Here is a 110,937-nt window from a genome sequence, read left to right as displayed (position 1 = left end):
CCCGGCCTCTTCGCGCACCTGATCCGGGCAGCACTGCTGACCGGCTGCCGACAGGACGAGCTCGTGACGCTGGAACGGCGGCACGTCGACCTGAACCGGCGGGCCATCTCGGTCCTCGGCAAGGGCAACAAGCGGCGCGAGGTCGGCCTGACCGAGGCGGCTGCCGCGCTGTTCGCGTCGATCCCGGTCAACCTGGCGACCCTGGCGGTGTTCTGGCACCCGGGCGCGAAGGGCCGATCGGGGGAGCGGGCGCGCGAGGAGCCCGAGCCGGGCCCGTTCATCAACCCGGCCACGCGCTTCTCTTTATATACGCGATATACGCGCAGCGTCGCCGCGGCCGAGGCGGAGGAGATCGCGAAGGCGGCCAAGCGCGGGAAGAAGCTCGAGCCGACGTTCCGGCGCTCCCGGTTCCACGACCTGCGCCACCGCTTCGCGGTCGACTACCTGCGGTCGGGCCGCGGCGGGATCTACACCCTTCAGCAGGAGATGGGGCACGCGAGCATAAAAGTTACCGAACTGTATCTGGCGTTCCTGACCCCCGAGGAGCAGGCGCGAGCCAAGGACATGCCCGCACATAACACGGCACAGGTGCATCGGTTTCCGGGATTGACCGGGGCCTAACACATTGCTACGGCTGCGGAATAGATGAAAGCCGCGTTCGTGATCCATTGGTTTTGTAAACCGAAGGTCGGGGGTTCGATCCCCTCCGCCGGCACCAGTTCCTTCGGGTCGCTCGCGCGGCCCGTGCGTCGCGGAGGCCCGATGCCGTCCCTGCTCCGCTCCGCCCTGCCGCTCCTTCTCGCGCTCGTCGCCTGTCGCGCCGAGGCCGCCGACGAGCGGGGGCCTCACCGGAAGCCGGTGGCGGTCGTGGCCGATCGGAGCCTCGCGGTGGCGCCCGGCGCCCGCCTCCTGCTCTTCGCCTCCGCCGACCTCGACGCGCCGCACCCGGAGGTGAGCCGGGCGGTGATCGTGCTGCACGGGCGGCTGCGGGACGCCGACGTGTATTACGCCTCGGCGCTCGCCGCCCGGGAGGCGGCCGGCGCGGCCGGGGCCGGCGCGCTCCTCGTCGTGCCGCAATTCCTCGGCCGGACCGACTGGGAGGCGCACGCCCTCCCGCCGGACGTGCTGCACTGGACGCTCGAAGGCTGGCAGGGCGGGGACGACGCCCTCGGCCCGGCACCCCTGAGCTCCTTCGACGCCCTCGACGCGATCCTCGCCCGGCTGGCCGACCGGAGCCGCTTCCCGAATCTGTCGCGGATCGTCATCGCCGGGCATTCCGGCGGCGGGCAGGTGGCGCAGCGCTACGCGATGCTGTCGCGGGCCGGCGACGCCCTGGCGGGACGGGGCATCCGGGTGACCTACGTCGTCGCCAATCCCAGCAGCTACGCCTACGTCACGCCCGAGCGGCCCGGCCCGACCGCGGATTGCCCCGGCTACGACAGCTGGAAGTACGGCCTGCAGGACCTGCCGCGCTATGCCGGCGGTGCCGCGCCGGCGGCCCTGGAGGCGGCCTACGTCGCCCGGCCGGTGACCTACCTGCTCGGCGGCCTTGACACCGACCCGCACCATCCCGCCCTCGACCGGAGTTGCATGGCGGAGGCGCAGGGGCCGTTCCGCCTGGCCCGCGGCGAGGCCTACTGGGCCGCCCTGCGGGCCCGCCACCCCGACCTGCGCCAGCCCCTGCACGTCGTGCCGGGCGTCGGCCATGACGGGCGCCGGATGCTCGGCTCGGCCTGCGGCCTCTCGGCCCTGTTCGACGCGCCGGGCTGCGGCCCCGGCGAGGCGGCCGGCACGGATCCTGCCAGCGCCCGCCGGACCGACCACGCGACGCAACCCGCCGCCCCGGCCGGGGCGGCGAGCCCGAGGTAATTTTCCAGCATGAGCACGCTCCCCAAGGTCGCCTTTATCGGCACCGGCGGCACCCTGTCGTCGGTGGGCCGCGACAGCCTCGACATCCTCGACTACACCGCCACCGGCGAGCGCCTGGAGGCCGAGGAGATCCTGGCGCGGGTGCCGGAGACCCGCGAGGTCGCCGAGGTGGTGCCGGTGCGCTACCGGGCTGTGACGAGCCCGGGAATCGGCTTCTCCGATTGGCGCACCCTGGTGCGGCTCTGCGAGGAGCTGGCGGGCGCCCATCCCGACCTCGCCGGCATCGTCATCGGGCACGGCACCGCCACCCTGGAGGAGACGGCCTACGCGCTGAGCCTGACCCTGACGGTCGACCTGCCGGTGGTGCTGGTGGGCTCGCAGCGCCCGATCAGCGCCCTGTCGAGCGATGCCGGCCTCAATCTCGTGGCGGCCCTGCGCACCGCGGGCGCGCCGGAATCGCGCGGGCGGGGCGTGCTCGTCGTCCTCAACGACGAGATCCAGGCCGCCCGCGAGGTGACCAAGACCTCGGTCACCCGGATGCAGACCTTCCGCAGCCCGGATTTCGGCGTCCTCGGCCAGGTCGACGGGCCGCATGTCCGCTACTACCGCCGGTCCGAGCGCCGTCACGCCCCCGGCACGCCGTTCGACATCCGCACCCTCGACGCCCTGCCGCGGGTCGACATCTCCTACGCCTACGCGGATGCCGACGGTACGGCGGTGCGGGCCTTCGCGGCGGCGGGCGCCCGGGGCATCGTCTCGGCGGGGCTCGCCCCCGGCATGACGCCGCCGGCGGAGGCCGAGGCCCTCGCCGCGGCGGCGGCGAGCGGCATCGCCGTCGTGCAATCGACCCGGGCCGGCAGCGGCGTGGTGCCCTCGACCGTGCGGCTGGCCTCCCACGGCATCGTCCCGGCCGACAACCTGACGCCGCAGAAGGCCCGCATCCTGCTCGCCCTCGCGCTGACGGTCACCCGCGATCCCGCCGCCCTGGCGGAGATCTTCGCGACCTACTGAGCCGGGCGACAGAGCGCCCACACCATTCCACAAGGCCTTGATGCCGCAGGCGATTGCCAGGCCGACGGGGGCTGCTCTACGCTTCCGGCGCCGAGCCCGGCGACTGCCCCCGCGGTCGGGCTGGCGGCAGGTCGGGCCGGCGCAGTCTGAACACCTCCGTCAGCGCCCGACCTGCTTCACGGGGGCCGGGAGGGCGAGGGCGCCGGGCGGAGGCCGAGGGAGAACGCCGATGGTGCGCCTGAACGAGATCCGGGCCGGGGAGGTCGCCGTCGAGGCGCCCCCCGCCACCGATGCCGGTCTCGTCTTCGTCGGCCGCATCCGCACCCCCTGGACCGACCGCCTGGGCTGTCCGCGCCAGGGCCGCCTGGACGGTCCTTCCTGCCGGATCGAGGTCTTTGCCCCCTGGCGCGACGCCCTCGAGGGCGTGACGCTCTACGAGCGGCTCGAAGTGCTGTACTGGCTCGACCGGTCGCGGCGCGACCTCGTGCGCCAGAGCCCCGCCAACGACGGCCGCACCCGGGGCACCTTCTCGCTGCGCTCGCCCGTGCGGCCGAACCCGATCGGCACCAGCATCGTCCGCCTGATCGGGATCGAGGACGGCGTGCTGCACGTCCGCGGCCTCGATTGCCTCGACGCAACACCGCTCCTCGACATCAAGCCGGATCGCAGCCTGTTCGTGCCCCTGGCACCGCCCCAGGCGGGGGACGCGCAGACGGGAGACGCGTGATGCGGGCGGGTCCGGCCGTCGCGCTCCTCGCCGCGCTTCTCGGCGCGCCCGCCGCCTCTGCGCAGGCGCCCCCGGCCCCGGCGGCCGAAGCCCCGGCGGCCGAAGCCCCGGCGGCCGTCTCGGCCCTGCCGATGCAGGAGGTCGCGCCCGGCCTCTTCGTCTACGCCGCGCCCTACGCCCTGGCCGGGCGGCGCAACGACGGCGCGATCGCCAATGTCGGCTTCGTCATCGGCCGGGACGCGGTGGCGGTGATCGATACCGGCGGCAGCCTGCGGGCGGGGCAGCGCCTGCTGGCCGCCCTGCGCCAGCGCACCGCGCTTCCCGTGCGCTACGTCGTCAACACCCATGTCCACCCCGACCACGTGCTGGGCAACGCCGCCTTCGCGGGGGAGGGGACGACCTTCGTCGGGCACCACGCCCTGCCGGAGGCCTTGAGCGCGCGGGCGGCCGATTACCTGAGGGCCAATGCCGACCTCGTCGGCCCGGACTTCGCCGGCACCCGGATCGTACCGCCGACGCTCCTCGTCTCGACGAGCCTCGACCTCGATCTCGGCGGGCGGGTGCTGCACCTGGAGGCCTGGCCGACGGCGCATACCAACAGCGACCTGACCGTGCGCGACCGGGAGACCGACACCTGGTTCCTCGGCGACCTCCTGTTCGTCGGCCACGTCCCGGCCCTCGACGGGCGCCTGTCCGGCTGGATCGAGGTCCTGCGCCGCCTGCGGGCCGAGCCGGCCGCCCGGGTCGTGCCCGGCCACGGCCCCGCCTCGGTTCCCTGGCCCGCCGCCGCCGGCCCGATCGACCGCTACCTCGCGGTGCTGGAGACCCAGGTGCGGGCGATGGTGCGCGACGGGGTGCCGATCGGCGAGGCGGGGGACGCGGCACGGACGGAAGCGCAGCAATGGTCGCTGTTCGATGATTTCAATGCCCGCAACGCCACGACCGCCTACCAGGAGATGGAGTGGGAGTAAGGAGCAGTTAAGCATCCAGATGCGTCCAAGGGCATCGCTTCCGCTGCTGTACGGTCGGCAAAGCCGGCTCAACGATGATGCTGCAAGGCACAATACCTATGCTGCCCTGCAGCATGGAAGGTATCATATACCTTAGTTATGAAATTCGCGCCCGGGTGTCGCAGGCCCGGGGCCGGCTGGTGTGTTGACGGCGCCCCAATTTCTCTTAGAGTTCCTTCAGCTTCGGCTTCAACGGCGCCACCGGGGGAAGGGGGCGCTCGGTTCGCAAACACGGCAGGGGCCCGTCCGGTCCTCTCGTGCCAGGGTTCCTGGCGGCCGGTTGTGACACGCTGACGAGGCCAACGACATCCCCAAACGCAAACAACAGGAACCGGCCCGATTCGTCCCATTGCGGATGTCGGGATCAATGCACCTGTCGGAGGAATCCATGAGAGCGGTCCATCTCCTTGCGGTGAGCGCGGGCATCCTCGGCGCCGTCCCGGCCCTCGCCAACGAAGACGTGCTGAAGCGCACGGCCAACCCGGCCGAGCAGGTTCTCCAGACCGTCGACTACGCCAATACGCGCTTCTCGAAGCTCGACCAGATCAACACCGGCAACGTCAACAAGCTGCAGGTGGCCTGGACCTTCTCGACCGGCGTCCTGCGCGGCCACGAGGGCTCGCCGCTGGTCATCGGCGACGTGATGTACGTCCACACGCCGTTCCCGAACATCGTCTACGCGCTCGACCTCAACCAGGATGGCAAGATCCTGTGGAAGTACGAGCCGAAGCAGGATCCGAACGTGATCCCGGTGATGTGCTGCGACACGGTGAACCGCGGCCTCGCCTATGCCGACGGCGCGATCTTCCTGCACCAGGCCGACACCACCATCGTGTCGCTCGACGCCAAGACCGGCAAGGTGAACTGGTCGACCCAGAACGGCGATCCGAAGATCGGCGAGACCAACACCGCCACCGTGATGCCGGTGAAGGACAAGCTGATCGTCGGCATCGCGGGCGCCGAGTACGGTATCCGCGGCAACATCACCGCCTACGACCTCAAGACCGGCAAGCGCGCCTGGCGCGCCTACAACGTCGGTCCCGACGACGAGATGAAGATCGACCCGGAGAAGACCACCGAGCTCGGCAAGCCGGTCGGCAAGGACTCGTCGATCAAGACCTGGGAAGGCGACCAGTGGAAGACCGGCGGCGCCTCGACCTGGGGCTGGTACTCCTACGACCCGAAGCTGAACCTGGTCTATTACGGCACCGGCAACCCCTCGACCTGGAACCCGAAGCAGCGCCCGGGCGACAACAAGTGGTCGATGACGATCTTCGCGCGTGACGCCGATACCGGCGTGGCGAAGTGGGTCTACCAGATGACCCCCCACGACGAGTGGGACTATGACGGCATCAACGAGATGATCCTCACGGATCAGAAGATCGACGGCAAGGAGCGCCCGCTCCTGACCCACTTCGATCGTAACGGCTTCGGCTACACCCTGGACCGCGCCACCGGCGAGCTGCTCGTCGCCGAGAAGTACGATCCGGCGGTGAACTGGGCCACCAAGGTCGACCAGGACAAGTCCTCGAAGACCTACGGCCGTCCGCTCGTCGTCGCCAAGTACTCGACCGACCAGAACGGCGAGGACACCAACTCGAAGGGCATCTGCCCGGCGGCGCTCGGCTCCAAGGACCAGCAGCCGGCGGCCTACTCGCCCAAGACCAACCTGTTCTACGTGCCGACCAACCACGTCTGCATGGACTACGAGCCGTTCCGGGTGAGCTACACCCCGGGCCAGCCCTATGTCGGTGCGACCCTGTCGATGTACCCGGCGCCCAACAGCCACGGCGGCATGGGCAACTTCATCGCCTGGGACGGCACGGCCGGCAAGATCAAGTGGTCGAACCCCGAGCAGTTCTCGGTGTGGTCGGGCGCTCTGGCCACCGCGGGTGACGTGGTGTTCTACGGCACGCTCGAGGGCTACCTGAAGGCGGTCGACGCCAAGACGGGCAAGGAACTCTACAAGTTCAAGACCCCGTCGGGCATCATCGGCAACGTGATGACCTTCCAGCACAAGGGCAAGCAGAACATCGCCGTCCTGTCGGGCGTCGGTGGCTGGGCCGGCATCGGCCTCGCGGCCGGCCTGACCGACCCGAATGCCGGCCTCGGCGCGGTCGGCGGCTACGCCGCCCTGTCGAGCTACACCAACCTCGGCGGTCAGCTCACCGTCTTCAACCTGCCGAACTGATCCCCGGCACGGGCGGAGGCGCGAGCCGCCTCCGCACCTCAGACCTAAGTCCGGGCCGGCGCGGGTATCCGCGCCGGCCTCCTTATGATTAGATTATCATCAGAATCGCGAAACGCCGAACTGCGCGGCGGCGGTTCAATGATATCAGGGAGAAGCGTCCTTTGCGTCACCTCAGCAGAGTTGTCCTGCGGCCGCTCGCGGCCGGCCTCGCCCTAGCAGCCGTCAGCACGGCTGCCGTACATGCTGAGGATGCCAAGAAAGCCGATGCCAAGCCGGATCCGGCTCTTACCAATCAGCTCAACCCCAACGACAAGACCGCCGAGCCCGACGAGAAGCTGCTCGCCAAGGACGCCGCCGTGAAGGTGGAGGACGGCAAGTACACCGACGCCGCCGGCAGCCCGACCTTCCACATCACCGACAACGGCAAGAAGGTCGACTGGTACACCTATTCGGGTTACCGCCGCTACCACGCCGAGTGCCACGTCTGCCACGGCCCGGACGGCATGGGCTCGACCTACGCCCCGGCGCTCAAGGATTCGCTGAAGTACCTCTCCTACGAGGAGTTCGTCGGCATCGTCGTCGGCGGCAAGCAGGACGTGAACTCGTCGACCCAGAAGGTCATGCCGGCCTTCGGCGACAACAAGAACGTCACCTGCTACATGGACGACCTCTACGTCTACCTGAAGGCGCGCGCCGCCGGTGCCATGGGCCGCGTGCGCCCGGGCGAGAAGGAGGACAAGCCCGAGGTGGCCCGCAAGCAGGAGAAGGAGTGCCTCGGCGGCTGATGACGCGAGCCCTCACCCTGGCGGCCGGCCTCGCGCTGGCCCTCGCGGGTCCGGCACGGGCGCAGTCCCTGCCGGACCTCGTCACCACGGACGCCCTGCGGGTCTGCGCCGATCCCGGCAACATGCCGTTCTCGGAGCGCCAGGGCGACGGGTTCGAGAACCGCATCGCGGCGATCCTCGCCGACGAGCTGAAGGTGAAGCTCCGGTACTACTGGCTGACCCAGGGGCCGGGCTTCGTCCGCAACACCCTGGGCTCCGGGCTCTGCGACGTCATCGTCGGCTCGGCCTTCGGTACCGAACTCGTCCAGAGCACCAACCCCTATTACCGCTCGACCTACGTGCTGGTCTCCCGCCCCGGCACCTTTCCGGGCCTGACCGGGCTCGACGACGAGCGCCTCAAGGGCAAGCCGATCGGCGTGATCGTCGGCACGCCCCCGGTCGAGCGCATGGGCGCGGTCGGCCTCGTGCCGACGATGAAGCCCTATCCGCCCTACCAGTTCGATCCCTCGCGCAAGCACCAGACCGTCTCGGCCGAGATCGTGGCCGACGTGGCCGCGGGCAAGCTCGACGCCGCGGTGCTATGGGGGCCCGCCGCCGGCTGGCTGGCCAAGCAGGTGGGCAAAGAAACGGGCAAGGAGGGCGGCCTGGACGTGGTGCCGCTGCTGCGCGAGCCCGATCGCCCGCCGCTCGCCTACCGTATCGCCATGGGGGTGCGACACGGCGAGAACGAGTGGAAGCGGGTCCTCAACACCGCGCTCCGCAAGCGCCGGGCCGAGATCGAGGCGGTGCTGCGCGACTACGCGGTGCCGCTCCTCGACGAGGAGGAGAACAAGCTGCTGCCGGCGGAACGCAAGCCGTGAGATGGGCGCTCGCGGCGGGTCTCGCGGTGCTCCTGCTCGCGGCGCCCGCCGCCTGGGCCGCCCCGCCGGAGCCCGACGGCTACCGCCTCGAGGATTTCCGCAGCCCGACGCCGGCCGCGCTCGCGGGCGCCGTGACGGTGACCACGGCGCAGGCCGAGCGGCTGTGGCGCGAGGGCGCCGCCTTCGTCGACGTGCTGCCGCGTCCGCCGCGTCCGACCACGCTGCCGCCCGGCACGATCTGGCGCGACACGCCGCACGACAGCATCCCGCGGGCGCTCTGGCTGCCCAATACCGGCTTCGGCGCGCTGGCGCCGCAGACCGAGGACTATCTCCGGCACGGCCTCGCGGCCGCCACCGACGGCGACACAGCCAAGCCCATCGTCCTGTTCTGCCAGCGTAACTGCTGGATGTCCTGGAACGCCGCCAAGCGGGCCCTCGCCCTCGGCTACCGCGACGTCCACTGGTATCCGGACGGCACCGACGGCTGGGCCGAGGCCGGCCTGCCCCTGGTACGGGCCGAACCCGCCGCCCCCTGACGCGGGCCCCCGGCAGGGGCTTCTAAGCCCCCGGCAGGGTCCTGACGCAGGCCCGCCGCTGTGGCATGGGTCTCCCCGATCGAACAGCCGGGAGACCCGTCATGACCGTCGAGCGCGTCGCCATCGTCACCGCCGGGGGCAGCGGCATGGGGGCCGCCGCGGCCCGCAAGCTCGCCGCCGACGGGTTCCGGGTCGCGATCCTGTCCTCCTCGGGCAAGGGCGAGGCCCTGGCCGAGGAGCTCGGCGGGGTCGGCGTGACGGGCTCGAACCGCTCACCGGAGGATCTCGCCCGCCTCGTCGCGCGCACGATGGAGCGGTGGGGGCGGGTCGACGTCCTCGTCAACAGCGCCGGCCACGGGCCCAAGGGCCCGCTCCTCGAGCTCACCGACGAGGACTGGGCCCGAGGCATGGAGGTCTACTTCCTCAACGTGGTGCGGCCGACCCGCCTCGTCACGCCGATCATGCAGCGCCAGGGCGGCGGCGCGATCATCAACATCTCGACCTTCGCGGCCTTCGAGCCGGAGCAGGCGTTTCCGACCTCCGGCGTCTTCCGGTCGGGGCTCGCCGCCTTCGCCAAGCTGTTCGCCGACCGCTACGCCGCCGACAACATCCGCATGAACAACGTCTTGCCGGGCTTCGTCGACAGCCTGCCGGAGAAGCCGGGCATCCGCGAGCGCATCCCGCTCGGCCGCTACGGCAGCGCCGACGAGATCGCCGCCGTCGTCGCCTTCCTGGCCTCCCCGGGCGCGGGCTACATCACCGGGCAGAACCTGCGGGTCGACGGGGGCATCACCCGCTCGGTGTGAAGAGGGCCGGGCGCTTACGCGGCGCCCTCGACCGGCTCGATCCCGCTGCGATCGAGCCGGGCCAGAGCCTGCGCCACCGTCTCGCCGCCGATCACGAGGTCGGGGGCGATCTCGGCGAGCGGCACCAGCACGAAGGCGCGCTCCCGCAGGAAGCGGTGGGGCAGCACCAGGCGCTCGTCGGCGACGGTGGCGCCGGCAACGTGCAGCACGTCGATGTCGATCGCCCGCGGGCCCCAGCGCCGCTCGCGCACCCGGCCGAGCCGCGCCTCGACCGACAGGCAGGCCTCCAGCAGGGCGTGCGGCGAGAGGGCGGTCTCGATCCCGAGCGCGCCGTTGAGGAACCAGTCCTGGTCGGTGTCGCCCCAGGGCGGGGTGCGGTAGTTGCGCGAGCGTGCCGTGACGGCGATGCCCGGCGTCGCGGCGAGCGCCGCCACGGCGGCGTCGAGCATCGCGGCCTTGTCGCCGAGATTGCTGCCGAGCCCCAGATACGCCGCGGCCCGCATCCCCTCGGCCGAATTCCCCTCAGGCATGCCGGATCCTCGTGATCTCGACCGCGACCCCGTCGAGGACGAGCGGCACCGGGGCGCTCGGCTTGTCGATCCGCACCGTCAGCGCATCGAGCTGGGGGAAGGCGGCCAGGGCCTCCGCGCAGATCGTCTCGGCCAGGGCCTCGATCAGCCGGAACCGGCGCTCGGTGGCGATGCGGTGGGCGAGGCCCGCGAGGTCCGCGTAGCTCACCGTGGCACCGATCTCGTCGCGCCGGCCGGCCTCGCCGAGATCGAGCCGGGCTTCCAGCGAGAGGTAGAAACGCTGGCCGAGGGTCTCTTCCTCCGGCAGCACGCCGTGGCGGGCGAAGACCGCGAGGCGGTGGATCAGGATACGGTCCCGGGACTCAGGCACGATGTCAGGCTCCGGCGCGGGAGGCGGGGCGCGTGATCGCGTCGACGACCTGGCAGGCCTCGACATGCGGGCGCACGTCGTGGACCCGCACGATGTCGGCCCCGAGGGCCGCCGCCGCGACATGGGCGGCGATCGAGCCGAACAGTCGGTCGGCGGGCGCGGTGGCGGCGTTGTGGATGCGCCCGAGCACCGACTTGCGCGACACGCCGACGAGGAGCGGGAAGCCCAGTGCCCGCAATTCCGGCAGGCGCCGCAGGGCCTCGAGGTGCTGCTCCCAGCTCTTGCCGAAGCCCACCCCCGGATCGAGCACGATGTCGCGGTCGGGAATGCCGGCCTGGCGGGCGATGGCGAGCGAGCGCTCGAAGAAGGCCCGCATCTCGTCCACGATGTCGAGGCTCGGATCGATGGTCTCGCGGTTGTGCATCACCACCACCGGGGCGCCGTGATGGGCCGCCACCCGGGCGATCTCCGGCTCGCGCTGCAGGCCCCAGACGTCGTTGACGATCCGCGCGCCGGCCTTCAACGCGACGTCGGCGGTCGAGGCCTTGTAGGTGTCGATCGAGATCGGCACGGAGAGGGTGGGGGCGAGCGCCCGAATCGCCGGCAGCACCCGGGCCTGCTCCTCGTCGGCCGGGACCGGGACGTGACCGGGCCTCGTCGATTCGCCGCCGATGTCGAGGAGCGCCGCGCCTTCCTCCACCAGCCGGGCGGCCTGGTCCCGCGCGGCGTCGAGATCCTGGAAGCGGCCGCCGTCGGAGAACGAATCCGGGGTGACGTTCAGGATGCCCATCACCAGGGTGCGGCGGCCGAGATCCGGCAGCAGGGTGGCGAGTGCGGTCAAGGGCCTTGTCCTCGGGCGGGAGACCGGCCCGGGATAGGCCGGCCCGGGCGTGGGTGCAACGGCGCCGGGGCGATCACCCTTCTGAGAGGATCGCTGCGAAACGGCGCTCCGTCAGGTCCTTATCCTGGCGTCGGGGCGAACGGGCCTCTACATTGGTTCAAGCATCCGGCTCACGCAGCGGATGACGCGCGAGAGAGGCCCACCAGGGCCCGCCGCCGGAGAGAACGCCATGAAGAACGGCAAGAGGAACGCCAGGAAAGCCGGAATCGGCGCGGGACTGGCCGCGGCCCTGGTCGTCGGGTCGGCCCTCGCGGGGCCGGCGCGAGCCGAGACGGTCGCCGCCACGGGTTCTGCACAGACGGGCCCTGCACCAACGAGTCCTGCGCCATCGAGCGCCGTGGCCGCGCAGACGAGCCCCCCGCCGGCGCCGCCACGGTCCTCGCCGCTGCAGGAGGACCGGCCGGAGACCACCTGGCAGGAGTTGCGCGCGAGCGTGACCGGCGACAAGCCGCTGGGCGACGGCACCGGGCTCGTCACCCTGGAGGCGCCCAAGCGTGCCGAGGACGCCGCCATCGTGCCGATCACCCTGCGGATCGCCGTGCCCGATGGCGACCCGCGGCGGGTGAAGGCCTTGACCCTGGTGGTCGACGACAATCCCTCTCCGGTGGTCGGCACCTTCCGGTTCGCCGAGGGCCAGCGCCATTTCAATCTCTCGACCCGGATCCGGGTGAACTCCTATTCCTACGTCCGCGCCATCGCCGAGACCGAGGGGGGCGCGCTCTACATGACCCGCGTCTTCGTCAAGGCCTCGGGCGGCTGCTCGGCCCCCGCCCTCAAGGACCCGGTGGCCTCCACGGCCCATCTCGGCGAGATGCGGTTCCGCAGCTTCGCCGAGCGCGGCGAGGCCCAGGTCCAGGTTCGCCACCCGAACTATTCCGGCCTGCAGATGGACCAGCTGACCCGGACCTACACCCCGGCCTGGTTCGTCGAGAACATGACCGTGCGCCAGGGCGACAAGCCGGTCTTCACCATGACCGGCGGCATCTCGATCAGCGAGGACCCGACCTTCCGGTTCTCCTTCGCGCGCAACGCCGAGCCGGTCACGGTCACCGCCAAGGACACCGAGGGGCGGGTCTTCACGCAGACCTTCCCGGCGGCGAACGGGACCTGACGGCGCATCCGGCGTCGGGGAGGGGTCCGGCGATGCGGCTCGGCTACGTGATCCTGTCCGTGCCGGACATGGCGGCGCGCCTCGCGTTCTACGGGTGGGCCTTCGGGCTCGCGCCGCGCTTCGTCCACGACAGCGGACAAGCCGCCGAGCTCGAGACCGGCGGAACGGCCCTGGCCTTTGCGGAGGAAACCTTCGTCGCCGCGGCCTTCGCCTGGGCGGTGGCGGCCGGCGCGCTGCCGGTCGCCGCGCCGGTGACCAAGCCCTCGGTAACGAAGCCTTGGGGCCAGACCGTCGCCTCCGTGCGGAACGGCGACGGGGTGCTGGGGAAAAAGTGCGGCGCCATGGGCGGCTGAGCCCCGGCGCCGCCGGAACGCCGCCTCGCCCTTACCGCCCCGTCTGCCGGTAGCAGCGGATCTCCGCCTCGGCCTGGGCCCGGCGCAACTCCGCCACCTTGTCGTCGAACATCTTGGTCGAGCGGAACTCGTTGGCGCGCTGGCCGATGCCCTGGCGCATGCCCAGGATCGTCGAGGCCTCGACGTACTTGTCGTAGGGCAGGATCGCCGCGATGGCGTCGATCGAGCAGGCGCATTTCGTGAGCGCCTCCCGGGTCTGGCCGTTGGCCGCCATGCAGCCGAAGACGTAATCGGCCCGGGCCTCGGTCGGGTAGTCGTTGTCGTCGGCGCGCGCGGCGGTCTGCCCCACCAGGGAGGCAGCCAGCCCCGCCGCGAGGGCGAGGCCGCCGAGGCGCACCGCCTTAGCCAGCATTCGGTTCATAGGTCAGCGTTTCCTGGAGCAGGATCCCGCCCTCCGGATTGGTGGCCCGGGCATCGATCGAGACGATCTGGCCGGGCACGGCGGGGGAGAGCACGATGGTATAGGTCAGGCTGTCGAAGCCGCGCAGCCGGTCGCGCACCGGGTCGTCGACGAAGGGCCGCGCCACGATCCGCCAGCCCGGCTTCTTGGCACCGTCCACCTCCACCTCGGTCGCGGTCACGCTGGCGCTCTCGCGCAGCGCCCGCCGGATGCCGTTCTTGATGTAGCGCGGATTGCCCTTGAGCACCTTGGCGAGATCCTCGAGGTGATGCTCGAGGAAGCGCACCAGCACCGGGTTGCCCGGAAAGTCCCGGTAGGTCGCGGTCGGCATCCGGCGCTCGCCGGAGAACATCTCGACCCGCAGGTTGCGCGTGTCCGGCGTCTCGCCCGCGCTCACCTCCTCGCGGATCCGGTCCTCGATCGGCGGCCCGAACGGCGCGCCCTCGATGCCGCTGAAGCGGGTGTAGCGGTAGTTCAGCGCCTGCCCGACCGGGGCGTTGCCGATCTGGTTGGTCTCGAACAGGAGGGTGGTGGGGTCGGGCGGCGCATCCGTCGTCTGCACCGCGTTCGGCTTCACGGTGTCCTTGGATGCGGTATCCTTGGATTCGGTGTTCTGGGGTCCGGTCTCCTTCGGCGCGGCCGTCGCATCGGGCGCGGCACCCTTGCCGGGCGTGGCGTCCTGCGCGGACGCGGCCCCCGCGAGGCCGGCGGCCAGGGCGGCAACCAGGACGAGACGTCTCTTCACACGGGCGCTCCCTCGGGCGTGGCGACGCGGGGCGCGCCGCCGATGGTGCGATACTGGTAGTCGGGCGCCGTCTCCAGCGCCGATTCGGCCACCGCCAGGGCCTGGACCTTGCCGTGCAGCGGCGAGAGCGAGCAGGCCGGATCGGTGGCGGCGGCGTCGCCGGCCAGCGCCAGGGCCTGGCAGCGGCAGCCGCCCCAATCCTTCTCGCGCCGGTCGCAGGAGCGGCAGGGCTCCTGCATCCACTCGGTGCCGCGATAGGCCCGGAAGGCGGGCGAGTCCGCCCAGATCTCCGCCAGGGCATGATCCTGGACGTGCCAGAATTCGAGGCCGGGAATCGTCTCGGCGGCGTGGCAGGGCAGCACTTTGCCGGTGGGCGTGACGTTCATCAGCCGCCGGCCCCATCCGCCGGCGCAGGCCTTCGGGTACTTGGCGTAGTAGTCCGGCACCACGAGGTCGATGACGAGCTGGCCTTTCAGCCGCTCGCGCGCCTCCTCGACGGTACGGATCGAGCGGTCGACGTCGGGTTTCGCCGGCATCAGGGCGGCGCGGTTGACGTAGGCCCAGCCGTAATACTGCGTATGGGCCACTTCGAGGCGCTTGGCGCCGAGGCGGACCGCCAGGTCGATCAGCGCCGGCACCTCGGCGATGTTGCCGCGGTGGATCACGGCGTTCAGGGTCAGCGGCAGGCCGAGCGCCGTCACCCGCTCGGCGAAGGCGAACTTTTGCGGCTGCGCGTCCTTGAGGCCGCCGATCCGCTCGGCATTGGCGGCTTCCGCCGCCTGGACCGAGAGCTGGACGTGGTCGAGCCCGGCCTCCGACAGAGCGTCGAGCTTCCCAAGCGCGCCCGCCACCCCGGAGGTGATCAGGTTCGAGTAGAGGCCGAGCTCGGCACAGGTCCGGGTGATCTCGACGATATCCTGGCGCGCCGTCGGCTCGCCGCCCGAGAGGTGGACGTGGAGCACGCCGAGCGCCGCGGCTTGCGTCAGCACCCGCTGCCAGGTCGCGGTGTCGAGCTCGGCCGAGCGCCGGTCGAGTTCGAGCGGGTTCGAGCAGTACGGGCAGCGCAGCGGGCAGCGATGCGTCAGCTCGGCCAGTAGCCCGATCGGAGCGGGCAGGGGCGGGCGGGCGACGGCGTCCGAGACGGCGTTCATGGTGGCTCTCCCTGGCTCTACGCCCGCGGCGTCACGCGGCCGGCACGGTCTCGAGCACGCGCTTCACGAGGAGGCCGTCGAGCATCGCGATCACGTCGGGCTCGATGACGCCGCGGTCGGCCTCGTATTGCTGCGCCAGCGCCTCCGCGATGGCGCGGATGCTGCGGGTGCCGTCGACGAGGGTCAGGACCGCGACCGCGTTCGGGTCGAGGTCGAAGGTGCGCTCGGGCGCCAGCAGGACATGGGCGTCGCGCACCGTGTCGTGGCGGAGCCGCACCCCGCGGGGCAGGCGCGGCACGCTGTCGGGGGTCAGGCTCACGCGGCGGCACTCCCGATCGCATCCGCCCGCAGGCCCTCGCCCGGCCGCCAGGTATCGGGCGGGATCATCCCGGGCGACACGTAGGCGAAGTAGAGCGCGTCGAGCTGGGTCCAGAGCACGCTGCACTTGAAGCGCAGGGCGTCGAGCGCCTGACGCTGCTGCTCCGGCGTCACGGCGTGGCGCACGACGTAGTCGAGGGCGAAGTCGGCGTCCCGCGGCGCCTGGGTCAGGCGCTTGTCGAAATAGGCCAGGGTCTCGCGGGTGATGAAATCGTAGTTCTTCAGCATCCCGGCGACGCGCTCGGAGATGATGGTCGGCGAGAACATCTCGGTCAGCGAGGAAGCGATGGCCTCGAGCAGCGAGCGCTCGGCGACGAAGTGGACATAGGCCTCGACCGAGAAGCGGGTGGCCGACAGGATGCCCCGCGTCGAGAGCACGTAGTCGCGCTCGAAGCCGACGCCCTCGGCGAGCTTCAGCCACCGCTCGATGCCGCCGTCGCCGTCGTGGTCGCCGTCATGGTCGACGATGCGCTGGCGCCAGACCCGGCGCAGCGCCGCATCCGGCAGGCGCGCCAGCAGGGTGGCGTCCTTCACCGGAATCATCGCCTGGTAATAGTAGCGGTTGAGCGCCCAGGCCCGGACCTGGTCCTTGTCGAGCTTGCCGTCGTGCAGGAGCCGGTGGAACGGGTGCAGGTTGTGGTAGCGCCGCGCGCCGATGTCGCGGAGCGCCGCCTCCAGCTCGGCCGGCGAGAGCAGGCGGTTGGAGGCCTCGGCCGGCGGCAGGGGCATCGAGAGGGCGGTGGTGGCGAGGGAAGCGGGCATGGCGTCGGGCGTCCTGGCGTATCCGGTTTCTTCGTTGTCCGTGATCCCGTGGGGAGGACATTGATCCGCCTCAAGGGACGGTCAAGGGCGACCAAAGTGCCTGGAGACCGATATCCCGATGGGAACAGCGCGGGGTTTTCGCGGAGGCTGTCCCGCGACCGTCCTGGACGGACCCGCCCGCGAAACGCCTCACAGGCTCAGCGCCAGCCCGTCATGCGCCACGACCCAGCCGGCGGCCTCGATGCCGCGGCGCTCGGGCGAATCCTCGACCAGCACCGGGTTGGTGTTGTTGATGTGGACGAAGACTTTTTGGCCGATTGGCACCTCGGCGAGCGCCGCCACCGAGCCGCCATCGCCCGTCATCGGGACGTGGCCCATGCGCCAGCCGGTCTTGGTGCCGACGCCGGCCCGGATCATGTCGTCGTCGGCGAGCACGGTGCCGTCGAACAGGAGCGCGTCGACGCCCGAGAGGCGGTCCTTGAGGCCGTCCGTGACCCGGGCGCAGCCCGGCACGTAGGCGAGGCGCCTGGTCCCGGCCACGATCATCGCGCCGACCGTGCTCTCGGTCTCGGCGCCGATCTCGGGCGTGCCGTCCTCGAGCCAGAGCGGCACCTTGCCGGGAACCGGAAACAGGGTGACGGACAGGCCCGGGACCGGCGAGAAGGTCTCGTCGAGGGCGATCTCGGTGCGCTCGACCACGCCCGGGGCCATCACATCGAAGACGCGGTTCGCCGCGATCGAATCGAGGATGCCGCGGGTCGCGTGCAACCGGAAAGGCTGGCCCTCGCGCAGGGTGAGGAGGCCCGCCACATGGTCGACGTCGCCGTTGGTGAGCAGCACGGCCTTGATCGGCGAGTGGCGCAGGCCCTCGCGCGGGTGCAGGGCCGGGGTATCGAAGAGCTGCTGTCGGATATCCGGCGAGGCGTTCACCAGGAGCCAGTCATCGCCGTCGGCGGAGACGGCCAGGCTCGACTGGGTGCGCGGCAGGACGCGGCGGTCTCCCGACCGCGCCATGGCGCAGATCGGGCAGCGACAGTTCCACTGCGGTACGCCTCCGCCCGCACCGGAACCCAGAACGATGGCCTGCATGGTCCGTCCCGGTGCGGTGGCAAGACCCCTTAGTTGAAGGGATCGATCTCGGCGGACTCGTAGCTGGTGACTTCCATGCCGACACAGACCTCGGCGACGACGGGCATCGACCACTTCATGGTGCTTCTCCACAGAACGTTGGGGAAATATCCGGCCCGAACGGGCCGGCGGACGAAAACTTCGAGGCCGGACGCCATCCGGCGAGGACCGCCGGAGGCGCTTGAGGCGAGCCCTTAGTTGAAGGGATCGATCTCGGCGGACTCGTAGCTGGTGACTTCCATGCCGACGCAGACCTCGGCGACGACGGGCATCGACCACTTCATGGCGCTTCTCCTGATCGGCGGAAACCTCTAAGAGTTTCCTAAGATGTTGAGATGACAGTGATTTTCTGTCACTCAGGATATATCGGCAATCGCGGCTCGGAGCGCAAGCGCTATTTTGCCGATTTCCAGGGGCGAGGGGAGGCCGCTTTTCTCAGACCGGTCTTATTGTGCAGAACGGGCATGGATTTAGCCCGCATCGATTGCGCCCAAAATAATTTCGTCACTGACGAAATCCGGCCTCGTGCAGGTCGAGCATGAAGCCGCGGCCGCGCACGGTGACGAGGCTCGGGCCGCCGGCCCGGGCGATGTCGGCGAGCTTGGTGCGCAGGTAGCCGACATAGACGTCGACCACGTTGAGGGAGAGGCCGCCCTGGCTCGCCCAGAGCCGGTCGAAGATGTCGCCCCGCGTGACCGGACGGCTCGCCTGCTCCATCAGGATCGCCAGGAGCTCGGCCTCGCGCTGGGTCAGGCGGGCGGTGGTCTCGCCGAAGCGGACCTGCCGCGTCGCGAGGTCGAGGGAGAGCCGCCCGGCGGTCATGAGGGTGCGGGCCTCGCCGGCCGAACGCCGCCGCTGCAGGTGGACGCGCAGGCGCGCGAGCAGCTCGTCGAACACGAACGGCTTGACGATGTAGTCGTCGGCGCCGACCGAGAGACCCTCGACCCGGTCGCCGACCTCGTCCTTGGCGCTGAGAAACAGGATCGCGCCCGGATAGCCGCCCTCGCGCAGGGAGCGGCAGACGTCCTGGCCGCTGCCGTCCGGCAGCATGTTGTCGAGAAGCACCGCCTCGGGCACGCGCTCGCGGGCCGCCGACAACGCCTCGTCGACGCCGCCCGCGAGATCGACCGCGAACCCTTCCGCGCTCAGGCCCCGGGCCAGCATGGCACGGATGTCGCTATCGTCCTCGACGATCAGAACGCTGTTCATGATTGCCCCCGGGAACCCTCGGGTCGGCTGGTGCCCTCGGGTCGGCTGGTGCCCTGTGGTCGGCTCATGCCGCGTCCTCCCTCATGTCCTCGCCGGGCAGGTCCAGGACCACCCGGGCCCCGGCCGCCCGGCCGTCCGTGCCACCCGTCGCCGGGGGTAGGGTTTCGAGCCGGATCGCGCCATCATGGCGCTCAACGACCCAGCGCGCCAGTGCGAGCCCGATCCCGAATCCGGCCGAGACGGCGCCCCGCGCCTCGCCGCGCCGGAAGCGCTCGAACAGGGCCTCGGCCTCCGGCGGGAAGCCCGGCCCGTCATCCGCCACCGTGATGCGGGCACCGAGGCCGGCGTCGCGGGCCGAGAACCCGACCCGCACCCGGGTCGCCCCGGCGGCGTGCCTCAGGGCGTTGTCGATCAGCCCCTCGACGATCTGGCGCAGCCACTCGGCATCGGCCACGACCTCGACATCCGTCGGGCTCGGCTCGAGCGCGAGGTCGATCCGGCGGCGCTTCGCCTCCGGGGCACAGCTCTCCACCGCCTCGGCGAGGATCATCGCGAGGCCGACGGGCCGGCGCTCCATCTCGATCTGGCCGGATTCCGAGCGGGCGACCCGCAGCATGTCGCCGACCCGGCGGTGCAGCCGCTGCGCCCGCTTGCGGATGGTGGCGATGACCGGCCGGAAGGCGTCGGGCGTGTCGGGGGAGCGGGCGGCGAGGTCGCATTCGCCGAGGATGACGGTGAGCGGCGTGCGCAGCTCGTGGCTGACATCGGCGAAGAAGCGCCGGCGCGAGCGGTCGATCTCCTCGAGCCGGGCGTTGGCGGCCCGCAGATCGGCGGTGGCGCGGGCGACGATTTCTTCCAGGGCGGCCCGGTCGTCGGCGACCCGGGCCTCGCGCCGCTTCAGCCGCGCCGCCATCCGGTTGAAGCTGGCGACGAGCAGGCCGAGCTCGTCGCGGCTCGCCACCGGCAGCCGGGTGTCGAGTTCGCCCCGGCCGATGGCGGCCGCGCCGGCCCGGATCGCCTCGATCCGGCGCAGGATCGGCCGGGTCAGGCTCTGGTGCAGCAGCAGCAGCAGGATCACGATCAGCCCGGCCGCGGCGAGCGCGACGCCCCGCATCCGCCCGGCCAGGGTGCGCACCTCGGCGGCGGAGGCCTCGACGGCCCGGCGCTCGGCCTCGACCAGGAAGGTGAGGGGCTGGCCGGTCATCGCCCCGAAGGCGTTGAGCGCGCCCCGGATCGCGTCGGCGCGGCGGGCCGGATCGGGCTCGCGCTGGATCTGCGCCACCTGCCGGTCGAGGGTGGCGCGGGCCGCCCGCAGGCGGGCGAGGGGCCGGGCGCGGGCCGTGTACTGGGTGCGGTCGAGGACGCCGCCGGAGCCGGCGACCGCGCGGCTGAGGCCGTCATCGACCGCGATCAAGGCCCGATCGACCTCGTTGCGGGCATTGGCCAGCCGCTCGGGCCGGCCCGGATTGTCGCCGACCGCCTCGATCGCCGCGAGACCGAACTCGGTCAGGCGGCCGGACAACTCCGCGATCAGCTCCAGGCGGACCTGCGCGTCGAGCGTCGCGTCGAGCGTGCGCTCGGCGGTGTGGAGCGCTCCATAGAGGCCGATCGCCGCCAGCACCACCAGGGCCGCCGCGCTCCCGACGAGCAATCCGAACCGTAGCCTGAGCGATCCCATCCCGGCGCCGTCCTCCCGTGTCTCCCGCCTGCCGCGTCTCCCGCCTGCCGCATCCATCCTGCACGGAATCGGGGAGGGGCGGTCCTTGCGTCAGCTGGTGCCTCAACCGGGCAGGCATCTCAAGCCCACCAAGGTCTCCCTGACCGCCCGGTCGAGGGGCGTGTGCGGCTCGGCGCCGAGGAAGGCCACGAGCCCGGCATTGTCCATCCGCAGGGGCTCGCGCCAGAGGTAGCGCATCTCGCCGATCTCCCGGGCGAGCGGCCAGAACGGCGCGGCGAGCGGCAGCAGGAACCAGGGAAACCGTCGCACCGGAACTCTGCTCCCGGCCGCCCGGACGATGGCGGCGACCATCTGCCGTCCGTCCGGGTCCCAGTGGCCGTCCATGTTGAAGGCGGCGACGCGGGGCAGGTCCGCCTCGCGCTCGGCGAGCCGCACCATCGTCTCGGCGACGTCGGGCAGGTAGGCCCATTGGTGGCCGATCCCCGGCGTGCCGGGATCGAGCACGCGCCGCACCGGCCGTCCCGGACTGACGAGGGCGGAGGAGAACCAGGAATTGCCCGTGGTGCGCGGGCCGAAGAAGTCGCCGGCCCGCACGACCAAGCTGCGGATATCGGACTCTCGCAGGCGGCGTTCCATCGCGATGCGGATGCGGCCCTTGGCGGTCCGCGGCGTCTGGGGCGCGGCGTCGCCCGGGTTCGGGCCGGCGTCGCGGCCGTAGACGTAGACGTTGCCGGGCAGGAGCAGCCGCGCGTCCGCGGCCTTCGCCGCCGCGATCCCGGCCTCGAGCATCGGCAGGACCAGCCGGTCCCAGTCGCGGTAGCCCGGCGGGTTGACCGCGTGGACGATCAGGGACGCGCCCGACGCCGCCGCGATGACGTCGCCCGGTGCCATCGCGTCGCCCCGCACCCAGTCGAACCCGCCCGCAGCCCCCGCCGCGTCGGGCCCCGGTGCGGCCTGCGCCGCCCGGGTCGGATCGCGATGCAGGGCCCGCACCCGCCATCCCCCGGCGGCGAGCCGGCGCGCCACCGTGCTGCCCACCCCGCCCGTCGCTCCCAGAACCAGCGCCGTCCTCGTCATCGCGTATCCCTCTCCGTCGATGCGGGGCGGTGTGCCAGACCTCGACCTCTCCAAAAATTGCCGAAGGACGGTGATCGGCTATACGACATCGCATGACCGAGCCGAGCTGGGACCATTATCGCGCCGCCCTCGCCGTGCTGGAGGAGGGATCGCTCTCCGGCGCGGCGCGGGCGCTCGGTCTGACGCAGCCGACGCTGGGCCGGCAGGTCGCGGCGCTCGAACGGGCGCTCGGCGTCGCGCTGTTCACCCGCTCACCCACCGGCCTCGCGCCGACCGAGGCGGCGCTGATCCTGGCGCCCTACGCCCGCGCCCTGAAGGCGACCGCGGCGGCCCTGCACCGGGCGGTGGCGAGCGAGGCCGAGGGCCTGTCGGGCCGGGTCCGGATCACCGCCTCCGAGGTGGTCGGCGCCGAGGTGCTGCCGGCGATCCTCGCCGGATTGCACGCCCGCCATCCCGGCCTCGCCGTCGATGTGATGCTGTCCGACCGGATGCAGGACCTGCTACACCGCGACGCCGACATCGCGGTGCGGATGGCGCCGCCGACGCAGACGGCCCTGGTGGCGCGCCGGGTCGGGATCGTCCGCCTCGGTCTCTACGGCCACCGCCGCTACCTCGCGACCCGCGGTTTGCCGGAGCGCCCGGCCGACCTCGCCCACCACAGCGTGATCGGCTTCGATGCCGAGACGCCGTTCCTGCGGACGATGATGCGGGAAGCGCCCGCCCTCGCGGCGGCGCGCTTCGCCTGGCGCAGCGACAGCACGCTGGCGCAGCTCGCGGCCGTCCGGGCCGGGTTCGGCCTCGGCGCCTGCCACACCGCGCTCGCCGCCCGCGACCCGGACCTGATCCGTGTTCTGCCGGAGATCGTCTGGGAGCTGCCGACCTTCGTGGCGATGCACGAGGACCTGCGCTCCCTGCGCCGCTGCCGCGCCACCTTCGACGCCCTGGCCGAGGGGATGGCGGCCTATTGCGCGGAGTGAGGCCGAGCGGCGCGGCGAGGGAGTCGTGGCGAAGGGGGCGCGGGCGGCCCCCTTCGGTCAGGTCTTGTCGAGCCCGGCGATCGCCCGGGCGAAATCCCGCGCCGCGAAGGGCTCCAGGTCGTCCACGCCCTCGCCGACGCCGATGAAGTGGACCGGCAGGCCGAACTTGGCGGCGAGCGCCACCAGGATGCCGCCCCGCGCCGTGCCGTCGAGCTTGGTCATGACGAGGCCGGTGACCCCGGCGGCCTTCTGGAAGATCTCGACCTGGCTCAGCGCGTTCTGGCCCACCGTCGCGTCGAGGACGAGGAGCACGGCGTGGGGCGCCTCCGCGTCGAGCTTGCGGATGACGCGCAGCACCTTCTCGAGCTCCGCCATCAGCCCGGCCTTGTTCTGGAGCCGGCCGGCGGTGTCGATGAGCAGGATGTCGGTGCCGGCGTCGCGCGCCGCCTGGAGCGCGTCGTAGGCGAGGCCGGCGGCGTCCGACCCTTGGGGCCGGGCCACCACCGGCGCACCGGTGCGCTCGCCCCAGACCCGCAGCTGCTCGATCGCCGCGGCCCGGAACGTGTCGCCGGCGGCCAGCATCACGCTATGCCCCTGGGCCCGGAACTTTTGCGTGAGCTTGCCGATCGTCGTGGTCTTGCCGGCGCCGTTGACCCCGATCATCAGGATCACGAACGGCTTCTTGGACGTGTCGATCACCAGCGGCAGGGCGACCGGATCGAGGGCGCGCTCGACCTCCGCCGCCAGGATCGCCCGCACCTCGTCGGGGGCGATGCCCTTCTCGTAGCGGCCCTTGCCGACGGCCTCGGCGATCCGGGCCGCGGTGTCGAGACCGAAATCGGCCTGGATCAGCGCGTCCTCCAGCTCCTCCAGGGTATCGGCATCGAGCTTGCGCTTGGTGAACAGCCCGGTCACCCGGTCCGACAGGGCCGAGGAGGTGCGCTTGAGGCCGCCGGTCAGCCGGCTCCACCAGCCGCGTTTCTCGGCCGGCGCCTCGGGTTCGGCCGGGGGCTGGTAGATCACCAGCGGAGCGGCCTCTTCGGCTTCCGGAGCGTCCGGCGCCTCGCTCGCGGGCGCCTCGGGCTGCGCGTCAGTCTCGGTCGCCTCCGGCTCCTGTATCTCGGCGGCGGCGGGCGCGACCTCGGCCGGCTCGGGCTCGGGGGCGGCCAGCACCACGCCCTCGGGCTGGACGCCCTCGACGGGTTCGAGGTCGGCCCCGGCGAGCTCGTCGGGCAGGTCGTGCTCGGGAGCGGTCTCGGGCGAGGCCTCGGTCACGGTCGGGGGCGCCGGGAGCACGTCGTCGGCGCCGGTGGCGAAGTCGGGGACGCCCTCCGAGAGGGTGCCGGTCGGCTCCGTCGGCATCGTCGCGGCCGGATCGGGCCCGGCGGATTCGGGCCCGGCGGGCGTGGCCGGAACGTCGGCGGGGGTTTCGGCAGGGGTCCCTGGCGACGTCTCGGCCTTCCGGCCGAACAGTCGGCCGAACCAGCCCGGCTGTTTCGTCTCACTCATCCGCACTTGCTCCAGACCCTGCGGACGATCTAGGGCGGCCTGCCCCGAACTTCGCCCGCACCCGCCGCTCCTGCGACAGCCTCATGATCGTTGACGACATACTCTCGCGGCTCCTCTACCGCGATGCCCTCGTGCTCGTCATCGACAAGCCGGCGGGTTTGCCGGTCCATCCGGGGCCGAAGGGCGGCGAGACGCTGACCCAGCACCTCGACGCCCTGCGCTTCGGCCTGCCGCGCCGGCCCGAGGCCGCCCACCGCCTCGACCGCGACACCTCCGGCTGCCTCGCGCTCGGCCGCCACGCCAAGGCGCTGGCCCGGCTCAACGCGCTGTTCGCGCAAGGCAAGGCCGACAAGACCTACTGGGCGCTGGTCGAGGGCGGGCCTCCCGAGGAATCGGGCGAGATCGCCCTGCCGCTCGCGCGCCGCTCCGACGATCCCCGCAGCTGGTGGATGAAGACCGATCCCGCCGGCGACCCCTCGCTCACCCGCTGGCGGGTGATGGGGCGCGACGCGGCCACCGGGCGGACCTGGCTGGCGCTCTCCCCGGTGACCGGGCGCACCCATCAGCTCCGGGTCCATTGCGCCGCGATGGGCTGGCCGATCCTGGGGGATTCCGTCTACGGCAGCGCCCCGCGCCAGGGCGGGCCGGGCCTGCAGCTCCACGCCCGCACCCTCGCGCTGCCGCTCTACCCGAAGAAGCCGGCGATCGCCGTCGAGGCCCCGGCGCCGGGGCACATGCGGGAGGGGTTGCGGGCCTGCGGTCTGGCGGAGGGGTGAGGTGGGGGCGCCCCGCGGACCTCCGGCGCCCGTCCGGTCCGCTCCACGCGCCGTAGCGCGGCACCCGCTTCAGACAAATCGACGAGGCGTCAGAAGAACGACCGCACCAGCCCGCTCACCAGCAAGTTCCATCCGTCGATCAGGATGAAGAACAGCACCTTGAACGGCAGCGAGATCACCGTCGGCGGCAGCATCATCATGCCCATCGACATCACGATGGTCGAGACGATCATGTCGATGACGAGGAAGGGCAGGGCGATGAGGAAGCCGATCTCGAAGCCGCGGCGCAGCTCGGAGATCATGAAGGCCGGGATCAGGATGCGCAGGTCGATCTTCTCGCCCTCCTGAGGCTTCGGGAAGGTACGGCTGGCGAGGTCCTGGAAGGTCTGGAGGTCTTTTGGCCGCACCTGGGCCGACATGAACTCCCGGAACGGATCGGTGATGCGGGTGAAGGCCTCCTCCTCGGTGATCCGGTTCTCCTGGAGCGGGCGCACGCCCTCGCTCCAGGCCCGGTCGAAGGTCGGCGCCATGACGTAGAAGGTCATGAACAGCGACAGGCTGACGAGGAAGAGGTTGGCCGGCGTGCTCTGGAGGCCGAGGCCGGAGCGCAGGAACGAGAACGCGACGGCAAAGCGGGTGAAGCTCGTCACCATCACGAGGAGCCCGGGCGCCAGCGACAGCACCGTGAGGAGCGCGACGATCTGGAGGATGCGCCCGCTCGCGGCACCGTTGCCGGGGGGCAGGAGCGCGTCGAGGCCCGGGATGCCGGTGACGCCGGCCGCTCCCCCGCCGGCGGCTTGCGCCAGGGCGGCACCGGCCGACACGAGGAGCAGGAGCGTCGCGCCGAGGGCGACCTTGGTGCGATGCCTCACTGGACCACCAGAGCTTCGACGATGAGCTCGCGCACGGCGCCCTTGGTGCGCAGGGCCACGCGCTCGTTGAGATCCTCGCGCAGGTGCTGGAGGCCGCTCGCCCCCTCGATCTGGGCGGTCGAGAGCGTGCGCAGATACGCCACGAGGTCGGCCTTGATCTCCGCGATCGTGACGTCCGGGGTCGGCAGGCTGCCGGTCTTGAACACCACCGAGGATTCGATGCGGACCCAGGAATCGGCCGGCTCGGCGAGGTTCGTCACCACCGAGCCGACGCTGCGCAGGGTGAGCTCACCCGAATAGTTCAGCACCTTGGCGGCCTTCTCGTGCTCCTGCGCCTCGCGGGTCTTCTGGTCGACCGCCTTCTCGACGCTGGTCATCAGGTACATGCCGAGGCCAGCGCCGGTGCCGACCGCCACCAGGGTGCAGAGGGCGAGGGCCCCGATCCAGGCCTTGCCGCCGCCCTTCTTCTCGTCCTTGTCCGCCATCGCGCGTCCTTCCGGTTCAGGGCCGTCAGAACGGCGCGACGGTCTCGAAGATCTGCTGGCCGAGGGTCGGGCCCTGCACGTCGGTCAGGCGGCCGCGGCCGCCATACGAGACGCGGGCCTCCGCGATCTTGTCGTAGTCGATGGTGTTCTTGCGTGAGATGTCGCGCGGCCGGACGATGCCGGCGACGTTGAGGACGCGGACCTCGTTGTTGACCCGGATCTCCTGCGAGCCGCTGATCAGCAGGTTGCCGTTCGGCAGCACTTCGGTGATCACCGCGGCGACCGACAGGCTGAGATTCTCCTTGCGGTCGATGGTGCCCTGGCCCTTCGTCTCGGTGCCCGAGCGGATGCCGGTATCGGCCGTGGCCGAGTCCTTCAGGCCCGAGACGCCGTAGCCGAAATCGAAGCCGAGGCTCGACTTCTGGCTGCGCGAGCGGTCGCTGGCATTGTCGAACTGCGCCTTGTCGTTGATCAGGATGCTGACCGTCAGCACGTCGCCGATGTTGCGGGCGCGGGGATCCTGAAACAGGTCGGCGCTCGCCGGCGACCAGGTCGAGTGGTAGCCGTGCCGGCTCTGGAGCGTGCCGAAGCTCGACGGCAGGGCCTCGCGCGGGGCGGCGAGCCCGGTGCCGATCGGGGTCAGGACCGGCGGGCGGCCGAACTCGTCGAGCTTGCTCTGGCAGCCGGCGAGGGAGAGACCCGCCACGGCGAGGGCAAGAAGGCGGGAAGCCGGAGCTCTGCGGGTCATCACGATCTCTCGTTGTCCTTGCGGCGGCCGGCTTCGGCCATCTTGCGGGCCAGCGACGCGGCGCGGGACGCCTCCATCTCGGCGAGCACCGCGCTCGCCGTGCGGGCATTGAGCTTCACCAGGATCGCCGCGGCGTTGTCCTCGGGCATGTTGGTGAGCTGGAGCGCGGCCGCGTCGGCCCGCATCTTGGCGTAGACCGCCACCACGCTCTCGTCGGCCTTGGCCAAGAATTCCTTGCGGCGCTGGACCACCGCCTCGTACTCGGCGCGCTTCTCCTCCAGGCGGCGGATGCGCTCCTCGACCTGCTTCTCGAGCGCGGCGAGTTGCTCCTTCTGCCAGGCGAAGCGGGCATCGGCCGCCGCATCCGCGATGGTGGCGCAGTAGCCGGTCCTGGACGGGTCCTTGGCGGCGCCCCCGGCGGCGAAGTCCTGGGCGGTCGGCTCCTTGGGGGCGTCGCGGGCCGCGATGGCCCGCATCGCCGCGTCCTTGGCCGGGTCGGGCGCCGGCCCGCCATGGCCGTCGCCGGCGGCCAGCGCCGGGCCGGCGAGCGCCAGGAGGAGGGCGGCCAGAAGGATCCGGGTCATTGGACGACGAGCTCCGCCTGGAGGGCGCCGGCGGTCTTCACCGCCTGGAGGATCGCGATGATGTCGGTGGGCTTCAGGCCGACCTGGTTGAGGCCGCGCACCAGCGTCTGGAGGTCGGAGCCGCCCAGCACCGCGAGCCGGCCCTGCTCCTCGCGCGCCGCCACCTCGGTGCGCGGCACCACCGTGGTCTGGCCGTTCGAGAACGGCGCGGGCTGGGACACCTCCGGCGTTTCGGTGACCCGCACCGTGAGGTTGCCGTGGGTGACCGCCACCGTGGAGATCTGGACGTTGCGGCCGATCACCACCGTGCCGGTGCGCTGGTCGACCACGACCCGGGCCGGCACGTCGGGCTGGATCGTCAGGTCGCCGATCTCGGCCACGAGGCGCGGCAGGATCATGTCGCGGGGGCGCTGGAGCACCACCGAGCGCTGGTCGCGCGGGCTGGCGATGCGGCGGTGGAAGCGGCCCATCGCGTAGGCGTTGATGGCATCGGCCACCATCGTGGCGGTCTTGAAGTCGGGGTTCTTCAGTTCGAAGACGAGTTCGGGCAGGTCGCGGAACGCGCCCGGCACCTCGCGCTCGATGAGCGCGCCGTTGGGGATGCGGCCGGCGGTCGGTACGCCCTGCGTCAGCTGCTCGGCCTGGCCCTGCGCGGAGAATCCCGAGACCGCGAGCGGTCCTTGCGCGGCGGCGTAGACGTTGCCGTCGCCGCCCGACAAAGGCGTCATCAGCAGCGTGCCGCCGCGCAGCGAGGTCGCGTCGCCGAGCGAGGTCACCGTCACGTCGATGCGCGAGCCGGCGCCGACATAGGGCGGCAGATCCGCCGTCACCATCACGGCGGCGACGTTGCGGGTGCGCAGGCGCGCGTCGCGCACGTTGATGCCCATCCGGTCGAGCATCGATTGCAGCGACTGCTCGGTGAACTGGGCGTTGCGCAGGGTGTCGCCGGTGCCCTGGAGGCCGGTGACGAGGCCGTAGCCGACGATCTGGTTGTCGCGCACGCCCTTGAGGCTGGCGACGTCCTTGATGCGGGCATACCCGCCGGTGGCGATCACCGGGGCGACCGCGAAGGCCGGGACGGACGGGGCCGCGAGGCCGGAGCCGAGCGCGAGGAGGCCGAGGACGACGCGCGCGACGCGCAGGGAGGCCCGCATCAGAACCCGCCGATCTTGATGCGGCCGTCGGCCATCACGGTACCGAGCACGATCCGGTTGGTGTCGGTGTTGCGCACCCGGATCGTCTCGCCGAGGCCGCCATTCTGCAGCGGCGAGCCGACCGCCGTGATGACGAGGCCGTTCTCCTCGAAGATCATCTGGGTCGGCGTGCCGCGGCTGACGAGGCGCGGGTCGTCGACGGCGTTGACCGGCACCGGCTCGCCCGGCAGCAGCATCCGGCGGGCGACGCGCCCGACGATGGCCATCGGCGCGTCGATCACCGCGGCCCGGGCCCGGTAGGTCGTCGGGTAGGATTGGAGCCGCAGCATCGACTCCTTGATCGTGTCGCCCGGATAGATCGTCACGGTCGGCACCGGCAGCATCAGCTCGCCCGCCGTGAGGGCGGGGGACATGTCGGCGGGCGAGGACGGGACCGGGGCGGCCACGCCGAGGGCCGCCGGCAGGCAGAGGCCGACCAGCGCCAGGAGGAGGCGCGAGCGCCGGAGGCGGAGATGCCAGAGAGAGGTGACCATGGGGTGTCGCGCCGGGAGGAGGGGCGCCGCCGGAGCCGGCGGCGAGGCAGTCTCACCGTGGAGGGGGTCCGCGGGGCTGGGACGCCCGGGATCCCGGCTCAGCGGATGCCCTTGGAGATCGTGCCGGCCATCTCGTCGACGGCCTGGATCACCTTGGAGTTCATCTCGAACGAGCGCTGGGCGGTGATCAGGCTGGTGATCTCCTTGACCGGATCGACGTTCGAGCCTTCGAGGTAGCCCTGCTGCAGCTTGCCGTAGCTGACGTCGCCGGGATTGCCGATCACCGCCGCGCCCGAGGCCGGCGTCTCGCGGTAGAGGCCGTTGCCGAGAGGCTCGAGGCCCGACTCGTTGGCGAAGTTGGCGATGGTGAGCTGGCCGATGTTCTGCTGCGCGACCTGGCCTTCGATCTTGGCGAAGACCTGGCCCGACTGGTTGATGGTGATCTCGGTGGCGTTGTTCGGGATCAGGATCGCCGGGTCGACGGTGTAGCCTTCGAGCGTGACGAGCTGGCCGGTGGCGTTCTTGTTGAAGGCGCCGGCGCGGGTGTAGTTGATCTCGCCGCTCGGGCTCTGGATCTGGAAGTAGCCGCGACCGTTGATGGCGAGATCGAGCTGGTTGGCCGTGTTCGTCAGCTGGCCCTGGCGGTGCAGGTTGCGGATGGCGGCGGCGCGCACGCCGAGGCCGAGCATCGCGCCCTCGGGGATCGCCTCCTGGCCGGACTGGTTCGGCACGCCCTGCTGGCGCTCGGCCTGGTAGAGCAGGTCGGTGAACTCGGCCCGCGCCCCCTTGAACCCGGTCGTGTTCAGGTTGGCGATATTGTTGGCGATGACTTCGAGGTTGAGCTGCTGGGCGGACATGCCCGTGGCGGCGACGGCGAGCGCTCTCATCTGCGTAACGTCCTCAGATCGCCATGCGGCTCAGTTCGAGGTAGGCGGACACGACCTTGTCGCGGATGGCGACGGCGGTCTGCAGGCTCTGCTCGGCGGACATCACCGCCTCGACGACCTGCTGGGCCGAGGCCTTGCCCTGGATGCCGGCGATCGAGGCGGCCTCGCCGGCGCGCAGGTCGTTGCGCACACCGGAGGCGAAGCTCGCCATGATCTGCCCGAAATCCGCCGGGGCGGCGGCGTCGGCGCCCGGGACGGCGCCGGTCACCGGGGGCAGCATCGCCCGCTGGACGGAGGCGGCGGCCTCGGGCCGGGCGGAGGCGGCGGCCCGGTCGAAGGCCGAGAGGGTGAGGGCCTCGATCATCGGATGCTCATGTCCTCAGGAGGTCGATCACGCTGGCCACCATGGCGCGGGCCTGCTTGATCACCTGCAGATTGGCTTCGTAGGAGCGGTTGGCCTCGCGCATGTCGGCCATCTCGATCAGGGCGTTGACGTTCGGCAGCTTGACGTTGCCGTTCTGGTCCGCCGCCGGGTTGCTCGGGTCGTGCTCGACCCGGAACGGGGTCTTGTCGGTGTCGATGTCGCGCACCCGCACCGACGCGGCGCCGATGGCCCGGTCGAGTTCGGCCTTGAAGGTCACGGTCTTGCGCGAATAGGGGTCGGCGCCCGGCGCGTCGCCGGTGGACTGGGCGTTGGCGAGGTTCTCCGACACCACGCGCATGCGCAGGGACTGGGCCTCGAGGCCCGCGCTCGCCAGCCGCGAGGCGGCCTGCAGGGGGTCGATCACGATCCACTCCTCACGGCCGACATCAGCATGCGGTGGAAGCTGCGCACCACGCCGACATCGAGGTTGTGCTGGCGCGAGACCTCGCTCGCCTTGAGCATCTCCTGCTCCAGGCTGACGCTGCTCGAAGTCTCGAGCACGTCCCAGCCGGACTTGTCCGTCCGCACCGGCACGCCGAGGCCGGGGGCTTGGAGATGGCTCTGCGCCGTCGCCGCCATGTCGGCGCCGGTCCGCGCGAGGATCTGCGCGAAGGGCACGGTATCCTTCGCGAGGTAGCCCTGCGTGTTGGCGTTCGCCACGTTGCCGGCGATCGCCGCCTGGCGCACCGACAGGTAGCGGGTGTGCAGCGAGGCGAGATCGAACAGGTAGATCCCCGTCACGCGAACCCCTCCATGCCCGTCACTCCATCCCGTCCCGAAACGACCCGACGCCCGGGCCCTGCCGCGTAACGGTGGGTTTAGGAGCGCAACCTTGTCCGAGGCTGGCGAACCTTGCGGGAATGCGGGTGGGGACTCCCGCCGGGCGCAAGCCACCCCGACACCCAGGCGCTGCCGGGCGGGCGCCGGCACCGGATGGCGGGCGCTGGGGAGGGCCGTCGAGATCTTCGTGCCCTGGGAGAGACCCTAAGGAGAGCCGCGGCTTGCCTCGACGTCTCACGAACTGGACTGGCCGTCCCGAAGATCAGGTCGCCGGCTTCCGCAATCCGGACCCCGTTGCACGACTCGATCTCGACGCACGTACGGACCTGCCCCTGATGGCCCGGGGCGTCTTCGATCCAGGCCGCGTTATCGCTTCAAGCTGAGCCTCTGCGAGTGCCTCGTCGACGGCGGAGACTGGCTCGTCCTCGCGGACCCCGCCGCCGCGCGCGACGAGGCCCGCCGGCTCGCCCGGACGCTTCTCGTTTTAGTGGATCCGAGCGTGGCGTGGACGGACGGCGTGCTGGTGGTCGAGTGCAGCGAGGTCGGCGACCCCATCCTGCTGCCGATCGCCGACCTCCTACGAGACGGGACAGGAGCGACCCGTCGCTGAACTGACCGCATCCCTCGCGGGCATTCGGTCGCCGGGCTTGCGCGAGACGCCGGTAGATCCGCGCGGTGCCGGATCTGGTTCAATCTGTCGGGAAGAGGCGGCAGCCCGGTACCCGGAGGGGGCAGTGACGGGCACCGAACTGCCGCCAAGCCAGGGCAGGCAGAGGCCTGCAAGCACACTCACTGTCCAGCGGCTGACGATGCGAAGGAATGTGCGATGGCGTGCCGGCTGAGGCCGTGGCGCCCACGCGTGGAGTATCGCCCCCGATCCATGCCGGCTGCCGAGCCACTTTGGACGGCCCGCCTTATACGAAGCTCAGATGATTGGGATATGCTCGCCCCATCAAGGGCTCAAAGCCCGCATGGCGCGCCCTACGGGACTCGGTCGTCGAGCCGGAGGACCGAATTCAAGGGCTCAAATTCGTTGCCGGATTCCGGATCCGGGGTAGCGTTTCCTAGCGTCGAGGACTCGACGGCCGGTTGCCACTGTCGAACGTCGAGGGCTCGCGATCAAGGATGCCGCGGTACGCGCTGGTCCCGTTCACCCGGCAGGCCGTGCGGGGCGGCATGTTCCGCTTCCGCCTCCAGCTTCCCGACGACGTCGTCGACCGGCTTGAAGGGCTGGGCGTCACCGGCGTGAAGCGCACCGTCACCTTCTCCTTGCGAACCCGTGATCCGCTCGCGGCGCGGAGCCGAGCGCTGCGGGCTGCTGCCGATCTCGGCGACCTGATCCGGGAAGTTCGAGGCGGGGCCTCGTTCTCGGCGTGGGCCTTCGACCCCGGCCCGTACCAGCGTGACGGGATCGTCAGGTCGAGCGCCGGGCCTGAGCGTGCCATCGTGGCGAAGCGCGTCGACCCCGACGCCGAGCCCAAAACGCCCGTCCGCACGAAGATCATGACGCTGCGCCGGGCCTACGAAGAGGTCTATCTGCCTCGCCGGAGCGAGCGCAAAGGAGCCCCACCTCGACGCCGGTCCCGGCTCGACATCGAGAAGGCGATCGCCCGCTTCGAGGCTCAGATCGGCGACAAGGCGATCACCGCCATCACCCGCCAGGATGCCGAGCGGTTCGTGCGCGGCCTGCGCGTCGGCTCGGTCGCCACGCTCAAGAAGACGGTGACAGGGCTCGCGACCATCTGCAACGCGGCCGTGGCTGCCGACGTCATCCCGGCGAACCCGTTCCGGGGCTTGGGGCCGGATCGCGCGACGATCAGCGCCGCGCGGCGCAGCTACCAGCGCTTCGACCTCGACCAACTCGCCCGTGTCTTCGCCCGGACCGAGCGCGAGACCGGCGCCGTGCTGTGGTTGCCGCGCCTGCTGTTGCTCACGGGCGCGCGCCTGGAGGAGATGGCGCAGCTTCGCGCGTCCTGGTTCGTGCGGCGCGACGGGGTGGAGGTCGTCGATCTGCACGAGGCCCGGGTGAAGAGCCCGCACAACCGGCGCCTGATCCCGCTGCATCGCGACCTGCTCGACCTCGGCATCCTCGATCTGGTCAAGCGTGCCGACGATCGCCTCTTCCCGGAACTGACCTATCGTGCCTCAGCGGAGCGCTGGAGCGGGGCGATCAGCAGCAAGCTCAACCGAGAGATCGACGCCGCGCTCGGGGCGAACCGGCGGTTGACGGTGCACTCGTTGCGCAAGACGTTCGAGCACGCGGCCTACGTGACGGGGGTACCGAAGCCCTCGATCAACGCGATCACCGGGCACAAGCCCGCCGACGTCTCCGAGGAGCACTACCTGATGCTCCAGGACGACGTGCCGCTGCTCAAGCGGCACATCGACCAGATCACCTTCCCGTTCCTGACCACGAAGGCTGCCGCGGCGTAGACCCGGATCTAGGCGGCGTGCTTCTCACTCTGACCGGTGCGAAGCGCGGCATAGTATGAAGAGCGGCTGATGCCGAGGACGCGGCAGGTCTCCGGCACCGTCGTCGCCGGATCGTCGTGGGCGAGCAGGACCTGCCGGATCAGGGCGGGGGTGAGCTTGGGCGGGCGGCCGAACCGCACTCCCCTCTCGCGGGCGAGGGCCGCGCCCGCCTTCGTGCGGGAGAGAATGAGGTCGCGCTCCAGGGCGGCGACGCTGCCGACGACGGTGATGAAGAAGCGGCCCATGGCCGAGCCCGTGTCGATCTGTTCGCGCAGGGAGACGAGCTTGGCGCCCTTGGCCTCGATCTCCTCGACGATCTGGAGCAGGTGCAGCGGCGAGCGGGCGAGTCGGTCGAGGGCGAACACGGCGATCTGATCGTCCTGCCGGAGGAGGTCGAGGACGCGGCGAAGCTCGGTTCGATCGCGTCGGGCGCCGCTGGCCTTCTCGCGGTAGACGTCTCGATCATCGACGCCAGCCTTTGCGAGGGCGTCGAGTTGGATGGTCCAATCCTGGTCTGAGGTTGAGACCCGGCTGTATCCGTACCTACGCCCGACCGCCGTGCTGCCCATCGTGCAGAAACTCCCGTACACCACTCCTGACTTTGTGCACGGACTTCCTGGACGATCGTCGCCTTGAGGGCGGGCGTGGTCCGGGCGGTGTGCGGAAAGCCAAGAGTTGTTGGACCACGAGGGTGGCACGGTCCGCCGGTTCGGCAACTATTATCGACCCAGCGCTCGGCCGTGATCGTCACGCCGACGATCACCGTCAGGGCTGGGCAGCGTCGATGGGCGCGTAGCGCTGTATGGGTGGGAATCGTCGCCGACGCGGTTGATACCAAGAGCAGATCGAGCACTAGATCGTCGGCGACCCGAACGCACTTCTGCCGGTCCAGCCTTGGCCTAAGCGTCCAAGGCCAGCCTGTGAGCCGACCCATTGACAGACCCAGGTCCCGGTGGGAGGTTCTCTGCCGGGCCTCGGATGTGCCTCCCGCTCGCGCCGCAAGGCATGGCAAAACTCCGGTCTCTACCTCCCGACGCAACCCACTCTCCGGAGCGGGTCGGAAACGCGAGCATCTGACCGTGACGCCCCGGATCGAGTGAGGATGCGGATGACGTCCCTTGTCACGATCGCCGACCTGAAGGCTCAGGCCAAGGCCCTACGCGAGGCGCTCTCCGAGCGCGGGATCGCCAAGAATCACACCGCCTGCCTGGACGAGGTCGCCCGCAAGCGCGGGTTCAAGGACTTCCGGGCCGCTAAGGCGGTGCTGCCGTCAAGCCCGAGCAGCCTCGCCGTGGGTGGGCCGTTCTCCTCGCGCTACATCTGGTGGGTCGAGCAGGAGAACTGGATCGCCGTCAACGATCCCTACCTGCGCGGCAAGACCCGGGGGACCATCGGTTGGCGCATTGGGGATCTCTTCCACGTCGACCTCGTCAACAAGGAGGCGGGCTCCAAGACGATGGTGGACCTCCACCAGTTCGCGTTCGACGACAGCCCTCGCAAGCCTTCGGTCCGCGTGCCGTTCGAAGTCTTCACGCTGGGCTTTCGGAAGTACGGCGGTCTCTACAGCGAGAGCGACATGCAGTGGGCGCTCTCGGATGGTCAGGTGCAACTTCTCCTGGAGATCCGCGGTCGTACCACCATGACATGGTCCGAGATCGAGCAGTTCGCGCATCAAGCCGGGGCCACGCCGGATCCTCTGGTCTGGCAGAGGCTGATCGTGCGGAGCGATCCATCGGATTTACCCACCTCGCTCGCGTACCCGCACGACGAGGCGCCCTTCGAGGTCACCGAGCATGGCCGTGAAGCCCTATTCTCTCTCTTCAAGGCCGGGCGCATCTCAGGACAGGGCACGGTCGTCGCCGACGACGATTTAGCCGACGACCGCCTGACGACGTACATGCAGAGCCCGATCACGGGTTCTGCACACCCCTATCTCTAAGTAGGCGCTCCGCCAACGGCGGCCTCTCAGGCCGCCCGAACGGACTGGAGGAAACGGTGGACCTCGCTCGTGAGGTGCTCGGACTGACGGGAGAGTTCGGAGGCGGACGCGAGCACCTGACTGGCCGCCGCGCCGGTATCCTCAGACGCCTGGGCGACACCGGCGATGTTCGAGGTCACCTCTGCCGTGCCGGTGGCCGCCTGAGCGACGTTGCGGACGATCTCCTGAGTCGCTGTGCTCTGCTCCTCCACGGCTGAGGCAATGGTGGAGGTGACCACGTTGATCTCTCGGATGCGCACCGTAATCGCATCCATCGCCGTGACAGCCTGACCGGTAACCCCTTGGATGCGCCCGATGTGCCCGCCGATCTCGCCGGTGGCCCGAGAGGTCTGGGCAGCGAGTTCCTTGACCTAGGCGACCACCACAGCAAAGCCGCGGCCTACCTCGTCGGCACGTGCCGCTTCAATCGTGGCGTTCAAGGCCAGCAGGTTGGTCTGCCCGGCGATCGACGAGATCAGCCCGACGACATCACCGATCTGCGAGACGGCCGCCGAGAGTTCCTCAACGAGGCGAGCCGTATGGTCCGCCTCACCGACCGCAGCGTGCGCCAGCGAGGCCGAGCCCTGCACCTGACGTCCGATCTCCTGCACCGACGCGCCCAACTCCTCGGGTGCCGCAGCAACTGTGCCGACGTTGGAGGCTGCCTTCCCAGCGGCGGCGACGGTCATCGACTGCGACACGGTCTCGGCGGCCGTCGCGGTCATGGTCGAGGCAGTTGCCTGCAACTCGGTCGCCGAGGACGACACCATGTTGACGATGCCACCGATCGCCCTGCTCGAACCCATGCGCGAGTTCCACCATCGTGCGGCGACGTTCACGGGACGCAGCTTCGTCGGCGATGCGCTTGATCTCGGCCCGCTCGGCGGCCTTCTGGGCCACCATCGCCTTGATCCCGTCAACCGCCTTGCCGACTTGGCTGATCTCGTCACCACGAGCCGCCTCCTTAGAAGAGTGCCACTGCTCAATGAGGACTCGAAATAATCACTGGCAATGCTGCCTCCTGCCTCACTGCCTTCAGCTAGTACGGGTACAGCATGTCTCCCGGTGCATTAGCTCATCGATCCGGCAGCTTGCTCGGAATATCAAGCTGCGCCGTGCGCCATCCGCTGCGGTTTCACCCAGAGACTTGTCGAGGCACGTGAGAAGAGCGGATCGAATTGCATCTAAGCTGCCCACACCGTCTTTCAGCCCGGACACGGCACTGGCGAAACGATAGATATCTTGCGGTGTCGCGACCTCGAAAAACCCGCCGTTTTGAAGCTCATCGCACAGCACCGTGACCGGGCGGCCTGGATAGACTTTGAAGGCTTCCTCTTCCCGCTTCAGGCGGGAGACGAGTGCTGTCCGGCTCGCCGGGCGGGTTGAAACTCGGCTATGAATATCGGCAATCACATCTTCGATGGTCAGCCCAGACTGATTGACGTAGAACCAGACAGGCATCCAACGTTGTTGATAGTGCGCCTGAGCGTGAATGTATTGTATTGGATCTGCAACTTTTTCGTTAAGTAAAAAGTTTCTAATGATTGCATCCGGAGTGACCGCGTCTCGGATGGTGCGAACTCTCTCTTCCTCCTTCGAGTCTATCGGCTTCACCTCGCCAACTAGTCTTAGAGCGGGTGCGCCTCTGATCTCGCTGAACTCACCCTCTTTAATGAATTGAATATTCGGTAGCAGGTCTCGATCAATGAGGAAGCCACCGCCTGTTCCGACCACCTCACCGGTTTTAAGGTCCAGGGTAGCAGCAGCCCCGGCTTGCACCATGTTCATTCGCCGCACGAAATCAGCCACAGCGCGACGTTCGCGACGAGCGATGATTTGCCTTAGCTCTGCTGGCTTAATCGTCCGAGTTTCACCGACATAACGATAATAAACAGCACCTTCTTTCACGTCGGATCCGATGTTTTTTAGAGCTATTACCGGCCCCTCTTGGATAGGATGAACATATAAGACGCCTATCTTCTGCCCGCTGATGATGGCAGCGGATTTGTTTACGGTTGGTATTGGATCGAGAGCACTCGCTAAAATTCGGTTAAACTCTGCGGGATCCGCGTCTTCGAAATACTCGCCATTCATACCTTCGGCGCGTTTCGTCCCGTCCTCTACGCCGAACAGGAGATATCCGCCCTCATTATTAGCAAACCCCGCAATGGTCCGGATGCAGTCGCCGAACCGATAATCAGGGCGTAGCCTGAAGTTCAACTTGCACTCCGCGCGATGAGTTTCGCCCGCTTTCAGTGTCCAACTGCCGGTGATCTCCTCAAAAAGAGTGAGCACTATCAGCGAGTGATCTGGCGCAAGCTCTTGGTGGATCTCAGTTCTGGACTGACGATTGAATCGGTCTAAATAGGCATCCAGATCGGCAGGTGTGGCTGCAGGGATCTTAGAGCCATATTTCCCTTGCTTGATTTGGGTAATGCGACCGGAACTGAGAAGCCGGTCGGCACGATTGAAGTAAAAATGAGCTTGATCATTCCTAAAACCGCGAGCAAGCATCGCCTTAACGAGGGCGACCTCTTCGTCGGTCATGCCTCGCTGGGTTCGCCTTGACACGGTGCAACTCCATCTTTGCGCACTGCCGGAAAAATCTATCAGCGACTTGTATCTCATCCGGTTCTATCACCGGAGCGCGTGTTGCAAACGGTGGTTGCCATTTCCATCCACAGTTCGCATTGGCGGTGCCTTGCTTCGAAGGGTTGACCAGAGTGAACCACGAGCGTGCTTTGCCAGGTCGAAGAGCATTCCGAGGGGCGAATAGCCTGTCCCGTCAGACTGGAAAAATAGTTGTCAGTTGCCGAACCGGCGGACCGTGCCACCCTCGTGGTCCAACAACTCTTGGCTTTCCGCACACCGCCCGGACCACGCCCGCCCTCAAGGCGACGATCGTCCAGGAAGTCCGTGCACAAAGTCAGGAGTGGTGTACGGGAGTTTCTGCACGATGGGCAGCACGGCGGTCGGGCGTAGGTACGGATACAGCCGGGTCTCAACCTCAGACCAGGATTGGACCATCCAACTCGACGCCCTCGCAAAGGCTGGCGTCGATGATCGAGACGTCTACCGCGAGAAGGCCAGCGGCGCCCGACGCGATCGAACCGAGCTTCGCCGCGTCCTCGACCTCCTCCGGCAGGACGATCAGATCGCCGTGTTCGCCCTCGACCGACTCGCCCGCTCGCCGCTGCACCTGCTCCAGATCGTCGAGGAGATCGAGGCCAAGGGCGCCAAGCTCGTCTCCCTGCGCGAACAGATCGACACGGGCTCGGCCATGGGCCGCTTCTTCATCACCGTCGTCGGCAGCGTCGCCGCCCTGGAGCGCGACCTCATTCTCTCCCGCACGAAGGCGGGCGCGGCCCTCGCCCGCGAGAGGGGAGTGCGGTTCGGCCGCCCGCCCAAGCTCACCCCCGCCCTGATCCGGCAGGTCCTGCTCGCCCACGACGATCCGGCGACGACGGTGCCGGAGACCTGCCGCGTCCTCGGCATCAGCCGCTCTTCATACTATGCCGCGCTTCGCACCGGTCAGAGTGAGAAGCACGCCGCCTAGATCCGGGTCTACGCCGCGGCAGCCTTCGTGGTCAGGAACGGGAAGGTGATCTGGTCGATGTGCCGCTTGAGCAGCGGCACGTCGTCCTGGAGCATCAGGTAGTGCTCCTCGGAGACGTCGGCGGGCTTGTGCCCGGTGATCGCGTTGATCGAGGGCTTCGGTACCCCCGTCACGTAGGCCGCGTGCTCGAACGTCTTGCGCAACGAGTGCACCGTCAACCGCCGGTTCGCCCCGAGCGCGGCGTCGATCTCTCGGTTGAGCTTGCTGCTGATCGCCCCGCTCCAGCGCTCCGCTGAGGCACGATAGGTCAGTTCCGGGAAGAGGCGATCGTCGGCACGCTTGACCAGATCGAGGATGCCGAGGTCGAGCAGGTCGCGATGCAGCGGGATCAGGCGCCGGTTGTGCGGGCTCTTCACCCGGGCCTCGTGCAGATCGACGACCTCCACCCCGTCGCGCCGCACGAACCAGGACGCGCGAAGCTGCGCCATCTCCTCCAGGCGCGCGCCCGTGAGCAACAGCAGGCGCGGCAACCACAGCACGGCGCCGGTCTCGCGCTCGGTCCGGGCGAAGACACGGGCGAGTTGGTCGAGGTCGAAGCGCTGGTAGCTGCGCCGCGCGGCGCTGATCGTCGCGCGATCCGGCCCCAAGCCCCGGAACGGGTTCGCCGGGATGACGTCGGCAGCCACGGCCGCGTTGCAGATGGTCGCGAGCCCTGTCACCGTCTTCTTGAGCGTGGCGACCGAGCCGACGCGCAGGCCGCGCACGAACCGCTCGGCATCCTGGCGGGTGATGGCGGTGATCGCCTTGTCGCCGATCTGAGCCTCGAAGCGGGCGATCGCCTTCTCGATGTCGAGCCGGGACCGGCGTCGAGGTGGGGCTCCTTTGCGCTCGCTCCGGCGAGGCAGATAGACCTCTTCGTAGGCCCGGCGCAGCGTCATGATCTTCGTGCGGACGGGCGTTTTGGGCTCGGCGTCGGGGTCGACGCGCTTCGCCACGATGGCACGCTCAGGCCCGGCGCTCGACCTGACGATCCCGTCACGCTGGTACGGGCCGGGGTCGAAGGCCCACGCCGAGAACGAGGCCCCGCCTCGAACTTCCCGGATCAGGTCGCCGAGATCGGCAGCAGCCCGCAGCGCTCGGCTCCGCGCCGCGAGCGGATCACGGGTTCGCAAGGAGAAGGTGACGGTGCGCTTCACGCCGGTGACGCCCAGCCCTTCAAGCCGGTCGACGACGTCGTCGGGAAGCTGGAGGCGGAAGCGGAACATGCCGCCCCGCACGGCCTGCCGGGTGAACGGGACCAGCGCGTACCGCGGCATCCTTGATCGCGAGCCCTCGACGTTCGACAGTGGCAACCGGCCGTCGAGTCCTCGACGCTAGGAAACGCTACCCCGGATCCGGAATCCGGCAACGAATTTGAGCCCTTGAATTCGGTCCTCCGGCTCGACGACCGAGTCCCGTAGGGCGCGCCAGGGGCTGTTTTCATTGGCTTTTTCGGCGTTTTTCGGACCCCCTCCAGAAGGGCGTTAGGACCGGTTTTTAGGACCGGTCTGGCGAGGCCCAACGGACAGCCGTCTCGATCGTCAGTCCGTAGCGTCCGCAGGCCCGGCAAGAATGCCTCCAGCGACAGAAGCGTCAGCGTTGCGGCATCCCGCCACGCGCCGATCATCGTCGCGACGACGATCGCGTCCACCATCCCCACCAACGTCCGGCCGGGCGCCCGGCGCGCTTCCTGCGACGTTCTCCGCGACGGTCCCGGCAAGCTCTTATGACGACGGAGCCAGGGGTCGGAGGCACGCACGTCCTGGGTGACGATGGTGCCGACGATCTCACGCGCTCCCGGTGATCGTCGCCCCGAACGGCCGGTGCCGATCACTCGCTCCATGATCACCGCAACGGATCGCGTCGGCGATCGGCCAGGTACTCGCGGGCGGGATGCGTAGCTGGCGGCTGCGCGCCCAGCATCGTCGCGCAGGACGATCGGGGAGCGTCGTCACGATCGTGGCCGGGACGATCAGGGGGAAGCACGGGTATCATCGTCCCGGCGACGATCGCGCCCACTGTCTTCTCCAACGTCTCGCCAAGCGCCCGGTGCTCTCCGACGCCCTCCGCGACGGGTCCGGCAAGCTTGCTCGGCAATCGTGCCGGGAACACGGGCAGATTCTGAGCGGTAGCGGGACCCGACGATCTCGTGCGGGCACCCGGTGATCATCAAGACCTGCGCGGTTGGCACCGGCCCCCGGCTCCGCATTACGGCTCACTCCAATGAGTCCATCGCCTGTTTGATCGTGGGCGCATCCGGCGCCTTAATGGTACCTCGTCCGATGGGAGCCGGGAGCAAAGGGATTCGAGCCGACGAATGCCCAGGGCCCTGGTTTCAACCGTAGCGAATATATTGCACACCAGCCAATGAGATCGTCGAGCATGATGGTCGCAACCCTGGCCGATACCGGCAGGCAACCCAACGCGCAATTTTGGATGTTCTGACGCCGCGGGCGCAAAACGCTCTGACGGGTGTAATGTGCATCGCGCATCTGAACACAATAACTCAAAGCGGTGGCCAAGGGGGACCTCGGCCACCGCTTTGTTGAGGGCCCGCCGGTCACATTCGGCGGGCCTTCTTCATTGCGTCGTCGTCACGAGCTTCGCACCCTCGGCCCGGCGCCGCTGCTGCTGCTCGACAAGCCGGGCGATGCGTTCCTCAACCGCCTTATCGCGCGCCTCAGTGGCTGCCGTCAGGTAGGCGACTTCAGCTTCAAGATTCTGGATCCGGGTTTCAAGCTCGCCGATGTGCTCGACGAGCACGTCAATCTCGTCGGCGGTCACGACGGGCCTCCCCAGACCATCTTGAAGCAGACGGCGTGCTCTTGGCTCGGAAAGCCGAGGTGGCACGTCCCGGGGTAGTGGCCCCAGCCCGGACAGTTCCCGTCGAGCCACGCCCGCACGTCGTCGAGGAGTTGATACCGCCTGCCTTCATGCCAGATCCGCCAGTCCCAACTACACCACATCCGCTGGCGCTTCGGGTAAAGGGTCCGGAAGCTATCGAGGTCAATTGCCATCTGGCAGCGGGCCTTCCTGGTCCATCGGTCATGGCGGCCCATAGCCTGACGCCTCGAAATAAGTAGGCTCACCGCGAATTCAAATTTCTCGGCGTGCTGAAGTGAACTGAAACCGATCCACGCCTTGGTGAGTGCGAGTCCCCGTCCCTCGTCTTCAAGCCAGCCCCAACCCGAGCAGTGCTCGTCGAGCCAGTCCACCATCCACTGCTCAGGATACTCGTCGTCTGCCATGAAACCCCATCGCCAATCGACTTTAAAGCGACGACGTCGAGGGTAGAGCTTCCGAAACTTGAGAATAGCCAGCGCAAGGTCGCGCTCGTTGGGCATGAGAGTGCTCGCCATCAGACGTATCCTCCCGACCGCGCCGTCGCATACTGAAGTGTGAGTTCCTGATCCAACAGCATTGAGGTCTGGCTTTGCGATGAATTCGTGCTTCCGATGATTCCGCTGTCGCGGTGATTAATGTTCGACTTCGGCCTCAGCACCCGACTGTTACTCAAGATGTTGGTCGCGCCAATGTTCATGTTTTCACTCGTCGTCGAGCAAAAAATCTCGCATTCATTGAAGTATTGCATAAAAAGTCAATCCGATTTGTTGGCTTGATCTATCTAGCAGATGTCGATGAAGTGGAGCGAAATTAAAAACAGCATCCTGATCCCATCGACGCAAAGATTCTGCAAAAATCTGCCGATTGCCGTTCTGGAGATCGCGGCGCCTGCGGCGCCTTCGAGGAGACCTGACTCTTCGATCCGGGGGAAGCGAGACACGACATCGTCGTGTGCGAGGTGCACGAATTCCGGGATCAGGCGAATTCGCCACGAAGAGCCTCGGCGAGATCGAGCGGAGCGAGATCTCGTCGGGGATCGAGTGGCTGCTGATCGTGCCCGCGCCGTAGCGCGGGACGAGCGGCACGACCGAGTTCTGCGTGATCGGGATCAACGGCGGGAGCGCCGTGACAGCAGGCCGAGGCGGCCCGCTGTCCCAGCGGCCGAGGCGCCCGGGACTCCCCTGCTGCCGCAGGTCCGTCCCACGCACCTCGTCATGGCAGAGGAATGTTGACATCTAGAACAGATGTACCGCTAAATTCGTCGGCACCATCAAATAATGTGTCGCATCTTTTATTCTTAAGAAGGCATGTGACACATTTTTCGGACAGCACATCATCAGAAAATTCATTGACATGAACTGCAAAATCCTGCGCGGAGCGCCCGGCGACGGCAAGACCCTCACCATGCTCGGCGCGATGCTCACCAACTCCGGTCGCTACCTGCTTGCCTCACCCCGCATTGACCTCCTTGAGGAGCAGATCTCCCATCTCCACGCGAACCGACCGCCGGACAAATTCGTCGGCATCAACGCCATCCATTCCAAGCAGAGGCAGCGCGCGAGAGTTGAGCGCCGCCTAGAGGACGCCCTGTGCGCCCAAGCCGACGCTTCGTACGCGATCGTCGGCGTCACCCACGAGACGCTCCTCAAGATAGACCCCGGGCTCCTCAAGGGCTGGCATGTCGGGATCGACGAGATCCCGGACGGCGCCATCAAGAGCGGTAAGTTTAAGGCGACGACGACGTGGTCCTCTCTCGAACGCTACTATAGCCTCGTCCCGGTTGTAGGAGGCAATTGGTGGGAGGTTCGGCCGCGCGAAGGCGTCGACCAGCCCTCGCTCGGTGCGCTTGCCAACGACGGACATAGCCTGTTGCCCTTCCACGCCGCCGCTCGCGATCCTCGGCGACCGCTGCTGGTCGACATAGGCGCCTGGGAGGACGCGAGCCTTCCGGGGCGGGGTGTGGGGTGGTTCTCAGTCTGGACGATGGCGGACCTCGCAGCGTGTGCATCGGTCACGATCGCCGCGGCCAGCTTCCAGCACAGCCTCGTCTATCACGCCCACCGCTCTCTGCCCGGCGATAGGATCACCTTCGAAGAGGTCCGAGTTCGAACAGCACCCCGGGCGAAGCCGCGCGTGCGGTTGCACTACTTCTGTGAGCACCGAGGTTCGACCGAGTGGTGGAAGACCAACGAAGGGGAGCACTGTCTCGTCGAGATGTCGAAGTACTTGGAGAGCATCGGTTTCAGCGGATACTGGTCCTGCAACGAAACGATCCGTCTCGCCTTTCAGCACCGCTACAAGGAACTGTGGCGGGAGCCGCGGCAGTCCGGAACCAACAGCCTGCGCGAGCATACCTCCTGCGCCATCATCTACTCCAACAAGGCCCAGGCCGCCGACGAGCCGATCCTCGACGTCCTTGGGCTTGATCGCCAAGCGGTTCTGGAGGCGCGCGAGTACGAGGACCTCTGGCAGTTCGTCATGCGGGGCGCGATTCGCGACCCGGCTTACGCGGGGAGCTACGACGTCTACGTTTACAGCCGAGATCAGGCAGAGGTATTGAAAGCTAAGCTAGTGGAAAACAGCATCACTGACGACGTCACCGTCATTCCAGTCGTCGAGGCGGGCCTGCTCGATGTCGTGCGGCCTGGAGCTACGATCCCGGAGAGCAGGCGGGCCTCCGATACGCGCTCCCTTGAGGAGCGGCGCGAGGAGACGAGGGCGAGGAACAACGAGCGGCAGCGTCAGAGCCGCGCGGCCAAGCGCGAGCAGAAGGAGAGGAGCGGCACCCTGCGAGGCCGAGGTCGTCCGCGCAAGCAGCCCATGCCTTCACCCGCAGCGTAGGCGCGCTCACACTCCGCCTCTCGGAGGGTCCTCCGCCTGTCTGGATCCAGATGGCAGCCGAGAAATTCGTGGCCGCTCCTTCGACTGCATCTCCGTCAAAGCCGTCCCGGAACAGACGGAAACCGGGCCGGGCTAGAATTTCTGGCCGAATTCGTCGTGTTGGCCTCCGAGAGCTTTCGCTAATTGACAAGACACCATCTGAGAACGGATAAGCGCTCCAGAGCACGTTTGGTGCTCAGGTCCCTGGCGGGGGATGACTTCTAGCCTGTAACGTTGGATCGCGCGCCGGACATTATTTCGTTCGGACGCCGTCGCAGGCGCGTAGTTATCGATCTGCGCCGCGAGGGGCTGCAATCGCTCGCACATATTCTTCGAAGGTTTTTATGGACATCTATTATTTCGACGCGCTGGCTGGCGCGGGCAAGACCCGTGCGCTCAGCCGCTATGCTGATAGGCTCGCCCGTTACGGCCACAAGGTGCTCTTCGTCCAGCCCACCAAGCTGCTCATCGACAAGACCATCGCGCACGAAGTGAAGCCCCTTGATCCCGCCTACGCAGTGACGGCTATCCACGGTGACGCCGTGCAGGATCAGTCGGTGATCGCTGCCCTCGTCGCGCACTTCAAGGCCGCTGAGCGCGGTGACGGCGAGATCCTCTTCATCACCCACGCGGCCTTCGCCAAGCTTCCGTACATCCAGAACCGTGCCGACTGGATCCTCCTGATGGACGAAGTGCCCCAGGTCGACGTCTTCGAGGAATTCCGGCTGCCCGACACCCACGACCTGATCACCGACCACTTGTCCTTGATCCCGGGCGGCGCGGCCTACGGCACGCTCATCATGAACAAGCCTCCCGCCGACGACGAGGAGGCCGCTTGATGAGCATCAGGAAGATCGCCCGCAATGCGCGTCAGGACGACGTGCTCGAACTCTTCAAGCCGTTGGCCCTGCGCATCCAGTCCGAAAATTGGGACGTCCATGCCCACCAGAGCCAGTTCGAGCGTCTGCTCGCCAGCAAGGCCAAGGGATCTCTGATGACCTACTCGGTTCTGAAGCCCTTGGTCTTCGCGGGCTTCAAGAAGGTGGTCGTGGCCTCGGCCTGCATGCAGGAAACGATGTTCTACCGCCTGTCCGCGGCCCAGCGCGTCAAGCTCAAGCCCGTCTCCGAGAGCCTGAGGCGGAACCTGCGCTACCAGCAGCATGAGCACGGCGAGCGCGTCACCTTCTACTACGCGTGCCAGGAGGCGTGGTCGAAGACGTATCGCGACACGATCGTGGAGGACGAGGTCACCGGCCTCTCGATGAAGGTGCTCGATCAGGCTGCTGCCGCGATCCTCAACCTGTTCGCGGGTGAGCCCTTCATCTGGATGGGTAACACGGATCTGCCCAATAATTTCTTCGATGAACCCGGGATCCAGAGCAAGGCCGAGCGGCTGCCCAACACGCCCCACGGTCTCAACGATTATCAGGGATTCCACAACGTCGTGGTGCTCTCCGCCCTCAACCCGCCGCCTGCGCACTTCCACTTCCTGGAGAGCTACGGGATCAGCGGCGAGGAGGTGCGTACCGCTCACTACCGCACCGCCGTCTATCAGGCGGTGATGCGCTGCTCGATCCGCAACCCTGCCGACGCCACGCCCAAGCGCGTCGTCGTCATGGACCGGGACACGGCAGGGTGGATGGCGAACCTGTTCGCCGGGGCCGCGGTCGAACCGCTGCCCGGCATGGGCGTGGTGCCGCGCAAGGGCAAGGCGGGACGACCGCGCCAGCACGCCAGCAACGCCGACAAGACCAGGGCGCACCGCGCCCGCCAGGAGATGGAGTGGCTCGCCCAACTCGACCTCATCAATGAGACCTCGGTGGTGATCGGCCGCTACCCGGATCTCGCGCGCGAGGTCCGGGCCGGAATGAGCGAGTTCGCGTGTAACGAAAACACCTATAAGGAAGGGGATATCGTCACGCTCCCGGCATCGTCCACGAGCGGCTCCGCCTTCGCGACGATCTACGACAGGCGTCCGCTTGCCCATGTCAACCTGACGGACGACGACTCCTTCATCACGGGCTTGCGCGACCTGCATCAGCGTGTGGTGGCGAAGGAGGAGTCCGGGGTGTTCTCTCCCGCCCATTTCGAGCCGACGAAGGCGGCCGAGACCGATCGCGGGCTCGGCAACATCACCCACCTGCGCGGGATCTGGCTCGACAACGATGGCGGCGACCTCGACCACGCCGAGTTCGCGGCTCTGTTCCCTTACCTGCGCGTGGTTGTCTGGAACACGGCGTCATCGACGCCCGAGGAGCCGCGCTGGCGCGCGTTCATTCCGACGACCTGTGCCATGTCGATTGAGGTGCACGGCCTGATCCTCAATCAGGCGGTGAAGGTGCTGAACCGGGCGGGCTATTACGGCGACCGGCAACTCAAAAAGCGCAAGCGCCCGGGGGCCCGCCGCCACGGCTTCGACGAGTCGAAGTTCACCGCGGCGTCGCTCTTCTACCTGCCCTGTCAGGCGCGGGATCCGGAGGGCTCGTTCTTCATCGACTACGGCGAGGGCAACCCGAAGCGCGGCCCGCTCGATGTGCGCGCCTGGATCGACAACTGCATCCTGGATCTGCGCCGTCCCGGGGCGTCGTCGAGAACCCAGGCGTCCATGAAGGTTGAAATCGCGCCGACCGCGCCCGCCCTGCCCAATCTCGCGATCAAGACCTCGGCAGCGCTCCGTATGGTTCGGGAGAAACTGCACGAGCAGCAGACCCAAAGCCTCGCGGGTCAGCGCGATGCGATGATCGCAAAGGCCGTCGAGATGTGGCGCTCGACGCCGCGAGGTGATGGTCACCGCGCCTTCTTCGGCCTTGCCGCGGCGCTCAAGCGTGCGGGCCTCGACGAGTTCGGGATCAAGGCGAAGCTCTACGAGGAAGCGCAGTACGGACACTCGCCTCGGGAGCGAAGGGGCGAGATCAAGGACCTGCTCCAGAGCCTGCGGAAGGTTGGTACCTTCACCCAAGGGTCGGCAAACCAGCCGAAGCGGACCGCGGCCTGAGGACCAGAAGAACGACATCTAGACACAGAGGCGGGCGCATGGTCACCACGATCGTGTTGCTCGCCTGCCGCTGATACGCTTGCTCCACTTTTTTGCCGCGGCCAGCGCCACCTTGGTGCTCGTCGAGATCATCTCGAAATCGTGCTCGACGGCGGCGGCGAGGATGTGAAGGGTCGGGTGGCGGCGCACTACGGCGTCGTCGGGGACGCAGGCTTCCAACCGGTCCCAGACGTGCTGCTTTTCCATCAGGCGGAGCTTGGGATCCGGAGCAAGGACCTAAACGTCCTACTGCATGTGAAGGCGCACCGGTTCTATCCGGACAGGATGCCGTTCCCGAGCCTGACGACGATAGTCTAGCGCATGAGCGTGAGCGAGCAGACCGTTCAGCGGTCGCTCACCAGACTTCGGAAGCTCGGATTGATCGGGAGGACGAAGATCTCGGACGGTCTGCATCAAACAAGTCCCGGAACGAGTCTGCGCATGAGCCCAAAGAGGCTATCCCTTTCGGCACTTGGCTGCGCTACGAACTCCGCAAGCTCTATACGCTTCGAGCCCGGTCCAGGTGGGTACCCTGGCACTGGCCCCGTCCAACTTACCCATACATAAAGAAGCTCGTTTCGAGCATCTGCTGCCAAGGCATGAGTGATTTCCCAATCAGGATCCGTTGCACCACCGGTCCGACTCCTAGTTGAAAATACCTGCGCCGAAAGTGGCATTTCGCTCTCCCGCTTGGCGCCATGCATGTCTCGGTCCGGCATGCGCATGACCCCATCTACCAGGGAGATAGCCCGGATTTGTTGACGACGCTATGATTGGGCGCGGTAGGCCAAAATGGTCCTCGCCAAGTCGCCACTTCTATGCTTAGGCGGAGTGGTGTAGCGCCAAGACGGACCAGATGGCTATCCCAGATTTCCAGACCCTCATGCTGCCGGTCCTGCGTGAGGCTGCGGCAGGCGAAGTACGGATCGGCGAAGTGGTTGATCGTCTCGCCGCTCAGTTCAATCTCACCGACGACGAGCGCTCTAACTTGTTGCCATCTGGGCGCCAGACCACCTTCGCCAACCGGGTCCATTGGGCGAAGAGCTATCTCGGCAAGGCAGCGCTCGTCGAACTCACGCGGCGCGCGCACTTCAAGATCACGGCGCGTGGTCAGGACGTGTTGGACCGAGCGCCTGCTCGGATCGACATCAACTTCCTCAAGCGCTTTCCAGAGTTCCAGGCGTTCCGCTTTGCGCAGGATGGGGCCGAGGAGCAAGCCGACGCGATCGCGGAGGCAAGCGGAACCTCGGCAGGTCTGACGCCCGACGAAGTGATGCGAGCGGCTGGTCGTCAGCTTGAGGCCACGCTGGCTAGCGAGCTTCTCCAACGAGTGATGGCGGGAACGCCTGCCTTCTTTGAGAGCCTCGTGGTGAGACTGCTGATCGCGATGGGGTACGGCGGTTCGATCAACGATCTCGACCGAGCCCTCGTCGGCCGCTCCGGCGACGGCGGAGTCGACGGCGTCATCGACCAGGACCCGCTCGGGCTCGATCGGATCTACGTGCAGGCGAAGCGCTACGCTGAAGATAACAACGTCGGTGCCTCGGCCATCCGCGACTTCTTCGGCAGCTTGGATCGCTTCAAAGCGAGCAAGGGCCTATTCGTCACAACTTCGTCCTTCTCGTCGTCGGCACGCGAAACCGCCGACCTGCTGAGCAAGCGCATCGTCCTCATCGACGGCCAGCAATTGGCGCGCTTGATGATTCGGCACGAGGTCGGTTGTCGCGTCGAGGAACGGCTGGCGATCAAGAAGTTGGATGAGGAATTCTTCGACGGATAGCCGCCCGCCGACTCGGCCATACCGGTCGACCGAGCAGCACGTAGGTCCCTCCACGATATCGGCCGCAATGAACTGTGCAGCTTAAGCGGCACGCAGGTCAGGTTGCCACGACCGATGGCGCGACGTGCTGCTGGTCGAGGCGGGCGAGGATTAGCGCCGAGATTTCGAATTCCTACCGCGGCGAGTCCTACGAATTCGGTCAGTACGTGCTCGACGTGTAGCTGGACCGCTTCCTCCGATCTGCGAATTTTCTCACCTGAAATTCGGCTCCGGGGGCGCCTCATGATGCGGGCGGTCTTGCACTCGTTGAGCCCATCGAGGCCCAGACGTAATCTATGTCAACTAGGTGATCACGGCCGACCTCGACGTCGTTGAGTCCGGGACGCTGTCGCGATCACCACCAAGTCACGCCGCGGTGCGATCTTCGCGGCGTCACCGGCGCTGACTGCTCCCGGGGGTCTTGGTCTGGCCGAACCCCTGGTTCAGTTCCTGGTCGATGCCCGTCGCCATGCCAGGGACTGCTCCCTGGTCAGACCTGGCTCCCGGTCCACGGCGGGCGGCGGCAAGACGCATCACCTCGTCGGGACGATCGATGTAGAGCGCGTCGGCAACGCCTTCATCCTTGTCGGGGATGATGTCGTAGGCGAATTTCCTAGTAAGAATTTCCCAATCTCCGCTCGGCTTCACGCCATGGCAGACCGCGAAGTACTGATTCGTCACGCTCTCGGCAGCGCCCGGTGGCGAGGCTAGATTGGTGAGGAAGTTGACCTCCCACTTGCCCGGCTTGTCGCCGCGCCAGACAACGGCGGGCGTCCGCTTCGAGCAGAGGAAATACGTCACCACCTCGTTGCCGCCTGTGCGCCGAGTCTTGCGCGCGTAGTTTCCGTCCGGATGATGACTCTCCCAGCCCTTCATGACTGTGCGCACCAAAGCGCCGTCCGAGATGCTGGTGACGATGTCGCGCTCCTCAACCGTGAACCAGCTGCAATAGTCCATGTGGCAGCGGCCCTCCATCAACTCAGCGGCCTGGGCTGGGGCGGGACTGAGCGCGACGACGCTGAGGAGGACGCCGAAGAGGTAGGATCGGGCTGAAAGCATGGGGTGGGAGGCTCTCGTCGGGATGTATCCATTGTGAGGCCAGGAGAACAACGGGTCCATCATGACGAGCGAGGGCGATCTCACCAACGCACGCTAAGGTGAACAAAGCGGTCGACGCCGAGAAGCGCCGCGCACTCGTGGATGCCCGCTCATCGGCAAGATCGAAGGCAGGAATGGATAAGCTGATTATCGAGCTTCGACCTCGGTCATCAAAGGTAGAGCGTGCGCTCAACGACTTGACATCACGATCTCGCCGTCCAGTTTCGGCGATCACAGGTCCGATCATGCCGAAGCGGTTCGTCGAGCACGAGACTACTCCGACCGTGCGGCGCCACGCCGAGATCTACCCGCGCCCTACCGCCTAACCGCAAATTTGTTCTGATGCGTTGGACCAGCGATGACCCCTCCAAGGGCTGCCACCGCACGATCGGGGACCTGCGCAGGTGCGAATTTGTCGACCAGATCGCCACCCGAATTCGCGACCTGGGTCCGCGTCCATGCCTACGCGCAAGTCACCAAGATCTTGGACGCTGCCGTCGCACGGCGGAAATCGTCGATGTCATCCTCCTGAGTGAAATGAAATGTAATCCGCTCACGCTCCCGATCTGTCGTGAAGCACCATCTGCCTCGCGCATGACGGTGGCAATGGTACTTGGTTTGATCCAGCCGCCAATGATCGTGGGGTGTCGACACGTTGTAGCGACCCGTCGCACTATGTGCATAGTAAATATTGTTGAGTTTCAGAGGCACGTCACAATCTCCCGCAATGCATCAGCACGTATTTATTCCAGCATGAAATCCAGCAATAAGAGGCAGTCAAAATGTTTGGCCATCAGCTTGTATCGCTGTGCGATCGCATGATCGAGGTCGGCCTCGTCGACTCGCGCGAGGCATTCGCGATCCGCTACTGCAATAAGGCGCGCGGGTACCTCGGCGACCTAACACGCCGCGAAGGCCCCGCGGCTCGCATTCCGCCGCGTACCGTGGGACGAATTCGGCACCGGTTGGCTGAGGCCGCGGTGGCAAGGCCGGATCTCGCGGTCGAGACGCGGGCGCTTGATGCATTTATTGATCAAAGCCTCTACGTCGCCAACCTGCTCGGACGACGGGGAGCGCGGTAGCGGAGTCGGTGCAGCCACGACAGGACGAAGTGATCGTAGCGGGATATTCCAGGCTCGAATTCGAACTAGCCTAGCTTGTGAACGTCGCCACCAACCGAAAGCGCCGCGCGGCTGAACTCCTCACGACAGCTTGGCCATGGGGATGGCCGCAGAGGGTGGGAAGTGGACACCCGCCCGGCGGGATCAGGGATCCTTGGCGGTAGCTGGCGGCTGCATGAACTCAATCGTCGCGCCGTCAGGGCCGACGGCATAGATCACCCGCGTTCCAGCCCGCGCACCGCTCGCGATCGGTTGCGGCGTGCCTTGCGCCTTCCAGCCGTAGGCGGCGATCCGCACCAGGAGCGCGTCGATGTCATCGACCACGAGGGCCAGATGCGCAAAGCCTGGGTCGAACGGCTTGGCTGGCACGCTTGGTCGGTCTGGACCCTGATACTCCAGGAGTTCGATCGTCTGATCCGCCAGCGAAACGATCGCTAGGCGCACCTTCGCCCCATGCGCTCCGGTTACCTGGCCGAGGAACTCGCCCCCCATCTCGCCCGTCCGCACGAGGCGTGCGCCGAGCCCATCGATCCAGAACCGAAGTGCCTCGTCGAGGGAGCCGACCGCGAAGCCGACATGGTCGGCGCGCTGCACATGGATGCTCGTGTGTTCCGTCATGCAGGACGTTCTACCGGCAAAGGGGCCACTCGTCTGCAATGGGTCGGGAGCAGCGGTTCATGAGACAAGCTGTTGGGTTTTGACTCCAGCGATTATAACCCCTGATCCTAGCCATGAGGCCGTCGGAGGTCAGGGCTTTACGGGCTCACCGTTGACGGACACGATCCTGAGCGCTGGATGCGCTCTTCGAGCACCCACGATGTCGTCCTCAAACTCGGCGACCCGTTCTTCCAGGTAGGAGGCACGGGCCCGCTCGAATTCCAGATCGACAACCAACGACGCTACTGATTCGTAAGCCTCCAGCAACTCGGCGCGCAATGCTTCCAACTCGACCCGATTGCCCTCCCGCTTTCGGAGTGCATCTACTAGATCTTGAAGCAGTTCGAGATTGCCGCTGGCGATCGTTGTTAACTCGGTATCATTAAATATTCTCTCTCGAAATTCCCCGAGCCTCCCGAAGATCCAAGTGTCAAACAAACGCCACATCTTTCTCATGCGGCGGGCTCGGCCGCGAATGTTGGCGATGCGAAAGTATGAACCGAGTCGTCGAGCACCGCCCCCACTTCTGACGTGCTATACGATTCCGAGGTGTCGACCTCGCTGACATCGTCAGTGCACCAATTATAGATGTCGAGGAGCTTGGCGGCAGCATCAAGGCCCGAGACGCCATTAGCAGGCCGGTCGTAGATCGCAATACCCTGCGCGACCAGCTTCCTACGAACCACTGAGGCAATATCCTGGGAGACATGCCCGTTACCTCGCTGATACAGCATCTGCAAGACCCAGCATCGGGAGGTACGTCGTAACTCGGCGATCACGCCCCGCCCAGCACCGATCCTGACCTCGACATAGAGGTAGCGGCCTACCAGTACCTCAGGCACCTTGGTCGGCAAGCAATTATCGTAGCGACGCCCGGCATCAACGAGTGCAGCACCCGTTTTTAGTACCACGAGGGACGCATCAGCAAGTTCGAGAGGAAACGGTAGTCGGTCAAACCGCCTCGCCCACCTCCGCACGAATGCCTCTACGATCATCTTCTCGGGGAAAGACGAAACTGACTGGCGGATCGCGTCGTCCGTAGCGACGGAGCAGTGCGCTCGCACGTAGCCAAAACCCGCGTTGAGTTCACGAGCCTCCTTAAGCGATTCCACCTTGCTGACGAAGCGGGGATGCAGAAGCACGGGGTCGAGGGCCAGTACGATAGCGATCTGCGTGGGCGTTATGGTGCCCGGCAATTGCCGTAGCACGCGAACTCGGGCTCGGTCGGCGGGAATGCGAGACGCGAAGAGTCGGTGAAGCTCCCGATACAGGGCGGGGTCGGGGAGTGGGTCGGGGCCGAGGCGCTTGAGAATGCCAAGGAAGGCGTCCGGGACGACCTTGAAGATGGCCTCGACGATCTCGCGGGGCTTCAGAACCGTGAGGGCTCTGCCGACGGTCGCCTGATCGTCGTCGGCGTTCCCAATAGCGGACGATACCTCGGCAACGCCAAGGCGGGTTGCGAGTGCCGCGGCATCCCCTGCTGCGATCTCCGCATAGGTCAGGAACCGCACCTGACGAGACAGATTAGATCCGTGAAGAGCCACCCCAAGATGCCCAGGACACAACTTGTCAATTTCCACGGCAATTTTAAGGTAAGTCCCGCCGAAGGGGCAAGGCACAAGCTTTCGTGCACCTGTCTGGTTCAAGCGTAGCTCCGTGGATGTTCCGCTCGAACCAGCGTGATGCAAACCCGAATTTTCGCAACGATTTTCGAGCGCGTAGAAACTACATAGCACCGCGCGGTCTGGGTCGCGCGACGGCTGAAGCCTATCGGGCGATAGGCTTCGACAAGCTCCAGCCGATCGCCAGCTTGCGGGCCTTAATCCCTCTAGCCGTCACTCGCGCTTGCGCCAGGACTCGGTCAAGATCGGGCTCGCGCGCTGCCACTTCTTCGAACCGGAGAAGGCGGGATAGGACCCGGGCAATGCTCTTCATCTTCGCTCTCGGCGGTGGACCCTCAAGGATGCATCTGGCCGCCACGTAGGCCGACAGGACGCGCTGAGCGCGACGAACGCCCGCCGCAGCAATGGTAGCGATCACCTGCTGAATTTCGACGGATAGCTCGCTGGTTGCTCTCAGCAGTGGTGTAGCCTACTCAAGGTCTATATCAAGACGACGCCGTCGAGGTCGTGCTCGACGGTGAGGAGAAGCTCGGTAGCGGTATCGGCCAGGGTTGCGACCATCATGCTCGACGATCTCATTGGCTGGTGTGCAATATATTCGCTACGGTTGAAACCAGGGCCCTGGGCATTCGTCGGCTCGAATCCCTTTGCTCCCGGCTCCCATCGGACGAGGTACCATTAAGGCGCCGGATGCGCCCACGATCAAACAGGCGATGGACTCATTGGAGTGAGCCGTAATGCGGAGCCGGGGGCCGGTGCCAACCGCGCAGGTCTTGATGATCACCGGGTGCCCGCACGAGATCGTCGGGTCCCGCTACCGCTCAGAATCTGCCCGTGTTCCCGGCACGATTGCCGAGCAAGCTTGCCGGACCCGTCGCGGAGGGCGTCGGAGAGCACCGGGCGCTTGGCGAGACGTTGGAGAAGACAGTGGGCGCGATCGTCGCCGGGACGATGATACCCGTGCTTCCCCCTGATCGTCCCGGCCACGATCGTGACGACGCTCCCCGATCGTCCTGCGCGACGATGCTGGGCGCGCAGCCGCCAGCTACGCATCCCGCCCGCGAGTACCTGGCCGATCGCCGACGCGATCCGTTGCGGTGATCATGGAGCGAGTGATCGGCACCGGCCGTTCGGGGCGACGATCACCGGGAGCGCGTGAGATCGTCGGCACCATCGTCACCCAGGACGTGCGTGCCTCCGACCCCTGGCTCCGTCGTCATAAGAGCTTGCCGGGACCGTCGCGGAGAACGTCGCAGGAAGCGCGCCGGGCGCCCGGCCGGACGTTGGTGGGGATGGTGGACGCGATCGTCGTCGCGACGATGATCGGCGCGTGGCGGGATGCCGCAACGCTGACGCTTCTGTCGCTGGAGGCATTCTTGCCGGGCCTGCGGACGCTACGGACTGACGATCGAGACGGCTGTCCGTTGGGCCTCGCCAGACCGGTCCTAAAAACCGGTCCTAACGCCCTTCTGGAGGGGGTCCGAAAAACGCCGAAAAAGCCAATGAAAACAGCCCCTGGCGCGCCCTACGGGACTCGAACCCGTGTTTTCGCCGTGAAAGGGCGACGTCCTAGACCGCTAGACGAAGGGCGCCGGTGCGGGGCGAGGGGAGCTATAGTGGGGTTCGAGCGGGAGGGCAACCGGATTGATGGGCTTGACGGAGACGGAGGGCTCGGTCTTGTCGGCCTTCAGTGTGGGCCTTGAACGCGGGCGGGACGCAGGATGACGACGAGGCAGGCGCCCCGTGGGGGCGGTTGGAAGGGCGGGCCGGGCAAAGGCGGTCCCGGCAAGGGTGGTTTCGGCAAGGATGGTCCCGGCAAGGGCGGCTTCGGGCAGGGCGGCTTCAATCGGGGCCCGGCCCGCGGCGGGGCGGGCGGGCGGCCCGGCGACGACGATCCGGACGGGCCGGCTCTGCTGTATGGCTGGCACCCGGTCTCGGAGGCGCTGCGCAACCCGAAGCGCGTGCTGATCAAGCTGCTCGCCACCGAGAACGCGATGGTGCGCCTCACGGAGGAAGTGGGCGAGCTGCGCATCACCCCCGAGATCGTCAAGCCCGGCACCATCACCGGGCTGCTCGGGCCGGATGCGGTGCATCAGGGCCTCTACCTCGAGGCCGAGCCGCTCGAGGGCCCGGCCTTCGACACGCTGCCCGACGACGCGGTGCTGCTCGCCCTCGACCAGATCACCGATCCGCACAATGTCGGCGCCATCGTGCGCACGGCGGCGGCCTTCGGCGTCACCGCCATCGTGACGACCGCCCGGCACTCGCCCACCGTCACCGGCGTTCTAGCCAAATCCGCCTCGGGCGGGCTGGAACACGTGCCGTTCGTGGTGGTGCGCAACCTCGCCGAGGCGCTGATCGAGCTCGGCGAGCGCGGCTTCACCCGGGTCGGGCTCGATTCCGAGGCGCCCGAGACCCTCGACGCGGTCGGGCCGAAGGCGCCGCTCGTCGTGGTGCTCGGGGCCGAGGGCAAGGGGCTGCGCCAGCGCACCCGCGAGTGCTGCGACGTGATGGCCCGCATCCCGTTCAGGGGCGCGATCCAGAGCCTCAACGTCTCGAACGCCGCGGCGATCACCCTCTACGCCCTGATGCCCCGCGCCTGACGGCGCGGGAGCCTCGCCGTCAGCGCCAGAACGGGCGCACGTCGATCAGGGCTTCGTGGGCCTTGGCGGCCTCGCTCAGCAGATGCCCGGTCCGCGCCTCGGTGTCGGCGGTGGCGAGCCCGGCGGCGAAGACCGCGCCCTCGGGTGCCCCTCGGGCGAGGTCCTGGGCGAGCGTGTGGGCGGTGGCGATGTCGTTGAGGTCGCCGAGGTGGTCCTGGAGGTCGGCCAGGGCCTCGACGAAGGCCGCATGGCGCTTGACCGCCTTCTTGGCCACCTTCTTGGTGCCGTCCTTTCCGGCGTAGAGCGCGGCGAAGAACTCGGCGCCGTAGCGCAGCTTCTTGGCGGCGATCCGCACCCGGTGGCGCTCCTCCGGATCGAGGGCAGCGAGGTGGCGGCCGCGCTTCTTCACCTGGCGGCGGCGGCGCTCCAGCTCCTCGGTGGCGAAGGCCCGGGCCGGGCCGTCGCGGAGCGCGGCGTTCGGGTTGTCGGGCCCGAGCCAGGGACCGGCCTCGATCCAGGCGACGAGGTCGAGGAGGAAGTCGCGCCACTCCCGGCTCTCCAGCACGCCCCGCACGACGGCGTGCGCCGCCTCGCGCTCGGTCTCGAGGTGACGCTCCAGGATCAGGAGACCACCTTCGTCGGGCCGCCGCTCGCGCTCGCGCGGCAGGGTCTTGCCGAGATAGACGTCGAGGTTGCGGGCGTGCCCGAAGGGCTCGCTCAGGCGCTTCAGCTCGGCCTTGATCGCCGGCATCCGCCGGTCCTCGATCACCGCGCCGAACAGCGAGAAGGCCGAGCGCAGGCGGCGGAGCGACACCCGCAGCTGATGCAGGGCCTCGACGTCGCGGCCGGCGAGCAGGACCGTCTCGTTGAGGCGCATCTGGCGCAGGCAGGCATAGGCCACCGCCTGGAACGCCGCGGCGGCGCTCATGCCGGGTTCGAGCGCCACCGGCTCGGCCTTCGCGGCGCGGCCGAGGCGGTCGCGGACCAGCGCCTCGCCGCGCTCGAACTTGCTCAGCACGCCGAGGCGCAGGGGCACGTCGGCCCCGAGTGTCCGGGCGAGGTCGAACAGGGCGGCGGGCGTGCCCCCGGTCAGTTCGAGCTCGATCTCGCTGATCGGGGAGACCCGGTCGTCGGGGGTGCTGATCCGGCCGCGATCGAGGGCGACCTCGATGCGGCTGCCCGCCGGCCCGGTATCGGCGAGGCGGCGCAGGGAGCGGGTCACGCTGGACGTATAGAGGGGGGCCAGTCCGTCGGCGCCGTCGAGGATGTCGGCGAGCGGGGTGCCGGCGAAAGCGGCGGGCTCGGGGTGCGGCCCGGCGATGGCGCCCTCCCATTCCTGCCGGTCGAACAGGCCGGCGGCGGCGGGGCCGCGGGCCTTCACGGTCTGGACGTGGCGGTCGCCGTCCCGGCGCACCCGCAGGGTGTAGCCGGCCTCGCGCAAGCGGCCGTCCGGCGTGTCGTAATAGACCGAGATCAGTTCGGTCTCGGTCCAGTCTCCGGCGAGCAGCGGATGCTCCCGCAGGCGTGCGAGGTCGGAGGCCTCGACATCCAGCTTCAGCTCGGTCTCGCGCGGTTCGCTCATCACGGTGGTCCTGATCTCCCGTTCGACCCGGCCGGTGGCAGCGGTCGAACGGAAATCATGGCCGAGGCGAAAGGTTTCGCATAGGCCTCGCCGGAGGACGGGCGCGCATCAGCGGGCCCGCAGATGCGCGACGAGCCGGGCCGCCCCGGCCTCCGGCGAGCCGTCGTTCATCACCACGAGGTCGGCGACGACCGTGGCCGAGCGGGTCAGCCGCGCCCCGAGGTCGCCGTCCTCGCGCCGGCCGCGGGCGGCGAGGCGGGCGGACAGCACGTCGGGCGGTGCCGTCACCTCGACCACGGTGACGCCGGGCAGGCGCCGGCGCGCCTCGCCCACCACCCGGCGCGAGACGTTGCAGACGACGACATGCCCGTCGCGGGCGAGCGCCGCGCTCGAGGCCGGCAGCGCGTAGCCGAGGTTGTGGGCGCGCCAGGACAGGGCGAAGCGGCCCTCCGCCTCGCCCGCGGAAAAATCCGCCTCGCCGATCGTCTCGTTGTCCTCGTGCTCCGAGGGCGGACGGGTGACGAGGCGGCGCGGGAAGACGAAGCGGGGATCCCCCGCCAGGGCCTCGCGGGCGAGCCGCAGGAGGGTGTCCTTGCCGGCCCCGCTCGGGCCGACGACGAGGACGAAGCCGCCCGCCATCACGCGACCCGCCGGCCCTGGCGCCAGACCTGGCGCACCACCGGCACGCCCTCGGCGAGGCGCACCCGCACGAGGTCGGCGCGGAGGTCCGGGGCGAGCGCGCCGCGATCGGTCAGGCCGGTGGCCCGGGCCGGATTGGCGCTGACGGTGGCGATGGCCTGCGGCAAGGTGATGGCCTCGACCCGCTCGGGCAGCCCGAACGCCGCCATCACCAGGCTTCCCGGCACGTAGTCGGAGGAGAGCACGTCGAGCAGGCCTTCCCGCGCCAGGTCCTCGGCGGCGACGTTGCCGGAATGCGAGCCGCCGCGGATCAGGTTGGGCGCCCCCATCATCACGGTGATGCCGGCCGCGTGGGAGGCCTGCGCGGCTTCCAGCGTGGTGGGGAACTCGGCGAGCCGCACGCCCTCGCCCTTCGCCATGGCGACGTCGGCCAGCGTGGTGTCGTCGTGGCTCGCCAGCGCGATGCCGTGCTCCCGGGCGAGCGCGACGAGGGCCGGGCGGTTGACGGCGTTGAAGGCCTGTCCGTTGCGGATCTTGAGCGCGGTGTTGGCCTGGATCTCGGCCAGCGAGCGGCCGCCGCGGGTGGCGTAGGTGTAGTACTTCTCGATGTCGCGGAACTGGCGCTGGCCGGGGGTGTGGTCCATCAGCGAGATCAGCCCGACGGGATAGCGCGCCGTGAAGTCGCGCACCGTGTCGAGGAGGTCGGCGGAGGGGATCTCGCAGCGCAGATGCGTCAGGTGCTCGGCGCGGAAGAGGTCGGCGCCCTTGGCGGTCTCGATCGCGCCGGCGAGCTGCATCAGCTCGGGGCCGAGCCCGCTGCCGTCCGGGTCGCTGCCGGCGCGCAGCGAATCGAACACCGTGGTGATGCCCGACGCCGCGATCTGCGCGTCGTAGGCCAGCACGGCGCCGAGCGGGTGCCAGCGCACCTTGGGGCGGGGCGCGTAGTGGCTCTCGAGGTGGTCGGTGTGCAGCTCGACGAGGCCCGGGATCAGATGGTCGCCCTGGAGGTCGAGGCCGCGCTCCGGCGCCCGGCCCTCGCCGATCTCGGCGATACGGCCGTCGACCACGGCGAGCCAGCCGTGCTGCACCCGGTCGGGCAGCACCAGGGTGGCGTTCTCGAGGATCCGGTCTTGCATGGGAGAGCCCTCAGGCAGCGCGTTTCTGAGCGAAGGCGGTGACGTCGACCACCCGGGTCGCCACCGCCTCGCGCACGTCGGTGTCGTGGAAGATGCCGAGCAAGGCCGCGCCGGCCGCCTGGCGGGCGCGGATCAGCTCCACCACCACGGCGCGGTTCTGCGCGTCGAGGGAGGCGGTGGGCTCGTCGAGGAGCAGGATCGGCCGCTCCGCGATCAGCCCGCGGGCGATGTTGACCCGCTGCTGCTCGCCGCCGGAAAACGTCGCGGGCGGCAGATCCCACAGGCGCTCGGGCAGGTTGAGGCGCGACAGCAGGTCCTCGGCGCGGGCGAGGGCCACCTCCGCCGTCATGCCGCCCTCGCGGCCTGCGGCGGCCACCACCTCGCGGGCGCCGACCCGCGGGATCACCCGGAGGAACTGCGACACGTAGGAGATGGTGCGGCGGCGCAAGCTCAGGATCTCGCGGGGCGAGGCGGAGGCGACGTCGATCACGGTCTCGGCCTCGCGCACCAGGATTCTTCCGTGGTCGCAGCGGTAATTGCCGTAGGCCATCTTGAGGAGCGAGGATTTTCCCGCCCCGGAGGGACCGCCGAGCACCACGCACTCGCCCGGATGCACGGCGAGATCGGCGCCGCCCATCACCGGCAATTGCACGCCGCCGCGCAGGTGCAGGGTGAAGGTCTTGGCGACGCCGCGGAATTCGAGAGCCGGTTTCATGCCGCGAGCACCGATGACACGAGGAGCTGGGTGTAGGGCTCGGCGGGATCGTCGAGAACCTGGTCGGTCAGCCCGGTCTCGATCACCCGGCCGGCCCGCATCACCATCACCCGGTGGGAGAGCAGGCGCGCCACCGCGAGGTCGTGGGTGACGATGATCACCGCGAGGCCCAGTTCCGCGACGAGGCCGCGGATCAGGTCGAGAAGGCGGGCCTGGACCGAGACGTCGAGGCCGGAGGTCGGCTCGTCCATCAGCACCAGGCGCGGCCCGGTGACGAGGTTGCGGGCGATCTGGAGCCGCTGGCGCATGCCGCCGGAGAACCGCGTCGGCGGATCGTCGACCCGGTCGGCGGCGATCTCGACCTTGGCGAGCCAGTCGAGCGCCGTGCCGCGGATGGTGCCGTAATGGCGGGCGCCGGCCCCCATCAGCCGCTCGCCGACATTGCCGCCGGCCGAGACCGCCATGCGCAGGCCCTTGGCCGCGTCCTGGCGCACGAAGCCCCAGTCGGTGCGCAAGAGCGCCCGGCGCTCGGCCTCGCTCAAGGCCGCGAGATCGCGGATCACCCCGTCGCGCATCCGGTAGGCGACGTGGCCGGAATCAGGGGCCAACTCGGTGGCGATCAGCGAGAGCAGCGTCGACTTGCCGGAGCCGGATTCACCGACGATCGCCAGCACCTCGCCGGGATCGAGATCGAAGGAGACGTCGGCGCACGCCGTGCGGGCGCCGTAACGCTTGGTCAGGCCGCGGGCCTGGAGCAGGGGGGCGCTCATGCGGTCGTCTCCTCGTGGCTGTTCGCCGACAGCGAAAGGCGCAGGTCTTCTCCTCTCCCCGCGGGCGGGGAGAGGGTCACGGCCCCCTCGTCGGGGTCGTGACGAGCGGAGGCGGAGCCGGAGCGAGGGTGAGGGGGGCTCGACGGATGAGACTCCTCCGGAAACACCCCCTCACCCTCGCGCTTCGCGCTCCTTTCGTCCCCGACGAGGGGGACGAAAGCCTCTCCCCGCCCGCGGGGAGAGGGGAAATCCGCGGCTTCTTCGTTCCCGGGCAGTCCTGTATCGGTCGCAAACGGAGGATCGAGGCGGAAGCTGTAGCCGTAGCGCTCGAACCCGAGGCTCTCGTAGAAGCGATGCGCCGGCTTCGCGTCGACGTTGGAGGACAGGGCGAGCTTGTAGCAGCCCTTCTCTCCCGCGAGCCGGCCGGCCTCCCGCATCATCCGCCGGCCCAGCCCGGTGCCGCGCTCGCTCGATGACACCACCACGCTCTCGACGAGGGCCGACGGCGTGCCCCAATGGGCGATGTTGTCGAGGATGACGAGGCAGAAGGTACCGACGATCCGGCCCCCGACCTCGGCGACGTAGAGACCGTAATCGGGATAGGCGTCGAGGCGAGCCAGCAGCGCCTCGGCCTGGTCCAGCGTGGCGACCCGGCCGGCATTCAAGTCGGCATCGAGGCCGAGCACGGCCGGCAAGTCGGGTTGTTGCGCCCGGCGGATGGTCGGGTCAGGCATGCGCCGCCTCCATCCCGATAGGACCGTCGGCCCGGCGCTCCTCGCAATGGTCGGTGTCGGAGCAGACGAACATCCGCCCGCCGGCATCGTCGAGCAGCACCTCGTCGAGATAGACGCCCTCCGCGCCGCAGAGCGCGCACGGCCGGTCGAAGGTCTGGACCCGGAACGGATGATCCTCGAAGTCGAGGCTGCGCACCCGCGTGTAGGGCGGCACGGCGTAGATTCGCTTCTCGCGGCCGGCGCCGAAGAGCTGGAGCGCCGGGCAATCATCCATCTTCGGGTTGTCGAATTTCGGGGTCGGCGAGGGATCCATGACGTAGCGGCCCGCGACCTCGACCGGATAGGCGTAGGTCGTGGCGATGTGGCCGTGGCGGGCGATATCCTCGTAGAGCTTGACGTGCATCAGCCCGTACTCGGCAAGCGCGTGGAGCTGGCGCGTCTCGGTCTCCCGCGGCTCGAGGAAGCGCAGGGGCTCGGGGATCGGCACCTGGTAGACCAGCACCTGCCCCTCGTGGAGCGGGGCTTCGGGGATGCGGTGGCGGGTCTGGATCACCGTCGCGTCGCGGGTGCGGGTGGTCACGGCCACATCCGCCGTGCGGGCGAAGAAGGCGCGGATCGAGACCGCGTTCGTCGTGTCGTCCGAGCCCTGGTCGATGACCTTGAGCACGTCGCTCTTGCCCAGGATCGCGGCGGTGACCTGCACGCCGCCCGTACCCCAGCCATAGGGCATCGGCATCTCGCGGGAGGCGAAGGGCACCTGGTAGCCGGGGATCGCGATCGCCTTGAGGATCGCCCGGCGGATCATCCGCTTGGTGCCCTCGTCGAGATAGGCGAAGTTGTAGCCGGTCTCGGCGTTCATTCCGCGGCCTCCTTCATCTCGGTTTTGGTCCCGGCCTTGAGCGCCGCATGCCGGGCGGCGTGCTCGGCGCGCAGGCGCCGCACCAGCTCAAGCTCGGCCTGGAAATCGACGTAGTGGGGCAGCTTCAGGTGCTCGACGAAGCCGGTCGCCTGAAGCGCGTCGCAATGCGCCAGCACGAATTCCTGGTCCTGCGCCGGGGCGCCGACCGGCTCGCCGAGCTCCTCGGCCCGCAAGGCCCGGTCGACCAGCGCCATCGCCATCGCCTTGCGCTCGCTCTGGCCGAAGGCGAGGCCGTAGCCGCGGGTGAACTGGGGCGGCACCTCGGCGCTGCCGTGGAACTGGTTGACCATCTGGCACTCGGTGAGGTCGATCTCGCCCAGAGGCACCGCGAATCCCAGCTCCTCCGGCACGAACTCGACCGCGACCGTCCCGACCCGGATCTCGCCGACGAAGGGGTGGGTGCGGCCGTAGCCGCGCTGCGTCGAGTAGCCGAGCGCGAGCACGAAGCCCTCGTCGCCCCGCGCCAGGGCCTGGAGGCGGAGCGCCCGGTCGGCCGGGAAGTCGAGCGGTTCGCGGGTGAGGTCGCCCGGGGCCGAGCCGTCGTCGGGGGCGGAGGGCTCGATCAGGCCGTCCCGGCCCAGAAGGTCGGTGACCCGCGGCGCGTGGGCGGCATCCGCCAGGGGCTCGGCTTCGGCGGCCACCGGCGCCTCGCCCTCGGCGGCGAGCGCGAAGTCGATGAGGCGGTGGGTGTAATCGAAGGTGGGGCCGAGCACCTGGCCGCCGGGCAGGTCCTTGTAGGTGGCGGAGATACGGCGGCGGAGGCTCATGGCGCCGGTCTCGACCGGCTCGGAGGCGCCGAAGCGGGGCAGGGTGGTGCGGTAGGCCCGCACCAGAAACACCGCCTCGATCAGGTCGCCGCGGGCCTGCTTGAGGGCGAGCGCCGCGAGGTCGGGATCGTGCAGCGAGCCCTCGGTCATCACCCGGTCGACGAGAAGCGCCATCTGCTCGCGGATCTGCGCCACCGAGAGTTCGGGGACGTTCGTGTCGCCCCGGCGGGTCTCGGCCAGCAGCCGGTGCGCGTTGGCGATGGCGGCCTCGCCGCCCTTCACGGCCACGTACATGGGTCAGCCCTCCTGGACGCGGGTGGAGCGCGGCAGCGCGGCGAGGCGGCCGGGGGCCGCCAGGATCAGGTCGATCCCCTGCGGGAAGCCGGCATGGTTGCGGGCGAGCCGCGCGGGCATGTCCGCCGGCAGCGGCGCGGCCGAGAGGCGGGCGCTCTCGCGGATGCCCGGCCCGTCGAGATGCCAGCCCTCGTCGCCCGAGAGGGCGGAGACGGCGAGCACCAGGGTGGCGGAGCGGTCGGGATAGGCCGGCATGCCCTGCGCGAAGGCCGAAAAATCCGGGCAGGCGACGGCATCGGAGACGAGCGCGAAGGCGGCCTCGGCCGGATCGTCGGTAATGCGGGCGCCGGTATGGAAGCGCAGGAACGCGGACACTGCCGGGTTTTGCGCAAGGCCGGCATCGAGCCAGAGCGGTGCGTCGGCATCGGCGAGCGCCAGGGCGAGGGCCGCGAGTTCCGGCGTCAGCGGCGCCGGGGGCGTAAGGCCGGTGGCGAGGGCCTGGATCGTACCGGGACGCGCCAGCGCGTCCATGACGGAGCGGAAGACGCCCTGGGCGTCGTGGACGGGGTCGGTGAAGCCGCGGGCGAGCATCAATCCTCTCCTCGGGCCATGGTGAAGAAGTTCACCCGCGTCGCCGCGATCCGGCGCGCCTCCGCGGCGCGCTCCGCGGCACGGCGGGAGGCGACGGGCGCAAGGGCCGCCTCGACCGCCCCGCGCCGCGCCCGCACCTGCCACAGGGCGTCGAGGGTCGCGGCGAGCCGCGCCTTCGCCCGGTCGCGGCCGAGATGATAGGCGAAGCCGGTCTCGCCGCCGGGCAGGCGCACCGCCGCTCGGGTCACCGTCGCCTCGCCGAGGTTGAACGGGCGCCCGTCGCCGCCGATGCGGCCGCGGGTCATCACCAGGCCGGTCTCGGGCGGGCGCAGATCCTCGGGATCGTCGGCCGCACCGAGGGCCGCCAGGGCGTCGCGCAGCTCCTCCGCGCGGGCCTCGCCGCAGAGCGCCATCACGGCACGGCGCGCGGCGAGATCGGGCGTTTCGCCGGAAGGTGGGGTATGGTCGGGCATCGGGATTGCCTGCTGGCTTCCACGCTGGCGAGCGGCCTCGCTGTTGTCTAATGATATAGACAACCGACAATCGGGGAGCAAATGAAACTTGGATGACGGTATGAGCGCGGGCGGCGACGGCACCGTGACGGTGCTGGCGCGCGGTGAGGGGTTGGCGGCCTGGCGCCAGATCGCGGACGGCCTCTCCGCCGACATCGAGGCCGGGCGCCTCGCGGCGGGTGCGCAGCTGCCGACGGAAGCCGCGCTCGCGGCGCGATTCGGGGTCAACCGGCACACCGTGCGCCGGGCGCTGGCGGCGCTCGCCGAGCGCGGGCTCGTGCGGGCGACGCAGGGGCGCGGCACCTTCGTCGAGACGCCGCGCCTCGCCTACCCGATCGGCCGGCGCACCCGCTTCTCGGAGATCGTCAGCCAGGCCGGCCGCGAGGCCTGGGGCGATCTTCTGTCGGCTGAGAGCGTGCCGGCCGATCCGGCCACCGCGGAGGCGCTCGGCATCGCCGCCGGGGACCCGATGCTCGAATTGCTGACGATCCATCGGGCCGACGGCACGCCGCTCTCGACCGCCCGCACCTGCCTGCCGCTGCCGCGCTTCGCGGAATTCGCTCAGGCCTACGCGGCGCTCGGCTCGCTCACCCGGGCCTATGCGGAATTCGGCATCGCCGACTACACCCGCCTGTCGACCCGCATCACCGCCCGCCCGGCCGCGGCCGACGAAGCGGCCCGCCTCGACCTCGCGCCCGGGAGGGTCCTGATCGTGCTGTCGAGCGTCAACGTCGACGCAATGGGCGTGCCGATCCAGGCGACCCGCAGCCTGTTCGCGGCGGACCGGGTGGAGCTGGTGGTGGAGGGGTAGGGGCGGTCACTCCCGTCTCCCCGCGGAATGCGGCGACCGGCAACGGCGCGGACGGTCTCCTCTCCTCGCGGGCGGGAAGAAGGGATGTCCCGCGCCCCGCTTTCCACCGAACTTCCTGGCCCCGCGGCAGTTACCCCGGCGCCTCGCGCCGGAGTTCCCCGATGCCCACCCGCCCGATCTGCGCCGCCCTGTTCCTCGTCGCCGGCCTCCTGCCGCTCACGCCCGCGCAAGCCGGGCCGGCCCAGGACTACCAGTACCAGCGCCGCCAGCTCGGCCGGGGCCAGGTCTGCCGGCCGCCGCTGAAATTCGCGGCCGGCGCCTGCGTGCGGCGCTGCCCGGCGGGCTACCAGGACATGGGCGGCTATTGCCGGCTGCGCAACATGCAGCGCTGACCGCGACGCGGCGGCGTCACACCGCCGCCTTGTGGAAATGGCTGAGGAAGGCCTTCGTCGCGGCCTGCTGCGGATCCTCGATGACCTGCCGGGCCGGCCCTTCCTCGACCACGAAGCCGTCGCGCATGAACACGCAGGTATCGGCGACGTCGCGCGCGAAGGCGATCTCGTGCGTGACGAGCACCATCGTCATGCCCTCCGATGCCAGCTGGCGGACGACGTTCAGCACCTCCCCGACGAGCTCGGGATCGAGCGCCGAGGTCGCCTCGTCGAACAGCATCACCTCCGGCTTCATCGCCAGCGCCCGCGCGATGGCGACCCGCTGCTTCTGCCCGCCGGAGAGCCGGTCGGGATAGGCGTCGGCCTTCTCGCGCAGGCCGACCTTGTCGAGGAGCCCGACGGCGAGGTCCCGGGCCTCGTCCCGCCCCTGGCCGAGCACCGTGACCGGCCCCTCCATGACGTTCCGAACGACCGACATGTGGGGAAACAGGTTGAAGTTCTGAAACACCATGCCGACCGTCGAGCGGAAGGCGGCGAGGTCCCGGTCCCGCGGCATCCTGTGATCGCTGCCGAAGCGCATCGCGTGCGACCCGATGCGGATCGTGCCCTCGCACGGGATGGTGAGGAGGTTCAGGCAGCGCAGCAGGGTCGACTTGCCCGAACCGCTCGGTCCGATGAGCGAGAGCACCCCGCCCTTCGGCACGCTCAGGGAGATGTCCTTGAGCACCGGCACGGGGCCGAACGACTTCCTGACGTGCTCGACCGCGATCATCGTCGTCTCCGGCATGGCCCGCACCGCTTCCGTCGTCATGGGGTCCCTCCTCGTGCTCACCGGGCGAGCCTGCGCTCGAGGCCGTGGGCGAGGGTCGTGAGCGGGAACAGGATGATGAAGTAGATGATCGCGATCATCGTGTAGACTTCGAGGGGCTTGTACGTCGCCGAGGTGATGAGCTGTCCCTGGTAGAGCAGATCGGGAACGGCGAGCACGGACAGGAGCGAGGTGTTCTTCAGCTGGAGGACGACCTGGTTGACGAGGGGCGGGATCATCCGCTTGAGCGCCTGGGGCAGGACGACGCGCCGCATCAGCGCCGCCCGGCGCATGCCGAGGGCCCGCCCGGCATCCCACTGGCCGGTGTCGATCGAGGCGATGCCGCCGCGGATGATCTCGGCGAAGAACGACGCGCCGTAGAGCGTCAGGGCGATGAACGCCGCCGTCGCGGGCTTGAGCTCGACGCCGATCACGATCGGGAGGGCGTAGTAGATCCAGACCAGCTGCACGAGCACGGGCGTGCATCGGAAGATCTCGATGAAGGCCAGGAGCGGGATGGTCACCACCCTGGCGTTGGCCAGGCGCGCGACGGCGATCAGGCCGCCGACGACGAAGCCGGCGATCGCCGTGACGATGGTGAACCCGATCGTGTAGAGGGCGCCGATCGCGATCAGCCCCTTGTATTGCAGCAGGAACGAAAAGTCCCACTCGTAATTCATCGTCTGCTCCGGTCCGCTCTACTGGTATCTTGTCTGCGTGAGGCCCGAGTGAAACCAGCGGCCCAGGGTGACGACGTCGAAGACGGGAACGCCGAACGCGTCGGCGACGGCGCGCGAGAACGGCGGAAGGTTGGTGCATTCCATCACGACGGCGCCGATGTCGCCCCGCGCGATCAGGGCGCCCGCGGCCTCCAGGACGTCGCGGGCGAGGGCGGCCGCGTCGTAGGCCGCCTCCCGCTCGATCAGGCCGCGCAGCGCCCCGTTCGCCGGCAGGCCGACGACCGGCGTGGCGGGATCGGCCCCCACCTCGACGAAATGGGCCGGCGTGAGCGCGTCGGCGTCGTAGGTCACGACCCCGGCCCGCTTGCCGCCGGGCAGGCAGCGATCGATCAGCGGAAGCTGCATCAGGCTCGACGTCGCGAGCGGCAGCGACATCCGGGCGGCGAGCGCGCGCTGCCGCGCCGCGAGGAACCCGCACGACGTGATGACGCCGACGGCGCCGCGGGCCCGCAGCGCCTCTCCCGCCGCCACGAAGGCATCCGCCAGGTCGGCGTCCTGCCCTCCGACGACCCGCCGCGCGGTGGCGCCGCGCACGACCTCGAACAGGACCGGGAAGGGCCAGCTCGCCGGGTGCCCGACATCGCCGGGGGGGCGCTCGAACCGGGTGTCGAGCATGATGATGCCCAACGGCGGGGCGTGGTCAGGGGGCATGGCGCGAGACGGGGACGATGGGTCGAAGGCGCGGTCCGGGCGGAGCGTCCCGGGCCGCGGCGACGGGCACCCGCGTCATACGGGTTCCGCATCGCTCGAGGGCGGGGAGCCTGCGGCTCCACCGCGCGGGCTTATGATCCAGTTTCCGGACGTCGTCTTCCGGAAAACCGGGTCAGAACGTGATCTCGGCCGGGATGTCGCCGGCCTTGACCCCGACCAGCTCCAGGCTGGAGGTGATCCAGCCCTTCATCGCGCCGAGGCCGCGATTGTACTCGAGCCAGTTGTCGACGAAGGTCCGGAACCGGGGATCCGGATCGGCCCGCACGCCGGCGCAGGTCGGCTGCGCGCTCGCCGGCGTCGGCACGATGATCTTGCCGACCTTGGGGTTCTTCTTCACCGTCACCAGCGACAGCATCGCGACCTGGATGACGCAGTCGGCACGGTTGGACTGCACGGACAGCATGGCGTCGTCCGGGGTCTTCAGCGCGAGCAGCGTGGCGTTGGGGATGATGCGCCGGGCGAACAGGTCGTGGGTCGAGCCGATGTCGACGGCGACTCTGACCTCGGGCTTGTTGAGGTCGGCCCAGGTCTTGGGCTCGAAGCCCGGCTTGGCGATGATGGTGAAGGTGTTCAGCATGATCGGCCGGGTGAACTCGACCGTGAGGGCGCGCGAGGGCGTCGGCGACAGGCCGAACATGATGTCGATCTTGTTCGCCTGGAGGTCGAGCACCGCGTTGCCCCAGGTGGTCTCGGCGATCTCGAGCTCGGCATCCATCGACTTGGCGAGGTCCTGCGCCATGCTCACGCAGAAGCCGGACCACTCGCCGGACGCGATGTCCTTCTTGTAGTACGGCTCGGTCCCGACGATGCCGGCGATGCGCAGCTTCTTGGTCCGCCGGATGCGCTGGAACGTGTTCTCGGCCGCGGGCCCCGTCTGGGCCTGGGCAGTACCGATCGGGGAGAGGGCGGCCGCCGCCAGCGTGCCGGCGCCGAGAAGCGATGCGATGTCCCTGCGTGATACCATGACGGGCCCTCTCCGTGTTAGCTTGGCGGTTCTTAAGCCCTTAGGCCGCATGGCGGGAGTCTTGTCGATAGGCGCGCCGACGCCACCATGCCTGGATTGCGGGCAGGACGGACCGGGGCGGAGCCCGGACGGCGCCACGGCCCGGGTCGGGACATGGGGTCGGGTCGGGACATGGGGTCGGACAAGATCCCGGACGAGCGGAGCCGCGACGGGCGGGTCCCGCCCCGCCCGCCGAGACGGAGGAGCCTACTTCGCCGCCGCCTTCACCAGCGGGCAGCCGCCCTCGGCGAGCGGCCGGAAGGCCTCGTCGCCCGGCACCGTGGCGACGAGCTTGTAGAGGTCCCATTCCCCGGTCGATTCCTTCGGGGTCTTCACCTGCATCAGGTACATGTCGTGGACCATGCGGCCGTCCTCGCGGATCTTGCCGTTCGTCGCGAACATGTCGTTGACCGGCATCTCGCGCATCTTGGCGATCACGGTCTTGGCGTCGTCGGTGCCGGCGGCCTGCACCGCCTTCAGGTAGTGCAGCACCGAGGAATAGACGCCGGCCTGGTGCATCGTCGGCATCAGCCCGGCTTTTTCCTTGAAGCGAGTCGCGAAGGCGCGGGTCTCCGGCGTGCGGTCCCAGTAGAAGGCGGTGGTGAGGAGCAGGTTCTGCGCCACCTCGATCCCGAGGCTGTGCACGTCGTCGATGTTGATGAGGAGCGCCAGCAGGGTCTGGCCGCCCTGGACGAGGCCGAATTCGTGCGCCTGCTTGATCGCGTTGACGGTGTCGCCGCCGGCATTGGCGAAGGCGACGACCTTCGCGCCCGAGGCCTGCGCCTGGAGCAGGAACGACGAGAAATCGGCGGTGGCGAAGGGCGCGCGCACCGTCGAGACCACCTTGCCGCCGGACCGCTTCACCTCCGCGATGGCGTCGCGCTCCAGCGCGTGGCCGAAGGCGTAGTCGGCGGTGACGAAGGCCCAGGTGTCGAGACCCTTCTTCACCGCGGCATTCCCGGAGACGTGGGAGAGCGCGTAGGTGTCGTAGGTCCACTGGATGCCGGTGGGCGAGCATTGCGGGCCGGTGAGGTCCGAGGTGCCGCCGCCCGAGACGATCAGCAGCTTGCCCTTCTCCTTGGCGACCTGCTGCACGGCGAGCGCCACCGAGGAGGTCGGCACGTCGAGGATCACGTCGACCCCGTCGCGGTCGTACCAGGCCCGGGCGATGTTGGAGCCGACATCCGGCTTGTTCTGGTGGTCGGCGAAGACGACCTCGATCGGCTTGCCGTCGAGGCTGCCGCCAAAGTCCTTCACCGCCATCTCGGCGGCGATCACCGAGCCGCGGCCGGTGGAATCGGCGTAGACGCTCGACATGTCGTTGAGGACCGCGAGCTTGACCTTGCCGTCGGAGAGGCGCGGCTCGGCGGCGCGGGTGGGGGCGGTGAGCGCATAGAGGGCGGCCGCGGCGAGCAACGTGGCGCGGAGGGGGGTGAGCATGGGCGTTCTCCCGGGCGCGTCCGCCTCTCAGCGAGCGGATCGTGGCGCCGTGGGGGCCATCAGAGAGTGTCGGAAGGCAGGGCGCAAGCCTGAAGAAGCGGCCGCCATCCATACGCAAAGGCATTCAGGCGAACTGATTCAACTGCCAGATCGGAGACTGCTGAGTACCGAGAGAGGGCATGCCGCACATTCTCCCGAACTTCGAATTTTTTGTTTTGATTCTGTGGAAGAATTTACTGCGGGGGTTGCACTTGCAAAGGAAGGACAGTCCAATTCGCGATACGCAAAGAGAGAAAATTTATGAAACAGCGCACACGGAATCTTACAGATGATGAAATTGCTCTTGCAAAGGCTATGCTAAGCCGCGGCATGAAAAACGACGCGGTACATTTTTATTTTAATCGCGCAGATCGACTCATAAGCTCTGGGAGAATCGCACAAATTAGAAAAGGAAAGTATGGAGCCTCTGTGGAAGCGGCTCCGGCTTCTGTTCTGGACACTTTCCTGGAGCGTTGGGCTGCAGAACGGCAAGCAGCCTCCTCATCAGAGGATGGGTCTCCAACCAGCACGCTGAAGCTGCGCGGATTATTCCATAATGAACACGGCACCTCGATTGTCAAAACTGGAGAAACAGAAAAAATATAATGCAAACTCTCGTATCATTTAAACGGCGATTTGCTTCGAACAATCGCGGGATTTGCCAATAACAATGGCGGATACTTGTTGTTTGGAGTACACCCCGCAACAAATGCTGTTGAGGGCATGAAAAGTGATCATTTCGCCAAAACTGACCCGGCAAAGATTAACCGAGCGTTATCAACCGCGTTCGACCCCGTCCCAATTATTTCTAAATCGATAATATCCTTAGACGAAAAAATAATAGGCGTAATACATGTCTCTAAGCACGAGTATCCTCCCGTAATTGCTCTAAAAAATATAGACGACACTGTACGCGAGGGTTCGATATACTATCGATATGTAGCTGAAACTCTACCAATCAAACCCGGCGAGCTACGCCAGATAATCGCCATGCGGGAACGCAGAGCTATTGCTGAATTTGCGGACCGAATGGGACGTGTTGCCGAAGGAAGAGACGCGACTCTCAACCTTGCAACAGGGGAAGTTACCGGGTCAACAGGGGGATTTTTGATTGATAAAGAATTATTACCAAAAATACAATTCATCAGAGAGGGCGATTTTAGCCAGAAAAGAGGAGCGCCTGCGTTAAAACTTATCGGCGAGGTCGAGCCTGTAGATATCAAAGAAAAAGAAAATGCACGAATTATTCGCGATGCAGTCACCCCTGATGCAATTATTAGAAATTTCTTGCTAGAACAGCCTGTCGTTGATCCGATGCAGTACATCTTAGCACATGCGCACTGTCAACGGCGGTGGCTGCCTGTCTGGTACTACGTTGTCAACACTGAAATTGATCCAGATGAGATAGCAGATCAGCTTAGAAAAATCACTCCAACAAATCCTGTCAATAGAGATATAACAGTAAGGCGCCTGCTCAAGAAAGAAAACGCATATAGAGCCGCCGCCGGAAAGTCGCGGCGATTATGCGATTCATTAATGAAAGGCGAAACCCCTGAGATTGATAATATTAGTAATTGCATACCATTCGCAAATGCGATTACTGGCCTCAAAGATCTTCCACCTAATGGCGCTTTATTGAGATCTCTATTGCTTAAATGTCTTGATATGACCAGTGCAAAAACTCCAGCAATGAGTGTGATCTACAGAGCCGCTTGCCGCCTAGACGAATTGCTGCATATAAAAAATTAGATCAAATCTGCAGCATGACGCGCCGTGCGCGACATCAAATATAAATCAAAAATCGTATCATCTTGCCAACCCGGGGAATTATAAAAATACACAACATTATCTCGACATGATATTGTATCGACGCTTCTTGCACAGCATAGGTAGCGTCCTATCTGCGCCTCATAATGAATCCGCAGATAGGACGCTTCTAGCCCGGAAGAGGCGAAACCTTCACCGCAACGCGATCGCCAGCAACGACCCGGCGATCGCCCAGAGCGCCAGGGTCGACCACACCATCCGCTTGGTCTCGATGCGGATGCGGCGCTCCACGCGGGTCACCTCGCGCAGGCCCTCCTCGTCGAGGCGCACCAGCACCCGCTTCACCCGCTGGGCGAGGTCCGGCACGTCGGCGACCACGTCGGCGAGCGTCAGCACCGCGCGGCGGGCCTGGTCGGCGCGGCCGATCGGGCCGAGGTTGCGGGTGAGCCAGGCGCGCACCACCGGCTCGGCGGTGGTCCACATGTCGAGGCGCGGATCGAGCGAGCGGGCGACGCCCTCGACCACCACCATGGTCTTCTGGAGCATCACCAGTTCGGTGCGGGTGCTCATGTCGAAGAGCGCCGTGACGTCGAAGAGCAGCGTCAGGACCTTGGCCATCGAGATCTCGTCGGCCCGGCGCTGGTGGATCGGCTCGCCGATCGCCCGGATCGCCTGCGCGAAATCGTCGACGGAATGGTGCGAGGGGACGTAGCCGGCCTCGAAATGCACCTCCGCCACCCGGCGGTAGTCGCGCAGGATGAAGCCGAGCAGGATCTCCGCCAGGAACCGGCGCTCCTTGAGCCCGAGCCGGCCCATGATGCCGAAATCGACCGCGACCAGCCGCCCGGCCGGATCGACGAACAGGTTGCCGGGATGCATGTCGGCATGGAAGAAGCCGTCCCGGATCGCGTGGCGCAGGAAGGACTGGATCACCGTCCGGCCGAGGGCCGCCACGTCGTGGCCGGCCTCGACGATCGCCGCGCGGTCGTTGAGGCGGATGCCGTCGATCCACTCGCTCGCCAGCACGTCGCGCCCGGTCAGCTCCCAGACCGGCTGCGGCACCCGGAATTCGGGATCGTCCTTGATGTTCTCGGCGAGTTCCGAGAGGGCGGCGGCTTCGAGCCGCAGGTCCATCTCCATGGCGACGGAGCGGGCCAGCGTCTCCACCACCTCGCGCGGGCGCAGGCGCTCGGCCTCGGGGCGCAGGGCCTCGACCACCCGGGCCATGAACCGCATCGCCTGGATGTCGCGGGCGAAGCGCTCGCGCACGCCCGGCCGCATGATCTTGACCGCGACGACCCGCTCGGTGCCGTCGGCCTCGCGCAGGTGCGCCTTGTGGACCTGCGCGATCGAGGCGGCGGCGATCGGCGCGCTGAACGCCGTGAACAGCTCCGAGACCGGCTTGCCGAGGGTCGATTCGAGGATGCCGACCGCGATCTCCTGCGGGAAGGGCGGCACCCGGTCCTGCAGGCGCTCCAGGTCGCGGGCCGCCGCCATGCCGACGATGTCGGGGCGCGTCGCCAGGAACTGGCCGAACTTGACGTAGGACGGCCCGAGGCGGGTCAGCGCCGCGGGCAGGCGGCCGGCGCCGAGGCCCGGGCGCTCCAGCTTGCGGCCGAGCCGCAGGACGAGGCGCAGATGCGGCGGCAGGGCGGCTTCGTCGACGAAGGAGAGACCGCCCTCGCGGGCCATCACCCAGCCGACATGGATGCCCCGCGCGAGATGGGCGACGACGCTCAGCACGATTGATGCCTCACGCGAGCTTCCACCCGGAATGGATGGCGCAGATGCCCCCCGAGAGCGGCCGGTGGGTGACGTGGCCGAAGCCCGCCTCCTCGATCATCCGCGAGAAGGTGCCGGGCGTGGGGAAGCGGCGGATCGACTCGACGAGGTACTGGTAGGATTCCTTGTCGCCGGCCACCATCGCGCCGATGCGCGGGATGACCTTGAACGAATAGGCCTCGTAGATCTTGTCGAGGCCCGGCACGTCGACATGGGAGAATTCGAGGCACAGGAAGCGCCCGCCGACCTTGAGCGCCCGGTGGGCCTCCGCCAGGGCCAGCTCGATCCGCGGCACGTTCCGGATGCCGAAGGCGATGGTGTAGGCGTCGAAGGTGTTTTCGGGCAGCGGCAGCGACTCGGCGTTGCCGGCCACGAAATCGATGCGCGAGCCGTACCGGTGGCCGGCCCGCTCGCGGCCGACCCCGAGCATCGCCTCGTTGATGTCGAGCACCGTCACCTTGGTGTCGGGCCCGCCGGCCTCCAGCGTGCGGAACGCGATGTCGCCGGTGCCGCCGGCCACATCCAGCAGCCGGAACGGCCGGGTGCGCGAGGGCCGCAAGCTCGACACGAAGGCGCTCTTCCAGGCCCGGTGCAGGCCGCCCGACATCAGGTCGTTCATCAGGTCGTAGCGCTTGGCCACCGAGCGGAAGACCTCGTTGACGCGGTCCTGCTTCTCCGCGAGCCTGACGCGCTCGAAGCCGAAATCGGTGCTGGTCTCGTCGCCGGCCATGCCTTCAGGTCCCCTGTCGTGGCGGCCTGCATAGCGAAGCCGCGGGGAAAGCACCATCTGGCCCTGCATGTTCGCCGGGTGCGCTTCGTCGCGCCCACCCCTTTCTGCACGGACGAGCGATGCCCGAACTGCCCGAAGTCGAGACCGTGCGCCGCGGCCTGGAGCCGGCGATGGTCGGCGCCCGCTTCATCGACGTGGTACTGAACCGGCCAAACCTCCGCTTTCCCTTCCCGGCCCGTTTCGCCGCCCGGGTGAAGGGACAGACGGTCACGGCCCTGTCGCGGCGCGCCAAGTACCTCGTCGCCGAGCTGTCCTCCGGCGAGGCCCTGATCATGCATCTCGGCATGAGCGGGCGGTTCGACGTGCACTTGCCCGACGGGCGTTCGGTCTCGCCCGGCGATTTCTATCTCGAAGGCGCACAAGGGCAGTCGAAGCACGACCACGTCGATTTCCGTCTCTCGAACGGGGCGCGGGTCGTCTACAACGACGCCCGGCGCTTCGGCTTCATGGACCTGGTGCCGTCCGCCGATCTCGCCACCTGCCGCCACTTCGCCGGCATGGGCATCGAGCCGCTCGGCAACGCACTCTCGGGCGAGACGATCGCGCGGCTCTTTGCCGGCAAGCGCACGCCGCTCAAGGCCGCGCTTCTCGACCAGCGGCTGATCGCGGGCTTAGGCAACATCTATGTCTGCGAGGCCCTGCACCGGGCGCGTCTCCACCCGGAGGCCCCGGCCGGGTCGCTCGCCGATGCCGCCGGCCGCCCGACCGCGAAGGCCAAGCGCCTCGCCACCGTGATCCGCGACGTGCTGACCGAGGCGGTGGCGGCGGGCGGCTCGACCTTGCGCGACTACGTCCATACCGACGGCAGCCAGGGCGCCTTCCAGCACGCCTTCCGGGTCTACGACCGGGAGGGGCTGGCCTGCACGGCGAAGGGCTGCCGCGGGGTGGTGCGGCGGCTGGTGCAGTCGGGACGCTCGACATTCTTCTGCGAGACCTGTCAGCCGGGCTGAGGTCGGGGGATCGTCGCATGTCCGACCTCCTCGACCACGGCCTCCTTCCCGCCGCGGACGGCGCCCGGATCTACTGGGAGATGTCGGGCCGGCCGGACGGCCTCCCGGCGCTCTTTCTGCACGGCGGGCCTGGCAGCGGCCTCGGGCGCGGCGGCTACCGCCGGCACTTCGACGGCACGCGCTACCGCCTCGTCGGGATCGACCAGCGCGGCTGCGGCCGCAGCCGGCCGCTCGCGACCGCGGACCTCGCCGGCCTCCCCACCAACACCACGAGCGCGCTCATCGCCGATATCGAGGCGGTGAGGGCGCATCTCGGCATCGAGCGCTGGCTGGTCTCGGGCGTCTCGTGGGGCACCACCCTGGCGCTGGCCTACGCGCAACGCCATCCCGAGCGGGTGACGGCGCTCGTGCTGGCCGCCGTCACCACCACCAGCCGGGAGGAGGTGGCCTGGATCACCGAGGACGTCGGCCGCGTCTTCCCCGAAGCTTGGCAGGCCTTCGCGGCGGCCTCAGGCCGGCGCGGGGACGAGCGCATCGTCGAGGCCTATGCGCGGCGCCTCGCGGGCGACGACGCGGACGATCGCCGCCGCGCCGCCCGCGACTGGATCGCCTGGGAAACGACCAACATCTCCCTCGACGGACCGTCGCCCGGACGGCCCGACGACCCGGACCGGGATGCGGTATTCGCGACGCTGGTGACCCATTACTGGGCGAATGACGGCTTCCTGCGCGGCCCGGACGCGATCCTGGCGCGGATGGACCGCCTGCGAGAGATCCCCGGCATCCTGATCCACGGCCGCCGCGACATCAGTGGGCCGGCGGTCACGGCATGGCGGCTGCACCGGCTCTGGCTGGGGAGCCGGCTTCATATCGTCGAGGAGGAGGGGCATGGCGGCCCCGAGATGAACGCGCGGATGCGGGCGGCGACGGATGCGCTGGCGGATCGGCGCGCTTCGTCGGCAAGATATGGGCCTTGAGCGTCGGACGACCCGCTCGGAGCTTCGCCTCGTCCCAGAATTTGGCAGGAGCCGGATCGTCCTGCCGAACGATCCGGCAGGTTCGGCGGTCGGTCCGGGCCCGAGCCTGCCGCGGACCTTCCGCAGGTCGGTTGTCGCCTACGAACGGGCCGCGACGGCACCGCTCACCCGCGGCGCTTGTCCCGCACCGCCTCCTTGGTGCGGACGAGAGCCGCTTCCGCCGATTTCACGTCGCGCTGCGCCACCAGGACGAAGATGGCGTCGAGGATGTTGAGCTGGGCGATGCGCGCCGCGGCGTTCTCGCCGAGAAGCGGCGAGCCGCGGGCGGTCGAGCACAGGACGACGTCGGCGGCCTCGGCCAGCGGCGAGTGCGAGTAGTTGGTGATCGCGATGGTGCGGGCGCCGCGCCGCCGGGCGATCTGGAGCGCCTCCAGCGTCACCAGGGTGGCGCCCGAATGCGAGAAGCCGATCGCCACGTCGCGGGTACCCAGCAGCGCGGCCGACATCGCCATCATGTGGGCGTCGTCGTAGACCGAGGCGTGGATGCCGATGCGCAGGAACTTGTGGGCGACGTCGCGGGCGATCTGGGCCGAGCCGCCGACACCGTAGAGGTCGCGCTGGCGGGCATCGGCGATGAAGTCGGCCGCGCGCTCGAAGGCGGCGACGTCGGCGATGGCGAGTGTCTCCTCCAGCGCCTGGATCGAGGCCCGAAAAACCTTGCTGACGATCTCGGCGCCGGAATCGTCGGGCGAGAGCTCGTCGTGCATCTCGACGTCCGAGACGCGGACGTAGTCGGCGACGTTCTGGCGGAAGTCGCGGTAGCCGGAGAAGCCGAGCTTCTTGGCGATCTTGACCACCATCGCCTCCGAGACCCCGGCGGTCTCGGCCACGTCCTTGAGGGCGGTCTCGGTGCTGAAATCGCGCCGGCCGAACACGCTGTCGACCACCTTCGCCTCGAGCGGCGTCAGGTTCGGCCGCATCATGCGGATCCGCGGTCCGACCGACTTCGGATCCATCACCTCGTTCATCGGGTCCGTCTCCTTGCCGGATGCACTGCTTTAATACCCTCGCGCCTCGGCATCGATGCCCATTCGGTCTGGCCTCGCGCCGTCGAACGGACCCGTTCAAAGGCGCAGCGGAATCACGGCCTGCTCGCCTTGAACCGAAACCTTTGTCCCACTCTAGACCTCATCCTGAGGTGTTAGTCCATCAAGGATGGACTGACCTCGAAGGAGACCTCCAGATGGCGATGAGATTCCTGGAGCCCTCCTTCGAGGTCAGTCGATCACAGATCGACCAACGCCTCAGGATGAGGTTGTGCACGGGAAGGAAAAGTATTGCGCGACATGGATTGTCTCCCTCAAACGGGCTCCCACATCTCAGGATGAGGGTGCGAGTGAAAGAGAGCGTTTGCTGCGATCAGACGCTCCCTCAGACGACACCCTTGCGCAGGATGAAGCAGCCATACGGGCCGGGATCGGAGGTGCGCACCACCGCGAAGGCCTGGCGGGCGGCGGCGTAGAAGTCGAACCGCTCCAGCGCCTCGACGAGGACCGGGCGGCCCTCGGCGCGGTCGGCGACCTCTTGCATCCGCTCGTGGGCGGGCATCAGCCGGTCCGGGTCGCCGACCACCTTCATCCGCTTCACGGGCGCCGGCACGAAGGTGTCGAGCGGCATCACCGACAGGATCGCCTCCGCGGCCCGCGGCAGGTCGCAGCCGGCCATGTCGATGACGCGGCCGTGGACGGTGTGGCGGGCGATGCTGGCGGCGGGATGGTTGACGTCGCAGATCAGGAGATCGTCGCCGTGCCCCATCGCCATCAGCATGCCGAGCATCTCGGCCGACAAGGCCCGGTCCAGTCCCTTGAGCATCTTCGTCCCCTCGAATGGTACGGAGGCGCGCCGCGTCAGGCCTGCGGCGGCGCGGGGCGCAGCACCGGCGCGCGCAGGCCGGCCAGCAGCGGACGGAGCTGGTCGCGCACCGCCGCGATCAGGCTGACCGAGAGCAGGATCCCGCCCCAGACCGCCAGCGTCAGGAACTGGCTGAAATCGAGGAGGACGCAGGCCGTCGAGATCAGCTGAAGCACGACCAATGCCAGGACCAGCCCGCCGACCCGGCCGAAACCGCCGGTCGGCGAGATGCCGCCGAGCACGCAGGCGAGGATCGTGACCAGGAGGTAGCTCTCGCCGTAGGCCGCGTTGGCGGAGTTGAAGCGCGCCATCATGACGAACCCGGCGGTCGCCGCGACGAGCGAGGTCAGGACGTAGATGCGCAGCAGCGCCGCCCGCGTGTCGATGCCGGAGAAGCGCACCGCCTGCTGGTTCGAGCCCATCAGGGTGAGCACGACGCCGAACGGGGTGCGAGTGAGCAGGATGCCGAGGGCGAGCGCGACGAGGCCGAACAGCAGGAGCGGCGTCGGGACGCCGAGCACCGAGCCGCTGCCGAGAAACAGGATGGCGGGCGGGAAGTCGGAGACGACGCTGCCGCGGGTGAGCCCGATCGCCAGGCCCTTGACCAGCGTCATGGTCCCGAGGGTCGCCAGGATCGGCGAGACGCGCAGGTAGCCGATCAGGGTGCCGTTGAGGAGACCGACCAGGGCCGCCGCCGCGAGCCCGGCGACGAGCGCCCCCGCCTCGTAGGCGAGCAGGAGGGCGCCGCCCGCGCCGTCGGGGGCGGCCTTCAGCACCGCGGCCGCCGCGAGCGCGGCGAGGTTCGCGGTCGCGATGATCGAGAGGTCGAGGCCGCCGGAGAGGAGCGTCACCATCATGGCGAGGGACAGGAGGCCGAGCTCGGGGAGCTGGTAGGCCATCGAGCGCAGACCCGCCGGGGCGAAGAGCCGGTCGCCGACGAGCGGCGCGACGGCGAGGCACAGCACGGCGAGGAGGGCGAGGAGCCGCAGATTGGTGCGGCCGACGGTCCGCAGGAGGATGTCCGGCATCAGGCAAGCCCCGGGGAATCGTGCCAGCGGCGGCGGGCGCGGGCCGCCATGCCGGCGACGGCGGCGACGATGACGAGGCCCGTGAAGAAGTCGGTCCAGTAGGACGACACGCCCAGCAGCGCGAGGCCGTTCTTCATGATGACGACGAGGGCGAGGCCGAGGATCGCGCCCAGGACCGAGCCGTGGCCGCCGTCGAGGCTCGCCCCGCCGAGCACGGCGGCGGCGACGACCTCGAGCTCGCGCCCGACCAGCGCGGTCGGCGACACCGACTGGGTGTACTGGGCCTGGACCAGGGAGGCGAGGCCGGCGACGAGGCCCATATAGCCGTAGACCAGGAGATTGAGGCGGGTGGTGCCGAAGCCGACGCGCCGGGCCGCCTCCGGGTTGCCGCCGAGCGCGAAGACCTGCCGGCCGAAATGGGTCCGGTTGAGCAGGAACCAGGCGCTCGCGAAGGCGAGGACCAGCGCCCAGATCTGCAGGCTGATCGCGTAGACGTTGCCCTTGGCGTCGGTGGTGACGAAGAGGTCGACCCCGTCCCCGAACCAGGCCGGCAGGGTGAAGATGTCCTGGCCCCGGGTCACGGTGAGCAGGATGCCGTAGATCACGCTCTGCGTGGCGATGGTGACGATGATGCTGGCGATGCCGAGCGTGCTCACCAGGACGCCGTTGAGGAGGCCGAGGCCGAGCCCGATGCCCCCCGCGATGGCGACGATCTCGCCCCAGCCGGCCCCGGTCGCGTTGGCGACGGTGAGCGCCGCGTATTGCGCCACCGAGGCGACGGCCGCGAACGAGATGTCGATGCCGCCGGCGATCAGGACGATCAGGAGCCCCGAGACCAGGATGCCGTTGAACGCCGTCGCGTTCATCATCTCCAGGATGTTCTGGACGCTCAGGAAGTTCGGCCTGAGCGCGGTCAGCACCACCACCATGCCGAGGACGACGAGCCCGAGCCAGAGTTCCTGCGGCGCGCGCCCGCCGCGCGATGCGTTACGCATGAACCATCCTCCTCAAGTCGGGCTCGGCGACGTGGTGCGCCATGACCTCGCCGGTCAGCCGCCCCTCCCGCATCACCAGGATGCGGTCGCAATGGTAGAGGACCTCCGGGATCTCGTCGGAGATCATGATGACGGCGAGCCCCTGCGCCGCGAGCTCCTTCACGAGCGCGTAGATCCCGTCCTTGCCGTGCAGGTCGACGCCGACCGTCGGGCTGTCGAGGATCAGCACGCGGGGCTTGGTGGCGAGCCACTTGGCGATCACCACCCGCTGCTGGTTGCCGCCCGAGAGCGTCCTCACCGGATCGTCCGGGGTGCCGATCTTGATCGCGAGGTCGCGGATCCAGTCGCGGATCAGGCCGGCCTCGCGGCGCCGCCGCAGGAGGCCGAGGCGGTCCTTGAGGGTGTCGAGCACCGTCACCGTGACGTTGGCGCCGATCGACTGCTCGAGGACGAGCGACAAGGACAGCCGGTCCTCCGGCACGTAGGCGATGCCGCGCGCGATGGCGTCGCGGTTGGAGCGAAACGTCACCGCCTCGCCGTCGATCCGGATGGTGCCGGCATCCGGCGCGTTCATGCCGAAGAGCGAGAGCGCCAGCTCGGTCCGGCCGGCGCCGAGGAGGCCGGTCAGGCCGAGGATCTCGCCGGGATAGAGCGCGAAGCCGACATCCTGGTACTCGCCCGCCTTGGACAGGCCCTCGACGGCCAGCACCGGACGCTCGCGCGCGACCGCGCGGTCCCTGGTCTCGTAGGTGAAGGATTGGCCGGACATCAGCACGGCGAGGCGCTGCTCGGTCATGTCCTTGGCGTCGTAGGTGCCGAGCTTCACGCCGTCGCGGATCACCGTGACCCGCTCGGCGATCTCCAGCACCTCGTCGAAGCGGTGGCTGACGAACAGCACGCTGATGTCGCGGCGCTTCAGTTCGAGGGTCAGCGCCAGCAGCGCATCGACCTCGTGGCGGGTGAGCGAGGCGGTCGGCTCGTCCATGATCACGAGCTTGGCATCCGCGGCGATCGCCCGGCAGATCGCCACGAGCTGGCGGTTGGCGATCGACAGGTGCGATACGCGCTCGTCGAGATCGAGCGCGACGCCGATGCGCCGCATCGCCGCCTCGGCGACCTTGCGCATCCTCTTGCGCTTCACCAGCCCGGTCAGGCCGCGATGCTGCGCGATGGCGATGTTCTCGGCGACCGTGAGGTTCGGGAAGAGCGACAGGTCCTGGTAGATCACCTGCACGCCGAGCGCACTGCTCTCGACCGGCGTGAGCCGGGCGTGCTCGCGCCCCTCGACCGTGATGCGGGCGCCGGGATCGGGGTCCTGCACGCCCGAGATGATCTTGATCATCGTGGACTTGCCCGAGCCGTTACCGCCGACGAGGCAGTGGATCTCGCCGCGCGCCAGGTCGAAGTCGAGGTTCGACAGGGCCTGGACCCCGCCGAAGCGCTTCGACACGCCCCGCATTTCCAGGAACATCATGGTCCGTCCCTACTCGCAGGGCTGGTCGGAGGTCGAGAAGAGGCGCTGGCGATCTCCTCTCCCCGCGGGCGGGGAGAGGAGAACACCCGCGCCTTGTCCGCGCCGGCTCGAGCCGCATCCGGGAGCGGGCCGAGCCGAAACGCGCGGCTCAGAGGCCCTGCTTCACCAGATCACCGACGGTCGTCTTGTTGATCGTGAGCACGCGGTCGACCTGGATCACCCGGTTCGCCTCGTCGACCGTGGCCGGCCCCAGCGTCGGGATCTCCGTGCCGGTCTTGATCGGCGTGCCGTCGAGCACCATCCGGGCGATGGCGACCATGCCGTAGCCGGCATCCTTGGGGTTCCACAGGAAGCCCTCGCGGATCGCGCCGCTCATCAGCAGGGCCTGCGCCTGGGCGGGGATCAGGGTGCCGACGACGGCGACCTTCTCCAGGCGGCGCTGCTTGATCACGTTGCCGGCGCCGATCGGGCCGTTCGAGCCCATCGACATGATGCCGCGCACGTCCGGGTAGGTCTGCAGCACCTGCTGGGTCACGCGGGAGGATTCGTCGATGAGGTCGGCGCCGGGGAAGCGGTCGGCGACCATCCGCATCTTGGGGTAGTGCGCCTTCTGGTAGGCGATGGCGGCATCGGCCCAGGCGTTGTGGCCCGGGGTCGTCAGCGTGCCGACATAGACGACGTAGTCGCCCTCCTCGCCCATCTCGCGGGCGAGCGCCTTCATCTGCATCTCGCCGTAGTTCTTGGCGCTGATCAGCTCGAGGTCCCAGGTCTTGCCGTCCTGGTTCTCGCCCTCCTGCGTGATGACGATGATGCCGGCGTCGCGGGCGCGCTTCACCGCCTGGGCGGTCACCTTCACGTCGAGGGGCACGAGGCCGATCACGTCGACCTTCTTGGCGATCAGGTCGTCGATGAGCTTGACCTGCTGGGCCGGGTCGACCTGGGCCGGACCGACCATCGTCGTCTGGATGTCGAACTGCTTGCCGGCCGCCTCGAGACCCTGGTTGAGGATGTTGAACCAGGGGACGCTGGCGGCCTTCACCACCGTCGCCATCGTCTTGGGCGCGGCCGCGAAGGCGCGGGTGGCGTGAAGCGGCCCCGCGACCGCCAGGCCGCCGAGGATCTTGAGAGTGGTGCGTCGATCCATGATGCGTTCCCCGACCCCATCGCGAGCGGCGACGCCGGCCCGCTTTATTTACTGCAACACAGGTATGCGTGAAGCGTGGGGCGTGTCAAGCACCGGCCGATCACCGTCCGGGGCCCTCGTTTGCTGCATCGCACCATGACGGCCGGGACGGGAGGTGGGCCCGATCCGGCGATTTCTTACTTTACAAATTTACTCTGATCCGTGATGTTTCGGTGAGACACAGGAGACCCGCCGGTGACATCCGCCCCCGTGCGCTTCGCGACGCGCCTGAATTCGTTCGCCTCGCAGCCCGACGCCTTCTGGCCCAAGGGCCACGGCAAGCCGAGCCCGCTGGAGATGGCGGCCCGCGCCGCGACGGCCCGCGGCCTCACCGACGTCGACCTGAACTTCCCCGATCACCTCGGGACCGACCCGCGGGCGACCGGCCACGCGATCCGCGACCTGGGCCTGACCGTGAACGGCCTGGCGATGCGGTACTACTCGAACCCCGCCTTCAAGATCGGCGCCTTCACCAACCCCGATCCGGCGGTGCGGCGCGAGGCGATCGACCTGACGAAGCGCGGCATCGACGCGGCCCGCGAGGCCGGCTGCAACCTGATGACCCTGTGGCTCGGCCAGGACGGCTTCGACTACGCCTTCCAGGCCGATTACGCGAAGCTCTGGGCCGACGAGATCGACGGCATCCGCGAGGTCGCGCTGCACGACCCCGAGTGCCTGATCAGCATCGAGTACAAGCCGAACGAGCCGCGCTCCTACAGCCTGCTGCCCGACTGCGCCACGACCCTGCTGGCGCTGAAGGAGATCGACCTGCCGAATCTCGGCGTCACGCTCGACTTCGCGCATGTCCTCTACGCCGACGAGCAGCCGGCCTTCGTGGCGGCGCTGATCGGCCGGCACAGCCGCATCCTCGGCCTGCACCTCAACGACGGCTACGCCAAGCGCGACGACGGGCTGATGGTCGGCGCGGTCCACCCGGTCCAGACGATCGAGCTCCTGCGGCAGGTCCGCAAGGACGGATTCCACGGGCCGATCTACTTCGACACCTTCCCGGACCTGACCGGCCTCGACCCGGTGGCCGAGTGCGAGGCCAACATCGCCACGGTCACGGCGATGCTCGGCGTCGTCGACAAGCTCGAGGGCGACAACGAGCTGAGCGCGGCCGTCGCCCGCCAGGACGCCGTCGCGAGCCAGAACCTCGTCCGCAAGGCGATGCTCGGCCGCTAAGGCCGGCCCGTCCCCGGTCGCGTCCATCAAGAACACGAGGAGGAACGCCATGAAGTCATTGCTATTGTCCGGGTTCATGCTGCTCGCCGCCACCGTCGCGCTCGCCTCGAGCGCCGCGCAGGCGCAGGACCTGAAGCCGCTGAACCCGGACACCGAGACGGACCGGATCGACTGGAGCCAGCTCGGCACCAAGCTCGGCCCGATGCCCAAGCCCGCGGCCGGCACCCGCGCCGGGGCGGTGTCGAAGACCCTGACCAACGAGTATTGGCGTCTCCTCGGCGAGGGCTACCAGTCGCTGGGCAAGAGGCTCGGCGTGAAGGTCGCCTACCAGGCGGCCCAGAACGAGGGCGACCAGGTCGGCCAGCTCTCGATCGCCGAGACGATGATCGCGCAGGGCGTCAACGTGCTGCTGGTCTCGCCGCAGACCAACGCCAACCTCGAGCCGATTCTCGGCGAGGCCAAGCAGGCCGGCATCCCGGTCGTCAACGTGAACGACGCGGTGATCCCGCTGGCGCCGCACTACGTCGGCAACGTGCAGCGCGACAACGGCGTGCGCGTCGCCCGCTGGTTCATCGCCAACCGCCCGGACGGCGGCAAGCTCGCGGTCATCGAGGGCCAGGCCGGCGTCTACGCGGCGACCCAGCGCACCGCCGGCTTCAAGGCGACCATCGCGGCCGACGGCGGCAAGTTCAAGGTCGTGGCGAGCGTGCCGGGCAACTGGGACCGCCAGCTCTCCTACGACGCCGCCACCACCCTGCTGCAGCAGCACCCGGACCTCGTCGGCTTCTACTGCAACAACGACACGATGGCGCTCGGCGTCGTCGAGGCGGTGAAGAACGCCGGCCTTCTGGGCAAGGTCGCGGTGTTCGGCACCGACGGCATCACCGATGCCCACGCGTCGATTCGCGCCGGCGAGCTCACCGGCACCGTCGACAGCTTCCCGGTGCTGACCGGCGAGGTCGCCATGGAGGCGGCCCTGCGCATCCTCGCCAAGGAGCCGGTCCCGCGGGTCGTCGCGACCCCGCAGGCCCTGATCACCAAGGACAACATCGAGCGCTACAAGGGCAAGGGCGCCGACCTGCGGGCGGTGCTCGAAGAGGACGTCCGGTCGGGGAAGTAGTCGAGGGCCCGGCCCACCGACCGATGGGTTCGCCCTCAGGAGGGCCGATCGAACAGACCGGGAGCCGGTGTGACCGATCGCATATTCTTCGTGCGATACGGTCCATCCCGACCCCAACCTCATCCTGAGGTGCGACCATCGGGAGCCTCGAAGGAGGGCTCCAGGGATCGCACAGGTTTCTGGAGCCCTCCTTCGAGGTTAGTCGATCCTCAATCGACTAACACCTCAGGATGAAGTTGGGGGCGGGATATCTCACGTTAGATTTCAGTTTTGAGAAGATCAATCCGCTCGAGCAGGCCCCTAGGATGAGGCCGAGATCGGGAGATCCTGGCAGCTTCGGTCGAACAGGCTCTCCGACCGTCCGACGCCCAATAAAACAGTCCCGCCCGGCCTCCGCCATCCCTCCAACCCCCGGTCACCCCATGGCATCCGACGCCCCCTTGCGCCTCCACATCCAGGGCCTCACCAAGCGCTTCCCGGGCGTGGTCGCGCTCGGCGAGATGTCGCTGCGCGTGCGACCGGGGGAGGTCCACGCGCTGCTCGGCGAGAACGGCGCCGGCAAGTCGACCCTGATGCGGACGCTGTCGGGCGTGCTCAGGCCCGACGAGGGCACCATCGCGGTGGACGGGGAGGAGCTGATCCTGCGCTCGCCCCTCGCGGCCCGCCGCGCCGGCATCGCGATGATCCACCAGGAGCTGCAGCAGGTCCCCGAGCTGACCGTGGCGCAGAACATGTTCCTGGGCCGTGCCTTGCGGCGGGGCGGGCTCTTCGTCGACCGCGCCCGGCAGGAGGCGCTGGCGGCCGAGGCCCTGGCGCCGCTCGATTCCGCGATCCGCCCGGACGCGCCGATCCGCAGCCTCCGGGTGGCGCAGCGCCAGATCGTCGAGATCGCCCGCGCGCTCCTCGACAACGCGCGCATCATCGCCATGGACGAGCCGACCTCGAGCCTGACGCCGAGCGAGTTCGAGCGCCTGGCCGCCGTCATTGCCGGCCTCGCCGCCCGGGGCGTCTCGATCATCTACGTCTCGCACAAGATGGACGAGGTGTTCCGGATCTGCAGCCGCGCGACGATCATGCGCGACGGGCGCTTCGTCGCCGATCTCGACCTCGCCGGCACCACCGAGAGTGCCGTCGTCGCCCAGATGGTCGGCCGCGAGCTCGCGGTGGCGCAGCACCGCTCGTCGGTGCAACCCGAGACGGTTTTGTCGGTCCGCGGCCTGACCGCCGGGACGCGGGTGGTCGATGCGAGCTTCGACCTGCGGCGCGGCGAGGTTTTGGGGATCGCCGGGCTGATCGGCGCCGGCCGCACCGAATTGCTCCGCCTCGTCGCCGGCGCCGATCCGCGCAGCAGCGGCACCATTACGGTCAACGGCCGGCCGCTCGTACGAAGCGGCACCCGGGCGGCGATCGCCGCCGGCATCGGGCTCGTCCCCGAGGAGCGCAAGCGCGACGGCATCGTGCCCCAGCGCTCGATGGTCGCCAACGTGGCGCTGCCGTCGATGCCCCGGTTCGCGCCCCGCGGCATCGTCCGCGGGCGCAGGCTCCGGGCCGAGGCCGCGCGCCTCCTCGCCGAAGTGAACCTGCGGCCGATGCAGATCGACCGGCCGATCCGCCTGTTCAGCGGCGGCAACCAGCAGAAGGGCATCATCGCCCGCTGGATCGCCGCCGGCACCCAGATCCTGCTCTTCGACGAGCCGACCCGCGGCATCGACATCGGCGCCAAGGCGGAGATCTACGGGCTGATCGAGCGGCTCGCCGCCGAGGGCAAGTCGGTCATCGTCGTGTCCTCGGAGCTGCCCGAATTGCTGCGCCTCTCCGACCGGGTGCTCGTCATGCGCCAGGGCCGGATCGCCGCCGAGCTCCCGCGCGAGGCGCTGAGCGAGCAGGCCATCGTCGCCCACGCGGTTCCCCAATCCGGCCGCGCCGCCTGACTCTTTCGAACCTCCCCTTTGCGCCGTCGAGGCCCGCCCATGCTCACCCTGACAGACAAAGCCGCCCCCGCGCCCGGCGCGTCGACGCGCCTGCGCGTGCCGTTGCGCGACTTCGGCACCCTGCTCGGCCTCGTGCTCATCGTCCTGGTCTTCGCGGTCGCGGCCCCGGGCTTCCTGACCGAGCGCAACCTCCTCAACATTCTCCAGCAATCGAGCATCAACGCCTGCGTGGCCCTCGGCATGACGCTGGTGATCGTGTCGGGCGGCATCGACCTCTCGGTCGGCCCGGTCGCGGCGCTCTCGGCGGTGCTCTCGGCGAGCCTGATGGTCGCCGGCGTGCCCCCGGTGCTCGCGGTGCTGGCCGGGCTGGCGCTCGGCGCGGCGTGCGGCGCCGTCAACGGCGCGCTGATCTGCTTTGGCGGCCTCCAGCCCTTCATCGTCACGCTCGGCACGCTGAGCACCTACCGGGCCCTGGCGCTGATCGCGACGGACGGGAACCCGATCTTCGGCGTGCCGCAGAGCTTCCGGGCGCTGGTGAACGGGAATGTCGGCGGAATCCCGATGGCGGTGATCGTGGTGCTGGTCGTGGCGCTCCTCGCCGGGCTGATCCTGCGCAAGACGCCGTTCGGCGAGTACCTCCTGGCGGTCGGCGGCAACGAGGAGGCCGCCCACATCGCCGGCGTGCCGATCGCGCTCACCAAGATCGGCGCCTACATGCTGTCGGGCCTGCTCGCCGCGCTCGCCGCCATGATCCTCGTCGGCCGCCTCGGCGCCGCCGAGCCGATCCTCGGCAATCTCTGGGAGCTCGACGCCATCGCGGCGGCGGCCATCGGCGGCGCCTCGCTGATGGGCGGCAAGGGCAGCATCCTCGGCACGCTCCTCGGTGCGGTCATCCTCGGCGCCATGCGCAACGGGCTGACCCTGATGAACGTGCAGGCCTTCTACCAGCTTCTCGCCACCGGCCTCATCATCCTGCTGGCCATGCTGGTCGACCGTTTCGCCCGGGGGCGCGCATGACCGCGAACAACAAAACCGCGTCGAGCACGGCCGGGCAGGGGACGCAGCCCGAGATCGTCGTGGTCGGCAGCCTGCACTACGACATCACGGTCGACGCCCCGGACCGCCCCCGCAAGGGCGAGACCGTGACCGGCCGGCGCTGGGCCCCGAAATTCGGCGGCAAGGGCGGCAACCAGGCCGCGGCGGCGCAAGGGCAGGGCGTCGCGACCGCGATGGTGGGCGCGGTCGGCGACGACGATTTCGGCCGCGGGCTGCTGGCCGGCCTCGACCGCGCCGGGGTGGACCGCGCCGGGGTCGCAATCCTGCCCGGGACGGGATCGGGCATGAGCGTGGCGATCTTCGACGATGGCGGCGATTACGGCGCGGTCATCGTCTCGGGCGCGAACCTGGCGATCGAGGCCGACCAGATCCCGGATGCCCGGCTCGGGCAGGCGCGGGTGCTGATCCTCCAGAACGAGATCCCGGAGGCGGTCAACGCCGCGGTGGCGCGCCGGGCCCGGCAGCTCGGCCTCACCACGATCCTCAACGCGGCGCCGGCCCGGCCCTTCGCGACCGATCTCCCCGACCACGTCGACATCCTGGTCGTCAACGCGATCGAGGCCGAGATGCTGGGCGGCGGGAGCGTGGAGTCGCTGGCGCAGGCCGCGACGGCCGCCCACGCCCTCAGTGCCCGCTTCGGCCTCGTCGTGGTCACGGCGGGCGGCGACGGCGTCGCCATGGCGGGCGCCGCCACCGCACCCGTGGCGCTGCCGGCCCTGCCGATCACGGTGGTGAGCACCCACGGCGCCGGCGACATGTTCGTCGGCACCTTCGCGGCGCACCTGGCCCGGGGCGACGCCCCCGAGACCGCGTTGCGCGCCGCCAACGCGGCCGCCGCGCGGCTGGTCTCGACGCCGGAGCACGAGCGGGCGGCACTCTGAAGAGGCGCCGCGGGAGCGGACTCCGTCCCCCGGCGGACCGCGAGGCGATCCCGGCACCCGCGCCGGGCGCAACCGTCCCGCGTCGGGCCCGATGGGGTCGCACCGGATCCTCCGGGAATCCGCCCGTCGGTACAGAAAAGGGCCCCGGGTCTTGCGACCCGGGGCCCTTTCGATCGTCGTCCGTCCGGGGCGTCGCCCCGATGGGATCAGCGGAGGAGCTGGAGGACCTGCTGGTCGCGCTGGGTGGCGAGCGACAGGGCGGTCTGGGCGATCTGGCCGCGGGTGTTGAGCGAGCTCAGCTTGGCGCCTTCCTCGTTCAGGTCGGCCAGCGTCAGGTCGCCGGCACCCGCCTTCAGGGTGTTGACCATCGAGGTCGTGAAGGCCTGGCGGGCCGACACGATGGTCTGGCTCGAGCCCAGGCCGCTGGCCTCGATCCGCAGCGTGCTGATCGCCGTGCTCAGCGCCGTCAGGGTGGTCTTGATGCCCGCGTCGCCGACCGTGTCGCTGGCGCCGTTGGTCCAGGTCGAGTTGGCCGCCGTCGCCACGCCGAGGCGCGAGGCGGTCAGGCCGAGCGAGCCGGCGACCGCCGCCGAGCCGTTCGACGACTGGATGACCATGGTCGCGCTGGTCGACTTGGGGTCGAAGGACAGCGAGAGCTTGTCGCCGTTGAGCAGGTTGACGCCGTTGTAGCCCGAGTTCTTCATCAGCTCGTCGACCTGGCTCAACACGGTGTTGAACTGGGTGGCGAGGGTGGCGCGGCGGCTCTGGTCGCTCTCGGCGGCGGCCGACGTGGCGATGCCCTGCGCCGTCTGGAGCAGCTTGGTCATGCCGTCGATGCCGGAGCTGGCGGCGCTGATGGTACGCACGGCCTGCTGCATGTTGTCCTGCAGGCCGGACAGGTCGCCGGCGCGCTGGTTGAGGCTCGCGGCGGCGAAGTAGGACATCGGGTTGTCGAGGGCGGTGTTGACCTTGTTCCCGGTCGCCAGCCGCGTCTGCGACAGGGTCGCTTCGGCAACGGTCTGCTGGATGGTCACCAGGGTATCGCGGACACCCGACGAAAGCGAGACAGGCATGGTTTATCCTTTTGAATTCCAGGAGCACATTTTCGTGCTGACAATGACCCTAGCCCCCGAGTGTTAAGAACGAGCAACGATTGATAGTTAACGATACGTATAATTGCATCGCAGAAATCAAAACGACTCTCGGCCCCTTGCGGTAGCGTTCGATCGAATGATCAGATTAGAACCCGGTAGATGCCAGTTACGCCGACAGGACATCGTATTTGCCGAACGAGCGGAAGCTGAACTGCCCCGGCGAATAGAAATATGCCGGAAATCCCGCCTCCGGCCCGGACATGAAGATGCAACATCGGGCTCGGCCCCAGGACCGCGACAGACCCGATCGATCGACCCGGGCCTGCGGCTGCGCCGCAGCGGGCTCCCGAACGGCCCCAGCGGATCGTTCCGGTAGCGGGAGACGGGCATCGCGGCGGCTTGAGTGCAGCTCGCGAAACGCTCGGTCGCCGTCGGCGCTCGATGGGGAGGCGTCGGCCCAACGGGAGTCTTGTGAGAGACGCCAAACCACGGGGCGCCGCGAGGGGGCAGGGCGCACCGCATCCAAACGGCCGGCACGCCTCCCGGTCGCCATCCCCGCCGACCGTGCCGCGACCGGCGCCGGAGCCGCAGCCGTCCGCGACCCGGCGCGCACCCGACACGGCACGAACGAAAACGGCCCCGGGCATCGTCCTGCCCGGAGCCGCGTTGGGTCATCGTCAGCCGGGCGGGAAGCCGCCCGACGGGATCAGCGGAGGAGCTGGAGGACCTGCTGGTCGCGCTGGGTGGCGAGCGACAGGGCGGTCTGGGCGATCTGGCCGCGGGTGTTGAGCGAGCTCAGCTTGGCGCCTTCCTCGTTCAGGTCGGCCAGCGTCAGGTCGCCGGCACCCGCCTTCAGGGTGTTGACCATCGAGGTCGTGAAGGCCTGGCGGGCCGACACGATGGTCTGGCTCGAGCCGAGGCCGCTGGCCTCGATCCGCAGCGTGCTGATCGCCGTGCTCAGCGCCGTCAGGGTCGTCTTGATGCCCGCGTCGCCGATCGTGTCGCTGGCGCCGTTGGTCCAGGTCGAGTTGGCCGCCGTCGCCACGCCGAGGCGCGAGGCGGTCAGGCCGAGCGAGCCGGCCACCGCCGCCGAACCGTTCGACGACTGGATGACCATGGTCGAGGTCGTCGACTTCGGGTCGAAGGACAGCGAGAGCTTGTCGCCGTTGAGCAGGTTGACGCCGTTGTAGCCCGAGTTCTTCATCAGCTCGTCGACCTGGCTCAACACGGTGTTGAACTGGGTGGCGAGGGTGGCGCGGCGGCTCTGGTCGCTCTCGGCGGCGGCCGACGTGGCGATGCCCTGCGCCGTCTGGAGCAGCTTGGTCATGCCGTCGATGCCGGTGCTGGCGGCCGTGATGGTACGCACGGCCTGCTGCATGTTGTCCTGCAGGCCGGAGAGATCGTCGGCGCGCTGGTTGAGGCTCGCGGCGGCGAAGTAGGACATCGGGTTGTCGAGGGCGGTGTTGACCTTGTTCCCGGTCGCCAGCCGCGTCTGCGACAGGGTCGCTTCGGCAACGGTCTGCTGGATGGTCACCAGGGTATCGCGGACACCCGACGAAAGCGAGACAGGCATGGTTTATCCTTTTGAATGCCGAGAGCACATTTTCGTGCTGACGGAAACCATACTGTTAGATCGTTAAGAAGCCCCAACCAGGCATCGTTAAGAATGTGTTGACGTAACAGTTATTTTGTCTCTGTGTGTTTCTGAATACTACGATCCGGTCGTCGCTTAGGCGCGATAGCGGCGCATGGTGGCGACCAGGTCGACGACCGTCTTGCCGACGAGGGTAGGGGGGCTGCCGAAGGTGATGCAGGCGGTGGCTTCCGCCTCCCGGGTGTCGCCCTCGCACAGGAGCGTGACCTCGGGATCGATCCTGATGACCTCGCGGAAGATCGCGAAGCAGCGCTCGCTCACCACGATGGTGCGGTGGCCGGTACGGACGAGTTCGGTCACGCACGCCTCCATGGCGGCGAGCGAGCACAGTTCCGTAGCAGCGTCCGGCGACAGCGAGCCCGCCCCGTAGGCATCCAGCCGGCACTTGAGGTGCCAGGCATGGAGCCAGTTCCTCGCTCCCGTATGCAGCCTGAGGGCGACGTCCATCCGGATGTTGGTGAAATCCTGGATCCGCTTCATCAGGTCCGGCTGGCCCTGAATCCAGGACGGGTCCTGCCGCCGGGCCGCGGCGGCGAGATGCTCGATGCCGCCCCGGTACTCGTCCCAGCCGAACAGCGTCTCGGTGTTGCCGACATGGCTGTCCTCGCCCCGCGAAATCGCCGTCACGATGGCGTAGGGCTCGGCCGCGAAGACGACGTCGCCGATCTCGAGCGCGTTCGAGAGATGCGAGAAGAAGTGATAGGTCGTCCGGTCGTACGGCCCGGCGATCTCGGCGGCCGCATCCGTCCTGATGATGTACCACTCCGGGAAGACATGGCGCTGCAGGACGAAATCGAGGCAGCGCCCGTGCTCGCCGCGGTAGAAGCGATATTCGCTCTCGACCTCGTACGAGCGACCGGTGATCTTGTTGCCGCTGTGCTCGTCGAGCAGGAACCAGGGCGCCTGCAGCATGACGATCTCGGGATCACGGGCCATCTGCTCGATGTGCTTGAGCAGGCTCTCCCCGATCAGCAGGTCGTCGTTCCCGACATAGACCGTCAGATGGCCCTTCGCCTCCCGCAGGCAGGCGAGGTAGTTCGGGCGGAAACCGACGTTCTTCGCGTTGCGGATCGACCGGATGTGGGGGCACGTCTCGGCCCAGGACCTGACGATGTCCTGCGTGTTGTCCGGGGAGGCGTCGTCGATGACCAGGATCTCGTAGCTGACCCCGATCTCGTCCAGCATCTTGACGTGATGCCGGAAGAACCGGTCGAGGCGCTCGGTCCGCCGGTAGGTCGGCACGACGATCGACACGACGGGGCGCGCGCGATGCGCCTCGGCGGACGCGGGCGAATCCTGCGCGGGGATGGCGGCAGCGAGAGAGTGAGACATGAATCGCCCCGGACCTGGCGGATCGGAATGGACGTGAAGGACGGCGAAAGGGGGTGCCGATCTGGCGACGGGAATTCAGAGCCAGAAGCGGTTGGCGCAGAATTCCGGCGACACCATCTGGCGCGCCTTGATCGGATCGGCCTCGTCGATGAGGCGCGCGACCCCGTAATCGGCGAGATCGACGTTGAGCCACTCTTCGACGATGGCGAAGTAGTTCTTCTGCAGGATGGTGCAGGACGGGTTCAGGTTGGTCAGGAAGACGAGCCCGGTCGGCGCGGCGTCGGTCGCGACGATGCGCAGGTCCGGCCGGTAGCGGCGCAGGATCGGCAGGAGCTTCCAGACGTCGCCCGCCCAGAAATCCGGGTGGGACGACTGGGCCCGCCGCGGATCCGCCATGCTGCGCGCCGTGATGTGGGCGTCGCCCGGCAGGCAATCGTGCAGCACGACGACCGAGTTCGGCCGGCAATGCGCTTCCGTGTGGATCAGGTCGCGGAGCAGGTACTCGAAGCGGTGCATGCCGTCGAGGAACGCGAGGTCGATCGGCGCGCCGAGGATCGCCGTCGGATCGTGGTCCTTGAAGAAGGCGTCGCTGGGCTTCTGGAACAGATGCAGGGCGGGGCAGTTCGCCGGCAGCCCGCCGATCCGGAACTCCGGATCGACCCCGATCGTCGGGCATTGCGACAGCCGCAGGGTGTTGCCGGTGAACACCCCGATCTCGAGATAGGTCGCCGGCCGCAGGTTGCGGTGGATCGCTGTCAAGACCTCGACGTAGTTGATTCCGCCGACCCGCGCGAAGCAGTCTTCGCCGAGCGAGGGTTTGGCCTGGAGGATCTGCATCGCCCGTATCCCGAATCTTGTCTGGATGATATCTTGCAGCTGGATGTGATCGCCCGAGATCGTTCGCTGACGGCATCTCTACCGGCATCGTCGACTACGGTGCGGCGACCTCTACGCCCTGCCGCTCGCGCGCCTTTCTCTCCGGCATCCTCCGACGAGGCATGGGGTACAAGGCATGGGCGACGAGGCATGGGCCCGGTCCGGCGCGGTGTCCGCGGCAGGAGGGAACAGCACGAGCGGCGCCCGATCGCGAGGCGATCGGGCGCCGTGGCCTCTCAGGCGCTGAGCGCGTGCGGGGCCGGTGCCCGGTGTTCGGGCGCTGGTGGCGCCGGGGCGTCCTGCGCGGCGTTGATGTGCTCGACGGCGGCGACGAGGCGCGCGAGCTCCGACACCAGGGCGGCGTGGTCCCAGTTCATGAAGTCCGACTTCAGCTCGAAGCGGCGGGCGAAGACCTCCGCGCCCTTGCGCATCTGGAAGATGTCGGCGAGGTCGGATTTCGCGATCGCCAGCATCGTCTCGACGAGCTCGTCGGAGAGCCGGTCGATGCTCCAGTCCCGCATCGCGATGCGCAGCAGGCGCTCCGTCTCGCTCATCATGGCAGGCGGCGTCTCGCCCTCGGTGTCGAGGCAGGCGACGTTGAACTTCACGATCTCGTGGATGTCCGGGATGTAGCGGGCCCGGAGCGCGTACTCGCTGACCCGCTTGCCGCGAAGGTCGATGCCGGAAAAGTCCTCGTAGGCGGCGAGCGTCCGGACGTCTCCGAGCCCGAACAGGTCGAGATCCTCGGTGTCCCGCGGATGCGTCGAGCGGCCGTGCTTCGTCATATGGTTGAAGCGCATGTAGGCGCGCCGCGTGAAGTCGGCGTTCCGGGCCGCATGGCCGGGATCGAAGTCGTCCTTGCGCTTCAGCGTGTTATTGTGGCGGTACTGGTGCCACATCGTGCGCGTGCGGGCGGAATACACGTCCCAGCCATGGGTGAACAGGCGGATGACATAGGACGCCTCTTCGAGGGCGAAGCACTGGTGCGGGTCGTAGGGCACCTCCCGGATCATCTCGCCGGGCCCGAACACGCCGCCAGCCAGGAGGGATGGAATCCGGAACTGCTCCTCGACCTCCGCGCACGGCCAGATGCCGCTGAAGCGGATGGCGCCGCAATCGAGGAAGGTCCCGGGAATGACGATGCCGGGATACAGGTCGGACAGGATGTCCCCCGGCGACAGGTAGGGGGGCGACCCGAACGAGATCAGCGACTTCTTGCCGGGGCAGCGCTCGAGATCCTCGATGAGCTTGGTGTCCCAGCCCGCCGCGAACATCATGTGGGCGTCGATCTGCAGGACGTAGGCCTCGCCGCGCCACAGGCTCTGGGCGAGGAAGCGCGCCCAGCACACGCCGCGGCTCTCGCGCCAGTCGAAGCGCATCTCGCGGACACGGTCCGCCGGGATCGCGGGCCCCGCCAGATGCGCCAGATCCTCGACGAGATCCATCTGCCGGATGAGGCCGACCGTCACGCGCTCGGGCCGATCGGCCTTGGCGAAGAGGTCGGCGATCGTCTTCTGGCATTCCGGATCGCGGAAGGCCGCGATCGAGACGAAGATGCGGTCGCGGCCCCATGCCGGGTCGTGGACCGCCGGGTCGCCGTCCGCGCGCACGGCGAGCGCGCGCTCGTGATGGCCCTGCAGGTCTTCGTCCTGCAACGGCCGAGCAAGGTGCATCATCGTTGAGCTCGAAGGCTGGCCGCCCGCGACAGATCGCGTGAGGCTGGTGTGCGAAGACGTCGGGTTACGGCGTCGCTCTTACTTCAGGAGCTGCATGACCTGCTGGTCGCGCTGGGTGGCGAGCGACAGGGCGGTCTGGGCGAGCTGGCCGCGGGTGTTGAGCGAGCTCAGCTTGGCGCCTTCCTCGTTCAGGTCGGCCAGCGTCAGGTCGCCCGAGCCGCCCTTCAGCGTGTTGATCATTGAGGTCGTGAAGGCCTGGCGCGCCGACACGATGGTCTGGGTCGAGCCGAGGCCGCTGGCCTCGATCCGCAGCGTCGCGATCGCGGTGCTGAGCTGCGTCAGGGTCGTCTTGATGCCCGCGTCGCCGATCGTGTCGCTGGCGCCGTTGGTCCAGGTCGAGTTGGCCGCCGTCGCCACGCCGAGACGCGAGGCGGTCAGGCCGAGCGAGCCGGCGACGCCCACCGAGCCGGTCGAGGACTGGATGACCATGGTCGAGGTCGTCGACTTGGGGTCGAAGGACAGCGAGAGCTTGTCGCCGTTGAGCAGGTTGGTGCCGTTGTAGCCCGAGTTCTTCATCAGCTCGTCGACCTGGCTCAACACGGTGTTGAACTGGGTGGCGAGGGTGGCGCGGCGGGTCTGGTCGCTCTCCGCGGCGGCCGAGTTGGCAAGGCCCTGCGCCGTCTGGAGCAGCTTGGTCATGCCATCGATGCCGGTGCTCGCGGCCGTGATCGTGCGCACGGCCTGCTGCATGTTGTCCTGCAGGCCGGAGAGGTCGCCGGCGCGCTGATCGAGCGTCGCGGCGGCGAAGTAGTTCAACGGGTTGTCGAGAGCGGAGTTGACCTTCTTACCGGTCGCCAGCCGCGTCTGCGAGATGGTTGCCTCTGCAACGGTCTGCTGGATGGTCACCAGGGTATCGCGGATACCCGAGGAAAGCGCCACAGCCATCGGTCCATTTCCACTTCGTCAAGCCACTTGCGACGTTGTACGCCGTTAATGATTAATGAAACGTTCCCTCCGCCATCCCCGCGCCGTTTCATCGGTGGCTCGAACGCTGGCTGACGTGGATTCCGGCAGAACTCCCGCGAGGAATATATCGCTTGCTGTCTATCGGGATTACCGCAATCACGATCCCGTCGCCCGATAGACATGAACCGAGAGGTCATCGCATTAAGCCGGCAAAAATTATCGCTATCTTTTGCCTGTCTTGCCATTTTATATTGTATATCTTTATATATAATATGAAAATATCAGATTAATTACAAAATGCAATTCGATATAATTTATATCGATATCTATTTTAAATATAAAAAACCGATTTTATCTGTGACAAATCGACGTGTCGACCATCCTTCGTCGCCCGGCCTATGCATCGATGCACAGCATCGATGCATAGGCCGGGAGCAAGATCTGCCCCCTCGCAGCATGATGAGAGAGATCGTCCATGCAGTCCGGACTCGACCGGCGCAGACGTTCGCCTGGATGAACCGTGTTCCACACGAATGCAGGCGGGCCATGGCCTCTGTCCGGGGCGACGTCCGGCACGCACGTTTACTCTTTCGGCCGATTCAGGGGTCGCCGGATCTGTCTCGGAGAATTATATCCGATGGGCTAATCCAGTCGCAAATCCGTGTCGTACCCCGAGGCCGATCGGCGGATGCGCGGTGATCGACGCCGCTCGGCGTGGAGGGAGAGGGGGCGCACCAAAGCGACGTCGGTCGCCAGCATCATGACAGCGGCCAAGTGGCGCGACGGTCGGCGGACGTTCCACCACGAGGCGCCCCGGCATCGGACAACCAACGCCAGGGCGGGCGGAGATCCGGGGCGGGGAGAGCGCTCACGAGAGGGCATGCTCGGTCCGACTCGCGTCCGCCGTCCCGTCGTGTGGCGGGCGTGACCCGGCAACGGCGACCACGCTCGGTCCTCGATCGTGCCGCATCGTCGGCGGCGAAGCGAGATCCGCGTCGTCGGGGGCCGGACTGGCAGCCGGACGGCCTCATACCGCCGGATCGGGCTTATCGCCGGTCGAGGCGGCGCCCGGTGCTCGCCCGCCCGCGATCGACATCGCCGGGACCCGGCCACGGCGCGGAGCGGTCGATGTCGATCCGGCAGCGCGGGAACTGCGTCCGACGGGCGCGAGCGGTAGAACCCGATCGGACGTTCGGTCGCGTGCCACCTCAGGCAGGTCGGCTTCGCTGTGGCGCGTGGAAACGGCGCCGCCCCGCATGGCCCCGGATACGCCGTCTCTAGGAGAATCTGCCGACGGAAGGCTGCTATTCGACCAGTTTCGTCAGGTATTTCTCGTAATTCATGAGATCCTGACCAACCTTGAGCGCCTGATAGTAATCACCATCCTCGATCTTTTTGTGGATTTCGGCGATATACAGACCCATGGTCGGAACGCTGTTCATGATCTCGTTCGCATGAGCTATGAACTCGTTCTCGATCATCAGATCCTTTTCAGTGAGATAGATCGCCTGGAGGATGACATACAATCTCTCACAGGCCGTCTTGGCCTGGCTTTCCGTCAAAATATCTTTTTCACGAAGAAATTTTGCCTTCGTCTCGAAGGTCAGGGATGCACGGCGACTGCCGTTGCGGATCGAGACGTCGCCGATAATCAGCCGTTCGTGCGGTTTGAGGTCGATGCGCAGGGCCATGAAGCAAGCACTTTTGTCCTCATCGTTCAGTGCCGCATTAGTCTGAATTTTTCGCAAACTCCAGGGTGGAGAGCGACGCCGGGGGAGAGGAAACCGCTCAGGGTGTCCCGGAGGCTCCCGGCTGAACGAGGATCGAGGGATGGCGCAGCAGAGAGACCCGTTTCTCGTCAAGGCGCATGGTGCGGCGGGAGCGCAGCCGCGCAACGAAGACGGTTCGCAAGGCCGGGAGATCCCATCGTTCGGCAGCTCAGGTGCGACGTCGGAGATGCCGGCGCACCACTCCGAGCGCGACGATGCCGTCCGGCCGGACCACGGGTGAGCGCGAACGCATCAAGACACCGGAATGGGAGAAGCGCGGCCGGCATCGGACGACAGTGCCCCTCCGCAAGGGGCTTCCGAGATCGCCGCAGCGGCTCGACCGCGCCCCCCGGACGGAAGGCGCGGGTTCGGTCACGTCACACCGTCCGCCCCCCGTCGATCGGCATCTCCACGCCCGTGATGAACTCCGCCTCGTCGGAGGCCAGGAACAACGCCACGTTGGCGATGTCGGACGCCCGCGACATCCGCCCCAGCGGGATCGTCGCGACGAACTTCGCCCGGTTCTCCGGCGTGTCGGGCACGCCCATGAAAGCCTCCAGCAGGCCGGTCTCGCCCATCACCGGGCAGAGCGCGTTGACGCGGATCTTCCACGGCGCCAGCTCGACGGCCAGCGACTTCGACATCAGGTTCACCGCCCCCTTCGAGGCGTTGTACCAGGTCAGGCCGGGACGGGGCCGGATGCCGGCGGTCGAGCCGACGTTCAGGATCACGCCGCCGCCATTGTCGCGCATCGCGGGCGCCAGCGCCCGGACGAAGTGGAAGATCGACTTCACGTTGACCCGGAAGACCCGGTCGAAGGCCTCCTCGTCGACCTCCATCAGCGGCTGGTTGCGGTGGGTGGTGCCGGCGTTGTTGACCAGGATGTGGGGCGTGCCGAAGGCCTCGGTGGTGCGCGCGACCGCCGCCGCGACATCCGCGGCGCTGCCGACATCCGCCGCGATGGCGATGGCGGATTCGCCGATCTCGGCCGCCACCCGCTCGGCGGCATCGCCCCGCAGGTCGAGCACCGCGACCTTGGCGCCCTCCGCGGCGTAGCGCTTGGCGATGCCCTCGCCGAAGCCGCCGCCGGCGCCGGTGACGATCGCGACCTTGCCGTTGAGCCTCATTGAAAAAATCTCCTTGCGTTACGCGGCCGAGATCTCGCCGCGCTCGATCTGGATGGTGGTGTCGACGAGCGCCCGCAGCAGGTCCGGGCTGCTCTCGGTGATCAGGATCGCGACGTCGGGGAGCGCGGCGCGCAGGCGCGCCAGGGCCTCGGCGTAGCGAAGGGCGAGCGCCGGGGCGAGGCCCTGGAACGGCTCGTCGAGGAGCACCGCGCGGGTGCCGACCATCAGGGCGCGGCCGAGCGCCACCATCTTGCCCTGGCCGCCCGACAGGCCCGCCGCCTTGCGCGGCGCGAAATCCTTGAGTTCCGGCAGGAGCGCGTAGACGGAATCCAGCCGCCGCGAGACTTCCGCCTTGGGTAGTTTGAGCACCTGGGCCGGCAGCAGCAGATTGTCCTGCACCGTGAAGCTGCCGAACAGCTTGCGCTCCTCCGGCGCGTAGCCGATGCCGAGCCGCGCACGGTGATGCGCCGGCACGGCACCGGCCTCCTGCCCGTCGAGGACGAGCCGGCCGGCCTGGAGGGGCCGGAGCCCCATCAGGGCGCGCAGCGTCGTGGTCTTGCCGGCGCCGTTGCGGCCGATCAGCGCCACGCGCCCGCCCGGCGGCACGGCGAGCGAGACGCCGCGGAGCACGGGGGCGCCCGCGATCTCCACCGCCGCTCCCTCAAGCCGCAGCATGGGCGCCTCCGTTCGGTGCGATGCCGATCACCGTACGCTGCACCTCCGGATCGTTGAGGATCCGGGACGGGGACCCGAGCGCCGCGATCTTGCCCTGGCCCCAGACGGCGACCCGGTCGGCGAAGCGCCCGACCACCTCCATGTCGTGCTCCACGAAGACCGCCGTCACACCCGCCTCGCGCAGGACCCGCACCAGGGTCTCGACGATGGCCATTTTTTCCGCCGCGGCGACGCCGCTCGTCGGCTCGTCCATCAGGAGGAGGCGGGGCCGGAGCGCCACCGCCATGGCGATGTCGACGAGCTTGCGCGCGCCCTCGTTGAGGGCGTCGGCCCGCACGTCGGTGATGCGGGTCAGCCCGAAGCGCGCGATCAGCTCCGCCGCCTCGTCGCGGAAGCGCGGGCGCAAGAGCGGGTTCAGCACCGACCACACGCCCTCGCGGGACGCGACCGCGAGGGCCACGTTCTGGAGCACGGTGTGCTCGGTGAAGAGCTGGGGCAGCTGGAAGCTGCGCGCGACCCCGAGCCCGACGATGCGCCGCGGCGACAGGCCGAGGATCGGCTTGCCCTCGAAGGCGATCGTCCCCCCTTGCGGCTTGAGGTAGCCGGTCGTCATGTTGATGAAGGTGGTCTTACCCGCGCCGTTCGGGCCGATGATCGCCAGGAACTCGCCGGCCTCGACGTCGAGGTCGATCCCGTCCGCCGCCTTGAGCCCGCCGAAGGCGAGGCGCAGACCCTTTGCCGAGAGAAGCGCGGTCATGCGGCCCTCCTTCGGCTCGTGATCATGCCCCAGATGCCGCCCGGCGCGAACACGATGACGGCCAGCAGCACGAGGCCCAGCACCAGCTGCCAGGCATTGGCGAAGGTCGCCGCCGCGTAGACCCGGGTCAGCTCGTAGGCCGCCGCCCCCAGGAACGGCCCCAGCACGCTGCCGGCCCCGCCGAGGATCGCGATGAAGACGAGCTCGCCCGAGGTGGTCCAGTAGCTGAGTGCCGGGGTGACGTGCCGGGTGGTGAGCGCGATGATCGCGCCGGCGAAGCCCGCCATCACGGCCGACGCCACGTAGGCCGCGAGCAGCACGCGCTTCGGGGACACGCCCATGAAGTCGAGCCGGGTCTCCCGGGTCTTGATGCCGGCGAGCGCCTCCCCGAGCGGCGAGGCGAGCGCCACCCGCACGAGGCCGCCGCAGGCAAGCGTGAGCACCAGGGCGATGCCCAGCACCGTCCACTCGCCCGTCTCGCCGGCGAGCGGCTGCCCGAGGACCGTCACCGGCGGGAGCCGGATGCCGTCGGCGCCGTGGGTGAGCGCGTAGAACTTTTCCAGCACCGAGTAGAACACCATGCTGAGCGCGAGATTGAGCATGCCGAAGAAGATCTCGCGGTAGCGCACCACGAAGAGCCCGATCAGCAGGCCGACGATCCCGGCGAGCACAGCGGCGGCCGGGAGCAGCAGCAGGGCCTCCGGCACGAGAACCGCGCCGAACGCCACCGTGTAGGCGGCGAGCGCGAGGTAGAGCGCGTGGCCGAAGCTGACCTGGCCGGCCCGCAGCAGGAGCAGGATGCCGAGCACGGCGAGCCCCTTGGCGAGCGCGATGGTGAGCACGAAGCGCAGCCACGGCACCGCATAGGCGAGGGCGAGGATCAGCACGGCGCCGGAGAGCGCGAGAATCGTTTCGGAGCGGCGGGTCATCGCGCGGCGCCTCCGTGCAAGGAATGGCAGGTCATATCCGCCGGGTCTCCGCCACGCCGAACAGGCCTTGGGGCCGAAACAGCAGCACCGCCACCATGATGGCGTAGGGCACCACCACCTCGAATTCCGGCGCGACATAGACCGCGAAGGACCGGCCGAGGCCGATGAGGAGGGCGGCGACCGCCGCCCCCTCGATCTGGCCGAGGCCCGCCGTCGCCACCACCGCGAAGGAGAGCACGATGGTCGAGGCGCCGACGCCCGGCACCAGCGAGACGGTGGGGGCGGCGAGCGCACCGCCGAGCGCCGCGAGCGCGGCGCCGACCGTGAAGGTCAGCATCGTCACCCTGGCGGCGTCGATCCCCATGGCCCGGGCCGCCTCGCGGTCGACCGTGACCGCCACGACCATGCGGCCGGTCAGCGTGTAGCGCAGCACGTAAGCCAGGATGGCCAGCGTCGCGAGGGCCACACCCGGCAGCACGTAGAGCTGGTAGGCGGTGAACGGGATCGCGTCCTGGCCGAACGGCACGTCGACGGTGCCGAGCCATTTCAGCGGCGCGTCGAACACCACCGGCTGCACGCCCCAGACCAGCTTCTGCAGGTCCTCCAGGATCATGAACAGCGCGAAGGTGACGAGGAGCTGCAGGACCGGCTCGCGGTCCTGCATCCGGCGCAAGAGCAGCCGCTCGATCACCGGCCCGAGCACCACGCCGACCAGCACCGCCGCGGCGAGCAGGATCGGCAGGCCGAGCCAGGGCGGCGCGCCCAGCGAGGCAGCGAACAGCCCGATGGAGGCTGCCGCGTAGCCGCCGATGGCGTAGAGGCTGCCATGGGCGACGTTGAGCACCCGCAGCACGCCGAACACCAGGTTCAGCCCCACCGCCACCATGAAGACGGCGGCGGCGTAGGAGAGCCCGTCGAGCAGGGCGAGCCCGACGAGGATCCCGTTCTCCGACAACCAGGCCATCAGCTCTTGAAGGCCTGCGCCTGCGGGAGCTTGGCCACCATGTCGGGGGTCAGCGTCTTCAGCCAGTCGGCACTCTTCTGCCCGACCGGCGTCGTCACCGACTCGGCCGGGAAGACGATCATGTCCGTGAGCACCGGGAACGGGTACTTGTCGGAGTGCAGGGTGGTGCCGATGAGCTGGTTCTCGAGGCCCTGGCCGTCCTCGCGGATCCGCACGCTCGCGGTCGGCGAGGGGAATTCGAGGCCCTTGAAGGCGGAGGCCAGTTCCGCATCGGTCGGCCAGCCGCCGCCCTTCGCCGCCACCGCCTTCTCGATGCCGGCCTTCATCGCCGAGACGGCCTGGGCCATGTGGAAGCACGGATAGATCGGCCAGGAATTGTACTTGGCCTTGTAGGTGTCGCTGAAGCGCTTCAGCCGCTCCGGATCGGCCGGGGAGGGGTGCAGGAACCAGTGGTCGCCGCGCGCGCCGACGATGTGGCCGGCCGGCAGCGCCTTGCCGACCCGCTGGAGCGAGGATTCGGCGAGCGGCATCACGAAGGTCGCGCGCTCGAACAGCTTACGGTCCGAGGCTTGGCGGATCAGCGCGTCGAGGTCGCCGCCCCAGGAGGTCGACAGCACCACGTCGGGCCGCAACGCCAGCACGCGGGTGATCTCGGTCGAGAAGTCGGTGGCGCCGAAGCGGGGAAACAGCTCGGCCGCAACCTTCACCCCGGGCTTCAGGGTGTTCATGGCGGTGCGGAAGATGTCCCAGGAATCGCGGCCCCAGGCATAGTCCTGGTTGATCACCGCGATCGACTTGAAGTCGGGCTTGACCTTCAGGAGGTAGAGGAGCGCGGCCAGGATCTCCGGCGTGGCGTTGGCCTGGGTGCGGAAGGCGTACGAGTAGCGGTTGTCCTCGAAGATGCGCTGGGTGCCGCAATCCCACAAGAGCGTCGGGCGCTTCAATTCGTCGGAGAGCGGCGCGCAGGCGATGCAGTCCGCCGACGAGATCGCCGCGAAGATCAGGTGCACGCCCTCCGACTGGACGAGGCGGCGGTACTCGCCGACAACATGGTCGACGCCCGGGCCCTCGTCGACGAAGATCGGCCGCACCTTCACCCCGGCGATCCCGCCGGCCGCGTTGATCTCGTCGAACAGCATCTCGGCGGTCTGGCGGCCGGGCACGCCGAAGACGCTGGCCGGACCCGACAGGTAGGTGGCGATGCCGACCTTGATCTCGGCGGGCTTCGCCGCGCCCTGCGCCCAGGCGCTGCGGCCCGGCATCAGCAGGCTCGCTCCCGCCGCGCCCGCTCCGATCAGCGCCTCGCGCCGCGTGACGACACCGTCACGACCCGTCCCGGCCATGCCTTCCTCCCTGACTTCCGACGCGGGCCGGCCCCTCTGGAAATGGCGTCGGGGGCCTGGCCACGGGCGGGATCATGGGGGCGCGGTGACCTCCTGTCCAATAGCTTGTTCGGGCTCGTGCCAGAGGTTCGAGATATGGGAGTGGACGGCGCCCTCGCCCGTGACGGCGGGCCGCCGCTAGGCGAGCGGCGTGAATTCATAGATCGCGGCGAGCGTCAGCGTGACGCCGATCTCCGGCAGGTCGACCGTGTCCATGCAGGCGGCGGGCAACAGGCCGCCCGCTGGGTTCCGGCGATGCACCGTCACCGCACGCCGGTCCTGGCGCACCAGCACGACGCTCTGGATCGAGGCGACGGCGGCGTAGGCGGCGAGCTTCGAGGCCTGGCGCCGCGGGGTGTCGCTGCGCGACAGGATCTCGAACACGACGAGCGGCGAGGGCGTCACGCAGAGATCGTCGCGGCCGTCGTCGGGAGCGACGAGGATATCGGGTGCCACGGTGCGGGCCTCGCCCGGCACCGGCACCTGGCTCGGACCGGAGGGACGCCAGGAACAGGCTTGACGGCGCCAGTGCTGGCGAAGGGCCTCCAGGATATTGGTCTGGATCCAGTCGTGCCGCCGCGTCGGCTGGGCGTTCATCAGCGGCACCCCATCGGCCAGCTCCCAGCGCTCTCCGGCCGGCCGCTCGGCGAGGAAGGCCAGGAAGCCGTCGAGGCTCATCGGAGGGTCACGCGTCTCGGCGGCGCGCATGGCGGGCGCTCCCGTACATCCTCGGCGAGGATACCACGTCTCACGCCAGCCGGAACGCCCGCACCAGCACCGCGGCCCGGGCCGGGCGCAGGCTGTGCAGGGTTGCCGACGAGCACCAGCCGGTCGAGCCAGGCATGCGGCCTCTCGGGCGCCGTCACACCTCGATGGTGGAGAACCGGTAGTCCGGCGCGCCGTCGCGGCCGGGATCGATCAGGACCTGGTTGCGGACGGTCAGGATCGCCCCGTCCTCGGCCTGCATCTCGTAGAGGGCGTCGAGGCGCCGGACGCCGTCCTTGCGCACGAGCTGCCGATCCGCACCGCCGGGCAGCACCGTGCCGCGGATCCGCGGACCCTGGAAGCGCCCGCCGGTGATCGGCACGATCCGGCGCTCGCCGAGCGGCGAGTCGCCGAGGGAGACCAGCGGGGCGATCTCGACCACGGCCTCGTAGACGAACTCCGTGCGCGGCGGCACCAACGGCAGGTCGGAGAGGGGGCCGGCAGGAGGGGCGGGCGTCTCCGCGGCCGCGGCCAGTCCCGAGAGGCCGAGACCCGACAAGGCGGCACCGGCGAGCGCGGCACCGGAAACGAGCAGGGCCCGACGGTCGGGGTGCGGCGCGGCACGGTCCGGCATGGCGATTCTCTCCCTGGTCCTTGTCTCCGGCGATGATGCGCCCGGCCGGCAACCGGCGACAGGGGGGCCGGCATCCTGCCGCAGCGTTCCACCCGACGAATTGCCCCGGCCGCGCTTGACGGGCTCGACCCGTCCGGGCCGAGTGGCGGACGCGAAGCCGGGCCGGGCGCGCGACGGCCCGGCGGATCTCCGGGGCTGGGGGTTGCCGATGGGACGTGACGTCAAGCGGAGGGCGCAACCGCGTCGGCCGGTCCTCCGGCCCATCCTGGTCCTCGCCACATGTCTGTCCGGGCCGGCGCTCGCCGGGCCGCTCGCCTGCGGCGACCTCGCCGGGCTCACCCGCCCGGACCTGCGCATCGACCGGGCCGAGGCGGTGCCCGCCGGCACCCTGCCGGCCGACAACCCGGCCCGTGCCGCGCTCACCGGCGCCGCGCGGGCGAAGGCGGCGCTGCCGGCCCACTGCCTCGTCGAGGGCACGATCGACCCGCGCACCGGCGCCCGGGGCGTACCCTACGGCACCGGCTTCCAGCTGCGCCTGCCGGACGCCTGGAACGGCCGCTTCCTGTTCCAGGGCGGCGGCGGGCTCGACGGGGTGGTCGGCGAGGCGTTGGGCGCGATCCCGGTCTCGGGAGCGACGGTGGCGCCGGCCCTGCTCAGGGGCTACGCCGTGGTCTCGACCGATTCCGGCCATCGCGGCCGCGACAACGCCGACGCCGCCTTCGGCCTCGACCAGCAGGCGCGGATCGACTTCGCCTACGGGGCGGTCGGCACCGTGACGCGGGAGGCCAAGGCCCTGGTCGCGGCCCGCTACGGCCGGCCCCCGGCCAAGGCCTACTTCATGGGCTGCTCCAACGGCGGCCGCTCGGCCCTGATGGCGGCGACGCGCTTTCCCACCGCCTTCGACGGCATCGTCGCCGGCGCCCCGGCCTTCCGCCTGAGCCGGGCGGCCCTCGCTCAGATCTGGGACACGAGGAGCTTCCTCGCCGCCGCTCCGAAGGACCCGGAGGGCCGGCCGATCCTGGCCGAGGCGTTGAGCCCCGCCGACCTGACCCTCGTGGCCGACGCGGTCTTGAAGGCCTGCGACGCCGCCGACGGCCTCGCCGACGGGTCGGTCGAGGCGGTCTCCGCCTGCCGCTTCGATCCGGCCGGCCTCGCCTGCCCGGGGGAGAAGACCGCGACCTGCCTGAAGCCCGCACAGGTCGAGGCCCTGCGCCGCGCCTTCGGGGGCGCCCGGGACGGGCAGGGGCGTCCGGTCTACGCCTCCTTCGCCTGGGATCCGGGAATCGCGGCGCCGGGCTGGCGGGCCTGGAAGCTCGGCACCTCGCGGACCGCCACGCCCGACGCCCGCAACGTCACCCTCGGGCCGGCCGCGATCGCGAACTACTTCCTCACCCCGCCCGATCCGGGCTTCGACGCGCTGCGCTTCGACGTCGACCGCGACACCCCGCGCATCGCCGAGACCGCCGCGCTCAACGACGCGACCGGCACCTTCCTGTCGACCTTCACGGCCCGCGGCGGGCGGCTCCTCGTCTACCAGGGCGTCGCCGACCCGGTCTTCTCCGCCCGCGACCTCGTCGACCACTGGCAGGACCTCGCCCGCCACAACGGCGGCGCGCAGGACCTGGCGGCCGCGGCGCGGCTCTTCCTGGTGCCGGGCATGACCCATTGCGGCGGCGGGCCGGCGCTGGACGACTTCGATCCCCTGAGCGCGATCGAATCCTGGGTCGAACGGGGCGAGGCCCCCGACCGGCTCATCGCCCGCGGCACCGCCTTCCCGGGCCGCACGCGCCCGCTCTGCCCGTTCCCGCAGGAGTCCCGCTACCTGGGCGGCGAGCCCGACCGCGCCGAGAGCTTCGCCTGCCGCACGCCCTGAGCCGGCGGCATGCAACCGAGCGTTTCGCGCGGCGGGCTTAACCCGCCCGCAAGCCCGGCCCGCTAAGCAGAAGGCTCGCGCGGCGCGGTTCGGAGCGGCGGAATGGCGGCCGGGGCATCTCTCGGCGAGGCGGAGGCCGGCGGCAGTGCCGGCACCGCGCTCGCGGTGTTCGGCGTGCGGATCGCCGCGGCGGCCTGCGCCTTCGTGGCCCAGGTGCTCATGGCCCGGCTGATGGGCGGCGAGGAATACGGGATCTTCGCCACGATCTGGGTCTGGACCGCTTTGCTCGGCCACGCCTCGACCTGGGGCCTGTCCCAGGCCGCCTGCCGCTTCCTGCCGACCTACCGGGCGCAGGGCGCCGCCGGGCCGGAGCGCGGCTTCCTCGTCTTCGGCGCGGTCTTCTCGCTCGCCGCCGCCTCGGTCCTGGCGGCGGCCGGCGCCGGCACGCTCTGGCTCCGGCCCGGCCTCGTGGCGGAGGCCTACCGGGCGCCGGTTCTGGTCGCCGCGCTGGTTCTGCCGCTCTTCGCGCTCCAGGATTTCTGCGAGGGCGTGGCGCGGGGCCGCAACTGGACGCTGCTCGCCGTCGTGCCCCCGTACCTCCTGCGCCAGGGCCTGATCATGGCGCTGATGCTCGCCGCGGTCGGGTTCGGCGCCCCGGCGGAAGCCGGGATCGCGGTCGCCTGCACGCTCGCCGCCACCGCCCTGTCGCTGGCGGTCCAGGCGGGCCTTCTCGCGGGGCGCCTGTGGGCCGAGCGGCGGCCGGGCCGGGCACTCTATCCGTGCGGCGAGTGGCTGCGGGCCGCGCTGCCGATGGCGCTGATCGATCTCGCCGGCTCCGGCTTCAACTTCGTCGACGTGCTGGTGCTCGGCTTCCTGCTGCCGCCCGCGGAGGTCGGGGCCTATTTCGCGGCGACGCGGCTGCTGCAATTCGTGGTCTTCGTCCAGTACGCCGCCTCCTCGGTCACCGCGCAGCGCTTCGCGGAGGCGCAAGCCCGGGGCGACCGGCCCGGGCTCGAGGCCCTGGTGCGGCGCTGGTCGCGGCTGACGCTGCTGGCGACGCTCGCGACCGGGCTCGGCGTGGTCGGGGCGGGGCCGCTGCTGCTCGGCCTGTTCGGGCCCGATTTCCGCGCCGCCCTGCCGCTGCTCGCCATGCTGGTGGCCGGCCACGGGCTCGCCGCCGCCTGCGGGCCGGCGGAGGATTTGCTGACGATGCTGGGCGGCGAGCGCGCCTGCGCGGCCGTGACCATCGGGCTCCTCGCCGTGGCGGTGCTCCTCACCCTGGCGCTGGTGCCGCTGCTGGGCCTCGCCGGGGCGGCGCTGGCGGCTTCCCTCGTCACCGCCGGCCGCGGCGCCGTGCTCGCCCTCTTGGCCTATCGCCGCCTCGGCCTCCTCACCCCGGCCTTCGCCCGATGAACGCGCCCGTGATCCCCCTGCCGACGCCCGCCCTCGCTGCGATGACCGGCGAGGCCATGACCTGCGAGGCCATGACTTGCGAGGCCATGACCTGTACGGTCACGACGCTCGCGGCCCTCTCCCGCGAGCCCGCCGCCTGGGACGCCCTGGTGGCCGGCGCGGACCGGCCGACGCCGGACTATTCCCGGCGGGTGCTGGAGGCGCATCGCGACAACGGCCTGGCGCCCGCGGACCTGCCCTGCCTCGCGGTGCGGCGCGGGCCCGATCTCGTGGCCTTGCTGCCCTACCGGATCGGGCGCGGCCCCCTCGGATGGGGCCGGGTCGCCCGGCCCTTCACATCCCCGTACCTCACGGTGACGGCGCCGCTGGTGGTCGCCG

109 protein-coding genes, 1 tRNA gene and 3 pseudogenes (2 of these 113 running past the window's edge) are annotated in these 110,937 nt (G+C 68.8%); 39 read left to right on the top strand and 74 right to left on the bottom strand.

What is annotated here, in order from left to right; translation table 11 throughout:
• From miv_RS25095 to miv_RS25050, 10 genes are all read left to right on the top strand, one after another.
• Nucleotides 1-621, top strand: partial view of a tyrosine-type recombinase/integrase gene (locus tag miv_RS25095; RefSeq protein ID WP_207179542.1) — the 3' portion only. It extends 141 nt beyond the left edge of the window; 621 of the gene's 762 nt are visible here — the last part of the coding sequence; its start codon lies off the left edge, out of view; its stop codon occupies nt 619-621.
• A gap of 141 nt (nt 622-762) precedes the next feature.
• On the top strand, nt 763-1,869 hold the full coding sequence (locus miv_RS25090; RefSeq protein WP_244748700.1) for an alpha/beta hydrolase: 1,107 nt from the start codon (nt 763-765) through the stop codon (nt 1,867-1,869).
• Between the two features lie 9 nt (nt 1,870-1,878).
• On the top strand, nt 1,879-2,880 hold the full coding sequence (locus tag miv_RS25085; protein WP_207179539.1) for an asparaginase: 1,002 nt from the start codon (nt 1,879-1,881) through the stop codon (nt 2,878-2,880).
• A 229-nt stretch (nt 2,881-3,109) separates the two neighbouring features.
• Nucleotides 3,110-3,607, top strand: coding sequence for a tRNA (N6-threonylcarbamoyladenosine(37)-N6)-methyltransferase TrmO (tsaA, locus tag miv_RS25080; RefSeq protein WP_207179538.1), 498 nt, complete (start codon nt 3,110-3,112; stop codon nt 3,605-3,607).
• On the top strand, nt 3,607-4,578 hold the full coding sequence (locus miv_RS25075; RefSeq protein WP_207179537.1) for a quinoprotein relay system zinc metallohydrolase 2: 972 nt from the start codon (nt 3,607-3,609) through the stop codon (nt 4,576-4,578). Before tsaA ends, miv_RS25075 begins: the two co-directional genes overlap by 1 nt.
• Nucleotides 4,579-5,005: 427 nt before the next feature.
• A complete protein-coding gene (xoxF5, locus tag miv_RS25070) occupies nt 5,006-6,808 on the top strand; it encodes a lanthanide-dependent methanol dehydrogenase XoxF5 (protein ID WP_207179536.1) in 1,803 nt (600 codons plus the stop codon).
• 161 nt (nt 6,809-6,969) lie between these two features.
• Nucleotides 6,970-7,593: a c-type cytochrome, methanol metabolism-related gene (locus miv_RS25065; RefSeq protein ID WP_207179535.1), complete on the top strand. Its 624-nt coding sequence runs from the start codon at nt 6,970-6,972 to the stop codon at nt 7,591-7,593.
• Nucleotides 7,593-8,453, top strand: coding sequence for a rare earth element methanol dehydrogenase accessory protein XoxJ (xoxJ, locus tag miv_RS25060; protein WP_207179534.1), 861 nt, complete (start codon nt 7,593-7,595; stop codon nt 8,451-8,453). The genes miv_RS25065 and xoxJ overlap by 1 nt, the downstream gene beginning before the upstream one ends.
• Nucleotides 8,450-8,989 (top strand): PQQ-dependent catabolism-associated CXXCW motif protein, encoded by a 540-nt coding sequence (locus tag miv_RS25055; protein WP_207179533.1) that lies wholly within the window; start codon nt 8,450-8,452, stop codon nt 8,987-8,989. The genes xoxJ and miv_RS25055 overlap by 4 nt, the downstream gene beginning before the upstream one ends.
• A gap of 101 nt (nt 8,990-9,090) precedes the next feature.
• Entirely contained in the window at nt 9,091-9,795 is a 705-nt protein-coding gene (locus miv_RS25050) for an SDR family oxidoreductase (protein ID WP_207179532.1), read from the top strand.
• A 14-nt stretch (nt 9,796-9,809) separates the two neighbouring features.
• On the opposite strand, the gene folK is transcribed toward miv_RS25050, so the two are convergent.
• From folK to folP, 3 genes are read right to left on the bottom strand one after another with little or no spacing between them, the layout of a single operon-like run.
• Nucleotides 9,810-10,325, bottom strand: coding sequence for a 2-amino-4-hydroxy-6-hydroxymethyldihydropteridine diphosphokinase (folK, locus tag miv_RS25045; RefSeq protein WP_244748698.1), 516 nt, complete (start codon nt 10,323-10,325; stop codon nt 9,810-9,812).
• The gene (gene folB / locus miv_RS25040) at nt 10,318-10,695 is read right to left on the bottom strand and encodes a dihydroneopterin aldolase (protein WP_244748697.1); all 378 of its coding nucleotides are present in this window, start codon (nt 10,693-10,695) and stop codon (nt 10,318-10,320) included. The genes folK and folB overlap by 8 nt, the downstream gene beginning before the upstream one ends.
• A gap of 4 nt (nt 10,696-10,699) precedes the next feature.
• Entirely contained in the window at nt 10,700-11,485 is a 786-nt protein-coding gene (folP, locus tag miv_RS25035; RefSeq protein ID WP_207183627.1) for a dihydropteroate synthase, read from the bottom strand.
• A 448-nt stretch (nt 11,486-11,933) separates the two neighbouring features.
• Between folP and miv_RS25030 the strand changes: the two genes are divergently transcribed.
• Nucleotides 11,934-12,707, top strand: a complete 774-nt coding sequence (locus miv_RS25030) for a quinoprotein dehydrogenase-associated SoxYZ-like carrier (RefSeq protein WP_244748696.1) — start codon at nt 11,934-11,936, stop codon at nt 12,705-12,707.
• Between the two features lie 32 nt (nt 12,708-12,739).
• Complete coding sequence (locus miv_RS25025) at nt 12,740-13,060, top strand: VOC family protein (RefSeq protein WP_207179526.1); 321 nt, start codon at nt 12,740-12,742, stop codon at nt 13,058-13,060.
• A 31-nt stretch (nt 13,061-13,091) separates the two neighbouring features.
• Here miv_RS25025 and miv_RS25020 read toward each other — a convergent pair whose 3' ends face one another.
• The 10 genes and pseudogenes from miv_RS25020 to miv_RS24970 form a co-directional block, all read right to left on the bottom strand.
• A complete protein-coding gene (locus miv_RS25020) occupies nt 13,092-13,472 on the bottom strand; it encodes a hypothetical protein (RefSeq protein ID WP_207183626.1) in 381 nt (126 codons plus the stop codon).
• A complete protein-coding gene (locus miv_RS25015; protein ID WP_207179524.1) occupies nt 13,462-14,265 on the bottom strand; it encodes a hypothetical protein in 804 nt (267 codons plus the stop codon). The genes miv_RS25020 and miv_RS25015 overlap by 11 nt, the downstream gene beginning before the upstream one ends.
• Nucleotides 14,262-15,416 carry a pyrroloquinoline quinone biosynthesis protein PqqE gene (pqqE, locus tag miv_RS25010; RefSeq protein ID WP_207179523.1) on the bottom strand — a complete coding sequence of 385 codons (1,155 nt, stop codon included), beginning with the start codon at nt 15,414-15,416 and terminating at the stop codon, nt 14,262-14,264. Before pqqE ends, miv_RS25015 begins: the two co-directional genes overlap by 4 nt.
• A gap of 31 nt (nt 15,417-15,447) precedes the next feature.
• A pseudogene (pqqC, locus tag miv_RS25000) lies at nt 15,448-16,523 on the bottom strand (pyrroloquinoline-quinone synthase PqqC).
• A gap of 222 nt (nt 16,524-16,745) precedes the next feature.
• A complete protein-coding gene (pqqB, locus tag miv_RS24995; RefSeq protein ID WP_207179521.1) occupies nt 16,746-17,645 on the bottom strand; it encodes a pyrroloquinoline quinone biosynthesis protein PqqB in 900 nt (299 codons plus the stop codon).
• A gap of 29 nt (nt 17,646-17,674) precedes the next feature.
• Nucleotides 17,675-17,764, bottom strand: coding sequence for a pyrroloquinoline quinone precursor peptide PqqA (gene pqqA / locus miv_RS24990; protein ID WP_048426854.1), 90 nt, complete (start codon nt 17,762-17,764; stop codon nt 17,675-17,677).
• Nucleotides 17,765-17,878: 114 nt separating this feature from the next.
• Nucleotides 17,879-17,968 carry a pyrroloquinoline quinone precursor peptide PqqA gene (gene pqqA, locus miv_RS24985; RefSeq protein ID WP_048426854.1) on the bottom strand — a complete coding sequence of 30 codons (90 nt, stop codon included), beginning with the start codon at nt 17,966-17,968 and terminating at the stop codon, nt 17,879-17,881.
• Nucleotides 17,969-18,188: 220 nt separating this feature from the next.
• Nucleotides 18,189-18,893, bottom strand: coding sequence for a response regulator transcription factor (locus miv_RS24980; protein WP_207179519.1), 705 nt, complete (start codon nt 18,891-18,893; stop codon nt 18,189-18,191).
• 64 nt (nt 18,894-18,957) lie between these two features.
• Complete coding sequence (locus miv_RS24975) at nt 18,958-20,571, bottom strand: sensor histidine kinase (RefSeq protein WP_207179518.1); 1,614 nt, start codon at nt 20,569-20,571, stop codon at nt 18,958-18,960.
• Nucleotides 20,572-20,673: 102 nt separating this feature from the next.
• Entirely contained in the window at nt 20,674-21,648 is a 975-nt protein-coding gene (locus miv_RS24970; protein WP_207179517.1) for an NAD(P)H-binding protein, read from the bottom strand.
• Nucleotides 21,649-21,740: 92 nt separating this feature from the next.
• Here miv_RS24970 and miv_RS24965 point away from each other — a divergent pair, with 92 nt between their 5' ends.
• Complete coding sequence (locus tag miv_RS24965; RefSeq protein ID WP_207179516.1) at nt 21,741-22,625, top strand: LysR family transcriptional regulator; 885 nt, start codon at nt 21,741-21,743, stop codon at nt 22,623-22,625.
• 57 nt (nt 22,626-22,682) lie between these two features.
• Here miv_RS24965 and ftsY read toward each other — a convergent pair whose 3' ends face one another.
• Nucleotides 22,683-24,134 (bottom strand): signal recognition particle-docking protein FtsY, encoded by a 1,452-nt coding sequence (ftsY, locus tag miv_RS24960; protein WP_207179515.1) that lies wholly within the window; start codon nt 24,132-24,134, stop codon nt 22,683-22,685.
• Nucleotides 24,135-24,217: 83 nt separating this feature from the next.
• On the opposite strand from ftsY, the gene miv_RS24955 reads away from it, so the two are divergent.
• Entirely contained in the window at nt 24,218-24,910 is a 693-nt protein-coding gene (locus miv_RS24955; protein ID WP_048431526.1) for an RluA family pseudouridine synthase, read from the top strand.
• Nucleotides 24,911-24,999: 89 nt separating this feature from the next.
• Here miv_RS24955 and fliP read toward each other — a convergent pair whose 3' ends face one another.
• The 10 genes from fliP to flgB form a co-directional block, all read right to left on the bottom strand.
• The gene (gene fliP / locus miv_RS24950; protein ID WP_048431525.1) at nt 25,000-25,782 is read right to left on the bottom strand and encodes a flagellar type III secretion system pore protein FliP; all 783 of its coding nucleotides are present in this window, start codon (nt 25,780-25,782) and stop codon (nt 25,000-25,002) included.
• Nucleotides 25,779-26,267: a flagellar basal body-associated FliL family protein gene (locus miv_RS24945; RefSeq protein WP_048431524.1), complete on the bottom strand. Its 489-nt coding sequence runs from the start codon at nt 26,265-26,267 to the stop codon at nt 25,779-25,781. The genes fliP and miv_RS24945 overlap by 4 nt, the downstream gene beginning before the upstream one ends.
• 25 nt (nt 26,268-26,292) lie before the next feature.
• Nucleotides 26,293-27,015: a flagellar basal body L-ring protein FlgH gene (flgH, locus tag miv_RS24940; protein ID WP_048431523.1), complete on the bottom strand. Its 723-nt coding sequence runs from the start codon at nt 27,013-27,015 to the stop codon at nt 26,293-26,295.
• On the bottom strand, nt 27,015-27,599 hold the full coding sequence (locus tag miv_RS24935; RefSeq protein WP_048431522.1) for a MotE family protein: 585 nt from the start codon (nt 27,597-27,599) through the stop codon (nt 27,015-27,017). The genes flgH and miv_RS24935 overlap by 1 nt, the downstream gene beginning before the upstream one ends.
• On the bottom strand, nt 27,596-28,753 hold the full coding sequence (gene flgI, locus miv_RS24930; RefSeq protein ID WP_058620406.1) for a flagellar basal body P-ring protein FlgI: 1,158 nt from the start codon (nt 28,751-28,753) through the stop codon (nt 27,596-27,598). Before flgI ends, miv_RS24935 begins: the two co-directional genes overlap by 4 nt.
• Complete coding sequence (flgA, locus tag miv_RS24925; protein WP_207179514.1) at nt 28,753-29,286, bottom strand: flagellar basal body P-ring formation chaperone FlgA; 534 nt, start codon at nt 29,284-29,286, stop codon at nt 28,753-28,755. The genes flgI and flgA overlap by 1 nt, the downstream gene beginning before the upstream one ends.
• A 98-nt stretch (nt 29,287-29,384) precedes the next feature.
• Nucleotides 29,385-30,173 (bottom strand): flagellar basal-body rod protein FlgG, encoded by a 789-nt coding sequence (gene flgG, locus miv_RS24920; RefSeq protein WP_048431520.1) that lies wholly within the window; start codon nt 30,171-30,173, stop codon nt 29,385-29,387.
• A 13-nt stretch (nt 30,174-30,186) separates the two neighbouring features.
• Nucleotides 30,187-30,453, bottom strand: coding sequence for a flagellar hook-basal body complex protein FliE (gene fliE, locus miv_RS24915; RefSeq protein WP_420865553.1), 267 nt, complete (start codon nt 30,451-30,453; stop codon nt 30,187-30,189).
• Nucleotides 30,454-30,544: 91 nt separating this feature from the next.
• A complete protein-coding gene (flgC, locus tag miv_RS24910; protein ID WP_048461336.1) occupies nt 30,545-30,961 on the bottom strand; it encodes a flagellar basal body rod protein FlgC in 417 nt (138 codons plus the stop codon).
• On the bottom strand, nt 30,958-31,338 hold the full coding sequence (gene flgB / locus miv_RS24905) for a flagellar basal body rod protein FlgB (RefSeq protein ID WP_207179512.1): 381 nt from the start codon (nt 31,336-31,338) through the stop codon (nt 30,958-30,960). Before flgB ends, flgC begins: the two co-directional genes overlap by 4 nt.
• 1,164 nt (nt 31,339-32,502) lie before the next feature.
• Here flgB and miv_RS24900 point away from each other — a divergent pair.
• Nucleotides 32,503-33,810 (top strand): DUF6538 domain-containing protein, encoded by a 1,308-nt coding sequence (locus tag miv_RS24900; protein WP_207179505.1) that lies wholly within the window; start codon nt 32,503-32,505, stop codon nt 33,808-33,810.
• An 8-nt stretch (nt 33,811-33,818) separates the two neighbouring features.
• Here the strand turns inward: miv_RS24900 and miv_RS24895 are convergent, their stop codons facing one another.
• Nucleotides 33,819-34,418: a recombinase family protein gene (locus tag miv_RS24895; RefSeq protein ID WP_207179506.1), complete on the bottom strand. Its 600-nt coding sequence runs from the start codon at nt 34,416-34,418 to the stop codon at nt 33,819-33,821.
• Nucleotides 34,419-34,957: 539 nt separating this feature from the next.
• Between miv_RS24895 and miv_RS24890 the strand changes: the two genes are divergently transcribed.
• On the top strand, nt 34,958-35,788 hold the full coding sequence (locus tag miv_RS24890; RefSeq protein ID WP_207179508.1) for a glyoxalase superfamily protein: 831 nt from the start codon (nt 34,958-34,960) through the stop codon (nt 35,786-35,788).
• Between the two features lie 26 nt (nt 35,789-35,814).
• Here miv_RS24890 and miv_RS24885 read toward each other — a convergent pair.
• Nucleotides 35,815-36,793: pseudogene (locus tag miv_RS24885) on the bottom strand (methyl-accepting chemotaxis protein); the annotation flags it as partial.
• Between the two features lie 69 nt (nt 36,794-36,862).
• Nucleotides 36,863-38,374: an AlbA family DNA-binding domain-containing protein gene (locus miv_RS24880; protein WP_207179507.1), complete on the bottom strand. Its 1,512-nt coding sequence runs from the start codon at nt 38,372-38,374 to the stop codon at nt 36,863-36,865.
• A 409-nt stretch (nt 38,375-38,783) separates the two neighbouring features.
• Here miv_RS24880 and miv_RS24875 point away from each other — a divergent pair, with 409 nt between their 5' ends.
• Nucleotides 38,784-39,383 carry a recombinase family protein gene (locus tag miv_RS24875; RefSeq protein WP_207179506.1) on the top strand — a complete coding sequence of 200 codons (600 nt, stop codon included), beginning with the start codon at nt 38,784-38,786 and terminating at the stop codon, nt 39,381-39,383.
• Nucleotides 39,384-39,391: 8 nt separating this feature from the next.
• Here the strand turns inward: miv_RS24875 and miv_RS24870 are convergent, their stop codons facing one another.
• The 3 genes from miv_RS24870 to miv_RS24860 all read right to left on the bottom strand — a co-directional run bounded on the left by miv_RS24870 (nt 39,392) and on the right by miv_RS24860 (nt 42,781).
• Complete coding sequence (locus miv_RS24870; RefSeq protein WP_207179505.1) at nt 39,392-40,699, bottom strand: DUF6538 domain-containing protein; 1,308 nt, start codon at nt 40,697-40,699, stop codon at nt 39,392-39,394.
• A 1,303-nt stretch (nt 40,700-42,002) separates the two neighbouring features.
• A complete protein-coding gene (locus tag miv_RS24865; RefSeq protein ID WP_207179503.1) occupies nt 42,003-42,206 on the bottom strand; it encodes a hypothetical protein in 204 nt (67 codons plus the stop codon).
• Nucleotides 42,203-42,781, bottom strand: a complete 579-nt coding sequence (locus miv_RS24860) for a hypothetical protein (RefSeq protein ID WP_207179501.1) — start codon at nt 42,779-42,781, stop codon at nt 42,203-42,205. The genes miv_RS24865 and miv_RS24860 overlap by 4 nt, the downstream gene beginning before the upstream one ends.
• A gap of 838 nt (nt 42,782-43,619) precedes the next feature.
• On the opposite strand from miv_RS24860, the gene miv_RS24855 reads away from it, so the two are divergent.
• From miv_RS24855 to miv_RS24845, 3 genes are all read left to right on the top strand, one after another.
• Nucleotides 43,620-45,107 carry a hypothetical protein gene (locus miv_RS24855; RefSeq protein WP_207179499.1) on the top strand — a complete coding sequence of 496 codons (1,488 nt, stop codon included), beginning with the start codon at nt 43,620-43,622 and terminating at the stop codon, nt 45,105-45,107.
• Between the two features lie 383 nt (nt 45,108-45,490).
• Entirely contained in the window at nt 45,491-45,985 is a 495-nt protein-coding gene (locus miv_RS24850) for a DEAD/DEAH box helicase family protein (protein WP_207179497.1), read from the top strand.
• A complete protein-coding gene (locus miv_RS24845) occupies nt 45,985-48,141 on the top strand; it encodes a hypothetical protein (protein ID WP_207179495.1) in 2,157 nt (718 codons plus the stop codon). The genes miv_RS24850 and miv_RS24845 overlap by 1 nt, the downstream gene beginning before the upstream one ends.
• Nucleotides 48,142-48,183: 42 nt before the next feature.
• Here miv_RS24845 and miv_RS24840 read toward each other — a convergent pair whose 3' ends face one another.
• The gene (locus miv_RS24840; protein WP_207179493.1) at nt 48,184-48,387 is read right to left on the bottom strand and encodes a hypothetical protein; all 204 of its coding nucleotides are present in this window, start codon (nt 48,385-48,387) and stop codon (nt 48,184-48,186) included.
• A 649-nt stretch (nt 48,388-49,036) separates the two neighbouring features.
• Here miv_RS24840 and miv_RS24835 point away from each other — a divergent pair.
• A complete protein-coding gene (locus miv_RS24835; protein ID WP_207179491.1) occupies nt 49,037-49,960 on the top strand; it encodes a restriction endonuclease in 924 nt (307 codons plus the stop codon).
• A 432-nt stretch (nt 49,961-50,392) separates the two neighbouring features.
• On the opposite strand, the gene miv_RS24830 is transcribed toward miv_RS24835, so the two are convergent.
• Nucleotides 50,393-50,956 (bottom strand): hypothetical protein, encoded by a 564-nt coding sequence (locus miv_RS24830; protein ID WP_207179488.1) that lies wholly within the window; start codon nt 50,954-50,956, stop codon nt 50,393-50,395.
• 923 nt (nt 50,957-51,879) lie between these two features.
• On the opposite strand from miv_RS24830, the gene miv_RS24825 reads away from it, so the two are divergent.
• Nucleotides 51,880-52,179 (top strand): hypothetical protein, encoded by a 300-nt coding sequence (locus miv_RS24825; protein WP_207179486.1) that lies wholly within the window; start codon nt 51,880-51,882, stop codon nt 52,177-52,179.
• A gap of 183 nt (nt 52,180-52,362) precedes the next feature.
• Here the strand turns inward: miv_RS24825 and miv_RS24820 are convergent, their stop codons facing one another.
• The 4 genes from miv_RS24820 to miv_RS24805 form a co-directional block, all read right to left on the bottom strand.
• On the bottom strand, nt 52,363-52,836 hold the full coding sequence (locus miv_RS24820) for a VOC family protein (RefSeq protein ID WP_207179484.1): 474 nt from the start codon (nt 52,834-52,836) through the stop codon (nt 52,363-52,365).
• 129 nt (nt 52,837-52,965) lie between these two features.
• Nucleotides 52,966-53,331, bottom strand: coding sequence for a hypothetical protein (locus miv_RS24815; protein WP_207179483.1), 366 nt, complete (start codon nt 53,329-53,331; stop codon nt 52,966-52,968).
• Nucleotides 53,328-54,521 (bottom strand): hypothetical protein, encoded by a 1,194-nt coding sequence (locus miv_RS24810; protein WP_207179482.1) that lies wholly within the window; start codon nt 54,519-54,521, stop codon nt 53,328-53,330. Before miv_RS24810 ends, miv_RS24815 begins: the two co-directional genes overlap by 4 nt.
• A 1,492-nt stretch (nt 54,522-56,013) precedes the next feature.
• Nucleotides 56,014-56,089 (bottom strand) — tRNA-Glu (locus miv_RS24805).
• A 129-nt stretch (nt 56,090-56,218) separates the two neighbouring features.
• Between miv_RS24805 and rlmB the strand changes: the two genes are divergently transcribed.
• Nucleotides 56,219-57,100, top strand: coding sequence for a 23S rRNA (guanosine(2251)-2'-O)-methyltransferase RlmB (gene rlmB, locus miv_RS24800; RefSeq protein ID WP_244748695.1), 882 nt, complete (start codon nt 56,219-56,221; stop codon nt 57,098-57,100).
• Between the two features lie 19 nt (nt 57,101-57,119).
• Here rlmB and miv_RS24795 read toward each other — a convergent pair whose 3' ends face one another.
• The 10 genes from miv_RS24795 to phnG all read right to left on the bottom strand — a co-directional run bounded on the left by miv_RS24795 (nt 57,120) and on the right by phnG (nt 65,660).
• On the bottom strand, nt 57,120-58,682 hold the full coding sequence (locus tag miv_RS24795; RefSeq protein ID WP_207179481.1) for a CYTH and CHAD domain-containing protein: 1,563 nt from the start codon (nt 58,680-58,682) through the stop codon (nt 57,120-57,122).
• Nucleotides 58,683-58,790: 108 nt separating this feature from the next.
• Nucleotides 58,791-59,321 carry a phosphonate metabolism protein/1,5-bisphosphokinase (PRPP-forming) PhnN gene (phnN, locus tag miv_RS24790; protein ID WP_058619974.1) on the bottom strand — a complete coding sequence of 177 codons (531 nt, stop codon included), beginning with the start codon at nt 59,319-59,321 and terminating at the stop codon, nt 58,791-58,793.
• Nucleotides 59,321-60,457, bottom strand: a complete 1,137-nt coding sequence (locus miv_RS24785) for an alpha-D-ribose 1-methylphosphonate 5-triphosphate diphosphatase (RefSeq protein ID WP_207179480.1) — start codon at nt 60,455-60,457, stop codon at nt 59,321-59,323. Before miv_RS24785 ends, phnN begins: the two co-directional genes overlap by 1 nt.
• A 10-nt stretch (nt 60,458-60,467) precedes the next feature.
• Nucleotides 60,468-61,172 carry a phosphonate C-P lyase system protein PhnL gene (phnL, locus tag miv_RS24780; RefSeq protein WP_207179479.1) on the bottom strand — a complete coding sequence of 235 codons (705 nt, stop codon included), beginning with the start codon at nt 61,170-61,172 and terminating at the stop codon, nt 60,468-60,470.
• Nucleotides 61,169-61,942, bottom strand: coding sequence for a phosphonate C-P lyase system protein PhnK (gene phnK, locus miv_RS24775; protein ID WP_207179478.1), 774 nt, complete (start codon nt 61,940-61,942; stop codon nt 61,169-61,171). Before phnK ends, phnL begins: the two co-directional genes overlap by 4 nt.
• The gene (locus miv_RS33455) at nt 61,939-62,676 is read right to left on the bottom strand and encodes a GNAT family N-acetyltransferase (RefSeq protein WP_244748694.1); all 738 of its coding nucleotides are present in this window, start codon (nt 62,674-62,676) and stop codon (nt 61,939-61,941) included. The genes phnK and miv_RS33455 overlap by 4 nt, the downstream gene beginning before the upstream one ends.
• Complete coding sequence (locus miv_RS24765) at nt 62,669-63,535, bottom strand: alpha-D-ribose 1-methylphosphonate 5-phosphate C-P-lyase PhnJ (protein WP_207179476.1); 867 nt, start codon at nt 63,533-63,535, stop codon at nt 62,669-62,671. The genes miv_RS33455 and miv_RS24765 overlap by 8 nt, the downstream gene beginning before the upstream one ends.
• Nucleotides 63,532-64,656, bottom strand: coding sequence for a carbon-phosphorus lyase complex subunit (locus miv_RS24760; RefSeq protein ID WP_207179474.1), 1,125 nt, complete (start codon nt 64,654-64,656; stop codon nt 63,532-63,534). Before miv_RS24760 ends, miv_RS24765 begins: the two co-directional genes overlap by 4 nt.
• Nucleotides 64,657-64,659: 3 nt before the next feature.
• On the bottom strand, nt 64,660-65,247 hold the full coding sequence (gene phnH, locus miv_RS24755; RefSeq protein ID WP_207179473.1) for a phosphonate C-P lyase system protein PhnH: 588 nt from the start codon (nt 65,245-65,247) through the stop codon (nt 64,660-64,662).
• Nucleotides 65,247-65,660, bottom strand: a complete 414-nt coding sequence (gene phnG / locus miv_RS24750; protein ID WP_048429631.1) for a phosphonate C-P lyase system protein PhnG — start codon at nt 65,658-65,660, stop codon at nt 65,247-65,249. Before phnG ends, phnH begins: the two co-directional genes overlap by 1 nt.
• A 160-nt stretch (nt 65,661-65,820) precedes the next feature.
• On the opposite strand from phnG, the gene phnF reads away from it, so the two are divergent.
• Both phnF and miv_RS24740 read left to right on the top strand, forming a co-directional pair.
• Entirely contained in the window at nt 65,821-66,570 is a 750-nt protein-coding gene (gene phnF / locus miv_RS24745) for a phosphonate metabolism transcriptional regulator PhnF (RefSeq protein ID WP_207179472.1), read from the top strand.
• Nucleotides 66,571-66,731: 161 nt separating this feature from the next.
• Nucleotides 66,732-66,962, top strand: a complete 231-nt coding sequence (locus tag miv_RS24740) for a hypothetical protein (RefSeq protein WP_207179471.1) — start codon at nt 66,732-66,734, stop codon at nt 66,960-66,962.
• Nucleotides 66,963-66,978: 16 nt separating this feature from the next.
• Here the strand turns inward: miv_RS24740 and miv_RS24735 are convergent, their stop codons facing one another.
• From miv_RS24735 to miv_RS24715, 5 genes are all read right to left on the bottom strand, one after another.
• On the bottom strand, nt 66,979-67,749 hold the full coding sequence (locus tag miv_RS24735) for an amino acid ABC transporter ATP-binding protein (RefSeq protein WP_280529476.1): 771 nt from the start codon (nt 67,747-67,749) through the stop codon (nt 66,979-66,981).
• A 41-nt stretch (nt 67,750-67,790) separates the two neighbouring features.
• Entirely contained in the window at nt 67,791-68,450 is a 660-nt protein-coding gene (locus miv_RS24730; RefSeq protein ID WP_048429634.1) for an amino acid ABC transporter permease, read from the bottom strand.
• 18 nt (nt 68,451-68,468) lie between these two features.
• Nucleotides 68,469-69,161, bottom strand: coding sequence for an aspartate/glutamate racemase family protein (locus miv_RS24725; protein WP_207179470.1), 693 nt, complete (start codon nt 69,159-69,161; stop codon nt 68,469-68,471).
• A 172-nt stretch (nt 69,162-69,333) separates the two neighbouring features.
• Nucleotides 69,334-70,185 carry a transporter substrate-binding domain-containing protein gene (locus miv_RS24720; RefSeq protein ID WP_207179469.1) on the bottom strand — a complete coding sequence of 284 codons (852 nt, stop codon included), beginning with the start codon at nt 70,183-70,185 and terminating at the stop codon, nt 69,334-69,336.
• Between the two features lie 246 nt (nt 70,186-70,431).
• Nucleotides 70,432-71,664: an ABC transporter substrate-binding protein gene (locus miv_RS24715; RefSeq protein WP_207179468.1), complete on the bottom strand. Its 1,233-nt coding sequence runs from the start codon at nt 71,662-71,664 to the stop codon at nt 70,432-70,434.
• Between the two features lie 300 nt (nt 71,665-71,964).
• On the opposite strand from miv_RS24715, the gene miv_RS24710 reads away from it, so the two are divergent.
• The 3 genes and pseudogenes from miv_RS24710 (at nt 71,965) to miv_RS24705 (ending at nt 73,452) form a co-directional block, all read left to right on the top strand.
• The gene (locus miv_RS24710; protein ID WP_207179465.1) at nt 71,965-72,309 is read left to right on the top strand and encodes a hypothetical protein; all 345 of its coding nucleotides are present in this window, start codon (nt 71,965-71,967) and stop codon (nt 72,307-72,309) included.
• 30 nt (nt 72,310-72,339) lie between these two features.
• Nucleotides 72,340-72,597: pseudogene (locus miv_RS33935) on the top strand (AlbA family DNA-binding domain-containing protein); the annotation flags it as partial.
• A gap of 96 nt (nt 72,598-72,693) precedes the next feature.
• Nucleotides 72,694-73,452: a hypothetical protein gene (locus tag miv_RS24705; RefSeq protein ID WP_244748693.1), complete on the top strand. Its 759-nt coding sequence runs from the start codon at nt 72,694-72,696 to the stop codon at nt 73,450-73,452.
• A gap of 210 nt (nt 73,453-73,662) precedes the next feature.
• On the opposite strand, the gene ubiB is transcribed toward miv_RS24705, so the two are convergent.
• Nucleotides 73,663-75,213 carry a 2-polyprenylphenol 6-hydroxylase gene (gene ubiB, locus miv_RS24700; RefSeq protein ID WP_048429638.1) on the bottom strand — a complete coding sequence of 517 codons (1,551 nt, stop codon included), beginning with the start codon at nt 75,211-75,213 and terminating at the stop codon, nt 73,663-73,665.
• Between the two features lie 10 nt (nt 75,214-75,223).
• Nucleotides 75,224-75,982 (bottom strand): bifunctional demethylmenaquinone methyltransferase/2-methoxy-6-polyprenyl-1,4-benzoquinol methylase UbiE, encoded by a 759-nt coding sequence (ubiE, locus tag miv_RS24695; RefSeq protein ID WP_207179462.1) that lies wholly within the window; start codon nt 75,980-75,982, stop codon nt 75,224-75,226.
• A 119-nt stretch (nt 75,983-76,101) separates the two neighbouring features.
• On the opposite strand from ubiE, the gene mutM reads away from it, so the two are divergent.
• Together mutM and pip are read left to right on the top strand one after the other, a co-directional pair.
• Nucleotides 76,102-76,992 (top strand): bifunctional DNA-formamidopyrimidine glycosylase/DNA-(apurinic or apyrimidinic site) lyase, encoded by an 891-nt coding sequence (gene mutM, locus miv_RS24690; RefSeq protein WP_207179460.1) that lies wholly within the window; start codon nt 76,102-76,104, stop codon nt 76,990-76,992.
• Nucleotides 76,993-77,009: 17 nt separating this feature from the next.
• The gene (gene pip / locus miv_RS24685; protein WP_207179458.1) at nt 77,010-77,969 is read left to right on the top strand and encodes a prolyl aminopeptidase; all 960 of its coding nucleotides are present in this window, start codon (nt 77,010-77,012) and stop codon (nt 77,967-77,969) included.
• A gap of 164 nt (nt 77,970-78,133) precedes the next feature.
• On the opposite strand, the gene miv_RS24680 is transcribed toward pip, so the two are convergent.
• From miv_RS24680 to miv_RS24655, 6 genes are all read right to left on the bottom strand, one after another.
• Nucleotides 78,134-78,997 carry a MurR/RpiR family transcriptional regulator gene (locus miv_RS24680; protein WP_048429642.1) on the bottom strand — a complete coding sequence of 288 codons (864 nt, stop codon included), beginning with the start codon at nt 78,995-78,997 and terminating at the stop codon, nt 78,134-78,136.
• Nucleotides 78,998-79,400: 403 nt separating this feature from the next.
• Nucleotides 79,401-79,841 (bottom strand): RbsD/FucU family protein, encoded by a 441-nt coding sequence (locus miv_RS24675; RefSeq protein ID WP_060850068.1) that lies wholly within the window; start codon nt 79,839-79,841, stop codon nt 79,401-79,403.
• A gap of 35 nt (nt 79,842-79,876) precedes the next feature.
• Complete coding sequence (locus tag miv_RS24670; protein WP_207179456.1) at nt 79,877-80,908, bottom strand: ABC transporter permease; 1,032 nt, start codon at nt 80,906-80,908, stop codon at nt 79,877-79,879.
• A complete protein-coding gene (locus tag miv_RS24665; protein WP_048429645.1) occupies nt 80,908-81,903 on the bottom strand; it encodes an ABC transporter permease in 996 nt (331 codons plus the stop codon). The genes miv_RS24670 and miv_RS24665 overlap by 1 nt, the downstream gene beginning before the upstream one ends.
• Entirely contained in the window at nt 81,896-83,377 is a 1,482-nt protein-coding gene (locus miv_RS24660; protein WP_244748692.1) for a sugar ABC transporter ATP-binding protein, read from the bottom strand. Before miv_RS24660 ends, miv_RS24665 begins: the two co-directional genes overlap by 8 nt.
• Nucleotides 83,378-83,525: 148 nt before the next feature.
• Complete coding sequence (locus miv_RS24655) at nt 83,526-84,521, bottom strand: substrate-binding domain-containing protein (protein WP_207179454.1); 996 nt, start codon at nt 84,519-84,521, stop codon at nt 83,526-83,528.
• A gap of 249 nt (nt 84,522-84,770) precedes the next feature.
• On the opposite strand from miv_RS24655, the gene miv_RS24650 reads away from it, so the two are divergent.
• The 5 genes from miv_RS24650 (at nt 84,771) to miv_RS24630 (ending at nt 90,733) form a co-directional block, all read left to right on the top strand.
• Entirely contained in the window at nt 84,771-85,745 is a 975-nt protein-coding gene (locus miv_RS24650; protein ID WP_207183622.1) for a sugar phosphate isomerase/epimerase family protein, read from the top strand.
• 49 nt (nt 85,746-85,794) lie between these two features.
• Nucleotides 85,795-86,865: a sugar ABC transporter substrate-binding protein gene (locus miv_RS24645; RefSeq protein WP_207179452.1), complete on the top strand. Its 1,071-nt coding sequence runs from the start codon at nt 85,795-85,797 to the stop codon at nt 86,863-86,865.
• Between the two features lie 422 nt (nt 86,866-87,287).
• Nucleotides 87,288-88,796, top strand: coding sequence for a sugar ABC transporter ATP-binding protein (locus miv_RS24640; protein WP_207179450.1), 1,509 nt, complete (start codon nt 87,288-87,290; stop codon nt 88,794-88,796).
• Nucleotides 88,797-88,835: 39 nt separating this feature from the next.
• Nucleotides 88,836-89,813, top strand: a complete 978-nt coding sequence (locus tag miv_RS24635; RefSeq protein ID WP_058618474.1) for an ABC transporter permease — start codon at nt 88,836-88,838, stop codon at nt 89,811-89,813.
• Nucleotides 89,810-90,733, top strand: coding sequence for a PfkB family carbohydrate kinase (locus tag miv_RS24630; RefSeq protein ID WP_207179448.1), 924 nt, complete (start codon nt 89,810-89,812; stop codon nt 90,731-90,733). The genes miv_RS24635 and miv_RS24630 overlap by 4 nt, the downstream gene beginning before the upstream one ends.
• Nucleotides 90,734-90,939: 206 nt before the next feature.
• Here the strand turns inward: miv_RS24630 and miv_RS24625 are convergent, their stop codons facing one another.
• The 7 genes from miv_RS24625 to miv_RS24595 all read right to left on the bottom strand — a co-directional run bounded on the left by miv_RS24625 (nt 90,940) and on the right by miv_RS24595 (nt 100,022).
• The gene (locus miv_RS24625) at nt 90,940-91,806 is read right to left on the bottom strand and encodes a flagellin N-terminal helical domain-containing protein (protein ID WP_207179446.1); all 867 of its coding nucleotides are present in this window, start codon (nt 91,804-91,806) and stop codon (nt 90,940-90,942) included.
• A gap of 727 nt (nt 91,807-92,533) precedes the next feature.
• Nucleotides 92,534-93,400: a flagellin N-terminal helical domain-containing protein gene (locus miv_RS24620; RefSeq protein ID WP_207179444.1), complete on the bottom strand. Its 867-nt coding sequence runs from the start codon at nt 93,398-93,400 to the stop codon at nt 92,534-92,536.
• Nucleotides 93,401-93,556: 156 nt separating this feature from the next.
• A complete protein-coding gene (locus miv_RS24615; protein WP_082172106.1) occupies nt 93,557-94,813 on the bottom strand; it encodes a glycosyltransferase family 2 protein in 1,257 nt (418 codons plus the stop codon).
• A gap of 75 nt (nt 94,814-94,888) precedes the next feature.
• A complete protein-coding gene (locus miv_RS24610) occupies nt 94,889-95,650 on the bottom strand; it encodes a class I SAM-dependent methyltransferase (protein ID WP_048427986.1) in 762 nt (253 codons plus the stop codon).
• Nucleotides 95,651-95,925: 275 nt separating this feature from the next.
• Nucleotides 95,926-97,365, bottom strand: coding sequence for a GlcNAc-transferase family protein (locus tag miv_RS24605; RefSeq protein WP_207179442.1), 1,440 nt, complete (start codon nt 97,363-97,365; stop codon nt 95,926-95,928).
• Between the two features lie 78 nt (nt 97,366-97,443).
• Nucleotides 97,444-98,310: a flagellin N-terminal helical domain-containing protein gene (locus miv_RS24600; protein ID WP_048461534.1), complete on the bottom strand. Its 867-nt coding sequence runs from the start codon at nt 98,308-98,310 to the stop codon at nt 97,444-97,446.
• A gap of 1,325 nt (nt 98,311-99,635) precedes the next feature.
• Nucleotides 99,636-100,022 carry a flagellar biosynthesis repressor FlbT gene (locus miv_RS24595; protein WP_048427983.1) on the bottom strand — a complete coding sequence of 129 codons (387 nt, stop codon included), beginning with the start codon at nt 100,020-100,022 and terminating at the stop codon, nt 99,636-99,638.
• 139 nt (nt 100,023-100,161) lie between these two features.
• On the opposite strand from miv_RS24595, the gene miv_RS24590 reads away from it, so the two are divergent.
• Complete coding sequence (locus miv_RS24590; RefSeq protein WP_048427982.1) at nt 100,162-100,341, top strand: hypothetical protein; 180 nt, start codon at nt 100,162-100,164, stop codon at nt 100,339-100,341.
• Nucleotides 100,342-100,477: 136 nt separating this feature from the next.
• On the opposite strand, the gene miv_RS24585 is transcribed toward miv_RS24590, so the two are convergent.
• The 8 genes from miv_RS24585 to miv_RS24550 form a co-directional block, all read right to left on the bottom strand.
• On the bottom strand, nt 100,478-101,227 hold the full coding sequence (locus miv_RS24585) for an SDR family oxidoreductase (protein WP_048427981.1): 750 nt from the start codon (nt 101,225-101,227) through the stop codon (nt 100,478-100,480).
• Nucleotides 101,228-101,245: 18 nt separating this feature from the next.
• A complete protein-coding gene (locus tag miv_RS24580) occupies nt 101,246-101,902 on the bottom strand; it encodes an ABC transporter ATP-binding protein (RefSeq protein WP_207179440.1) in 657 nt (218 codons plus the stop codon).
• Nucleotides 101,889-102,659 (bottom strand): ABC transporter ATP-binding protein, encoded by a 771-nt coding sequence (locus miv_RS24575; protein ID WP_207179432.1) that lies wholly within the window; start codon nt 102,657-102,659, stop codon nt 101,889-101,891. The genes miv_RS24580 and miv_RS24575 overlap by 14 nt, the downstream gene beginning before the upstream one ends.
• Nucleotides 102,656-103,588 (bottom strand): branched-chain amino acid ABC transporter permease, encoded by a 933-nt coding sequence (locus miv_RS24570; RefSeq protein WP_207179431.1) that lies wholly within the window; start codon nt 103,586-103,588, stop codon nt 102,656-102,658. Before miv_RS24570 ends, miv_RS24575 begins: the two co-directional genes overlap by 4 nt.
• 31 nt (nt 103,589-103,619) lie before the next feature.
• The gene (locus miv_RS24565; RefSeq protein WP_207179430.1) at nt 103,620-104,552 is read right to left on the bottom strand and encodes a branched-chain amino acid ABC transporter permease; all 933 of its coding nucleotides are present in this window, start codon (nt 104,550-104,552) and stop codon (nt 103,620-103,622) included.
• A complete protein-coding gene (locus tag miv_RS24560) occupies nt 104,552-105,895 on the bottom strand; it encodes an ABC transporter substrate-binding protein (protein ID WP_207179429.1) in 1,344 nt (447 codons plus the stop codon). Before miv_RS24560 ends, miv_RS24565 begins: the two co-directional genes overlap by 1 nt.
• 177 nt (nt 105,896-106,072) lie before the next feature.
• Nucleotides 106,073-106,642 (bottom strand): Uma2 family endonuclease, encoded by a 570-nt coding sequence (locus miv_RS24555; RefSeq protein WP_207179428.1) that lies wholly within the window; start codon nt 106,640-106,642, stop codon nt 106,073-106,075.
• A 154-nt stretch (nt 106,643-106,796) separates the two neighbouring features.
• Nucleotides 106,797-107,273, bottom strand: a complete 477-nt coding sequence (locus tag miv_RS24550) for a DUF3237 domain-containing protein (protein ID WP_207179427.1) — start codon at nt 107,271-107,273, stop codon at nt 106,797-106,799.
• Between the two features lie 208 nt (nt 107,274-107,481).
• Here miv_RS24550 and miv_RS24545 point away from each other — a divergent pair, with 208 nt between their 5' ends.
• The 3 genes from miv_RS24545 to miv_RS24535 all read left to right on the top strand — a co-directional run.
• Complete coding sequence (locus tag miv_RS24545) at nt 107,482-109,146, top strand: tannase/feruloyl esterase family alpha/beta hydrolase (protein ID WP_207179426.1); 1,665 nt, start codon at nt 107,482-107,484, stop codon at nt 109,144-109,146.
• Between the two features lie 102 nt (nt 109,147-109,248).
• Entirely contained in the window at nt 109,249-110,559 is a 1,311-nt protein-coding gene (locus tag miv_RS24540) for a lipopolysaccharide biosynthesis protein (RefSeq protein WP_207179420.1), read from the top strand.
• Between the two features lie 8 nt (nt 110,560-110,567).
• Nucleotides 110,568-110,937, top strand: partial view of a GNAT family N-acetyltransferase gene (locus tag miv_RS24535; protein WP_244748690.1) — the start only. The gene runs 830 nt beyond the window's last position; the window shows 370 of its 1,200 coding nt (coding positions 1-370); its start codon is at nt 110,568-110,570; its stop codon lies beyond the right edge, outside the window.

Source organism: Methylobacterium indicum, assembly GCF_017347565.1.
In the GTDB taxonomy this organism is placed as follows: Bacteria; Pseudomonadota; Alphaproteobacteria; order Rhizobiales; family Beijerinckiaceae; genus Methylobacterium; species Methylobacterium indicum.
Note: the sequence above shows the minus strand (reverse complement) of the source record. Positions and strands in the feature narration are given on the sequence as shown.

What these genes read in the sequence shown, in the direction of transcription:
- miv_RS24740 (WP_207179471.1), top strand. Translation starts at nt 66,732, where the DNA reads ATGCCCACCCGCCCGATCTGCGCCGCCCTGTTCCTCGTCGCCGGCCTC.
- miv_RS24560 (WP_207179429.1), bottom strand. Translation starts at nt 105,895, where the DNA reads ATGGCCGGGACGGGTCGTGACGGTGTCGTCACGCGGCGCGAGGCGCTG.
- flgI (WP_058620406.1), bottom strand. Translation starts at nt 28,753, where the DNA reads ATGCGGGCCTCCCTGCGCGTCGCGCGCGTCGTCCTCGGCCTCCTCGCG.
- pqqA (WP_048426854.1), bottom strand. Translation starts at nt 17,968, where the DNA reads ATGAAGTGGTCGATGCCCGTCGTCGCCGAGGTCTGCGTCGGCATGGAA.
- miv_RS24540 (WP_207179420.1), top strand. Translation starts at nt 109,249, where the DNA reads ATGGCGGCCGGGGCATCTCTCGGCGAGGCGGAGGCCGGCGGCAGTGCC.
- flgH (WP_048431523.1), bottom strand. Translation starts at nt 27,015, where the DNA reads ATGACCCGCAGAGCTCCGGCTTCCCGCCTTCTTGCCCTCGCCGTGGCG.
- miv_RS24855 (WP_207179499.1), top strand. Translation starts at nt 43,620, where the DNA reads ATGAACTGCAAAATCCTGCGCGGAGCGCCCGGCGACGGCAAGACCCTC.
- miv_RS24895 (WP_207179506.1), bottom strand. Translation starts at nt 34,418, where the DNA reads ATGGGCAGCACGGCGGTCGGGCGTAGGTACGGATACAGCCGGGTCTCA.
- miv_RS24570 (WP_207179431.1), bottom strand. Translation starts at nt 103,588, where the DNA reads ATGACCCGCCGCTCCGAAACGATTCTCGCGCTCTCCGGCGCCGTGCTG.
- xoxF5 (WP_207179536.1), top strand. Translation starts at nt 5,006, where the DNA reads ATGAGAGCGGTCCATCTCCTTGCGGTGAGCGCGGGCATCCTCGGCGCC.
- miv_RS24735 (WP_280529476.1), bottom strand. Translation starts at nt 67,749, where the DNA reads ATGCCGGAGACGACGATGATCGCGGTCGAGCACGTCAGGAAGTCGTTC.
- phnK (WP_207179478.1), bottom strand. Translation starts at nt 61,942, where the DNA reads ATGAGCGCCCCCCTGCTCCAGGCCCGCGGCCTGACCAAGCGTTACGGC.
- miv_RS24795 (WP_207179481.1), bottom strand. Translation starts at nt 58,682, where the DNA reads ATGAGCGAACCGCGCGAGACCGAGCTGAAGCTGGATGTCGAGGCCTCC.
- miv_RS24730 (WP_048429634.1), bottom strand. Translation starts at nt 68,450, where the DNA reads ATGAATTACGAGTGGGACTTTTCGTTCCTGCTGCAATACAAGGGGCTG.
- miv_RS24980 (WP_207179519.1), bottom strand. Translation starts at nt 18,893, where the DNA reads ATGAACAGCGTTCTGATCGTCGAGGACGATAGCGACATCCGTGCCATG.
- miv_RS24580 (WP_207179440.1), bottom strand. Translation starts at nt 101,902, where the DNA reads ATGCTGCGGCTTGAGGGAGCGGCGGTGGAGATCGCGGGCGCCCCCGTG.
- miv_RS24675 (WP_060850068.1), bottom strand. Translation starts at nt 79,841, where the DNA reads ATGCTCAAGGGACTGGACCGGGCCTTGTCGGCCGAGATGCTCGGCATG.
- miv_RS24785 (WP_207179480.1), bottom strand. Translation starts at nt 60,457, where the DNA reads ATGCAAGACCGGATCCTCGAGAACGCCACCCTGGTGCTGCCCGACCGG.
- folP (WP_207183627.1), bottom strand. Translation starts at nt 11,485, where the DNA reads ATGGGCATCCTGAACGTCACCCCGGATTCGTTCTCCGACGGCGGCCGC.
- miv_RS24725 (WP_207179470.1), bottom strand. Translation starts at nt 69,161, where the DNA reads ATGCCCCCTGACCACGCCCCGCCGTTGGGCATCATCATGCTCGACACC.
- miv_RS24585 (WP_048427981.1), bottom strand. Translation starts at nt 101,227, where the DNA reads ATGAGGCTCAACGGCAAGGTCGCGATCGTCACCGGCGCCGGCGGCGGC.
- miv_RS24545 (WP_207179426.1), top strand. Translation starts at nt 107,482, where the DNA reads ATGGGACGTGACGTCAAGCGGAGGGCGCAACCGCGTCGGCCGGTCCTC.
- miv_RS24720 (WP_207179469.1), bottom strand. Translation starts at nt 70,185, where the DNA reads ATGGTATCACGCAGGGACATCGCATCGCTTCTCGGCGCCGGCACGCTG.
- miv_RS24630 (WP_207179448.1), top strand. Translation starts at nt 89,810, where the DNA reads ATGACCGCGAACAACAAAACCGCGTCGAGCACGGCCGGGCAGGGGACG.
- miv_RS24620 (WP_207179444.1), bottom strand. Translation starts at nt 93,400, where the DNA reads ATGCCTGTCTCGCTTTCGTCGGGTGTCCGCGATACCCTGGTGACCATC.
- miv_RS24640 (WP_207179450.1), top strand. Translation starts at nt 87,288, where the DNA reads ATGGCATCCGACGCCCCCTTGCGCCTCCACATCCAGGGCCTCACCAAG.
- miv_RS24875 (WP_207179506.1), top strand. Translation starts at nt 38,784, where the DNA reads ATGGGCAGCACGGCGGTCGGGCGTAGGTACGGATACAGCCGGGTCTCA.
- miv_RS24840 (WP_207179493.1), bottom strand. Translation starts at nt 48,387, where the DNA reads ATGGAAAAGCAGCACGTCTGGGACCGGTTGGAAGCCTGCGTCCCCGAC.
- miv_RS24710 (WP_207179465.1), top strand. Translation starts at nt 71,965, where the DNA reads ATGAAACAGCGCACACGGAATCTTACAGATGATGAAATTGCTCTTGCA.
- miv_RS24605 (WP_207179442.1), bottom strand. Translation starts at nt 97,365, where the DNA reads ATGATGCACCTTGCTCGGCCGTTGCAGGACGAAGACCTGCAGGGCCAT.
- phnN (WP_058619974.1), bottom strand. Translation starts at nt 59,321, where the DNA reads ATGGCGGGCGGCTTCGTCCTCGTCGTCGGCCCGAGCGGGGCCGGCAAG.
- pqqB (WP_207179521.1), bottom strand. Translation starts at nt 17,645, where the DNA reads ATGCAGGCCATCGTTCTGGGTTCCGGTGCGGGCGGAGGCGTACCGCAG.
- miv_RS24610 (WP_048427986.1), bottom strand. Translation starts at nt 95,650, where the DNA reads ATGCAGATCCTCCAGGCCAAACCCTCGCTCGGCGAAGACTGCTTCGCG.
- miv_RS24555 (WP_207179428.1), bottom strand. Translation starts at nt 106,642, where the DNA reads ATGCGCGCCGCCGAGACGCGTGACCCTCCGATGAGCCTCGACGGCTTC.
- miv_RS24880 (WP_207179507.1), bottom strand. Translation starts at nt 38,374, where the DNA reads ATGACCGACGAAGAGGTCGCCCTCGTTAAGGCGATGCTTGCTCGCGGT.
- miv_RS24635 (WP_058618474.1), top strand. Translation starts at nt 88,836, where the DNA reads ATGCTCACCCTGACAGACAAAGCCGCCCCCGCGCCCGGCGCGTCGACG.
- miv_RS24615 (WP_082172106.1), bottom strand. Translation starts at nt 94,813, where the DNA reads ATGTCTCACTCTCTCGCTGCCGCCATCCCCGCGCAGGATTCGCCCGCG.
- miv_RS24565 (WP_207179430.1), bottom strand. Translation starts at nt 104,552, where the DNA reads ATGGCCTGGTTGTCGGAGAACGGGATCCTCGTCGGGCTCGCCCTGCTC.
- miv_RS24765 (WP_207179476.1), bottom strand. Translation starts at nt 63,535, where the DNA reads ATGAACGCCGAGACCGGCTACAACTTCGCCTATCTCGACGAGGGCACC.
- miv_RS24825 (WP_207179486.1), top strand. Translation starts at nt 51,880, where the DNA reads ATGTTTGGCCATCAGCTTGTATCGCTGTGCGATCGCATGATCGAGGTC.
- miv_RS24975 (WP_207179518.1), bottom strand. Translation starts at nt 20,571, where the DNA reads ATGGGATCGCTCAGGCTACGGTTCGGATTGCTCGTCGGGAGCGCGGCG.
- miv_RS24600 (WP_048461534.1), bottom strand. Translation starts at nt 98,310, where the DNA reads ATGGCTGTGGCGCTTTCCTCGGGTATCCGCGATACCCTGGTGACCATC.
- pqqA (WP_048426854.1), bottom strand. Translation starts at nt 17,764, where the DNA reads ATGAAGTGGTCGATGCCCGTCGTCGCCGAGGTCTGTGTCGGCATGGAA.
- miv_RS33455 (WP_244748694.1), bottom strand. Translation starts at nt 62,676, where the DNA reads ATGCCTGACCCGACCATCCGCCGGGCGCAACAACCCGACTTGCCGGCC.
- miv_RS24595 (WP_048427983.1), bottom strand. Translation starts at nt 100,022, where the DNA reads ATGGCCCTGCGCATCGACCTCAAACCGCACGAACGGCTGATTATCGGC.
- miv_RS25025 (WP_207179526.1), top strand. Translation starts at nt 12,740, where the DNA reads ATGCGGCTCGGCTACGTGATCCTGTCCGTGCCGGACATGGCGGCGCGC.
- miv_RS24575 (WP_207179432.1), bottom strand. Translation starts at nt 102,659, where the DNA reads ATGACCGCGCTTCTCTCGGCAAAGGGTCTGCGCCTCGCCTTCGGCGGG.
- miv_RS24955 (WP_048431526.1), top strand. Translation starts at nt 24,218, where the DNA reads ATGATCGTTGACGACATACTCTCGCGGCTCCTCTACCGCGATGCCCTC.
- pqqE (WP_207179523.1), bottom strand. Translation starts at nt 15,416, where the DNA reads ATGAACGCCGTCTCGGACGCCGTCGCCCGCCCGCCCCTGCCCGCTCCG.
- miv_RS24670 (WP_207179456.1), bottom strand. Translation starts at nt 80,908, where the DNA reads ATGCCGGACATCCTCCTGCGGACCGTCGGCCGCACCAATCTGCGGCTC.
- miv_RS24590 (WP_048427982.1), top strand. Translation starts at nt 100,162, where the DNA reads ATGGCGCAGCAGAGAGACCCGTTTCTCGTCAAGGCGCATGGTGCGGCG.
- miv_RS24760 (WP_207179474.1), bottom strand. Translation starts at nt 64,656, where the DNA reads ATGTACGTGGCCGTGAAGGGCGGCGAGGCCGCCATCGCCAACGCGCAC.
- ubiE (WP_207179462.1), bottom strand. Translation starts at nt 75,982, where the DNA reads ATGGCCGGCGACGAGACCAGCACCGATTTCGGCTTCGAGCGCGTCAGG.
- miv_RS24715 (WP_207179468.1), bottom strand. Translation starts at nt 71,664, where the DNA reads ATGCTCACCCCCCTCCGCGCCACGTTGCTCGCCGCGGCCGCCCTCTAT.
- miv_RS24680 (WP_048429642.1), bottom strand. Translation starts at nt 78,997, where the DNA reads ATGAACGAGGTGATGGATCCGAAGTCGGTCGGACCGCGGATCCGCATG.
- folK (WP_244748698.1), bottom strand. Translation starts at nt 10,325, where the DNA reads ATGCCTGAGGGGAATTCGGCCGAGGGGATGCGGGCCGCGGCGTATCTG.
- miv_RS24845 (WP_207179495.1), top strand. Translation starts at nt 45,985, where the DNA reads ATGAGCATCAGGAAGATCGCCCGCAATGCGCGTCAGGACGACGTGCTC.
- phnF (WP_207179472.1), top strand. Translation starts at nt 65,821, where the DNA reads ATGAGCGCGGGCGGCGACGGCACCGTGACGGTGCTGGCGCGCGGTGAG.
- miv_RS24660 (WP_244748692.1), bottom strand. Translation starts at nt 83,377, where the DNA reads ATGATGTTCCTGGAAATGCGGGGCGTGTCGAAGCGCTTCGGCGGGGTC.
- miv_RS25075 (WP_207179537.1), top strand. Translation starts at nt 3,607, where the DNA reads ATGCGGGCGGGTCCGGCCGTCGCGCTCCTCGCCGCGCTTCTCGGCGCG.
- pip (WP_207179458.1), top strand. Translation starts at nt 77,010, where the DNA reads ATGTCCGACCTCCTCGACCACGGCCTCCTTCCCGCCGCGGACGGCGCC.
- miv_RS24890 (WP_207179508.1), top strand. Translation starts at nt 34,958, where the DNA reads ATGACGTCCCTTGTCACGATCGCCGACCTGAAGGCTCAGGCCAAGGCC.
- miv_RS24655 (WP_207179454.1), bottom strand. Translation starts at nt 84,521, where the DNA reads ATGGATCGACGCACCACTCTCAAGATCCTCGGCGGCCTGGCGGTCGCG.
- tsaA (WP_207179538.1), top strand. Translation starts at nt 3,110, where the DNA reads ATGGTGCGCCTGAACGAGATCCGGGCCGGGGAGGTCGCCGTCGAGGCG.
- miv_RS24550 (WP_207179427.1), bottom strand. Translation starts at nt 107,273, where the DNA reads ATGCCGGACCGTGCCGCGCCGCACCCCGACCGTCGGGCCCTGCTCGTT.
- miv_RS24870 (WP_207179505.1), bottom strand. Translation starts at nt 40,699, where the DNA reads ATGCCGCGGTACGCGCTGGTCCCGTTCACCCGGCAGGCCGTGCGGGGC.
- fliE (WP_420865553.1), bottom strand. Translation starts at nt 30,453, where the DNA reads ATGCTGCCCCCGGTGACCGGCGCCGTCCCGGGCGCCGACGCCGCCGCC.
- miv_RS24850 (WP_207179497.1), top strand. Translation starts at nt 45,491, where the DNA reads ATGGACATCTATTATTTCGACGCGCTGGCTGGCGCGGGCAAGACCCGT.
- miv_RS24815 (WP_207179483.1), bottom strand. Translation starts at nt 53,331, where the DNA reads ATGAGAAAGATGTGGCGTTTGTTTGACACTTGGATCTTCGGGAGGCTC.
- xoxJ (WP_207179534.1), top strand. Translation starts at nt 7,593, where the DNA reads ATGACGCGAGCCCTCACCCTGGCGGCCGGCCTCGCGCTGGCCCTCGCG.
- miv_RS25090 (WP_244748700.1), top strand. Translation starts at nt 763, where the DNA reads ATGCCGTCCCTGCTCCGCTCCGCCCTGCCGCTCCTTCTCGCGCTCGTC.
- phnH (WP_207179473.1), bottom strand. Translation starts at nt 65,247, where the DNA reads ATGCTCGCCCGCGGCTTCACCGACCCCGTCCACGACGCCCAGGGCGTC.
- ftsY (WP_207179515.1), bottom strand. Translation starts at nt 24,134, where the DNA reads ATGAGTGAGACGAAACAGCCGGGCTGGTTCGGCCGACTGTTCGGCCGG.
- miv_RS24625 (WP_207179446.1), bottom strand. Translation starts at nt 91,806, where the DNA reads ATGCCTGTCTCGCTTTCGTCGGGTGTCCGCGATACCCTGGTGACCATC.
- miv_RS24820 (WP_207179484.1), bottom strand. Translation starts at nt 52,836, where the DNA reads ATGACGGAACACACGAGCATCCATGTGCAGCGCGCCGACCATGTCGGC.
- mutM (WP_207179460.1), top strand. Translation starts at nt 76,102, where the DNA reads ATGCCCGAACTGCCCGAAGTCGAGACCGTGCGCCGCGGCCTGGAGCCG.
- miv_RS25020 (WP_207183626.1), bottom strand. Translation starts at nt 13,472, where the DNA reads ATGCTGGCTAAGGCGGTGCGCCTCGGCGGCCTCGCCCTCGCGGCGGGG.
- phnG (WP_048429631.1), bottom strand. Translation starts at nt 65,660, where the DNA reads ATGGCGCTCTGCGGCGAGGCCCGCGCGGAGGAGCTGCGCGACGCCCTG.
- miv_RS24645 (WP_207179452.1), top strand. Translation starts at nt 85,795, where the DNA reads ATGAAGTCATTGCTATTGTCCGGGTTCATGCTGCTCGCCGCCACCGTC.
- miv_RS24965 (WP_207179516.1), top strand. Translation starts at nt 21,741, where the DNA reads ATGACCGAGCCGAGCTGGGACCATTATCGCGCCGCCCTCGCCGTGCTG.
- miv_RS24705 (WP_244748693.1), top strand. Translation starts at nt 72,694, where the DNA reads ATGCGGGAACGCAGAGCTATTGCTGAATTTGCGGACCGAATGGGACGT.
- miv_RS25050 (WP_207179532.1), top strand. Translation starts at nt 9,091, where the DNA reads ATGACCGTCGAGCGCGTCGCCATCGTCACCGCCGGGGGCAGCGGCATG.
- miv_RS24830 (WP_207179488.1), bottom strand. Translation starts at nt 50,956, where the DNA reads ATGGACTATTGCAGCTGGTTCACGGTTGAGGAGCGCGACATCGTCACC.
- miv_RS24970 (WP_207179517.1), bottom strand. Translation starts at nt 21,648, where the DNA reads ATGACGAGGACGGCGCTGGTTCTGGGAGCGACGGGCGGGGTGGGCAGC.
- miv_RS25085 (WP_207179539.1), top strand. Translation starts at nt 1,879, where the DNA reads ATGAGCACGCTCCCCAAGGTCGCCTTTATCGGCACCGGCGGCACCCTG.
- flgA (WP_207179514.1), bottom strand. Translation starts at nt 29,286, where the DNA reads ATGGTCACCTCTCTCTGGCATCTCCGCCTCCGGCGCTCGCGCCTCCTC.
- miv_RS24945 (WP_048431524.1), bottom strand. Translation starts at nt 26,267, where the DNA reads ATGGCGGACAAGGACGAGAAGAAGGGCGGCGGCAAGGCCTGGATCGGG.
- miv_RS24835 (WP_207179491.1), top strand. Translation starts at nt 49,037, where the DNA reads ATGGCTATCCCAGATTTCCAGACCCTCATGCTGCCGGTCCTGCGTGAG.
- miv_RS24860 (WP_207179501.1), bottom strand. Translation starts at nt 42,781, where the DNA reads ATGGCGAGCACTCTCATGCCCAACGAGCGCGACCTTGCGCTGGCTATT.
- miv_RS24935 (WP_048431522.1), bottom strand. Translation starts at nt 27,599, where the DNA reads ATGACCCGGATCCTTCTGGCCGCCCTCCTCCTGGCGCTCGCCGGCCCG.
- miv_RS24665 (WP_048429645.1), bottom strand. Translation starts at nt 81,903, where the DNA reads ATGCGTAACGCATCGCGCGGCGGGCGCGCGCCGCAGGAACTCTGGCTC.
- rlmB (WP_244748695.1), top strand. Translation starts at nt 56,219, where the DNA reads ATGACGACGAGGCAGGCGCCCCGTGGGGGCGGTTGGAAGGGCGGGCCG.
- miv_RS24900 (WP_207179505.1), top strand. Translation starts at nt 32,503, where the DNA reads ATGCCGCGGTACGCGCTGGTCCCGTTCACCCGGCAGGCCGTGCGGGGC.
- flgG (WP_048431520.1), bottom strand. Translation starts at nt 30,173, where the DNA reads ATGAGAGCGCTCGCCGTCGCCGCCACGGGCATGTCCGCCCAGCAGCTC.
- phnL (WP_207179479.1), bottom strand. Translation starts at nt 61,172, where the DNA reads ATGAAACCGGCTCTCGAATTCCGCGGCGTCGCCAAGACCTTCACCCTG.